Genomic DNA, 99,928 nt, shown 5'->3' with positions numbered 1-99,928 from the left:
TTCGGCCTGCCGATCTCCCGCGTCCAGGACGTGTTCATGCCCGAGCGCGTCACCCGCGTGCCCTTGTCTTCGCGCGAGATCGCGGGCGTGCTCAATCTGCGCGGCCGCATCGTCACCGTGGTCGACATGCGCGCCCGTCTCGGCCTGCCGCAGCCCGAGGATGGCAAGGTGCCGATGGCGGTCGGCGTCGACCTCCGCGGTGAATCCTATGGCCTGCTGATCGACCAGATCGGCGAGGTGCTCCGCCTGCCCGAAGCCGGCATGGAAGAAAATCCCGTCAACCTCGATCCCCGCATGGCCAAGCTCGCCGGCGGCGTCCACCGCCTCGACGGCCAGCTCATGGTCGTCCTCGACGTCGATCGCGTCCTCGAGCTCGCGCCCGAGATGATGGCGGCCTGATACGGCGGCATCGTCGCCGACGGACTTGCAATTGGAAGTGCCCCCCGCAAAGGGGGAGGAAGCAGAGGTTCACATGCGAACTTGTCTCGTCGTTGATGATTCCAGCGTCATCCGCAAGGTTGCGCGCCGGATCCTGGAGGGTCTCGACTTCCAGATCCTCGAAGCCGAGGACGGTGAGAAGGCGCTGGAGGCCTGCAAGCGCGGCTTGCCCGATGCGGTGCTGCTCGACTGGAACATGCCCGTGATGGACGGCTACGAGTTCCTCGGCCATCTCAGGCGCATGCCCGGCGGCGACCAGCCCAAGGTGGTGTTCTGCACCACCGAGAACGACGTGGCGCATATCGCGCGCGCACTGCATGCCGGCGCCAACGAGTACATCATGAAGCCGTTCGACAAGGACATCGTGACGGCGAAATTCCAGGAAGTCGGCCTTATCTGAGCGATCGGCCGGAGGCCGAACGGATTCTTCGGCGACTGTTTTCAACTGTACCCTTTCAGTCTGAGTTGGTGAGTAATGAGTGTTGCGTTCGCAGGGAATTCGACCACAGGCTCGTCGCGCGAAGCCGGGCCGCTGCGCGTGATGATCGTCGACGACTCCGTCGTCATCCGCGGTCTGATCTCGCGCTGGGTCGGCGCCGAGCACGACATGGAGGTCGCAGCCTCGCTGCGGACCGGGCTCGAGGCGGTCAACCAGCTCGAACGGATCAACCCCGATGTCGCCGTGCTCGACATCGAAATGCCCGAGCTCGACGGCATCTCGGCGCTGCCGCAGCTGCTGGCGAAGAAGCGCGATCTCGTCATCATCATGGCCTCGACGCTGACGCGCCGTAACGCTGAGATCAGCTTCAAGGCGCTGTCGCTCGGCGCGGCCGATTACATTCCGAAGCCGGAATCGACGCGCGAGGCGTCGGCCGCCGACATCTTTCACCACGACCTGATCCAGAAGATTCGCCATCTCGGCGCGCGGCTGCGTCGCAAGCCCGCGGTTGCAAGCCCGCCGCTGGCGCCCGCGAGCCCGGCTCCGGCCCCGCGTAGTCCTGTTGCGCGGCCCACAGCGCCCGCTCCGGCGGTGCCTGCGTCGTCGGGGGCGCTCACCACGCGCCCGTTCTCCAATCAGGCGCCCAAGGTGCTGCTGATCGGCTCCTCGACCGGCGGTCCGCAGGCGCTGATGGCGCTCGTCACCGAGCTCGGCCCGGTGATCGACCGCTTCCCGGTGCTGATCACCCAGCACATGCCGCCGACCTTCACCACCATCCTTGCCGAGCATCTGGCGCGCTCGAGCCGTAAGCCGGCAGCCGAGGCGGTCGACGGCGAGCCGGTGAAGCCGGGACGAATCTATCTGGCGCCCGGCGGCAAGCACATGCGCGTGGCGCGCAGCGGTGCGGACACCGTGATCGCGCTCGACGACGGTCCCGCCGTCAATTTCTGCAAGCCCGCGGTCGATCCGCTCTTCACCTCCGCCATCGACATCTGGCACGGCAGCATCCTCTCCGTGATCCTGACCGGCATGGGCTCGGACGGCATGCGCGGCGGCAAGGACATCGTTGCCGCCGGCGGCAGCGTCATCGCGCAGGACGAAGCCTCCAGCGTGGTCTGGGGCATGCCGGGCGCGGCGGCCAATGCCGGCATCTGCGCAGCGATCCTGCCGCTCAACCAGATCGGCGCCAAGGTCAACCGCCTGTTCGCGGGAGATCGCGCGTGACGCCGGTTGACTACGACTATCTGCGCAAGTTCCTGAAAGAGCGCTCCGGCCTCGATCTGTCCCCCGACAAGCAATATCTGGTCGAGAGCCGGCTCTTGCCGCTGGCGCGCAAGGCGAGCCTTCCCGGCATCCCCGATCTCGTGCTGAAGATCAGGAACGGCGACGGCCGGCTTGCGACCGACGTGGTCGAAGCGATGACCACCAACGAGACCTTCTTCTACCGCGACAAGATCCCGTTCGATCATTTGCGCGACACCATCCTGCCGGGTCTGATCAAGGCGCGCGCGGCGCGCAAGTCGCTTCGCATCTGGTCGGCGGCGTCGTCGACGGGGCAGGAGCCCTATTCGATCGCGATGTGCGTGAAGGAGATGGGCGCAGCCCTCGCCGGCTGGCGCATCGAGATCGTCGCCACCGATCTGTCGCAGGAGGTGCTGGAGAAATCCAAGGCCGGAATCTACAGCCAGTTCGAGGTGCAGCGCGGCCTGCCGATCCAGCACCTGATGAAGTACTTCACGCAAGCCGGCGAGACCTGGCAGCTCAATGCCGACATTCGCGCCATGGTGCAGTTCCGCCAGCTCAATCTGCTGCAGGATTTCTCCCATCTCGGCACGTTCGACGTGATCTTCTGCCGCAACGTGCTGATCTATTTCGACCAGGACACCAAGGCCGTGATCTTCGAGCGGATGGCGAAGGGCCTGGAGGCCGACGGCACGCTGCTGCTGGGCGCCGCCGAATCCGTCGTCGGCATCACCGATGCGTTCCGTCCCATCACCGACCGCCGCGGTCTCTACCAGCTCAACCCCGCGCGCTCCGGCCGCCCCATGGGCGGATTGATGCCGCAGCCGCTGAAAATTGCCGCGGCGAGGTGAGCTCTCCGCGCGTTAGGAATCGTAGGGTGGGCAAAGGCGCACTTGCGCCGTGCCCACCATCGATCCAATTGTGCAATTGAAATGGTGGGCACGCTTCGCTTTGCCCACGCTACGATACTGTCATCCCGGGCTCGCGACTTTGTCGCGCCCCGGAATGACAAATCACAAAATCGCATGCGGCAGAAACCGGGAGCGGTTGCCCGTGATCGGGCTCTCGTCCTCGCGGATCGACAATCCGCACGGCTCGTGATTCACCAGCCAGCTTCCCACCACCGGATAGAAGCCTGAGAAATTCGGCAGCGGCGCCAGCGCCTGCCGCACGAAACCTTCGGCGCCGTAGGGACCTTCCTGCTCGTCCAGCGATACGCCGCCGGACACCAGCGTCACGTTGGCGCCTTCGCGCGACAGCAGCGGCTTGCGGACATACGATGTGCCAAGCTCCGCTGCCCGCGCGTCGTCTTCGAAGAACGCCGGCAGCAGATGGGGGTGGTTCGGAAACATCTCCCAGAGCAGCGGCAAAATGCCCTTGTTGGAGAGCACCGCTTTCCACGGCGGCTCGATCCAGCGCGTCGGCGCCTCCTTCAGCTTCGCACCGAAGGAATCGTGGAACATCCACTCCCAGGGATAGAGCTTGAAGGCGAGTGCGATGTCGACCTCGTCGAGATCGACGAAGCCGCCAGGCTCATCGCGCCAGCCGACCTCTTCGATGTCGAGCAACCTGGTCGAGAGGCCGGCCTGGCGCGCGGTGTCCTCGAGATAAGCGAGCGTGCCGGCGTCTTCCGAGTTGTCGGTGGTGCCGGTGAGATGGACGTGGCGGCCCGCGGCGATCTCCTTCCACGCCGCGATCAATCGCTCATGGATGGAGTTGAACTGATCGGCGCGCACCGGGACGATGCGGCGCTCGATCGCCTGCTCGAGCCAGGTCCATTGAAACACCGCGGCCTCGAAGATCGAGGTCGGCGTATCCGCGTTGTATTCGAGCAGCTTTGCCGGCGACTTGCCGTCGAACTTCAGATCGAGCCGGCCGTAGAGGCTGCGGTCGTCGCGCTGCCAGCTCTCGGCGATCAGGCTCCAGAACGCTTCCGGGATCTGCAGGCGCCGCAAATATCGCTCGTCGCCGATGACGCGGCCGGCGAGCTCCAGGCACATGGCCTCGATCTCGCCGGTCGGCGTCTCGATGCCGCGCTCGATCTCGTCGAGCGTGAAGCCGTAATACGCGCGCTCGTCCCAATAGCGTTCGCCGTCGATGGTGTGGAAGACGAAGCCGCATTGCGCCGCGGTCTCCCGCCAGTCGTCGCGCTCCAGGCAATTGATGCGCTGCATGGATCAACCGCCGCCCGAGAAGCCATGGCCGAACGAGCCGAAGCCGCCGCGGCTGACGCTGCTGTGGCCGGAATCGGACGACGACGTTCCCGCCGAAGAATGGCTCGATGAATCGCTGCTGAAGAAGCTCGATCGCGACGACCAGCGCGAGCTGCTGCCGCCCGACGAGCTGCTGCCGCTGCTGCTTGTGCAGGTCGTAGTCGTCTGCCCCGGCACGGCGCCGGGCGTGGGCTCGCAATTCTGCCGCGGCATCATCGTGTAGGCGGTGGTGCCGACCGCGAGCGTGCCCATCACCAGCAGCGCGACATGACCGGAGCGCTTCGTCGGCTCTTTGGCCGGCAGCGGCAATGGCTGTGGCAGGCGTGGCCGGCGCTTGCCGAACTGCTTTTGGGACGGGTTGTCGGCCATGTCAGTAGATCATGCAGGCGGCGTTGAGCAGGCCCGCCGCGAGCGAGGACAGCCCGAGCCAGATCGCGGGCGCAAGCTCGCCGGCCGCGATCCGCGCCGACAGGTTCGGCACCGGCACGCGCACGAGAAAGAACACGATGATCTGCACGATCAGCGCGATCATGGCCCAGATCAGGCAGTCCAGCACATTGGCCGAATGCGCGATGGCGCTGACCAGCGGCGCAACGAAGCCGAGCAGGCTGAGCCCGAGCGCGATCGCGGCGGCCGGCTCGTCGTCGCGGATCAGCTGGAATTCGTTATGCGCGGTGATGCGGGTATAGACGAACAGATACGCCACGATCGCGATCAGCCCGGTGCAGAAATAGACCAGGAAGGCGGGCAGGCCGGCCAGTGATTGCAGGATCATCGTTCCCCCATCGTGCAGCGACCATTCGTCGGCGGGGAGAGCATAGCGGTTCAATGGCGGGACGGCGACGAAGCCGCCTTCACGTCCCCCAAAAAACAAAACCCCGCCATTTGCGGCGGGGTCCAGGCTGGGAGGAGCGAGCCCGAAAGGGGCTCGCGACGTAAACCCAGGATCAGGCGGGAATGCGCTCTTCGTGCTCGTGCGGCTCGCGCAGCACGTAGCCGCGGCCCCACACGGTCTCGATGAAGTTGCGTCCCTCGGAAGCGTTGGCCAGCTTCTTGCGGAGCTTGCAGATGAAGACGTCGATGATCTTCAGCTCGGGCTCGTCCATGCCGCCATAGAGGTGGTTGAGGAACATTTCCTTGGTGAGGGTCGTGCCCTTGCGGAGCGAGAGCAGCTCCAGCATCTGGTATTCCTTGCCGGTCAGATGCACGCGCTGGCCGCCGACTTCCACCGTCTTGGTGTCGAGGTTGACGACGAGGTCGCCGGTCTGGATGACCGACTGGGCGTGACCCTTGGAGCGGCGCACGATCGCGTGGATGCGGGCAACCAGCTCGTCCTTGTGGAAGGGCTTGGTCATGTAGTCGTCGGCGCCGACGCCGAGACCCTTGACCTTGTCCTCGATGCCGGCGAGGCCGGAGAGGATCAGGATCGGTGTCTTGATCTTGGAGACCCGAAGCTGCTTGAGCACGTCGTAGCCGGACATGTCGGGCAGGTTGAGGTCGAGAAGGATAATGTCGTAATCGTATAATTTACCGAGATCGACGCCTTCTTCCCCCAAATCGGTCGTGTAGACGTTGAAGCTCTCAGACTTCAGCATCAGCTCGATCGACTGCGCGACGGCGCTGTCATCTTCAATCAGCAAAACGCGCATGCCAGTTCCCCATAGTCGCCGCTCCTGGGCGTCAGGTCGGCCGCATTCGCGGCACTCAACAAAACGCCTTTGAACAACTGATTCGGATCCTGACAACAGATGGTTAACAAATCCTGATTCTGGAACGCAAGTCCCCCGGGTGCAATTTTTGTCGAATCGCCCTAAGGTCCTGTGCGCGAAGCAGCTTTCGTCACCCAGCTCAGTTCAAGTTCCACTTTAAGAGACGGGCCTAACCGACTCCCGCGACTCAGCCTTCTTCTGAAGGGGAGTCACGCTCAGTCACAAAGACAGTGACGCAATGATTAATGATGCGGGTAAACACGAAGTTAAGCGCCGTTCAGAAATATGGCGAAACTTAAGGTTTTCACCGTGAAGTCCCGGGGATCGCAATGGGCGACCCTGGGGATGACCAAGGCGCGCCCATTAATGAAGGCTCCCCGATGAAGGCGCTTGCCGAACAGATCGGCGACATCGACGGCATCAATATCTATGGCCGCGTCGTCGGTGTCCGCGGCCTGATGGTCGAGGTGGCCGGTCCGATTCATGCGATGTCGGTCGGCGCGCGGCTGGTGATCGAGACCGGCGCCAACCGTTCGATTCCCTGCGAGGTGATCGGCTTCTCCGGCAACAATGCTGTCGTGATGCCGTTCGCCGGCCTCGACGGCGTGCGCCGCGGCTGCAAGGCCGTCATCGCCAATGCCGCCAATCTGGTGCGGCCGTCGTCGGCCTGGCTCGGCCGCGTCGTCAACGCGCTGGGCGAGCCGATCGACGGCAAGGGACCGCTGCCGCAGGGCGCTTCGCCGATGCCGTTCCGCAATGCGCCGCCGCCGGCGCATTCGCGCAAGCGTGTCGGCGCGCCGCTCGATCTCGGCGTGCGCGCGATGAACACCTTCCTCACCTGCTGCCGCGGCCAGCGCATGGGCATCTTCGCAGGGTCCGGCGTCGGCAAGTCGGTGCTGCTGTCGATGCTCGCGCGCAACGTCGATGCCGCGGTCAGCGTCATCGGGCTGATCGGCGAACGTGGCCGCGAGGTGCAGGAATTCCTCCAGGACGATCTCGGCGAGGAGGGCCTCGCGCGCTCCGTCGTCGTGGTTGCGACCTCCGACGAGCCGGCGCTGATGCGCCGCCAGGCGGCCTATCTCACGCTCGCGGTCGCCGAATATTTCCGCGACGAGGATCAGGACGTGCTCTGCCTGATGGACTCGGTGACGCGCTTTGCCATGGCCCAGCGCGAGATCGGCCTGTCCGCCGGCGAGCCGCCGACGGCCAAGGGCTACACCCCGACCGTCTTCACCGAGCTGCCGAAACTCTTGGAGCGCGCCGGACCGGGGCTGGGCGAGGGCGCCATCACCGCGATCTTCACGGTGCTGGTCGACGGCGACGACCATAACGAGCCGATTGCGGACGCCGTCCGCGGCATCCTCGACGGCCACATCGTGATGCAGCGCTCGATCGCCGAGCGCGGCCGCTACCCCGCCATCAACATCCTCAAATCCGTCTCCCGCACCATGCCGAAATCGGCCGATCCGCAGTTCTGGCCCGTCATCCAGAAGGCGCGGGCGGTGATGGCGACCTATGCCGACATGGAGGAATTGATCCGGCTTGGCGCCTACCGGGCCGGCTCCAGCCCCGAGGTCGACGAGGCGATCCGCCTGCACGAACCGCTCGAGGCGTTCCTGCGCCAGCGCAAGGACGAAAATGCGTCTCTGGCGGACGGCTATCGCCAATTGGCGCAAATCCTCGGTAATTTGGAAACGGAACGCTAACTTTGTCAGGTCATCATCCCATCCCACAGAGTAGCAGAGCCGGTCTTGGCCCCTGTTGGGCCTGTGGGGAGACCGGTGACGTCCCACGTGTAGCGGGGGGACTTCTGGGGAGTACGAGTCGATGAAGTCACGAGATACCCTCATCCGCCTGAAGAAGTTTCAGGTCGACGAGAAGCGCCGGCGGGTCACCCAGATCGAGACCATGATCGCCGACTTCCAGCGGATGTCGACCGATCTCGAGCGCGAGATCACGACCGAGCAGGAGCGTGCCGGGATCAACGATCCCTCGCACTTCGCCTATCCGACCTATGCCAAGGCGGCCATTCAGCGCCGCGAGAACCTGACCCGCTCGGCCGACGAGCTCAAGGGCCAGCTCGACGAAGCCAAGGCCGCGCTGGCCGAGGCCTTCGAGGAGTTGAAGAAGGTCGAGCTCCTGGACGAGCGCGACCAGGCCCGCGAGCGCGCCGAAGAAAATGCCCGCGAGCAGGCCGACCTCGACAGCATCGGCCTGATGCGCGCCCGCATCGGCGCCGTCGCCTGAAGACCCGGCCAGCGGCCAAAGCAGAGAATTCGTGAAACCCGGGCCCGCAAGGTCCGGGTTTTCGCATCTGCTGTCCACAGTGTGGCGCCGCACCCCTTGGTGGTCGGCTTGGCCGCGCGCTATGGTAGCGAAGTGCCGGGGCCTGCGCGGAACGCGATGGCCCGCGTGTCGGGGGGCTGAATGCTGACGCCAGCAGAGCTGGTCGGGTTGATCGAGGCGGTGGCGAAGGGCGATCAGGCTGCGTTCGAGCGCCTCTACGCCGCCACGCGCGCGAAACTTTATGGCGTCGTGCTCCGTATCTTGCGCCGACAGGATCTCGCAGAGGAGGTCATTCAGGAGACCTACGTCAAGATCTGGAACGGCGCCGGCGGGTTCAATCCGGCGCTGTCGTCGCCGATCACGTGGATGGCCTCGATTGCGCGCAACCGTGCCATCGACATCGTGCGCAAGAAGTCGGAGGTCTCGATCGAGGAAGAGCCTCAGGCGATGGAGGTCGCGGCCGACAGCCCCGATCCGCTGGCGCGCCGGGAGATGACCGAGGAGTTGAAGCGGCTCTTGGAATGCGTCGGCCGGCTCGAGCCGGACCGCCAGCGGCTCGTGCTTCTCGCCTATTACAACGGCTGGAGCCGCGAGCAATTGGCGGAGAAATTCGCCGCTCCCGTCAACACGGTGAAGACGTGGCTCCGGCGCAGCATGTTGGATATCCGGGAGTGCCTCGGACTATGAGGGTTCATACTGTGAGGGTGGTTCTGGACTGCATGTGATGGCCTACTCGGAGGACCATATCGCGCTCGCCGCGGAATATGCGCTCGGCACCCTCGAGGCCGATGAGCGCGCGCAGGTCGAGACCATGATGGCGGTGGACCCGGCGTTCGCCGACATCGTGCAGGCCTGGGCCTATCGGCTCGGCGCCCTCAACCAGATGGTCGGCTCGGTCGAGCCGCGTCCGGTCGTGTGGGAGAACATCAGGTCCGAGATCGCGCGCACGGCGCTTGCGCAGCAGCCGCCTGTTCTGGCCGACATCGTGCCGCCGCCAATCCCGCCCATCGAAGCCGCGCCGGAGCAAGCGCCGCTGGAGCAGGTGCCGCAACCGGAGCCGCGGCCTCCCGAAGCAGAGCAGCCCGAGCCGATGCGCTCCGGATCCGATGCGATGGCCGACATCGCGCCGGTGTTCATGCCGCAGGTTCATGCGCCCGATCCCGAGGTCGTCCGGGCGCCGCCGCAGGTGGCCATCGCCGACGACAGCAACGTGATCCGTCTCGAGGGCCGCGTGAAGCGCTGGCGCTCGATCGCATCCGCGGTCGGCGCGCTCGCGGCTGCGCTGCTGGTGACGCTGTCGCTTCAGATCTTCCTGCCCGACGCGCTGCCGGGGGCTTTACGCCCCGCGCCGCGCATCCAGACGGTGGAAGTGAAGACGCCGGCCGCACCGCTCACAGCCGCGGCGCAATATGTCGCGCTGTTGCAGGGCCAGGGCGGCGGCCCCGCCTTCATCCTCACCATCGACGGCGCGACCAGGAACTTTACCGTGCGCAAGGTCGGCGCGACGCCGGAGCCCGGCAAGAGCTTTGAGCTCTGGCTGATCTCCGACAAGCTGCCGCGCCCGCGCTCGCTCGGCGTGATCGGCGCGGGCGAATTCACCGCGCGTCCGCTGCTCGCCTCCTATGATGCCGACGTCGTCAACGGCGCGACCTACGCGGTCACCGTCGAGCAGGCCGGCGGCTCGCCCGACGGCCGGCCGACCTCGGCCCCGGTGTTTTCCGGCAAGCTGATCGAGACCGTGCCGCCGTCCCAGCCGCAGGCGCCCGCGCCGGCAAAGAAATAGGTCCCCGTAGCCCGGATGGAGCGTAGCGCAATCCGGGACCTTCGCGCCATCAGGTGACAACCCCGGATTGCGCTGCGCTCATCCGGGCTACGAAGCCACGCCCCTGTCGCCAGGGTCCGCTTCGCCGTCGCATCCCGACAAGTCTCCCTGAATGCGCCCCCGATTTGAACCTCGCCGCAATTTGCGGCGTCAAATCCCCGGAATTTGCAGTCGGCGCCGCCGATCGTGACGCCGAAAGAGGGGCTAGAAATCAGATGGATGCAGCGAAAACGTCCGGCATCTTCGTTCACCAATACACGGGACTGCCGCACGGCCCTGCGTTCGAACATTGGCGCGAGCGGGCTTTCGGGGCCTGCGGCCTCGATATCGGGCCGAGTCGTGGCGACAGCATCGATTGCCGGCTCCAGATCAGCGTGGTCGACAACATCGCGCTCGCCATTCCGGAAGGCGCCTCCGCACAATATTCCCGCACGCAGAGCCACCTTGCCGACGGCAGCGACGACCTCGTGCTGATCGCCGCACAGGCCGGCCTCGTCCGTGTCGGGCAGAACGGCCACACCGTGGAGCTTGCGCCCGCGCAGATGGTGCTCGTCGACATGAGCATCACCGGCACCGTCGGCCACACTGACGAAGACCGCTTCACCACCATCCGCATGCCGCGCCGCGCGTTGCTCGACATCAGTCCGCGTGCCGAGGACAAGCTGTCGCAAGTGCTCAGCGACGGTGCCGTCGCAGAGACCATCTTCCGCTACCATGCGCTCGCCGCCAATCACGCGCCGCATCTCGACGCGGTCGGCCAGCGCCTGACCGCGCAGCATATGGTCGATCTGGTCGGCCTCCTGCTCGGCACCGATGCCGAGCATGCCAGCCTCGCGCGCGGCCGTGGCCATGCGGCAGCACGCCTCGATCTCATGCGCGCCGATGTGATGGCCGCGCTCGGCCGCAACGATCTCTGCCTGTCCGAGGTCGCGACGCGCTCGGGCCTCAGCCCGCGCCAGGCGCAACGCCTGTTCGAGCAGGCCGGCACGACCTTCACCGAATTCGTGCTCGAGCAGCGCCTGCTCCAGGCGCGCAAACTGCTCGGCGATCCCCGCGCCAGGACGCGCAAGATCAGCGACATCGCGCATTCCTCGGGCTTCTCCGATCTGTCCTATTTCAACCGCGCCTTCCGCAAGCGCTTTGGCGCGACGCCGTCGGAACTGCGCGAGGCGTGAGCTGAGATCTTTTGCAGCGGCGCAGCGCTGGCGCCGTTGGTCGATCCGGCCGAATGAGCTATATCTGCCTGTGCGGGCAGACCGCAGGATGTCTCTGGAAAGCACAGTTCACGGACATGGCGCGTATCGTCGTGCTCGGCGCCGGATTTGCAGGCCTGTGGGCGGCCATCGGGGCCGCACGCAAGCGCGACGAGATCGGTGCTGTCAGCGACATCGAGATCTGCGTGATCGATCGCAATCCCTATCACAACATCCGTGTGCGCAATTACGAGGTCGATCTCAGCGAGGTCGCGATACCGCTGCCGCAACTGCTCGATCCCGTCGGTGTCCGTCACGAGATCGGCGAGGTCGAAGCCATCGATCCGGTCTGGCGCGAAATTTCGCTGGTCACGAGCAGCGGCGAGCAGACGCTGGCCTATGACCGCCTGGTGCTGGCGCTCGGCAGCGAGGTGATGCGTCCCGACATTCCAGGCCTTGCCGAGCACGCCTTCGATGTCGATACCTATGTTGCGGCGCTTCGCCTCGAGGACCATCTCGCCTCGCTCGGCCGCAGCGCGCCCGCGCCGGGGCGGTCGACCGTCGTGGTGGTCGGTGCCGGCTTTACCGGCATCGAGGTCGCGGCCGAGATGCCCGACAGGCTGGCGCGGGCGGGCATCACCGGCAGCCGCCGCATCATCCTGGTCGATCCCAATCCCGCGGTCGGTGCCACCATCGGCGCGCCGGCGCGCCCCGTCATCGAGACGGCGTTGGCCGCGCTCGACGTCGAGATGCGCCTCGGCGTGCGCGTCGTCTCGGTCGAGGCGGCCGGCATTCGCTTGAGCTCCGGCGAATTCATCCCGGCACAGACCGTGATCTGGTGTGCCGGCATGCGTGCGAGCCCCCTGGCGGCGAGCTTTCCGGACGCCCGCGACCGGCTCGGACGCCTGCTGGTCGATCCCTTCATGCGGGTTGCCGATGTCGGCGGCGTGTTCGCCGCCGGCGATGTTGCCTCGAGCGTGGTCGACGGGCTGCATCCGACCGTGATGTCCTGCCAGTTCGCGCGCCCCATGGGCCGCTTCGCCGGCCACAACGTGGTCGCCGATCTCGCCGGCCTGCCGATGCTGCCGCTGCGGATCGACTGGTACGTGACCGTGCTCGATCTCGGCGGCTGGGGCGCGCTCTACACCGAAGGCTGGGATCGCGAGGTGAAGGCGACCGGTCAGGCTGCGAAGGCGACCAAGAGCATCATCAACCGCAAGCGCATCTATCCGCCGCTGACCGGCAGCAAGGAAGAGCTGTTCGCCGCCGCTGCGCCGACCGTGCAGGCGCCGCCGCCGAGCTATGGGGCGCGGTAGTCTCGCGCTGCTCCCCCTACCAGCCCTTGCGCTGCCTGACGGGCAAAACACGCAAGGTATCGGTCAACACGGTCGGCCGAAAATATTCCACTTTACCGAAATTCGGAAATCGCGTATGTGTCGCCTCAACCCGGCCCAAGGAAGAGGGGCGTATCGCGATCGTCACGAACGCGGGCCGGGCGGCGGTGGACGTGGGTCGCATCGGCGCGAACAGCTTTCGCAGGGCGGAGAGCCGTGAGCGAAAGTATCGCGCACACGACCGGTGTGATCCGCGTACGGCAAAATCGTGTGGTCCTGGCGCCCGGGGTCTGTGCGCCAAGTCTTGTGGTGATGGGTGTCGTCCAACCGGACGCATCCGTCAGCCATCCGCAAGGCGACGGGGGCAATAGTGCAACGCTCCCCGGGGAGATCACGACATAAGCCGTAAGCCCACTGCGCAGGGAAGGCCGGGATGTCCTGGCTACACCTGTATGCCGCTGTGCAGCTTCTTGTTACGCAGGATTCGCACAGTGGACCGCGGGTGCCAGCCGGCGCCCGGTCTTCCCTGCGCCCTCTTCATTCAAGAGGGTGAAGAGATCAAGCAAAGCTCGGGCGAGATCAGCCGCGAGGATGCGAAGGTGTGTCTCGGAGGCGTAGGATGGGTAGAGCACTTGCGAAACCCATCATGTTTCAACACAGGGGAAGTGTTGATGGGTTTCGCTGCGCTCTACCCATCCTACGAGCTGCGTCCAAATTCCGCTCTCATGCCCCGGACGCAGCGCAGCGCTTCTTCAGCGATGCGCTGCAGAGCCGGGGCCCACGTGGCAGCAAATGCTGTGGCCTCCTGGGTCCCGGCTCTGCGCAGCAGCGTAAGAACGCTGCAGCGCGTCCGGGACACGAGAGTGGTGGGCGCTGCTGCTTCACACTCCGTCGCAGCGTTCGCACAACAGAGCAGGCGGTATCGTGACGCGGCAAGCTGCAACATCCTTCATGACGCCGGCGTGGCGAAATCCACACGCCTCGCGTGCCGACAATTCCGTCATCAAATTATTGCTTGATGTGTCCGGGTTGTTTCGTCTAGCGTCACCCGCAGGGGTTGGGAATGGCAGTCGATCCATAGATCGGGAGCACTCTCGCGGCGAGTTTCGCCGGCGATGTTCCCATTCATTCCGCAACGACAGGACTGATCAGCCCGTAGGATGGGTTGAGCCCTTGCGAAACCCATCATCCTCTGCCGCTGAAACGATGGGTATCGCTTCGCTCCACCCATCCTACGGCCGCTCTAAACTTCGGCCTTTCTCGCAAGGAGAACAGGCCGATGCCGGGCACCGGGAAGAAGAAGCGTGGAGAGAAGCGGATGACGAAGACCGGAGCCGCGAAGCGGATCGAAGAGCCAACGCCAGCGGCAGCAGGGCAGGCGAGCGCCGGCCTCGGCGAAGCGTCCGGCAGCGCTCCGCACGCGAACGGCGCCCAGGCCGCAAACGAATCCGGGGCTTCCGCCGCCGGCGCGCAAGCGGCGCCGCCGCCCAAGACCGTGTCGCAGGTGCTCGGCGAAATCACCTGGCTGATGACGCAGTCGCCGCGCCACAAGGCGATCCCGCTCGGCGATCTCGAATGGCTGGTGATGCCGGCGATCCTGCTGCAGCAGTTCCGGATTTTCTACAGGGGCGAGCAGCCGGTCGGTGTCGCATTCTGGGCGGTGGCGGACGAGATCGTCGCGAAGCGGATTGACGCAGGGAATGTGCGGTTGACGCCGGCGGAGTGGAAGAGCGGGGCGAGCAGGAAGATTATCGATGTGGTCGCACCGTTTGGGGGCGAGGCGGAGATGAAAGATCAAGTTTTGAAAACTTAGCCTTTCAAATCGGATCTTCAAATCACGACTCTGGAGAGCTGGAATGGTGCGCGCTGTTTTCATGACAAAAGATCAGATTGAGAGTCTTGTCGAAAAAGCTCGGCAGGACCACGAGCTGTGGGCGGTGCTCAAGGATCGTGAGCTAAATCAGTTTAATGCTGATGGAACGGCGAAGCTGCCTTCGATGGCGATGGCGGTGAGCGATTTCGTGGTGGGCATATATGGGGCGGAGCATGGCTATGAGATCGGATCATTGATCATCACGCTTCGTTTCCACACACGGCAAGAGCTTGGTTTGCCGGTCTAACGACGGATAATCATGGGGCTGTGAATGTCCGATCTGATATATAATAGCGGTTTGGTCCGTCCGAACTCCGGCGGTCAATTGCTGGTCGATTCTGCGACTTTGATCTCGTTGGCGATGGCAGACCAGTTAAATTTGCTTCTTCAGGCCGGACGAGAAGTGGTAATTACGTCTACAATTCAAAGCGAAGCCGCATCAAATATCAGCTATCCGATCGACAGTAAGATTGCGACTTGGATTTCAACTAATCAAGGTCACGGTGTAACTGTCGATTTTGGTTCTAGCTATCCGCCTGCCGTCCCGGGAAGTCATAATGGCGAGCTTTCCATCGGTATCTATACCGCGAGTCACAGCAACTACGATTTGCGGGTGGTTTCGGGAGATGCTGCTTGGATCAATGATGGGTCTGGTACCGGCGGCGTACCGGGACGCAATCTCGCGGGTACGAGCGGCATAAATCTTACGACCTCTGAATTTGTGAATGATCTGCTCATAGGTGGAGGAATAACCCCACTCGATCATGCGAAGGCAGTTTTTTCCATCGACAAGACGCTGGACATTGTTGGTGATCAGAGTGCGATATTCTTTCGACCGTTCGACGAGCCACTGGCAATTCAAGACCAGAATGGTCGAACTGGGAGCCTAATCTATCTTGGAGTTGGAGTTATACGTCTGGATTCTAACGGCTTCCCAATCGAGGTCGTGCCGTGGAATGGATATCTGAACATTCCGCAATATCAGTTGCTTCCAGGTCAGCGGGCTGAAGATACCGGCTTTTCGGGGCCTTCTTCCTTGGCCTACGCGAGCGACGCTGAATTGACTTATAGTCCAATCCAAATCGTCGACGGCAAACTCGTAGTCGTGGGGCTAGATCTCAACCATTCGTCAGACATTCTTAAAACACGTCTTGAGTATGACCCCAATACAGGGGCTCTCTCGGAAACCGTGACAAAGGACGATGGTAGTACAGTCCAAACTGCCTTCAATGTGCCTGGCGATGCTTCCTATGAAATCAGAACTATTTATGCGGATATTGGCGGAATAGCCCAACTGCAAGAGGAGGTTTATGCTTCCGGCGAGCAGATGCTCAAGTACTGGGACACCCACAACACCCATCCCTACTCCGAACTCGACGTCACCAAAGACGCCAGCGGCAAAATCACCAGCGCGACACCGAAGCTCGACCCAACCATCCTCGCCGCCGGCGGCTCCATCGGGCAGATCTTCGGCTCTGCCATCGGCCGCTCGATTGCCGGCAGCAATCCGTTCGCGCAGCTCGCGGCCGGCACGGTCGGGGGCTACATCGGTCAGCAACTCGGGACGCAGGTTGCGACGGCGCTGCAAGGGGATTTTTCGAATATCAACTTTGCCGCGATGTTCGATAATTTTGGCGTCAACATTGCCGGCGCGGCGGCGGGTTCTGTCGCCTCGTTCCTCACGGCCGAACTCGGCACGGCGCTCGGGCTGAGCGGATTCGGCGCGCAGTTGTTTAACGCGAGCGTCGGTGCCTATGCCGGCAGTGTGCTTAACCAGGTCGTTCGGACTTCGCTCTCGGAGGGCGTGGGTGCGATCAGTTGGACCTCCGCCTTCGACAACGCTATTCCGTCGGTGAGTAGTGCGATCGGCTCGCTCCTCGCGACCCAGATCGTTCACGCCGAGAACCTCGGCGGTGCCATCGGAATTACGGTGACAGTGCACAAAATTGACGCCGTCCGCTTTCGCGAGCATGATGCGGTATGGCCCGTCTTGCTCGCGTCGTCATCCCCGGTCATCCCCACCATGTCACCCAGCGCGGCAATGGCCGGGCGCGGACGTTCTTCGAGGACAGCGACTATGCGCTCTATCGCGACCTGCTCGCGGCGAATTGCAAGGCCGCCGGCGTCGAGGTGTGGGCTTGGTGCCTGATGCCCAACCACGTGCACCTCATCCTGGTGCCATCCGATCCCGACGGGCTGCGCCATGCGCTCGCGCGCGTGCATCGCAGCTATGCCGGGACCATCCAGGCGCGGCGCAAGCGCACCGGACATTTCTGGCAAGGCCGTTTCGGTGCCGTCGTCATGGACGAGCAGCATCTCGCGGCGGCGCTGCGCTACGTGTCGCTCAACCCTGTGCGGGCGCGTCTAGTGCAGCGGGCGCAGGATTGGCGCTGGTCGAGCACGCGCGCGCATTTGCGCGGCAAGGACGACGGCGTGACGGAGCTGAAGCCCATCCGCGATCGCTTTCCTGAATTTGCCGATCTGCTGGCGGCCGAACCGGAAGCCGATCTGTTCGGCGCGCTGCGTTCAGCCGAGAGCATCGGCCGGCCGCTCGGAGACGACCGCTTCCTTACCCGCATCGAGCGCCGGACCGGACGCGTCCTGAAGCCAGCCAAGCGCGGGCCAAAACCGTCCGCGGAGGATGACGAGGATGATGGCTAGATGGCTAATTTTGTGCACTGTCACCGTAATAAAGTCATGAACAGTCGAGTCATGAACAGTCTTGCGATCGTTCGTTTTCTCTGCGCGTTCATCGCCGTCTTAGTTGCTCTGGTCGCTTGGACTGCACCTGCTGAAGCGCAGCAGCTATCTCTTAGGGTGGTAGAAGCCAGTCTCACAAGGACGATCGATAATCATCAAGCGCTGAAACTCCGTTTCGATGAACAGTCGAAAGCGGACTTGGCGGAATTTAGCGCGCGATATATCGGTCGGCGGGTGGAGTTCAGCGTTCCAGGGCGTTCTTTGATGATCGCCCGCATGGTGACCTCGCTGTCAAGCGGAGAGGTCCAAGTGTTCGTGGATCGGAAAGATGTCGCGGATGAGCTGGCCGCTAGCCTTGCAACGGGAAAAGCGAATCTTGGCGTGCAGCTTCTTGACGAATGAGACCGATGAAGAAGCAGATGGGTCAATGGAGCCGCACCAGGTGAGGGATAGATGTAGCAAGGGCTCAAGCGCACTCATCCAACGGCGCGTACAATTCTGATGTCGTTGATGGCCGTTGCCATAGTTGATGCGCCCGCAGCGCGATGCGATGAGACAAAAGATCCATCGATGATGACGGTGTTATCTGTCAGCCCTCCGACAACGGCCAACGAGATGCTTCGAAATTTCAAGATTGCATTCGATAATGAACTGTTCTTGAGAGACGATTTCTATCGCGATGAAAATCTCAGGAATTTCTTTGCCGCTGATCGCGTCGCTTGGAGCGAGGTGACCCGCGCTCGTACCTCGGGATATGTACGGTCACGTTTGCCGATATCCTTGTTCCTGATCCGCGGAACGATCGATGCGCACTGGAACGTAGTGCCCGGCGCAAAGCGGCGTGCTGACGGCACGATAGACGCGAATGTGTCGGCGGATTTCGTTGTTCAACTCTTCGGGAACCCCATGAAGGTGTATGATCCGTCTGCCAACGACAGCTGGCGGCATCCCACGCCTCTGACAGAGAAGACCCATCCACTTGGCAATTTGGCCGTCGAATACAAGTTCGATCGGGCTCGATCGACTGCCTCTTTGAACTGTCGCTTCAATGGCAATGGAACCGTGAACGCGTGCAGTTTTGGCAACGCGGAGAGATAGTGGCCTCTAGCTTAGTTCAGCCCGCCCCACACCCCGTCCCTGCGACGACGGCAATCCAGACTGCCTCAGAGGAAGTTCTGGATTGCTTCGCTTCGCTCGCAATGACGATGTGGAGACAGCTTCGGCGTACAAGTCGTTGCGCTCGCAACGCGGAGGCCAGACATGAGAAAGCGCCCGTGGGGGGCGGGCGCTTTCTGTAGTCGACTTGGGGTTGGGGTCGTCTACATATCCACGTGGCGACTTTGGGGGGCTGGTAAAGAGCCGCGTGAATTCAAAAAACTCGTCAGATCTCCTTAACGAACGAGGGACACGTTCGAGCTGGTGATAGCGACCGGCTTGCCGGCCTTGATGACGCGGGCCGTCTGGGTCAGACCTTCATCCGAACCCGAGCGTGCCGTGATGCCGAAGCCCGCCACCGCGATCCCTGCGACGAGGGCCACGACCACGATCTTCAAATGGGTCGAGCGATCTGCGCTGTAGATCGAGTGGTTCATGGAAGCCTCCTGCCGCCACCTACCCGAAGTAGTCGCCGGCCGTTTCAGGCAGGTTCATGCTTCCGGTGCCCAACAACCTAGTATTGGGGGGATTCGTTCCCAAGAGGCCATCACAAGAGCGTGACAGGACGTGAAAGATCGCGATCAAAAGCGACCCTTGATCGTGCATTTTTGCAATTATTTCAAAGCTGTAATGTGCCTGTCAGGCGCCTTGTCGAGGTTTGGTCCACAAGGCGCCAGGAACTCAGAAACCATTTGCCTGTGGCCGAAAAACACACGGCTTCTTAAGGCAAATCAGATGCTTCCGACAGTTTTCAACCTCGCCCTGGGGTGGATCTCGGCCTGCGACAGCACCGTCGTCTGGGCCCGGAACCGCTCAACCAGGGACCGGACGAAGGGACGAATTGCCGCAGAGGTGACCAGCACCGGCGCCTCGCCTTCGCGGGCGGCGCGCTCGAACGCCTCGCGCACGCCGGTCATGAACTCCGACAATTTCGAGGGCTGCATCGCAAGGCTGCGCTCTTCGCCCTGGCCGATGATGGATTCGGCAAAGGCCTGCTCCCACCGCGCCGACAGCGCGATCAGCGGCAGATAGCCGGCATAGGAGGTGTTTTGCGCGCAGATCTGCCGCGCCAGGCGGGCCCGGACATGCTCGACCATGGTGGCGGGATTGCGCGAGAAGGCGAGCGAGTCGGCGATGCCTTCGAGGATGGTGGAGAGATCGCGGATCGAGATGCGCTCGGCGAGCAGCAGCTGCAGCACGCGCTGGATGCCGGAGACCGTGACCTGTCCCGGCACGATGTCCTTGACCAGCTCGCCCTGCTCCTTCGGCAGCTCCTTGAGCAGCTTCTGCACCTCGCCATAGGACAAGAGGTCCGACATGTTGGCCTTGAGCAGCTCGGTGAGATGGGTCGAGAGCACGGTCGCGGCGTCGACGACGGTGTAGCCCTTGAGCGAGGCCTCCTCCTTGAGACTGGCATCGACCCAGGTCGCGGGCAGGCCGAAGGTCGGCTCGGTGGTGTGGATGCCGGGCACCTGCACCTGGCTGCCGCCGGGGTCCATCACCATGAACTGGTTCGGCCAGATCTTGCCGGTGCCGGCGTCGACCTCCTTGATCTTGATGATGTAGGTGTTGGCCTCGAGCTGGACGTTGTCGAGGATGCGCACCGCCGGCATCACAAAACCCATCTCGATCGCGAGCGAACGGCGCAGCGCCTTGATCTGCTCGGTCAGGCGGTCGGTGCCGTCGGGGCCGTTGACGAGCGGCAGCAGCGCATAGCCGAGCTCGATCTTGAGGTCGTCGATCTTGAGCGCCGCCGAGATCGGCTCTTCGGCCGCAGCCGTGCCCGCCGCACCCGGCGTTCCCGGAGCGGGTGCGGCCATGGCGGCTTCCTCGGCCCTGGCCGTCACCCGGTTGCGGTTGCGGGCGTGCCAGGCGAGCGCACCGGCACCGGTGCCGAGCGCCAGGAAGGGGAGGGTCGGAATGCCCGGCAGCGCCGCCAGCACCAGCATGACCGCCGAGGACATCGCCAGCGCCTGCGGATAGCCGGAGAACTGCTTCATCAGCGCCTTGTCGGCGGCGCCGGAGACGCCGGCCTTGGAGACGAGCAGGCCGGCCGCGGTCGAGACGATCAGCGCCGGCACCTGGGTGACGAGGCCGTCACCGACGGTCAGCAGCGTGTAGCTGCGGCCGGCGTCGGCAAAGGACATGCCCTGCTGCGCCACGCCGATGATCATGCCGCCGACGACGTTGATGAAGACGATCAGGAGGCCGGCGATGGCATCGCCGCGGACGAATTTGGAGGCACCGTCCATGGCGCCGAAGAAGCCGCTCTCGTCCTCCAGCTCCTTGCGGCGGTGCTTGGCGACCTTTTCGTCGATCAGGCCGGCGCCGAGGTCGGCGTCGATCGCCATCTGCTTGCCGGGCATGGCGTCGAGGTGGAAGCGGGCGGCGACCTCGGCGATGCGGCCCGAACCCTTGGTGATGACGACGAAATTGACGATGATCAGGATGGCGAAGACGATGATGCCGATGACGAAATTGCCGCCCATCACGAAGTTGCCGAAGGCCTCGATGACGTGACCGGCGGCCGCCGTGCCCTCGTGCCCGTGCGACAGGATCAGCCGGGTCGAGGCCATGTTGAGCGACAGGCGCAGCATGGTCGAGATCAGCAGGATGGTCGGGAACGCCGAGAATTCCAGCGGTGTCTGGATGAACAGCGAGGTCATCAGGATCAGGATCGACAGCGTGATCGAGATCGCCAGGAACAGGTCCAGCACGATCGCGGGCAGCGGCAGGATCAGCACCACCAGGATGGTGAGGATGCCGAGCGCCAGCGCGATGTCGCCGCGCTTGAGGACGTTGACGATCTCGTTGAGGGAGGGAATCGAGGGCCTTGCGCTGCCTACGCCCTGTCCCGCGGTGACGTCGACCATGGTAGCTGCCTCCCCGCGCGACTGCCGTCCGCGCGCCCCAAATGTCTGCGCGGCGGCCGAAGGGCCGCCGTTCCGAAAGTGAGGCACCGCACTGGCGTCCACGGGAGCTCCCGTTCTACGCGGCTGACGACACTCGACTTCACCCGGCAATTCTTGCCGGGTGTATGGTTAGCAAAGGGTTAACGCGGGGGTGGGAAGAGGGGCGGACCGGGGTGTTTCGGGGCTGAAGGTCGTCATTCCGGGCCGGCTCGCAGAGCCGAACCCGGAATCCATCGTGCGGCGGAGTTGGTGGATGAATGGATTCTCCGATGCGCAATTGCGCATCAGAGTTCGCACTGCGCGCGCCCCGGCATGACCGGGCAACCCCTACTTCGCCTTGTCGATCTTGGTCACCGTATACCCCGAGGTCGCCTCCTCGGCCTCGAAGGTCACCTTGTCGCCGACCTTCACCTGCTTGAGCATCGCGGGGTCCTTGACGCGGTAGACCATGGTCATGGGGTCCTCCATGCCGAGGCTCTTGGCCGGTCCGTGCTTGAGCGTGATCTTGCCGGCGCCTTCGTCGATCTTTTTGACCTCACCGTTGATCGCGGCGGCCCCCGCCGCGAGGGCGGCAGTGGCAAGGCCGACAGTCAGCGTCAGCGTTGCGGCAATGCGGATGATGCGGTTCATGGGAGTCTCCTTGTCGCTACTTCACGGTGACGTGGCCGACCATGCCGTAGTCGCGATGGTCGGGAATGAGGCACGAGAATTCGAACGTGCCGGCCTTGCTGAACTTCCAGAGGATCTCGGCCGTCTTGTTCGGCGCGAGCCTGACACCGTTGGGATCGTCGTGCTCCATGTGCGGATGCTTTTTCATCTCCACCGCATGGGCGAGATTTTCCTTGGGTGTGGCGAGCAGGAATTCATGGTCCTCCTTGCCGACATTGCGCAGCACGAAGCGGACCTGTTCGCCGCGCTTGACGTCGATCTTGGCCGGCGCGTAGTCCATCTCGTTGAGCAGGATCTCGATCGTGCGCGCGGGCTTGTTGGGATCGCCGGGCTCGCCGGCCGAAAAACTCGCGTGCCCGTGCTTGTCGTGCGCAAGGACCGGCGCGGTCGACAGCGCCGCCAGCGCGAGGCCGAGCTTGATCGTCTTCATCGTCATCTCCAGTTGGTGGTTCATCGAAACGCTCACATCTTCATCTTGTGCGTCGGCTTGCCCGGCTGCCGCACTGGCGCCGCATCAGGCGCCTCGACCTCGTAGGCGACGGTGCCCTTCGGGAATTGATAGGGGCCGGGATCGCGATAATCGTCGCGCGCGAGGTCCTCGCGGATCTTCATCACCGTGAACATGCCGCCCATCTCGATCGGCCCGAACTGGCCGGTGCCCGTCATCATCGGCAGCGTGTTGTCGGGCGCGGGCATCTCCATGTTGCCCATCGCCATGCCGGTCGAGCCCATCGCCATGCTGTCAGGCGCGAGCTTGCCGACCGCCTTGGCGAGGTCCTTGCGCGACACGCCGATCAAATTGCGCACCGCGTGCCCCATCGCGTTCATGGTGTGATGCGACTTGTGGCAGTGGAACGCCCAGTCGCCGGGATTGTCGGCGAGCACGTCGAACACGCGCACCGCGCCGACCGGCACGTCGGTCGTCGTCTCCGGATATTGCGCGCTCTCCGGAATCCAGCCGCCGTCGGTGCAGGTCACCGCAAAGCTGTGGCCGTGCAGATGGATCGGGTGGTTGGTCATGCTGAGATTGCCGATGCGCACGCGCACCTTGTCGCCGAGCCGCACGGCTAAGGGATCGATGCCGGGAAACACCCGCGCATTCCAGGTCCACATGTTGAAGTCGGTCATCTCGTTGACCTGCGGCAGATAGGTGCCGGGATCGACGCGATAGGTGCTCATCACGAAGACGAAGTCGCGGTCGACGGGGCGGAAGTTCGGATCGCGCGGATGCACGACGACCATGCCCATCATGCCCATCGCCATCTGCACCATCTCGTCCGAATGCGGGTGGTACATGAAGGTCCCGCTCTTCCTCATCTCGAACTCGTAGACGAAGGTCTTGCCGGGCTGGATGTGCGGCTGGGTCAGCCCGCCGACGCCGTCCATGCCGCTGGGGATGATCATGCCGTGCCAGTGCACGGTGGTGTATTCGGGCAGGCGGTTGGTGACGAAGACGCGGACCTTGTCGCCCTCGACCGCCTCGATGGTCGGGCCCGGCGACTGGCCGTTATAGCCCCACAAATTCACCTTCATACCCTCGGCGAATTCGCGCACCACGGGCTCGGCGACGAGATGGAATTCCTTCCAGTCGCCGTTCATGCGGAACGGCAGCGACCAGCCGTTCAGGGTGACCACGGGGCGATAGTCGGGTCCGCTGACAGGGTGCAGCGGCGGCTGCATCACCACCTTGTCCATGTGCGCAGCTTCCGGAATCGATGCCGCCTGCACGCGGCCCTGGACCGCGGATGCGCCGACGAGCGCGGCGGTGCCCAAAAATCCTCTGCGGGAAAACATGCCGGCCTCCATCTCAGTGGCCGCCGTCGGCAGGCGCTGCCGCGGCGATGGTGGTTGAGTTGTCGCCGCCCGCAGCAGGCACGCCGCCGCCATTGACGGCGGTCTGCAGGTCGGATTGGGCGAGGAAGAATCGTTGCCGGGCATCGATCGCGCCGCGCAGCGAGGCGAGGCGCTGTCGTGCTTCGGTGAGCAGCGCAAAGATGTCGACCTGCATGCTGGAGAAGCGCAGCTGCATCTCCTCGGTGATGATCTTGCGCAAGGGGATGATCTCGCGCTGGTAGTGGCTGGCGATGTCGTAGCTGGAGCGATAGACACGATAAGCATCGCGCGCCTCGGAGCGCACGTTGACGGCGCGCTCGGTCAGGCGGTTGAAGGCGAGATTGTAGGTCTCGGCCGCCTGCCGCACGCGGACTTCGCCGCCGTCGAAGATCGGGATCTGGAACTGGACGTCGAAGCCGCGTTCGCGGAACGGCGCGCCTTCGGGATCCCTGGTGCGGCGGGAGATGCCGGCGAGATCGAGCAGGGTGACGAAGCGCGTCGCCTCGGTGAGGTTCAGCGACTTCGCCAGCGCCGTCAGCTCCAGCCGGGCGATCTGCAGGTCGATGCGATGAGCCACCGCATCGGTCTCGATCGAGGGCAGTGCCTGCGGCCGGCGCGGCAGCGGCGGCAATTGATTGGGCAGGCGGAAGTCGAGGCCGCCGTCCCACAATCCCATCAGCCGCGCGAGCTTTTCGCGCGCACTCGCCGCGGCCTGGCGCGCGGTGGCGAGGTCGGCGGTGGTCTCGGCGTAAAACACCTGCTCGCGGGCCTGGTCGAGCTTGTTGAGCGAGCCGGTCTCGCCGAGCTTGACCGCGAGCTGTGCGGTCGATTCCGCCGTCGCCTTCGCATCCGTCAGCAGCGCCACCATCTCGTTGCCGGCGACGGCGCGCACGTAGGTGCCGCGGACGTCGGCGGCGAGCCGCAGCGTCGCCAGTGCCGCGCGCAACTGGGCCTGGCGAAAACGCTCGCGGGCGATGTCGGAGCGAAACGGCAGGGTGGCGAGCGCGAGGATGTCGCCGACGACCTGGCGCTCGATCTCGCTGGCGCCATTGCCCGAGATCCGCGAGATCGAGAACACGGGATTGGGCGGCAGGCTCTGCTCGACCAGATCGGTCTCGGCCAGCGCCAGCTCGTTATAGGCGGCTTGCAATCCCCTGTTGTTGAGCAGGGCGACCTGAACGGCGGCGTCCACGCCGAGCGTCCGCGACAATAATTGGCGAACGCGCGCATCGACCGCGCCCGCTCCCTCGGGCGTGCGAACGAAGGCGACATCCTTGTTGATGGTCTGGCTCGTCAGCTCCGAGACATCAGTCATGCCGCTGTCGGGCGAGAACGCGGCGCAGCCTGAGACGCTGAGCGCGGTGAGGACGAGCAGGCCTCGCGCAAGATGGCGTGTCATGGCGCGCTCCTACCGGTCTTGCTTCGGCTGCGGCGCGACGGTGTCGTTGCGGTCGCGCCATGGCGCCGGCGTCGCAGGCCGCAGGCTGGAGTAGGGCGCGATGGTCGACCGATAGCCGACATGCGCGACCTTCGCCGAGGGATCAGCGGGATCGGCGCCGGCGACTTGCGTCGTTGCCGGCATGCAGCCAGCCAGCGCCAGCGCAAGTGCGGCGAGCAACGGCCAATGGAATCGAAAGTGTCGTCCTCGCGCCGCGGATGCGGCGGTGGACATCGCCCCGGAAAGCGTCAGCATGATTCATCCCTGATCTGAATGACCACAGGTCCGCGCGCGCAGACGCGCGCTCGGCCCGAAATCGTCGTGTCAGATCAGGCGATGGGAGGGCGGTAGTGCAGGGGCGGCGCCGCGCTGTGCAGGCTGGCCACGATCTCGGGCGCACAGGCGGAGACGGGCTGAACCGGCTTGGCGAAGCTGGGCAGATCGGCCGGCAGCGCGCTGATGCACATCATCGCGCAGCACGGTCCGGCTGTGCCCTTGCCGCCATGATGATGCGAAGCGGGCGCGTCCTGTGCGGCGACCTGGTGATGCGCGTGGGACCCCGCATGATCGTGCGCGGTGCCGTCGTGGATGTGACCGCCCGGCATCCGCTGATGCGCCGACACGAGATCGGCCAGCAGGGTCTCATCAAGACACGGCGCCGGGCCGCTGCCCCAGGCGAGGCTTGCCGCCGGCGCGATCACGCAGAACAGATAGGCGAGGGCAATGAAGCGCCCCACCTTGATCCGCATCGATCGTGTCAATCGCAGCAACATTCCGCCGACATGCTCTTCGCGCGGCAATTTGCTCACGCGGATTGCAAACTAATGGCAAATCGCGCGTTCGCCAAGCTGCTTCTTACCGCAGTGCACCGCGCATGCCCAATATCGCGCCACGATGCTTGACCCTGTGACGATCCGCGGGCCATGTTCCGGCCCGTGCACGCACCAAATCATTCAGAACAAACGCCTGTAACATTCAGCCCTGATTCCCGTCGGGCCTGGATACGGCTTGTGCTTGCGCTGCTGATCGGTTCGATCGGCGGCGTCGGCATGTGGGCGATCGTGGTGATGCTTCCGGCGGTGCAGACCGAATTCTCCGCCACGCGCGGCGCGGTGTCGCTGGCCTTCACCCTCATGATGTTCGGCTTCGGGCTCGGCGGCGTGATCGCCGGCAAGATCACCGACCGGTTCGGCATCGTGCCGGCAATGGCGATCAGCATCGCCTTCCTCGGCGTTGCCAATGTGCTCGCGGGGCTGTCGACCGAACTCTGGCAGTTCGTGGCGGCCTATTTCCTGATCGGTCTCGGAACGTCCGCGACGTTCGCGCCGCTGATGGCGGAGGCTTCGCACTGGTTCGAGCGCTATCGCGGCCTCGCCGTGACCATCGTCGCGAGCGGCAATTATTTCGCCGGAACGATGTGGCCCCCGATTGTGAACTGGGGCATGCAGGAGGTCGGCTGGCGCCACACCCATATCGGCATCGGCATCGTCTGTGTGAGCCTGATGACGATCCTCGTGCTGGTCCTTCGCGCGCAGATAGGTCACGACAAGGTCCACGACCACGCCAATGCGCCGCCGCCGCGCGTCGATCTCAAGCTGTCGACCAACACGCTGACGGTGCTGCTCTCGATCGCCAGCATTTCCTGCTGTGTCGCAATGGCGATGCCGCAGGTGCATATCGTCGCCTATTGCGGCGATCTCGGCTACGGCGTGGCGCGCGGCGCCGAGATGCTGTCGCTGATGATGGCCTGCGGCATCGTCAGCCGGATCGGCTCGGGCTTCCTCGCCGACAAGATCGGCGGCATCCGCACGCTGCTGGTGGGATCGCTGGCGCAGGGCTTCGCGCTGGTGTTCTATCTGTTCTTCGACAGCCTCGCCTCGCTCTATCTCATCTCCGCGATGTTCGGCCTGTTCCAGGGCGGTATCGTGCCGAGCTACGCCATCATCGTGCGCGAGGCGATGCCGGCGAGCGAAGCCGCAACGCGCGTTGGCATCGTGATCTTCGCCTCGGTGTTCGGCATGTCCTTCGGCGGCTGGGTGTCGGGCATCATCTTCGATGCGACCGGTTCCTACGCCGCGGCGTTCGCGAACGGTGTGGCGTGGAACGCGTTCAATATCGGCATCGTCCTGACGCTGTTGATCCGCTCGCGGATGAAGTCGGTCAGGACCGGACCGGGCTTTGCAACCTAAGCCGCCTGTCCCGCCTTCAGCAGCGAGCAGCCGGTGATCTTGTAGCTGCCGTCCGCCTGCTGCTCCAGCGTGTAGAGGGCTTCCCACGCTTCGCCATTGGCGTCGATGATGTGGACGCGCTGTGCGATCCAGCCGCCTTCGCTCTTGCTCTCGCCGAACTCGAAGCTCCTGTGGCGGTAGACCGGCGCGTAGCCGTTCTGCACCATGGACATGAACATGTCGGGCGCGGGGAAGATCTCCTTGATCGCCGGCGCGGCATGGGAATAGGCCGCGCTGGCATCGTTGCGAGCGAAGGCCTGCTCCTGGGCACGGATCACGCCCTGTGCCGTCGCGACATCGTCGGCGCGTGCTGAGATGGGGTTGAAGGCAATAATGAGAGCGACCAGCAAGGCGGCAATGCGCATGACAGGCTCCGCGTTGAAATCCCGGCAATGCTGATCCTAGCATGACCTCAAGGAAATACGGGCGCGCTATCGCTTCCGTTTCACCGCCGGCTTCGCTGGCTTGGCCACGCGCGCCCTGGTCTTGGCAGCGGATTGCACCCGCAGCCCGTCGACGAACACGTCGAGCAGGCGCAGCACCGAGGATTGCCAGCCCCGCTGATCGTGCATGTAGCACATCCCGAAAAACGCCCGCAGCAGGTCCTCCGGGCTGATATCGGCGCGCATCTGGCCGGCCGCGACCGCACGCTCAAGCAGCGAGCCGATCGCCTTGGTCAGGCGGTCCATCGAGAAAGCGGCAAGTTCCGATGAGCTCTGATACGCCAGCGCAAGCGCGGCCAGCATGCCTTTCTTCGTGGCGACGAATTCGACGGCGGATTGCAGCCAGCGCCGCAGCGCCTCGACCGGATCCTTGGCGCTCTTCAACTGTTCGGCGAGCTCGCTGAGCTGCTCGACCTCGCGCCGGTACACCGCCTCGAACAGATCCTCGCGTGTCGGGAAATGCCGATAGAGTGTGCCGATGCCGACGCCGGCGCGCTTGGCCACGGCCTCGAGGCTCGCCTCCGGGCCGCCGGCGTTGAACACGGCCTTGGCGGCTTCGAGCACGCGCTCGCGATTGCGCACGGCATCGGCGCGGGGCTTCCGGGTCTGGTCGCTGTGGTCGTCCATATCAGGCAATGTAGATCACGAATTGGTTAGATTGAACCCTTGTTGAACCCTTGCCGGGCTGCATCGCGTTGGTGGCGCATGGGCTTTTGACCAATTCCAATATTTTTCCACCGGCCCTTGTTAAGCGGAGGGAGCCTCCGTATCTTCGCCTGGATGTTGGCCGGCTTCTGCCCGGTCAATTTGGATCGACGGCGGCCACGGCGGTGGCGCGCCGGCCGATGAGCCATGTCCATTTCTGATCGGAGCCTTGTATGAACCACTCCATCAGCCTCACCGTGAACGGTGCGCGGCGCGACTTCGTCCTCGACGATCCGCGCGTCACGCTGCTCGATCTCTTGCGTGAGCGCCTCCATCTCACCGGAACCAAGAAGGGATGCGACCGCGGCCAGTGCGGCGCCTGCACCATCCTGGTCGACGGCAAGCGCATCAACTCCTGCCTCGCGCTCGCGATCAGTCATGACGGCGCCGACATCCTCACCATCGAGGGCGTTGCGCGCGGCGACCAGCTGCACCCGGTGCAGGCCGCCTTCATCGCCCATGACGGCTTCCAATGCGGCTTCTGCACGCCCGGCCAGATCATGAGCGCGATCGGCATGATGCAGGAAGCGCAGGCCGGCAATGATCCCGAGCGCATCCGCGAATGCATGAGCGGCAATCTCTGCCGCTGCGGCGCCTATGCCGGCATCGTCGACGCCGTGCTCGATGCGCAAGGACAGATGGACGAATCCAACCAGAGGCGCTCGGCATGAAACCGTTCGATTATGTCAGGCCCGCCACCGTCACCGAGGCGGTTGCCGCCGCTGCCCAGCCGGGCGCCGTCTATCTCGCCGCCGGCACCAATCTGCTCGATCTGATGAAGGGCGGCGTCAGCCGTCCGGATCGCCTGGTCGACGTCACGCATCTCGATGGGCTCGACGGCATCGAGCGCCTCGCCGACGGCGGCTTGCGCATCGGTGCGCTCGTCAGCAACGCCGATCTCGCGCACGATGCGGACTTCGCAAAGGCTTATCCCGCCGTCGCGGAGGCCCTTCTCTCCGGGGCATCCGCGCAGTTGCGCAATGCCGCGACGGTCGGCGGCAATCTGCTGCAACGGACGCGCTGCGCGTATTTTTACGACACTGCCAGCCGCTGCAACAAGCGCGAGGCCGGCAGCGGCTGCGACGCCCGCGGCGGCGAGAACCGCACCCACGCGGTGCTCGGCTGGAGCGAGAATTGCATCGCCACGCATCCCTCCGACTTCTGCGTGCCGCTGGTCGCGCTCGGTGCCGTCGTCGAGATCGAGGGACGGGATGGCCGGCGCGAGATCGCGCTCGACGAGCTGCATCGCCTGCCCGGCGATACGCCCGAGCGCGAGTCCGCGCTCGAGCCCGGCGACCTCATCGTTGCGGTGCGCCTGCCGCCGGCGGCGCGCGAATTTGCCTCGCATGCGCGCTACCTCAAGGTTCGCGAGCGCACCTCCTACGCCTTCGCGGTGGTCTCGGCCGCGGCTGCGTTGCGGATCGAGAACGGCAGGATCGCCGAAGCGCGGCTTGCGCTCGGCGGCGTCGCCGCAAAGCCCTGGCGTGCCCGCGCTGCGGAGGACGTTCTCAAGAGCGTCGCGCCCACGGCCGACGCCTTCCAGGAAGCCGCCTGGCGTGCGCTCACCGACGCAAAACCGTCCGGCGACAACGCCTTCAAGATCGAGCTCGCGCGCCGCATCGTCGTGCGCGCGCTGACCCTCGCTGCCGCCGGGACGCCCGCGCGCCTGCCCGCCCTGCCGGCCTCTCCCTTTGCCTCGACGTCCGGAGCCATCCATGCCTGAGCTCAATCTCACCAGCGCGCCTGCCCATCTCAGACACGGCTCGAGCATCGGCCAGCCGCTGACCCGCCGTGACGGCGTCCTCAAGGTCACGGGGCAGGCGACCTATGCCGCCGACAATCATCCGCCCGGCATGCTGTTTGCGGTGGTGGCCGTCGCCGGCATCGCGCATGGCCGTGTGGTCTCGCTCGATGTCGCCGCCGCAAAACGCCATCCCGGCGTCGTCGATGTCATGACACCCGACCACAAGCCGCAGCTTGCGATCGACCCGGAGATCAAGACCAATCCGTTCGTGTTCCGGATGGAGGTGCTGCAGAGTAATGAGATCCGTTACGCCAATCAGCCGATCGCGGTCGTGATCGCCGAGACGCTTGAAGCTGCGACCGAAGGCGCCGTGTTGCTGGCGCCGCGCTACGAGACACTGCCAGCGCTGATCGGCCTCGATGCCGGCGAGAGCTTCGTGCCGCCGGTCGTCGGCGTCGGCAATCCCACGGAAAATCACCGCGGCGATGTCGAGGCGGGCCTTGCCTCGGCTGCGAAGCAGATCGACGCGACTTATGAGACGCCGCCGCAATATCACAACGCCATGGAGCCGCATGCGATCGTTGCGTCCTGGGACGGCGACAATCTGCAAGTCGACATGCCGACCCAGGGCCTGATGCTGTCGCTCGGACGCATCGCCGAGCTGTTCGGCATTGCGCCGGACAAGATCCACATCCGCAGCCCGTTCCTCGGCGGCGGCTTCGGCTCCAAGGGGCTGATGTCCGGTCCGCCGACCCTCGGCATCATGGCGGCCAAGCTGGTCGGCAAGCCGGTCAAGCTGGTGCTGCGCCGTGAGCAGATGTACGGCCCGGTCGGCCATCGCGCGTCGACGCGCCAGCGCCTGCGCATCGGCGCTGACGGCGAGGGACGTCTGACCGCGCTCGATCACCAGGCGCGGACCGTGTCGAGCACGTTCGACGATTTCTACGAGCCCGCGGCCGATGCCTCGCACACGCTCTATGCGGCACCTGCGATCCGCACCTCGCATGACGCCGTGCGCGTCAACACCGGCACGCCGCTGTTCATGCGGGCGCCGGGCGAGGCGACGGGATCAATCGCGCTGGAGAGCGCGATCGACGAGATGGCCTGGGCCTGCGGCATCGATCCGCTCGCCTTCCGCCTGAAGAACTATGCCGAGGTCGAGCCGATCACCGGCAAGCCGTTCTCGTCAAAGGCGCTGCGGGCCTGCTACGACCAGGGCGCGGCGCGCTTCGGCTGGGCGAAGCGTCCGCTGCAGCCGCGGCAGATGCGCGATGATGCCGGCCTGCTGGTCGGCTGGGGCATAGGCACCGCGACCTTCCCGGCGCTGATGTTCCAGGCCGAAGCGCGCGCGGCGATCCGACGCGATGGCTCAGGCGCCATGGAGATTGGCGCGCACGACATGGGGCAGGGCGCCTGGACGGCACTGGCCCAGATCGCGGCCGACGCCGTCGGCCTCGATATCGACCGCGTCGCGTTCAAGGCGGGGACATCGGACCTGCCCGATGCCGGTATTGCCGGCGGCTCCGCGCACACCGCGACCGCGGGTGCGGCGATCCACAGCGCCGGCGCGGCCGTGATCGCAAAGCTCGCCGATCTCGCCACCAATGACGAGCGCTCGCCGCTGTTCGGCGCCGGCAATGCCGGCGTGATCGCGCGCGCCGGCAGATTGATCCGGCGCGACGACGAGAGCCGCGGCGAGAGCTACACGGAGATCCTCGCGCGCGCCGGCGTTGCCGAGGTCGAGGCGCGCGGTACCGGCGCGCCGAACCCTGCGGCGATGGAGGAATATGCCATGCATGCCCATGGCGCGGTGTTCGCGGAGGTGAAGGTCGATCCCGAGCTCGGCCAGGTCCGCGTCAGCCGCATGGTCGGCGCCTTCGCGGCCGGGCGCATCGTCAACCCGCGCATGGTGCAAAGCCAGCTGTTCGGCGGCATGATCTGGGGCATGTCCTTTGCGCTGCACGAGGAGGCCGTCACTGACCGGCGCAGCGGCCGAATCATGAACGCTGATCTCGGCGAGTACCATGTCCCCGTGAATGCCGACGTGCCGCCGCTCGATGTGATCACGGTCGAGGAGCACGACCCGCACGTCAATGCGCTCGGCATCAAGGGCGTCGGGGAGATCGGCATCACCGGCAGTGCCGGCGCGGTCGCGAACGCCGTCTGGCATGCGACCGGCGTGCGCGTGCGCAAATTCCCGATCCGGATTGAGGAGTTGCTGACGCAGCGTTGAGGCGGCAGGCGGGGCGAGGCCTGCTCGCTCCGCAGCGGCGATCAGTTCATCATCCTGCGGAGAGCCTTGATCTGCTCTCTTTGCGCTTCGATGTGTTTTGCGATGGCCTTGCGCAGCTCGCGCGAGTGGAGCTTATCGGTGTCGCGCAGGACTTCGTCGAGCGCAGCTTCCGCATTGACAAGAGTGATCTTCATGCGCGGGCCTCTGTTACGAAGCGGCCCCGGAGTACCTAGGAGTCCGGGGCCATAACCTCAGCACCTCTAAGCCAGGCTGCTCGGCTACGGTTCGTAATATATAGCGGTCTGGCGCGTGGAAATTGAGATAGCTCAAGCACCGTAAGATACCGGTGTTCCCTGCTATTTGCGGATCGGCTGGCCGCGCCTCAGAACGTCGGCGGCGTGCAGGCCGAGATCACCTCGCACGGCTTGCCGCCGACGCAGCGGAACCGATGCGGGCGGCGGCTCTCGAAATAATAGGCATCGCCCGGGTTGAGGATGCGGCGTTCGTCCTCGACGGTGACCTCGAGCTTGCCCGAGATCACGATGCCGCCTTCCTCGCCGTCATGGACGAGGTGGACGCGCCCGGTGTCGCTGCCGGGCTCGTAGCGCTCTTTCAAGATCTGCAGGCTGCGGCCGAACAGATTGTCGCCGACTTGCCGATACGAGATCGGCTTCTTGCCGACCTCGGTCAGCTCCTCGGCGCGGTAGAAGATCTTGCGTCGTGACTCAGGCTCCAGCGCGAAGAACTCGGCGAGCCCCATCGGGATGCCGTCGAGGATGCGCTTGAGGGCACCGACCGAGGGGTTCATCTGGTTGGATTCGATCAGCGAGATCGTCGAATTGGTGACCCCGGCACGCTTGGCCAGCTCGCGCTGCGACAGCTTGTGGCGCGCCCGGATGAATCGCAGCCGTCCACCGATGTCGACGCTCATGGCCCAGGTCCTGTTGCAGGTGTTGCGGATCGCGCAAATATGGACCAGCGGCCCCAGTGAAATCAATGGCTTGCAGGTCACCAGAAAAGGACTTGTTGCGCATTCCAAGCCGTGGCTCTGCTAGAGGGTCAGCAAAGGAGCGCGGCCGTGACCCTTCATCAGATTCCGAACACTATCAAGACCGACTCGTTCTGGATGCCGTTCACGGCCAACCGGCAGTTCAAGAAGGCGCCGCGCCTGTTCTCCTCGGCCGAGGGCATGCACTACACCACCGTCGACGGCCGCAAGGTGATCGACGGCTCCGCCGGCCTGTGGTGCGTCAATGCCGGCCACGGCCGCAAGCAGATCGCCGCCGCAGTCGAGCGCCAGCTGATGACTTTGGACTTCGCGCCGTCGTTCCAGATGGGCCATCCGCTGGCATTCGACTTCGCCGAGCGTCTCGCCGAGATCGCGCCGAAGGGCCTCGACCGCATCTTCTTCACCAATTCCGGCTCCGAGTCGGTCGACACCGCGCTGAAGATCGCGCTCGCCTATCACCGCGCCAACGGCCAGGCGAGCCGCACCCGCCTGATCGGCCGTGAGCGCGGCTATCACGGCGTCGGCTTCGGCGGCACCTCGGTCGGCGGCATGGTCGCCAACCGCCGCGCCTTCGCGACGCTGCTGCCGGGCGTCGACCATATCCGCCACACCCATGATCTCACCCGCAACGCCTTCGCCAAGGACCAGCCTGAGCACGGTGCCGAGCTCGCTGACGATCTCGAGCGTCTGGTGGCCTTGCACGGTGCCGAGACCATCGCCGCCGTCATCGTCGAGCCGGTGCCGGGTTCGACCGCGGTGCTGCCGCCGCCGAAGGGCTACCTGCAGCGCCTGCGCGAGATCTGCGACAAGCACGGCATCCTCCTGATCTTCGACGAGGTCATCACCGGCTTCGGCCGCCTCGGCACGCCGTTCGCCGCCAACTTCTTCGGCGTCACGCCTGATATGATGACGACGGCCAAGGGCATCACCAACGGCACCATTCCCTGCGGCGCGGTGTTCGCGCATCGCAAGGTGCATGACGCCATGATGATCGGCCCGGAAAACGTCATGGAGCTGTTCCACGGCTACACCTATTCGGCGCACCCGACCGCCTGCGCAGCCGGTATCGCGACGCTCGACATCTACAAGGACGAGGGCCTGCTGACGCGCGGTGCCTCGATCGCCGAATATTGGCGCGATGCGCTGCATTCGCTGAAAGGCTTGCCCAACGTCATCGACATCCGCAATTGCGGGCTGATGGGCGCCGTCGAGCTGTCGCCGCGTGACGGTGCGGTCGGTGCGCGTGGCTACGATGTGATGGTCGATTGCTTCAATCGCGGGCTGTACTTCCGCATGAGCGGCGACTCCTTTGCGCTGTCGCCGCCGCTCATCGTCGAGAAGAGCCACATCGACGATATCGTCGCGATCCTCGGTGACGCCATCAAGCGGGTGGCCTGATAATTGCTCTCGCCGTTGCGAGTTTGTTTCCTTGCAGCGGCGAGCGTGATGCCGCGGGAGTTTGACCAAGCGTGAAAGTTCTGATCCTCGGCAGCGGTGTCATCGGCGTCACCTCTGCCTACTACCTCGCCCGTGCCGGCCACGAGGTGACGGTCGTCGACCGCCAGCCCGAGCCGGCGCTTGAGACCTCCTTCGCCAATGCCGGCGAAGTCTCGCCAGGCTATTCCTCGCCGTGGGCCGGTCCCGGCGTGCCGGTGAAGGCGGTCAAGTGGCTGCTGATGAGGCACGGCCCGCTTGTGGTCCGGCCGAAGCTCGATCCCGTGATGTGGGTCTGGCTGCTCAAGATGCTGCGCAACTGCACCAGCGCGCGTTACGCGGTCAACAAGAGCCGGATGATCCCGATCGCGGAATACAGCCGCGATTCCCTGCGCGATCTGCGCCGCGACATCGGCATCCAGTATGACGAGCGCTCGCAGGGCACGCTGCAGCTGTTCCGCTACCAGGCCCAGCTCGACGGCACGGCTGAGGACATCGCCGTGCTCAAGCAATATGGCGTGCCGTTCGAGGTGCTCAGCCGCGAGGGCTGCATCGCGGTCGAGCCGGCGCTATCAGGCGTGAAGGAAAAGTTCGTCGGCGGGCTTCGCCTGCCGCAGGACGAGACCGGCGACTGCCACATGTTCACGCAGGCACTGGCCAGGCATGCCGAAGCGCTCGGCGTGCGCTTCCTGTTCAACACCGGCATCGACCGCATCGTCACCGACGGCGCGCGGGTCAGCGGCGTCGTGACCAGTGCCGGCATGTTGCAGGCCGACGCTTACGTCCTCGCGCTCGGAAGCTGGTCGTCGCGGCTCGCCGCGCCGCTCGGCATCTCGCTGCCGGTCTATCCGGTGAAGGGTTATTCGATCACGGTGCCGATCAAGGACGCCTCGGGCGCGCCGGAATCGACCGTGATGGACGAGAGCTACAAGGTCGCGATCACGCGGCTCGGCAATCGCATCCGCGTCGGCGGCACCGCCGAAATCTCCGGCTATTCTGACAAGCTCTACGACGCACGCCGTGCCACGCTGGATCATTCGCTGACCGATCTGTTCCCGCGCGGCGGCGATCTCGCCAAGGCGACGTTCTGGAGCGGCCTGCGTCCGATGACGCCGGACGGCCCGCCCGTGATCGGCCCGACGCAATACGCCAATCTCCACCTCAACACCGGCCACGGCACGCTCGGCTGGACCATGTCCTGCGGCTCCGGGCGCGTGCTCGCGGATATGCTGTCGGGCAAGAAGCCGGACATCGATGTGAGTGCGCTGACGGTGGACCGGTACAATCATCGGTTCGGGTAAGACCCTAACCGTCAGTCATTGCGAGCGTAGCGAAGCAATCCAGAATCTTTCCGCGGAGACAGTCTGGATTGCTTCGTCGCAAAGGCTCCTCGCAATGACGGCGTGGAGGCATCGCGCCCTCTATCCATCGCCGTCACCCTGAGGTGGCCGCTTCTTCAGCGGCCCTCGAAGGGCGACGGCCGGCTGCATCGGGGCCCTGCATCCTTCGAGGCTCCCCTTGCGATGCGATCGCATCGCAAGCCTCGCACCTCAGGATGACGGGATTGAGATCGTGCTGGCGCAGGCGGGGAAGGAGGCTTATCCCGCCCCCGTCACGCAGTTCACCCACAGCACCACAGCCTTCGCATCCTGCGCCGGATTGGAAAACCGGTGCGGCCGACGGCTCGCAAAGCGAAAGCTGTCGCCGGTTTTCAGCGACCATGTCTCACTGTCCACCGTCAGCATCATCTCGCCTTCGAGCACGAGGCCGGCCTCTTCGCCGTCATGGGTGTAGAGCTCGTCGCCGGTGGAGCCGCCGGGCTCCAGATGCACCAGGAACAGATTGAGCTTGTTGTCGGCGCTGGCCGGGCTCAGCAGTTGCTTCGACACGCCGGTGCGCCAGAGCTTCAGCTCCGGCCGCTGCAGGGCGCGCGTCACCACCTGATCGGAGGTGCCGTCGGCGCTTGGGCTTGCGCCGAACAGTGCGGCGATGCCGACGCCGAGCACGTCGGCGAGCGTGGCCAGCACGCGCAGCGATGGTGACGACAGGCCGCGCTCGATCTGGCTGAGGAAGCCGATCGACAGCTCGGTGCGCGCTGCGACCGTTTCCAGCGAGAACTGCCTGACGCGCCGGAGATCCCGGATGCGGCGGCCGACCGCCACATCCATTGCGGGCTCCGCCGGCTTGGTGACGGGCTTTGCCTTCGCCCGCTTCGCCGGCTTGGTTGCCGCCGGTTTGCGCATTCTTTTGCCACCGCTCACGTCAAACCGCTTCCTTCATGTGCATGAAAACCACTTGCATCATCCGCGAAAGTGTGACCAAATTTTCATATTGGTGAAAATAGGCCGAAACGGCTCGGCTCGCAACACCCGCGAGCGCCGCCATCGGCCAGACCCAAAGGAGGATGCGATGAAGCGTTTTGGTCTGACCGCGATCGCGGCGCTCGCACTGGCGGCCGTGACGCCCGCTTCGGCGCAGCAGGTGCTGAAGGTCGGCTCGACCCCGACAGGCATTCCCTTCACCTTCCTCGACACCAAGACCAACACCATCCAGGGCATCATGGTCGATCTCGTCACTGAAGTGGGCAAGGATGCCGGCTTCAACGTGCAGATCGAGCCGATGCAGTTCTCGGCGCTGATCCCGTCGCTGACCTCGAGCAAGATCGACATCATTGCCGCCGCGATGTTCATCACCGCGCCGCGCAAGGAGGTCGTCGACTTCTCCGATCCGATCTACACCTACGGCGAAGGCCTCGTGGTGCCGAAGAGCGACACCAAGGCCTATGCCACGCAGGACGATCTGAAGGGCGAGACGGTCGGCGCCCAGGTCGGCACCGCCTTCGTCGACGCGCTGAAGAAGTCCGGCCTGTTCGCGGACGTGAAAGCCTATGACACCATTCCGGACATCCTGCGCGACGTGAACACCGGCCGCCTCAAGGCCGGCTACGCCGATTATCCGATCCTCGCTTACAACCTGAAGCAGGGCGGCTTCCCCGAGGTGCGCCTGGTCGACGGCTACAAGCCCGTCACCGTCGGCTCGGTCGGCATCGGCGTGCGCAAGGGCGAGGCCGCGCTGCTCGGCAAGATCAACGCGTCGCTGGCGAAGCTCAAGGCCAACGGCACCATCGACAAGATCCTCGATAAATGGGGCCTCAAGGCTCAGGGCTGATCGGTAGAGACTAGGCTGCCCGATGAAAGGTTTCTGGCACGACGCCGCCGAGTTCTTCCCGATCCTGATGAGCGGCGTCGTGCTGACGATCGTCGTCACCATCGGCTCGCTGCTGCTCTCGACGGTGCTCGGCCTGATCTGGGCGATGATGCGGGTCTCCGGCATCAAGGCGCTGTCGATGATCAGCGCCAGCTTGATCAACGTGATCCGCGGCATCCCGATCATCGTGCTGTTGTTCTACCTCTACTTCGTGATGCCCGATCTCGGCGTCACGCTGTCCGCCTTGCAGGCCGCGATCCTCGGGCTCGGCATCGCCTATTCGGCCTATCAGGCCGAGAATTTTCGCGCCGGCATCGAGGCGATCGACAAGGGGCAGATCGAGGCGGCGCAGTCCATCGGCATGGGCTGGTGGCTGACGATGCGCCGCGTGATTCTGCCGCAAGCCGTGCGCATCGTGCTGCCGCCCTACGGCAACGTCATGATCATGATGCTGAAGGATTCCTCGCAGGCCTCGACCATCACGGTCGCCGAGCTCGCACTTCAGGGCAAGCTGATCGCGTCCTCGACCTTCAAGAACACCAGCGTGTTCACGCTGGTGGCGCTGATGTATCTCACCATGAGCATTCCGCTGATCCTGCTGGTCCGTCACTTCGAGAAGCGGGCCGGCAAGCGATGATCGAGCTGAAGGACGTTCACAAGAGCTTTGGCGAGAACGAGGTGCTCAAGGGCATCACGGCGACTGTCGAGAAGGGCGAGGTGGTCTGCATCGTCGGTCCCTCCGGCTCCGGCAAGTCCACCATCCTGCGCTGCATCAACGGGCTGGAGAGCTACGACCGCGGCGAGATCAGCGTCGAGGGCCTGAGGGTCGATCGCGACGCGCCGTCGATCGTGAACATCCGCACCCGGGTCTCGATGGTGTTCCAGCGCTTCAATTTGTTTCCGCACCGGACCGCGCTCGAGAACGTCATCGAAGGGCCGCTCTATGTGAAGAAGGAATCGCGCGCGCAGGCGCTCGAGCGCGGCCGCGCGCTGCTCGCCCAGGTCGGGCTTGCCGAGAAGGCCGATGCGCATCCGCCGCAACTCTCCGGCGGGCAGCAGCAGCGCGTCGCGATCGCGCGGGCGCTTGCCATGCAGCCCAAGGCGATCCTGTTCGACGAGCCGACCTCGGCGCTCGATCCTGAACTGGTCGGCGATGTCCTCGGCGTCATGCGTAAGCTCGCCGACGACGGCATGACCATGGTCGTCGTCACCCACGAGATGGGCTTTGCCCGCGACGTCGCCGACCGCGTGCTGTTCATCGACGGCGGTGTCATCGTCGAGCAGGGGCCGGCCAAGGCGCTGCTCAACCAACCCCAGCATCCGCGCACGCAGGACTTCTTGCGGCGTGTGCTGCATCCGCTCTGACCGGTCTTTGCCATGTCTGCGCGCCTGCCTCTGCCGCCCTCGCTCTATTCCGACACCGCTGTCGCACCGGTCGCCACGCCGCCGCTCGATACGGACAAGAATGCTTCGGTCGCGATCATTGGCGGTGGATACACCGGCCTGTCCACCGCGTTGCATCTGGCGGAGCAGGGTGTCGAGGCGCTGGTGCTGGAGGCCCAGGAGCCGGGCTGGGGCGCGTCCGGCAACAATGGCGGCCACACCAATCCCGGCTTGAAGCACGATCCCGATCAGATCGAGGCCGATTTCGGCGCGGACCTCGGCCGCCGCATGATCGCGTTCGCCTACGGCACCACGAACTTCACGCATGATCTGATCCGCCGTTACCAGATCCCCTGCGAGGCGCGGCAGAACGGCACGCTGCGCGCGGCCTACAACGAGGCCAGCGCGGTGGCGATCGAGACAACGGCGAAGCAATGCATCCGCCGCGACATGCCGGTGACGTATCTGAACCGCGAGCAGTTGCGCGAGATGACCGGCACCGACCGCTACATCGGCGCCATGCTGGATGCGCGCGGCGGCGATCTGCATCCCCTCAGCTACGCCCGCGGTCTCGCGCGTGCGGCGATCTCGGCGGGCGCGAAGGTGCATGGCGAGACGCCGGCGCTGTCACTGCGCCGCGACGGCAGAGGCTGGCGCATCGAGACGCCGCGGGCAGTGGTTCATGCCGACAAGGTTCTGCTCGCCACCAACGGGTTCACGGACGATCTCTGGCCGGCGCTCCGCCGCACCATCGTGCCGGTGTTCTCCTCGATCGCGGCCACGGCACCGCTTTCCGATGCCGTGGCCCGCTCGATCATGCCGACGCGTCCCGTGCTCTACGAGAGCGGCCACATCACCGTCTATTACCGCATCGATCAGCACAACCGCCTCTTGATGGGCGGCCGCGGCCCGATGCGCTGGATCAAGTCGCCGCACGACGTCGCCTATCTCATGCGGTATGCCGAGCGGCTATGGCCGCAGCTCAGGGGTGTTGCCTGGACGCATGGTTGGAATAGCCGTCTCGCCATCACCGGGGATCACTATCCCCATGTGCATGAGCCTGCCGAAGGCATCCTGATCTCGCTCGGCTGCAATGGCCGCGGCGTCGCGCTCGCGACTGCAATGGGCGCGCAGCTTGCCCGCCGCCTGATCGGCGGCGCCAAGGCCGAGATCGACATGCCCATCACGGGCATCAAGCCGATCCCGATGCACGCGTTCTGGCCGGTGGGTGTGACGACCGCCGTGATCGCGGGCCGCATACGGGACCGGCTCGGCATGTGAAGAAAGCGCCGCCCGGTCAGGAGCGACGCCTTGCATCATTGGCAGATATCCGACTTCAGCAGCGGCCTTGTTTCCACAGACCGGGCGGGCACCCGTGACCGCGCCAGCCGACCTTGCGTCCGCGCGACCATCCGGGCGGTGAGCCATGGTGATGATGGCCCATCGAATGGCCATGACCATGACCATGCCCATGTCCGCCTCCATGCCCGCCCTTGGCCAGGGCAGGACTGGTGAATGTGAGGCCGGCTGCAAGGATCAGCGACGCGGCGAGCGCAAGTTTCTTCATCATGTCCTCCACTGGGGCGAGCGCACTTGTCCGTTCAATGAACGAACGGTGGGTGGGTAAGTTCCCTGCGAATGTGGAGGCGTCATGACGCTCGCGCAGATACGTCATCGTGCGAGAGTTCAACGCGCGATGGAATAATCTCCAATCGATCCTTGCACTCAGCCTTCGGCCACGGCGTCAGCCCAGGGCTGGAAGATCTCGACCGCGCCGGAATTCGTGTCGCCCTCGCGCATCACCACGCTCGGGCAGGCGAATTTTTGCGGCAAGGTCTGCACGCGGGTCTCTTCATAGTCGAAGCGCGCGGCCAGCGTTTTGCGCACGTCCTCCGGCAAACGAGCATCGCCGATCACCACCGCGCCCTCGCTGGCATCGATGCGCGGCTGGTGGATGGCGGCATCGAGGTCCATGCCGAAATCCATCGCGAAGGAGACGAGCTGCATCACCGACGGCAGGATGCGGCGGCCGCCGGAGGCGCCGACCGCGAGCCGCTTGCCGTCCTGGGTCTCGGCGATCACGGGCGTATAGTTGCAGAGGCAGCGCTTGCCGGGCGCGAGCGAATTGGTGGTCCCCGGCGTCGGATCGAACCACATGATGCCGTTGTTCATGGCGATGCCGGTGTGCGGCGTCACATATCTCGAGCCAAAGGACGAGAGCAGCGTCTGCGTCACCGCGGCGATGTTGCCGTGTCGGTCGACCACGGAGAAATGCGTGGTGCAGGCGGGCGCCAGATATTCGGCACCGAGCGAGCGTTTGCCGTCGGCATCGCCCATGTCCTTGAGCCGCTCGCGGAAGGCCGCCTGCAGAGCGAGTGCATATTCGACGTAGGCGGCCGCGTCCGGCGCGCTTCCCGGCGTCAGGCTCTGCTGCAACAGGCGCAGCGCGTGCGCCATGGTGGGCCCGGCCGTGAGCTCAGGCGTCGCATACACCTTGCCGCCGCGATACGGGATCGCCAGCGGCTCGCGCAGATGCGCGCGGAAGGCGGCGAGGTCCTCGACCGACAGCGAACCGCCATCGGCCTTGATGTCGGAGGCGATGCTTCTGGCGAGATCGCCCTGGTAGAAATCGCGCGGTCCGGCCTCGGCGAGATGCGACAACGTCGCCTTCAGCGTGTCCTGCGGCAGTCGCGTCTTGGCCTTGATGCCCCATGGCGCGCTCGGTGGCAGCCCATCCTTCAGGAACGCGGCCGCGCTGGCGGGATAGCGTCTGAGATCGGCGGCGGAGCCCGAGATCGTCACCGTGGTCCACCAATCGACCAGCAGGCCTTCGCCGGCGAGCCTGGCTGCCGGCGCGACCAGATCCTTCCACGGCATCTTGGCGTAGCGGCGATGCGCCTCTTCCATCCCGGCGACGACGCCGGGCACGGCGATCGAACCGGGGCCGTGGATGTTGCGATCGTCCTTCACCCGCGGCCAGGGGAAGAGATCGGAAGCGGCGCCTTCGCCACTGAGCGGATAGTCGGCAGTGCGCAGGCTCTGCGGCGCAGACATGCCGTAGTCGATCACCTCAAAGCGATTTTCCTTGGCGCGGTAGAGGACCATCGCACCGCCGCCGCCGATGCCGCTATTCCAGGGCTCCAGCACATTCAGCGCCATGGTCGTCGCCACGATCGCATCCACGCAGTCGCCGCCCGCCGCCAGCACCTGCGCGCCCACTTCGGCCGCCCGCCGCGACTGCGAGGCGACGATGCCGCCCTTGGATGTGACGGCGGGTTTGCGGACGGTTTGGTTGAGGCTGAACTGATGAGGCATGACGTCGTCTTGATCTCTGTTGTTTTGGCGCCGGCTGTGCTGGCGCGGCAGCTCGGCATTGGCGGGACGTGCGAAGGATGGCACATTGCCGCCAACGAGAAAATCCAAAGGGAGACGCGACATGGCTGGTGTGAAACAGGTGCGGGATGGCGCGGTCGGAATCCTGACGCTGGACGAGCCGGCAAGCCTGAACGCGATGACGCCGGACCTGCTCGGCGCGCTCGCCGCCGCCATCGGCGAGATGACCCAGGACGAGGGTATTCGAGCCCTGATCCTCACTGGCGCGGGGCGCGGTTTTTGCTCAGGACAGAATTTGAAGGCGTCGGAAGCGCTGGGTGAGGATATCGCTGCCGGCGTCATGCGCCTCTACTGGCCCGCCTTCAAGGCGCTGCGCGAATGCCGCGTGCCCGTCGTGGTCGCCGTCAACGGCGTCGCGGCCGGCGGCGGCTTCAGCCTGGCGATGGCCGGCGACATGATCGTGGCAGCGCGGTCGGCGAGCTTCATCCAGGTGTTCAGCCGCATTGCGCTGGTGCCGGATCTCGGCTCGACCTGGCTGCTGCCACGGCTGATCGGCCGGCAGCGTGCGCTCGAGCTGATGCTGCTGAACGAGCCGCTGACGGCCGAACGCGCGGAGGAGATCGGCCTGGTGCGGCAGGTCGTCGACGATACGAAGCTGATGGACGAGGCGCTTGCCCTGGCGAGGCGGCTGGCGGAGGGCCCGACGCGCGCTTTGGTGGCAACGCGCCTGCTGGTCGAGGAGAGCGAGCACGCCACTTACGAGGCGCAGTTCCGCCGCGAGATCGAGCTCCAGGCCGTGGTCCGCAAGACCGCGGACGCGATCGAGGGGCGCAATGCCTTTGTGGAGAAACGCAAGGCGAGGTTTGCCGGGAAGTGAGGTGGCGGCCAAAAACGTGGATGCCCGGGACGAGCCCGGGCATGACGATCGAGAGAGTGTTAGCAGGAAAGCGGTGCGCTCAGAGCGAGCGGTTCAGCCGGCTGGCTTGGTACTTGGCACGCCATTTGGGACCCGGCCCGCGCATGTAGTGCAACTCGGGGCGGTAGGGGTCGCCGGCGACCCTGACCAGCGTCTGCCATTTGGCGGCGACGAAGTTCATGGGCTGGCGGAGGAGGCTCAGTGAAGCGAGCAACATGACATCACCTCAATGCGGCTTGCCGAGCATGGCGGTGAAGGGAAGGTCGAACAGATCCTCGCCGTCGGAGCCGCTGACGTGGATCACCCAATCGCGCCAGTCTTCAGCGCCGGGCGTCTGGATCATCGAATTCATGATCTGGGAAGCACGATCGCGCGCCTCCGTGAGATTGGAGACGGCGGTGCCGTAGCGGTCGATCAGCGTGCCCTCGGTGTTGGAGCAGTGAAAATAGACCTGGACCATATGCGCCTCCTGGCGGAGCAACTTGGATGGCAAATCGATACCACCCGAAGCCTTCGCGAAACATTCGGGTCGAGCCCGGTAAGGGAATCTACGGATATTGGTCGGCTCAAAGGTCGTTACAGGTTTAATCACAGGCGAGTGATGTTCGACTGGACGGCGTTCGGACGGCGTGGAACACCTTTTTCGCGGGAAGTCGGGGGAGACGCCGTGAGCTACTTCACATCCAGGCGTGAACGCCGAAGCCTGGGCGCGTGTGCGGGGGTGTTGGCGGCCCTGCTTGGGATCGCCTCGGCGGCGTCATCGGAGCCGCTTCGCCGCAGCGGCTATGCGGTCGGCGCGGAAACCTGCGGCAATGGCGATCTCGCTTTTCCCAGGATCCAGATCGACATGAAGGCCGGATTTTGCGCCGGGCTCGTCGCCAGCGAAGAGGATCGCCTCAAGTTTCCGCGTGCGATCGTGCAGGTGCCGGGCCGCGAGCTGTTCGTGGTCGCCGACATGGGTGGCTGGGGCCACACCGACGGACGGCTGCTGCTGCTCGATCCGCGCGCGGCCCAGGGCGGGCGGTTCAGGGAGCTTCTGGCGGGAATCGAATATCCGTTCGGTCTGGCGATCGGTCCGGACAGGAAGCTCTACGCCTCGACCGCCGAGACCGTCTTCCGGTTCGATCCGCTCGCCGACAATCCAGGCGGCACGGTCGAGACCATCATCCGTCATATGCCGGGCCGCCGGATCACGCTGCCCGACGGCACACGGCTCGAGGAGAGCGCGCATCCGCTCAAGCAATTCGTCTTCGACAGGAAAGGGCGGCTATTCGTCAATGTCGGCTCGCACAGCGACGACTGCATCACGCCGGCGCCGATCACAAAGCTTTGCGCGGCGGCCGAGGGCGCTTCCGCGATGGCCGCGATCTGGCTGTTCACGCCGCCTGCGGATGGCGTCTTCCCGGCGCTGAAGCCTGGCGATGCCGATCCGCCGCACACCGTCTATGCGCGGGGCTTGCGCAACTCGATGGCGCTGGCGCTGCATCCGAATTTTCCCGATGCCGGCTACGCCTTCCTGCAGGGCGAGAACGGGCGCGACTTGCCGGATATTTTCAAACCGAACGAGGAGATCAACGCGATCGAGCAGGGCAGGCATTATGGCTGGCCCTATTGCTACGATTTGTCGACACCGAGCTCGGAATTCAGGAACGTGCTGCAAGGCGGGATCTACAAGTCCCTCTGCACGGCCAACGCCCTCTACAAGCCGCCGCTCTCGCTGATGCCGCCGCACGGCGCGCCGCTCGCGATGCTCTATTATCACGGCAGCAGATTTCCGGAGCTGGAGGGCAGGCTGCTGGTCGGCCTCCACGGTTATCGTCCGACCGGAAGCCGCGTCCTCGTCTACGACGTCGACGATCGCGGCTTCCCCAAGCCTTCCCCCGCGCCGGTGCGTTACCGCGTCAGCTGCGCGGCCGATCCGGTGCGCAGCTTTCAGACCGACGCCGGCGAGGTCGCCGCCGCGCCGTTCGACGAACTGATCGCAGGCTGGCACCGCGTCAACGGCGCGCGGCCGCAAGGGGCACCGGTCGGCATGACGGTCGCGGAAGATGGCGCGATCTGGCTGGTCGAGGACAAGAACCAGACCGTGATCCGCATCGACCGTGCCGCGGGTGATTCGCCGCCACCGCTGCCGTGCGACATGCGCAGCCAGGCGATGATCGACCAGCTCGCGGCCTTCGTCGCCAGGGACGCGCACAACAGCGCCCGGCTGACCACGCTGCGCAAGGGCCTTGTCGAGACGCATTGCGCCGGCTGCCATTCCGATTTCGGTTTGAAGGGCGGCCAATCGGAGACGGAGAAGGACGTGGCGGTGCTCCGCTTCATGCTTTCGCAGGACGGCTGGATCTATCCCGGCGATCCCGACGCCGGCAAGCTGCGCACGCGGCTGCGCGGTCTCGGCGCGGAGAAGCTGATGCCGCCGGGCGGCGAGAGCCTGTCGAAGACCGAGCCCGGCTACAAACGCCTGCTGGACACGGCGGATCTGCTCGTCGCGACAATGGTCCCGGGCACGCGGATGCGGATCAAGCCGGGTCCGCCGCAGCGCAAGTTCTTTGGCAAAACCAGCAAGGAATGCGGCGAAATACCGGCTGCGAAGGTCGTTGTCGTGACACAAAGGAGCGCTGTAGACAAACCCGGCTTCAGCCGATTCTTCCGGCCGGCCGATCCCTATCTGAATGGCGAGTGCACCGACGGCGATGGCTATTACATCCGGCAGGAATTTCTGGTGCCTGTGCAGTAGCGTCCTCATCGTCATCGCGACTGCGTCCGCACATGCGGAAACGAAGCTGTTCGAGAGCGCGCAGGTGACGCCTCCCGGCGAATATACCTTCGGCATCGAAGGCCCCGCGGCTGACCTCGACGGCAATTTGTTCGTGGTCAATCTCGGCAAGCCCGGCACCATCGGCCGGCTGCCCGCCGGCGGGACGGCGTCGGAGCCGTTCACGGCGCTGCCCGATGGCAGTGTCGGCAACGCCATCCGCTTCGACCGCAGCGGCACCATGTTCATCGCCGACTACAAGAAGCACAACATCTTCGCGATTGCGAAGGGGACGACCGAGCCGTCCCTCTGGTTTCACTCCGACGAGATGAACCAGCCCAACGACATCACGATCGCCCGCGAGGGCACGATCTATGCGAGCGATCCGAACTGGAAGGGCCGGGAAGGCCATATCTGGCGGATCGCGAAAGCCGCCGACGGCACGGTGCAGGGACAGATCATGTCGGCGCCGCGCGCGATGGGCACCACCAACGGCATCGATCTCAGCCCCGACGGCAAGACGCTCTATGTCGGCGAATCCAGCAGCGGCCAGATCTGGTCCTATGCGATCAACGGCAACGAGCTGACGGCTGCAAAACTCGTCAAGGCGTTTCAGCCCGACACCGTCGACGGGCTGCGCACCGACGTTGCCGGCCGCCTCTACGTCGCGCGCATCCTCAAGGGCACGATCGCGCTGATGAAGCCGAACGGCGCGGTCGAGCGGGAGATCGCGCTGAAGGCCAAGGAGCCGACCAATCTCGCCTTCGGCGGCAGCGACGGCAAGACCGTCTTCGTCACCCAGCGTCAGGGCGGCTTCATCGAGTCCTTCCGCACCGATCAGCCGGGCCGCGAGCACTGCCTCCAGCGCGGGCGCTGCTGAGCCCGATGGCTTTAGGGTGACGGGTTGCCGCGGGTGGTTCACCTCTCCCGCTTGCGGGAGAGGTCGGCGCGAAGCGCCGGGTGAGGGCTTTCTCCTCTTGGGGATTGTCCCATTGCGGAAACACCCTCTCCCCAACCCTCTCCCGCAAGCGGGAGAGGGAGTGCACCTCGCTCGTTGCGACGATCAAGCCTCCCGCGACTGGCGCGGCATTCTTCTTGCTTGCATCTGGCGGCCGCAGCGATCAAGACAGCTGTGGCATCTTCAAAGCAAGCACGGAGTGTTTGAGTGAAAGCCGTCCATACCGAACTGCACCGCAGTCACGATCCGCAATTCTTCCTGGTCCGCGGTGTCGTCAAACGCACCACCGAGCAGCCGGAGCGCGCCGACCGCCTGCTCAAGGGACTGAAGGACGGCAAGCACCAGCTGGTCGAGCCGACGACATTCGGGCAGGGGCCCCGCGCGCGCATTCACAGTCCGGAATATCTGTCGTTCCTGAGCGAAGCCTGGGACGCCTGGACCGCGCTCGGCGATTCCGGCCCGGAGATGATCGGCAACATCCATCCGGTGCGGCATGCTGCGACCTATCCGACCCACATCGTCGGCAAGCTCGGCTGGCACACCGCCGACACCGCGGCGCCGATCGGTCCGGGCACTTGGGCGGCGGCCTGTGCCGCAACCGACGTTGCGGTCACCGCCGCGCAGATGGTGATGGACGGTGAGGATGCGACCTATGCGCTCTGCCGTCCGCCCGGTCATCACGCCTATCGCGACATGGCCGGCGGCTTCTGCTTTCTCAACAACAGCGCGATCGCCGCCGCGCATCTGCGGCAGAAGCACGAGCGCGTCGTGATCCTCGACGTCGACGTCCATCACGGCAACGGCACCCAAGGCATCTTCTACGCCCGGCCCGACGTCTATACGGTCTCGATCCACGCCGATCCCGTCGCCTATTATCCCTATGTGTGGGGCTATGCCCACGAGCGCGGCGAGGGACCCGGCCTCGGCACCAATCTCAACATCCCGCTGGCGATCGGCACCGGCGATGACGGCTACATCCAGGCGATGGACGTCGCGCGCAAGGCGATAGAGTCCTTTGCGCCGGGCGCGCTCGTGATCGCGCTCGGCCTCGATGCCTCCGAGCACGATCCGCTCAAGGGATTGGCCGTCACCACGCCCGGCTTCCGCCGCATCGGCCAGGCCATCGCGAGGATGGGCCTGCCGACCGTGTTCGTGCAGGAGGGCGGCTATCTCTCGGATATTCTGGGCGCGAACCTGACCTCGGTGCTGGCGGGATTTGAAGAGGCGCGGTGATATCTTCGCCTCTCCCCGTAAGAACGGGGAGAAGGAGAGGAGGCACCCTCAAAACATCCCGCTCGCCGCGAGCGCCTTGCAGACGTGCTGCATCTCGGTCTCGTCGGCGACCATGTCGAGCATGACAGTGGTCAGGCCCTTGGCCGCAAAGTCCTTCAGCTTCGCGCCGATCTCCTGGTAGCTGCCGACGAGATAGGGACAGTCGGCCTGGAAGGTCAGGAACGGCAGTAGCCAATAGCCATTGTCCCCAAGCTCGCCGCTCTGGCCGGCATAGAGGTGCCGCTTCCACACGGAATCGGTGTTCTCCATGGTGAGCACGAGAAGCTCGCGATCGTCAGGGTTGTCGCGGAAACGCATCTTTGCAGCCTGCCGCGCCTCCTCGCGCCCCTCGCGCGCGAAAATGCCGAAATTCATGCCGGGCGCGTTAAGGCCGCGATCGAGATCCTGCGGCAGCATCTGCATCTTGATGCAGCCGGTCTCATTCGCCACGCGCTGGGCCGCCTCGGATTGCCCCGCGATCAGGAATTCGGGCATCAGCTCCGCCGGCAGGCGCGGGCGAAGCTGCAGATGGTGCGCACGGTAGAATCGGCCCTCGAAATTCACCGGCCGCGGGCTCGACAGCAACTGCCGCATCAGCCCCACGAATTCGCCGAGCCTGATATAGCGGTCGGCATGCGACTGGTCGTCGCCGAGCCCCTGCAAGTCGCTGACCGCCGTCCCCGTGATCATGTTGAGATAGATCTTGCGGCCGTGAAGCTGCGCCAGGGACGAGACGAATTTCGCCGCAGTGAACGGGTGCATGTAGACCGGATTGACGGCGATCAGCGGCGAAGATTGCGTCGTCGCACCCATGATGTGCTGGGCCATGGCCCAGGGCTCGACGAACACGTCGTTGCCTTCGAACAGCAAAATGCCTTCGAAGCCGTTGCGGTCGGCGAACTCAGCCACCCGCATCAGCTCGCCGACATATTTCTGGGGATCGCGGTTGCGCGAAATCGCGGGAAAGACGCGCAGCCGCGGCGGCGTCATTCAGCCGCTTCCTGGAGCGGCCAGGCATTGCGGCTGATGGGAAGGCCACCGTCCGCACGGGAGCCGTCGGCAATCGCGAGGCGATGCGAGGGCGAGGGCGAGCACAGCGAGAAGCGCCAGCCGTCCGGATCGTCGGCGATATCGGGCTTGAAGCTGATCTCGATGGCCTCGCGCGAGACCTGCATCGCGAAGGCGTCGAGCGGCAAATTGAGCCCAAAGCCCCTGGCCTTCAGATAGGCTTCCTTGAGCGTCCAATAGTCGAAGAAGCGCTCGGTCGCCGCGGGCTCCGGCAGTCCGCGCAGCGTTTCGACCTCCTCCGGCGCAAAGAAGCGAAGCGCGGTGGACAGCGGCGCCACCCGCCGCGACACGGTTTCGACGTCGACGCCGACGGACTCATGCTTCGACACGACGCAGGCGACGCAGCCGTCGGCATGAGACAGGCTGAAATGCAGCGCGCTCGAGGTCGCGGGCGCTGCGACAAACGGCCGCCCATAGCGGCCGGCTGTAAAGGACCAGTCGGACGGCGCGACGTTGGAGGCGATCTGCGACAGCGCCAGGCGCAGCATCGCATGCGCGAAAATATATTGCCGTCGGTGCCGCTCGAACATGAAGCGATCGGCCCGGACGCGTTCGTCGACCGAGAGCAGCCGTCGGCACGCCTCGACCGCGCCCGGCGCGTCGATGGACTCGATCAGTCCGACAAAGAGTTCAATTCTGTCGTCCGCCATCAATTGGGCCTTTTGCGTCAGGCAGAGGGCAGCCCCCCGGTCCCGACGGAAGAAACAACTGAGCAAGAATCAATCAAGCGGACCGTTTCTAGCGGTCCACCCGGGCGAATTCTTGTCGATTTGCAGGCCGGTTTACAGGCGCAAGCTTGTGCGAGACCCCAACTCGACACGCGAGCGGCCCATCCCCGAAAAATGAAGCCTGAAGATTCGTTCGGCGTCCCGGCCGACGAATCTTACTTCTTCTTCTTCTTGGCTTTCTTCGACCCGCCAAGCACCGAAAGGCTGGCGTCGACGTCCTTCAGCGCGGACTGGAGCTTCTTCTTCTCGGCACCGAGCAGCTTCTGGAGGGCCTTGCGGTCCTTGTCGCTCAACGAGGTACCCTTGGTAAATTTGATGAAACCCATAACACTCCCCCGGTTGAAAATAATCGTCCAAATCAAAACGCCGGAATAATCTTGCGCGATGGCGCCAAATAATCAAGATGCAACTTGGTCATTCACAGCTTTGGCGAGTGAACCCGTATTCGTCCGTGACGTCATCCGCTCAAGCCGCGTTGCGCCCGAGTAATCCGTCGAGCGGCGTGTTGGGCTGGGCAACGGCGGCCCCCAGCAACGCAACGAGATCCTCCATCCACGCGCCGACCGTGCGGCCGTCGAGCAGCTCGTGCTTGTAATTGCATGAGCCGGTGATGCCGGTCGGGCGCTCCTTGAGCATCAGCGACAGCCAGGTCTGGTCGATCGGGAGCACCGGCTGGCCTTCGCGTGCGATGTTGCCGATCGATCCTGTCGTGAGGTCCGGCAGATCGAGCGGCTGGCGCAGCGGATTTTGCAGGGTGAAATAGACCTGGAGCAGCGAGGCCGGATTGATCCCCTCCCGCTCCAGATGGTCGGCCAGGATGTTGAAGGGCAGCTCTTGCCGCGCATGCGCGTCGAGCACGCTCTGGCGTACCCGCGCCAGGGCTTGCGCGAACGACAGCTCCGGCGTGATTTGGGTGCGGACGATCACCGTGTTCTCGAACGGGCCGATGATTCGGTCGGTGTCCGGCTGGGTGCGATTGGCCATGGCGGTGGCGACCGCGATGTCGGTACGGCCTGTCCGGGCCAGCAGCAGGGCCTTCAGACCGGTGAGCAGGCACATGAACAGCGTGCAATTGTGCCGGCCGGCGAACGTCGTGAGCCGGCTGATCAGCTCACGCTCGAGGCTGACCGGATGATGCGCGGTGGATGCGCCCGGGCTTGATTCGCCATCGAAGACAGGGGCCGCGCCGCGCAAATTCTCCGTCCAGTCCGCCGCTTGCCGGCGGGCGGCGTCCGTGCCGCACCACCAGCGCTGCCAGCGTGCGACGTCCGAAAAGGCCGGGGGCAGCTTCGGCAGCGGCGCCGACGGATATCCGGCCAGCGCCGCATAGCGGCTCGACAATTCCTCGAACAGCACGCCGATCGACCAGCCATCGACAATGGCGTGATGCAGCGTCAGCAGCAGCACATGATCGTCGCCGTGGAGCCGCAACAGCCGGGCGCGGAGCAGCGGCGCGCGCGAGGTGTCGATCGGCGTAGAGGTCTCCTGTTGGATCAGAAGATCGATCTTCCGGAGCTCCAAGGCCTTGCGCCGCTTGTTGGTGTGGGCGTCACCGCCGCCGATCGTCTCGATGGTCAGGATACCGCCGAGTGTGCCAGGTGCGGCGATGCGGCTGACGGGCTCCTCGCCGTTCCAGCCGAACGCGGTCCGCAGCGATTCGTGCCGGCGTACGACATCGTCGATTGCCTGGGCGAGGGCGGCCGCATCGAGCGAGCCCTGGAGACTGAACGCGAAGGGCAGGTTGAACAGCGGCAACCCCGGGAGGTTCTGCTCGATCCGCAGCATCTGGTCCTGCGCGATCGAGAGCGTTGGCCCGCCGCCGTCGGTGAGGCCCGCTTCAGCCAGGCTTGTCACGCTTGCGGCAGGCTTGCGCGGCGTCGCCGCCATGGCCTGGTCGACCCGCCGGGCAAGCCCCTCGATCGTCGGTGCCTCGAAGATGGTCTTGATCGGCAGCGACACGCCGAGCGCCCGGGCGACGCGCGCCATCGCCTGGCCTGCCAGCAGCGAGTGGCCGCCGAGGTCGAAGAAATTGTCGGTGACGCCGAGGCTTTCCACCTTGAGCAGGTCGATCCAGATGTCGGACAGCACCTTTTCAGCAAAGCGCCGCGCCGGCACGGTCGCGTCCGGTCCAGGCGCCTCCTGCTGCGCCGGCGCCAGCAGTGCTGACCGGTCGATCTTGCCATGGGCATTGAGCGGCATGTGATCCAGGAACAGGAATGCGGACGGGATGGCGTGGCCCGGCAACCGGCTCTTCAGGAATTCGCGCAGCTCGCTGGCGCTGATCCGGCTGCCGGGCTTTGCGACGATATGGGCGATCAGCCTGACGTCGCCGCTCGCCTCGCGGCGCGGCTCGACGATGCCGGCCCGCACGCCCGGATGGTTGGCCAGCGCGTTCTCGATCTCTTTGAGCTCGATGCGGTAGCCGCGGACCTTGACCTGATGGTCGGCGCGGCCGAGGCATTCGATCGTCCCGTCGGCACGGCGGCGGGCAAGATCGCCGGTCCGATAAAGCCGACTGCCTGGCTGGCGCGCGAACGGATCGGGCAGGAAGCGCTGCCGGCTCTGCGCGGGATCGTTGACATAGAAGCGGCCGATTCCGGCGCCGCCGATGCAGAGCTCGCCGATCACGCCGACCGGCAGAGGCTCAAGGTTGGCGTCGAGCACGTAGAGCTGGGTGTTCGGCAGCGGCGCGCCGATCGGAACGTTGCCCGTCGCGTTCGCCGGTGCTTTGATCAGGCGGTGCAGGGAGACGTCGTCGGAACATTCCGAAGCGCCATAGGCGTTGATCAGCGGTACTTTCGGGCAGCGGGCGAACCAAACCCGGCAGAGCTCGACGGGCAGCGGCTCGCCGGTCGAGATCAGGAGGCGCAATCTCGCAAAGGCGCGCTGGATCGGCGCCTCGTTCATCCGTTCGACGATGACGCGCAAAAGCGATGGGACGATCTCGAGCACCGTGATGCCTTCGCGCTCGATCTCCCGCGCCAGCAGGATCGGGTCCTGCAAGACCGCGTTGTCGCAGACATGCACGCGCGCGCCGACCATCGGGCCCGTCAGGAACTGCCAGACCGAGATGACAAAGCTCTGCGGCGCGGACTGCGCGATGACGTCCCTGGCGGAGAGGCCGAGCTCGGAGATGAGCGAGGCCAGATGGTTCGACAGGCCGCGCTGCTCGATCATGACGCCCTTCGGTGTGCCGGAGGAGCCGGACGTATAGATGAGATAGGCGAGGCCTGCGGCTGCGCGCCGTACGGCGCGGGCCGGCTTGGTCGATCCCAAGGCGATCGCATCTTCGAGTTCGGCCACCGGGATGCGCTCGACCAGTGGTTCGAGCAGCGCGGCAACCATGGGTGACCGCGCGCGGCCGGTCAGCAGAATGCGGGCGCAGCTCGATCCGAGAATGGTCGCGAGCCGCGCCGGTGGAAGATCGGGATCGAGATTGAGGAAGGCCGCGCCCGCGCGCTGTACGCCGATCATCGCGGCGAGCAGGTCGGGGCCGCGATCCGCAAGCAAGGCCACCACGCTCTCGGCACCGACGCCTTCGCGCGCCAGCCAGCGCGCAACCGACTGGCTGCGGCGCGCCAGCTCGCGATAGGGCAGAGAGGTGTGTCCATCCGTCACCGCGATGGCGTTCGGCGTCGTCCTGGCCTGGCGGTCGAAGCGTTCGCTCACATTGCCGCGGATGGTGAAATTGGCCGGCGCGCCCCGGCCTGTCGCCAGCAATTGCCGGCGTTCGGCCTCGTTGAGGAGCGGCAGGCGCGAGATGCGCTGTTCCGGATTGGCGATGGCAGCCTTGAGCATTGTCTTGAACTGCGCGGCCATGCCGTCGATCGTCGCCGCGTCGAACAAATCGGTGGCGTATTCGAAGAAGCCGGTGAAGCGGCCGTCGGCCTCGACCAGCTCGAGCGTGATGTCGAAGCGCGCCACCTTCGGATCGATCTCCAGCCGCCGCGTCGAGAGGCCCGGGAAACGCGCCGCCTCGATCGAGGCGTTCTGGAGGATGAACATGATCCGGAACAGCGGATTGCCGTCGCTGCGGCGTGCGATCTGCAATGCGCGCAACACCTCCTCGATCGCAAGGTCCTGGTTGCGGTAGGCATCGAGCGTGACTTGGCGGACCCGCCGCAACATCTCGCTGAAGCTCGGGTCGCCGCCAAAATCGTTGCGCAGGATCAGGGTGTTGGCAAACAGCCCGATCAGGCGTTCGCTCTCGATCTGGTTGCGATTGGCGATCAGCGATCCCGTCGCGACGTCCTCATGCCCGGTGTGGCGGAACAGCAGGCACTGGAATATTGCGAGCAGCGTCATGAAAGGCGTGACGCCCTGGTTCTGGCTCAGCGCGCGCAGCTCGGCAGACAGCGACCTGGAGAATTCGAGATAGTGGCGGGCGCCGTGACCGCTCCAGACCTCGGGCCTCGGCCGGTCGGTCCGCAGCGGCAGCGTGGTGACACCGTCGAGTTGCGTCCGCCAGTAATCGAGCTGCTCCTTCGCCGCCGGTGTCCGCGACCAGCTCTGCTGCCAGAGCGCAAAATCGCGATATTGGAAAGCGGACGAAGGCAATGCCGCCGCGCTCTTCTCGTGTGCGGCGGCATAATGGGCGGCAAGCTCCTCCCAGAACAGGCGTTGCGACCAGCCGTCGGTGACGAGGTGATGAACGTTGACCACCAGTGCATGGCTCGTCTTGTCGAATGAAAGCAACGTGACTCTCAGCGGCGGCTCGCGCGCCAGGTCGAACGGATATTGCGCCAGCTTGAGCGCCTCGCGCCTGATCACTGCGGCCCGCTTGTCCGCAGGACACGGCTTGAGCTTGATCCGCTCGAACCGCGGCGGCGATTGCAGCACGAGCTGCGTCGGCTCGGCCTGCCGTTCGACGACGACCGAGCGCAGCGCCTCGTGGCGCGTGCTGATCGCGGCAAGGCTCGCCTGAAGCGCGACGACGTCGATCTGGCCCTTGAGCATTGCGACTTCGACGACGTTGTAATTGTAGCGCGTCGGGTCGAGTCGCGAGAGCACGTACATCCGCTGCTGCTGGAACGAGAGCGGCGCGTGTGCCTCCGTCGCCTGCTGCCAGGTCGGCAAGGCCGCCCCGCGCCGGGTTGCGGCGCTGTCGACCCGGGCTGCAAGCGCGGCGACCGTGGCACAATCAAAGATGTCCTCGAACGAGAAGTCGACGTTGAAGCGTTCGCGCAGGCGCGAGCGCATCTGCGTCACTGCGAGGGAGTCAGCGCCGAGCGCGAACACGTCCTGATCGATTCCGACCTGTGGCAGCTCCAACAGGCCGGCCCAGATCGCAGCGAGCTGGGTCTCCAGTGCGTTGCGCGGCAGCTGCGCCTCGTCGCCGTCGTCCGGCCTCGCGATCAGCCCGGCCAGCGCGTTGCGCTTGACCTTGCCGCTGCCGCCTTTCGGCAGGGCTGCCACGCTGCGGATCAGGCTCGGCACCTTGTAGGCTGCGAGCCTCTTTCGCGCGAACTGGCGCAACTGGTCCGAGGTCGCCTCGGCATCGGGCCGCAGCACCACGACGGCGGCGACGTTCTCGCCGAGCTTTGGGTGCGGCACCGCGAACACGCCCGCCTCCAGCACGGCCGGATGGCTGAGCAGGACCTCTTCCACTTCGAGCGGCGAGATCTTCTGCCCGCCGCGGTTGATGACGTCCTTGATGCGGCCGACGATGAAGAGATAGCCGTCAGCGTCGAGATAGCCGAGATCGCCGGTCCGGAACCAGCCGTTGCGGAATGCGGCCTGTGTCGCCGCCTCGTCGTTGTAGTAACCGCGGCTCATGTTCGGTCCGCGCAGCATGATCTCGCCGCGTTCGCCGCTCGCAAGCATCCGGCCGGTCTCGTCCATGATGGCGATCTCGGGGCCGGCGGCGCGGCCGACCGATCCGACCTTGCGCAGCTCGAACGGATTGGCCGCGATCTGCGAGGCCGCTTCGGTCATGCCGTAAGTCTCGAGCACGGGAACGCCGAACGTCGCCTCCAGCCCTTGGAGGATCGTCGGCGCGAGCGAGGCCGAGGCCGAGCGGATCAGGCGCAGCGACGACGATCGGGCACGGTCCGGGTCGGATTCCGCCGCCGTCAGCAGCGCGCGATGAATGGTTGGCACGGCGGTGTACCAGGTCGGTTGCAGCTCCCGCATCCAGCCGAAGAAGGACGCTGCATCGAAGCCGTCGGTGCAGATCACGCTGGAGCCGGCCGCGAGCGCCGTCAACAGGCCGGAAATCAAGCCATGGGCGTGAAACAGCGGCAGGACGTTGAGCAGGCGATCGTGGGAGGTGAGCGACAGCACGCGGCCGGCATTATAGGCGGACAGGCACACATTGCGATGTGTCAGCGGCACCATTTTCGGCCGCGCCGCCGTGCCCGACGTCAACAGGATGAACGCATCGTCGTCGCCGCGCGAGGCGCCGCCGGTCGCGGCCGGCCCGACCGTCGGACCGATGAATTTGCAGCCGCCCAGATTGTCTTGAGGCCCCGGCACGAAATCGATCACCGCGATATCGAGTGCCTTGGCGACGTCGCGGCTCGCCGAGTTCATGTCGGCCCGCGTCACCAGCGCGGTCAGCTTCAGTTCGCTGAAATAGCGTTGCAGCTCGTCCGCGGTCAGATCGGGATTGATGGGGACGCAGGCGCCGCTCGATGCGACCGCGATCAGCGCCAGCGCGCTGTCGGCGCCGCGCGGCAGCGCAACCGCAATCCGGTCGGCAGGGGTGATGCCGAGCCGGCGCAGCGTGCCGACAAGATTTTGCGTCACCTCGCCAAGCGCGCCGTAGTTGAGGACGGGACGACCTGGGGCGAGGAGGGCGGGCGCCGCCGGAATCTTGCGGGCGTAGAAATCGAGAAGGCCGCCGATATGGGCGAATGTGTTGGTTTCGGCTGCCGCGCCGCTTGATTCCTCCGGGGCTGGGAGTGTGACGTCCGACAATTCCGTTCCCTTTTGATCCGATTAAGCTATTCTTCCAAGAAGTCAGGGAACGCGTCCAGTCTGAGGTGAAGTTTTGGCCGCAAAATCTGTGGTTGAGGGGCCCTAAGCCCGTCGACGGAATTATGGTCGGGCGGAAATCACCATGCTGGAGAATGAGCCGGACACGGGAACGGATGGCGGGCTGAAGCGCTGGCTCGAGGGCGTCGGCCTCGGCCATTACACCGATCTCTTCGCACAGCACCGTCTCGATCTCGACGTCATGGGCGACCTGACCGAGTCCGATCTGGTCGAGCTCGGATTGCCGCTCGGCGATCGCAAGCGGCTGCAACGGGCGATGGCAGCGCTGTTCCAGGCGGAAACGGCCGAGGCGCCCGCGACAATGGTGCCGCAAACCCGCACCGAGGTCGGCGCTGAACGGCGTCAGCTCACCACCATGTTCTGTGACATGGTGGATTCCACCTCGCTGTCCGTGCAGTTCGATCCGGAAGACGTCCGCGACATGATCGCGAGCTTTCGCGAGACCTGCGTCCGCGTGGTCAAGCATTACGAAGGGTTTGCCGCCCGTTTCGTCGGCGACGGTATCCTCGTCTATTTCGGCTATCCGACCGCACATGAGGACGATGCCGAACGCGCGGTGCGTGCCGGGCTCGAGATCGTGCGGCTGCTATCGACCGCACGCGCGACCGAGCCGCGCGGTGCGCTCAGCCACTCACCCGCCGTCCGTATCGGGATTGCGACCGGTCTCGTCGTAGTTGGCGACCTCGTCGGACAGGGCACCGAAGAGCGCGACTCCGCGGTCGGCGAAACCGTCAATCTCGCCGCGCGGCTGCAGGGCCTCGCGCCGCCCAACGGCGTGGTGATTTCCTCGTCGACCCAGTCGCTGCTGAAGGGGAAGTTCGACTACCGCAATCTCGGGGTCCACGCCTTGAAGGGGATATCCGAGAAGACACAGGCCTGGCACGTCGTGCGCGCCTCGCGGGTGGAGACCCGATTCGCCGCCGCCATGGGCACGCGGTTGACACCGCTCGTCAACCGCGAGGAGGAGATCGCGCTGTTGATGGGGCGCTGGCAGCAGGCCAAGGACGGCGACGGCCAGGTCGTGGTCAAGTTCGGCGAGCCCGGCATCGGCAAGTCGCGCATCATCCAGGAGATCTTCGAGCGGATATCGGGCGACCGGCATGGACAGGTCTCGTTCCAGTGCTCGCCCTATTACACGTCCACCGCGTTCTATCCGTTCGCCGAGCAGCTCAAATTCTCCCTCGGCCTCGACCGCGAGGATGCGTCCGCGCTGTCGCTGGCGAGCCTGGAGAGCGCGATCGCCGCCGCTCATGGCGACATCGGGCAGGTGACGCCGCTGTTTGCCGCGCTGTTGTCGATCCCGACCGGCGACCGCTATCCGCCGCTCGAGCTGTCGCCGCAGCAGCAGAAGGATGCGACCGCCCTGGCGCTGGTCAATCATTTCCTCGGCCTTGCGCGCGACATGCCGCTGGTGATCGCGTTCGAGGATCTGCACTGGATCGACCCGACCTCCCGCGAGGTGATCGATCTGCTGGTGGACCGGGTGCAGAACCGGCCGATCCTGGTCATCATCACCGCACGGTCCGAATTCCAGCCGAGCTGGGACGCGCATTCGCACATCACGACGCTGGTGCTGAACCGCCTGAGCCGGCAGTTGCGCACCACGCTGGTGGAGCGCGTCGCCGGCAGGGAGCTGCCCAAGGAGGTGGTCGAGGAGATCATCGTCAAGACCGACGGCGTGCCGCTGTTCCTGGAGGAGCTGACCAAGACGGTCCTCGAATCCAACCTCCTGACCGAGCGGCATGGGCGCTACGTGCTGTCGGGCCCGTGGCGGCAGCTCGCGATCCCGGCAACCCTGACCGACTCGCTGATGGCGCGGCTGGACCGGATGGGGCCGTTCAAGCGGATCGCGCAGATCGGCGCGACCATCGGCCGCGAGTTTTCCTACGAGACGCTGCACGCGGTCGCCAACACGCCGGCGGAACAGATCGAGGCGGCGCTCAATCATCTGGAGCAGGCCGGGCTGATCATGCGCCGCGGTCTTCCGCCCGACGCGCTCTACTCCTTCAAGCACGTCATGATCCAGAATGCCGCGCATGCGAGTCTGTTGCACAGCGAGCGACGCAAGCTGCATTCCCGGATCGCCCAGGTGCTGGCCGAGATGTATCCGGAGAAGACCGATCGCGAGCCCGAGCTGCTCGCCCATCACCTGACCGAATCCGGCCAGAGTGAAGGCGCCGCGAGCTTCTGGCTCAAGGCCGGCAAGCAGGCGGCCAAGAGCGGCGCCAATCTGGAGGCGATCGGCCATCTGCGCCGCGGCCTCAGCGTCGTGCAGGCCAATGCGCGGATGCAGGGTGCCGACGAGATGGAGCTCGAGCTGCGCATCGCGCTCGGCAACGCGCTGATCGCCGCCAAGGGCTACGCGGTGCAGGAGGTCGAGGAGAACTACATCCGCGCGCTCGAGCTCGGCCAGCAGCTCGACGACGACGAAAAGACCTTCGCCGCCACCCGCGGCCTCTGGGTCTGCCATTTCATCCGCGCCGATCTCACCCGCGCGCACGATCTCAGCGTCGAGCTGTTGAAGTTCGCCAAGCGCGAGCGGCTGAACGAGCGGGCGCAGCCGGCGCAGCAGACCGGCTATCTGATCGAGGCACACCGCTCGATCGCGATGACCATGCTCTATCGCGGGCGCTTTGCCGCTTCCCAACATCATCTGCACCGCTGCATCAACCTCTACAGCCCAGATCTCCACTCCGATCTGATGGAGCGGCACGGCACCGATCCCGGCGTGGTCTCGCTGTCCTATCTGGGCTATCTCCTGTGGTTCCTCGGCCGGCCCGACGCGGCGCGCCAGCACAGCGAGCAGGCGATCGCGAATGCCGAGAAGATCCGCCATCCCTTCACGCTCGCCTTCGCGCTCGTGTTCGGTGCGTATCTCTGCCAGCATTTGCGCGACGTCGAGGGCACGCGCGACCATGCCAACCGCGCCATGATCATCGCCACCGAACATAATTTCCTGCACTGGAAGCAGCAGGCGGCGATCCTGCGCGGCTGGGCGCTGACGCAACTCGGCGAGGCCGATGAAGGCCTCAGCCAGATGCGCTTCGGCCTCGACGAGTACGAGGCGATGGATTCCTGGCTCGCCGGCTGCTGGTTCCGATGCCTGCTTGCGGAAGCCTACGCCAAGGTCGGGATGCGCGAGGCCGCCTTGCGCGCGCTCGACGGCGCGCTCGCGACCGCGCGGCGGACCGGCGATCACTCCTATCTCGCGGAAGTCTATCGCCTGCAAGGCGAGATCACGCTGTCGGACGGCGACCCGGCCTCGGCGCAGGAGGCCGGCGATCTGTTCGCTCTCTCGCTGGAGACCGCGCGCAAGCAGGGCGCGCTGTCCTGGGAGCTTCGCTCCGCCGTCAGCCTCGCGCGCCTGTCGCATCAGGCCGGCAGGCGCGAGCACGCGAGTCTGCTGCTCGTGCCCGTTGTCGGCAAGTTCAGCGAGGGTTTTTACACGCCAGACCTGAAGCAGGCGGTACAGCTCGTCAAGGAGCTCGGTGCGGACGCACCGGTCCGCGAACGCGCCGATCCCTGACATGAGTGATCTTGCCGCCGCGCGAGCGCGTTACGTCGAGCTGATTGCAAAGCGCGAGCGGATTGCCTCAAAGCGCCTGCTCGAAGCGCTCGCTGCCGTCCCGCGCGAAGACTTTCTGCCGAGGGGGCGCTGGCGCGTCAAGAGCGAGGCGGCGCGCAGCTACCGGCTGACGCCCGATGCGGATCCGGTTCATCTCTATGACAACGTGCTGGTCGCGATCGACGCGCGCCGCAAGCTCGACACCGGGCTGCCGAGCCTGTGGGCCCATCTTATCGATGTGCTCGACGTCAGGGAAAAGGACCGCGTGGTCCAGATCGGCTGCGGGCTCGGCTATTTCACTGCGATCCTGTCGAAGATGGTCGGTCCGAAAGGGCGCGTGATGGCGGTCGATTGCGACCAGCGCCTGGCGTTCCGTGCTGCGAACTATCTTCGCCCCTATCGCAACGTCATCGTGTTTCATGGCGATGGATGTGGGGAGATCCGCGAGCCCGCTGACGCGATCATCGTCCACGCCGGCTTCTCACATCCGCATCCGCTCTGGCTCGAGGCGCTTCGGCCGCGCGGCCGCCTGTTGGTGCCGCTGACCCAGCGGGACCGTGAAGGCGCCGCCCTCAAGATCACGCGCAAGGGCAGGGGGTACGAAGCCGAGGCGGTGCAGCAGATCCGGATTTTCCCCGGCCACGGCCGCGGTATCACCGCCCTCGACGACCGCGTCGCCGACTGGTGGCAGCGGGCCTCAGCGCTGGCGCCGCTGCGCTTCCGCGGGATCGAGCAGGGGTTGCCGGCGGATGGCTAACACTTCGTTTCATTTTACCTTGATTGCGAATGGAAGTATCCAACGCATCCCGGCGCGGCTATGAGTACGGCCTGATGGCCATTTGAGCGCGCTCCATGCATTCCGTTGCCCTGCTGACCGCCAGCTACGCCAAGGATATCGAGCGCTTTTCGCTGCTCAGCGAGAGCATCGACACCTGGCTCTCGGGATACACGCGGCATTATGTTCTCGTTAACGATGAGGATGTGCCGCTGTTCGTGCGGTTCGCCTCCGATAAGCGCGTCATCGTTCCGGCCTCGCGCTATTTGCCGAAATGGCTGTTTGCACTGCCGCCAGCGCTCCAGTTCATCAGCAAGCGGCGGGTCTGGCTGTCGCTGCTGTCCTCGCCGGTGCACGGCTGGCACATCCAGCAGATCCTGAAGATCGCCGGCGTCCTCAACGCGCCCGAGCAGCGCGTCTGCATCCTGGATTCGGACAACCTGTTCTTCCGCGAATTCGACGTCGGCCAATATGCCGGGGCTGAGAAGACGCCGCTGTTCGTCACGCCGAAGGACATCGGTGCAGACCACCCGTTGCATGGGGTGTGGCTGCGCACCGTCGATCAGCTGCTCGGCATCAAGGACCGCTCCTTCCCCGCCGACGACTACGTCGGTAACGCGCTGGTATGGGACAAGGACACCGCGCGCGCGATGACTGCGCAAATCAAGTCGGCGACCGGCTTGAACTGGGTTCTGGCGCTGTGCCGGAAGAAGAAGTTCTCGGAATATCTGATGTATGGCCATTTTGTCGCGAACTCGCCCGCGCATCTCGCTGCCCATCGGGTCACCGAAGACAGCATTGCGGTCTCGCATTGGGACGACACGCCGCTCGACCGTCCCGCCATCGAAGCGCTGATGCGCGCCGCTTCGCCCGAGCAGGTCGCGCTCTGCATCCAGTCCTATTCGTCGACCTCGGTCGAGGACATCCGCGACGTGTTCCGCCTCTCCTCGCGCGACCGTCGCGCTCCCAGCCTGTCGCCCGAAGATATGGGAGACGCGGCCGAGTTCGAGGTGAAGACGCGCGGCTAAGCTCGCGCGTTCAGACGTCCTTCGTGAACTTGCTGATCACGTCCATGAACGGCTTTGGCTTGAATTCGCCGTCGAGCGGCAGGGGCCGGTTCGGCTGCTTGTCCGCGCGGGCGAAGGTGCCGTTGATCCAGCTGTAGCGGTCCGAGAGGCCCCAAGTCAGGATCGAACGCACCGGGCCGCTGGTCGAAATGGCCGTCAGCAGGTCGTTGACGCGCTTGGCGACGATGGCGTCGCGCTCCGCCGGATTGCCCGTCAGCTTCTGGTCGTCGACGTCGAGCTCGGTGACATACACCTCAAGTCCCCACGAGCGCAGCTCGGTGACGAACTCGGCGAGTCCATGGGTGTCGATCTCGAGCTCGGCATGCAGATGCGACTGCAGCCCGACGGCGTGCAGGGGGACGCCCTGGTCGAGCAGGTCCATGATCAGATTGCGGTAAGCCGCGCGCTTGGCAATGAAGGAGTCCTTGGCCGACTCGATGTCGTATTCGTTGATCGCGAGCTTGACGAACGGATCGGCCGCGGCCGCCGTGCGGAACGCCAGCGGAATCCAGCTCTGACCGAGATGCTGCGTCCAGAACGTGTCGCGCCGGTCCTTTGGGCTGCGGGGATTGTCCGGGATCGGCTCGTTGACGACGTCCCACGAGGTCAGCTTGTCCTTGTAGTAGGAGACGACGGTGCCGATGTGGTCGACATAGGCGCGCTCGACGCCCCTGGTGTCCTTGATCTGCTTGGTCCAGTCCGGAATGTCGTGATACCAGGCGAGCGCGTGGCCGCGCATCGTCAGATCGTTGTCCCGCGCAAAGTCCAGAATAGCGTCGGCGCGCTCGAAATTGAACGTGTGCGCATTCGGCCGCAGCATCGGCCATTTCAGCTCGAGCACCGGCACGACCTGCGTGCAATAGGTGCTGATGGCTTCGCCCAGCCTGGGATCGGCTTGCAAATCCCAGAGCGTGGCTGCCGCGCCAAAACCTTGATGGCGCTGGGCAAGCTTCGAGGCCGGCGCTGCGGACGCGGATGGGCCCGCCGCGAGTGCTGCGGCGCCGCCAAGAAGAAATTCGCGTCTGTCGAGCCTGGTCACGGCCGTCCTTTTCGAACCAACGCACCATCGTACCAAGCGGCGCCTCGCGACGCCGGGGTTTCGCCTTGTTGGGTTAACCTCTGCCGCCTGGAAGTCATGGTTCCTTTTCGTGATCGCTTCCGTTCAAGGAAGGGCAAATTTAACGCTAACGCGCGAAAGCGGCTTTGGAGCTTCATTCGCCGCCCGATCTGCAGACTTATGTGACACTCTTGAGGGATGCTGCGGCGCATTCGCTCGCCCCGCCAAGGCCCATTCAAGGCCCCATTGATGAACGGCCGCCACACTCGCAAGACCGCTGCCGGTCCCGTGCTCGCATGCTGAATCGCCATTTCTCGATTTATCTCGTCGCCTACATCCTGCCTGCGGCGGTGGGCTTCTTCGCTGTCACGGCCTATACGCGGCTGCTGACGCCGGCGGAGTACGGCGTCTATGTCGTCGGCATCAGCCTCGCCGGCATTCTGGGTGCGATCTTCTTCGCCTGGATCAAGCTCTCGGTGTCCCGCTATCAGGCGATGTCGGCGGAGGTGGATTTTCGCGGCACGGCGATGGTGGCCTTCGGGCTCACCGTCGCGGTGCTCTGCGCCACGACCCCGCTGGTCTTCCTGTTCCGCAGCGACCTCAGTGTCGAGCTGCTGCTTGCCAGCATGTTCGTCGCGATCATGGCCAATGCGGTCGATGTCGGCCAGGAGTTCGAACGCGCCAAGTTGCGGCCCTACCGGTTTGCCGCGATCTCGATCGTGCGCAGCGTGTCGAGCGTCGGCTTCGGCCTTCTCGGCATCTGGCTCGGCTGGGGCGGATTGGGGCTGCTGGCCGCGTTTGGTCTGGGGTCGCTCACCGGCATCGTCCTGAACCTCGTCGGCGACCGCACCAGGATCGCCCGCTTCCAGCGCAGCCAGTTCATGCAGCTCGCGCGCTACGGCCTGCCGCTGACGCTCGCCGGATTGTCCGTTGCGGTCTATTCGGCCTGCGACCGGCTCATCGTCGCCTATCTGCTCGGCAAGGACGCCGCCGGCATCTTCGGCGTTGCCGCAGACCTGCCGCGCCAGTTCATGGTCATGATCGCATCCAGCGTCGCCGCGGCCACCGTGCCGCTGGTGTTCCGGTCATTGTCCGAGAACAGCGAGGAGACGACGCGGGAGCGGCTGACCGAGAGTCTCGAGCTGCTGCTCGTCGTCGTCACGCCCGTTGCGATCTGGCTCGCGCTTGCCGCGGATCAGGTCGCCGGCACGCTCGTCGGCGTCGACTTCCGCGGCGGCGTTTCGGCGCTGTTGCCGATCCTGGTGCTTGCCCGCTTCTTCGGGATCGCCAATCAGTTCTACGTGCAGATCAGCTTCCAACTGGCCGAGCGGCCCTTCATGCTGGCGGCCCAATCATTTCTCACGCTGGTGGTCAGCGTGGTCCTGATGTTCGCGCTGGTCGCCGGCTACGGCCTCTACGGCGCGGCGCTGGCAACGCTCGTAACCGAAGCGATCGGCTTCCTCGTTGCCGTCGTCCTGATGCATCGTGCCCACCCGGTCCCGTTCGACTTCGGTCGCCTCGCCGGCATTGCAGCCTCCGCTGCGGCGATGGCGGCTGCGATCCTGGCTGCGCGGTCGCAAGCGGGCGGCACCGGCTTCGTGGCGCTCGTCATCGTCAGCCTCGCCGGCGGCCTTGTCTATGTCGGGGCGGCCTGGCTCCTCAACGTCGCCAATATCCGGACGTTGTCGCTGCGTTTCCTGCGAACGTTCAACCGCAAGGCTCTGGGCGCCTAGTCGGCGCTGACGCGGATTGTCGCGCCTGCATCACGGTCCGCAGCCTCTGCGCGATAATTCCCCTCCTGACGCTGTCTCCTGCGGTGAAAGCTATCCGGAAGAGACCGGCAGTCGCCTCCGCATGTCATAGCCGAGGCCGGAGCCATGTTCTGCTGCGCTTGAAAAACAACGTCCGTTCTGCTCATTAGGGTCCTAAATTGCGCCGCAATAAGCGCAACGGGATCATCGACTAAAGTCGATAACCAGCGAGGAAACTAAATGATGCGCAAGCTCACTTTGGCCATTGCCTTGATAGCCCCGATGCTGGGTCATGCCGCGTCGGCCGAGGACACCATCAAGATCGGCTACATCGATCCGCTTTCCGGCGGCGGTGCGAGCGTCGGCGAGGGTGGCCTGAAGACCTTTCAGTATCTGGCCGACGAGATGAACGCCAAGGGCGGAATCCTCGGCAAAAAGATCGAGATCGTCGGTCTCGACAACAAGACCAATCCGCAGGAGAGCCTGGTGCAGGCCCAGAAGGCCATCGACGCGGGGGTCCGTTACATTACCCAGGGCAACGGCTCGTCGGTCGCCGCGGCGCTCACGGACTTCATCACCAAGAACAACACGCGCAATCCCGGTAAGGAAGTCCTGTACTTCAACTACGCCGCCGTCGATCCGAGCCTGACCAACGACAAGTGCAGCTATTGGCATTTCCGCTGGGATGCCAGCTCCGACATCAAGATGGAAGCGCTCACCAACTACGTGAAGGACACGCCTTCGGTCAAAAAGGTGTATCTGATCAACCAGGACTATTCTTTCGGCCAGTCGGTGCGCAGTGATGCGCGCAAGATGCTGGGCGCCAAGCGCCCTGACGTCCAGATCGTCGGCGACGAGCTGCATCCGCTGCTCAAGGTCACCGATTTCTCGCCCTACATCGCCAAGATCAAGGCGTCTGGCGCCGACAGCGTCATCACCGGCAATTGGGGCCAGGACATCGCGCTGCTGCTCAAGGCTGCCGCCGATGCCGGGCTGAAGGTCAACTGGTACACGTATTATGCCGGCGGCGCCGGTGGCCCGACCGCGATCAAGCAGACCGGTCTCGATCACCAGGTCTTCCAGATCACCGAAGGCTTCGCCAATTCGGGCAACCAGGTGGCAATGGATTTCGAAAAGGCGTTCCGCGCCAAGGTCGGCATCTCGCTGTGGTATCCGCGTGCGGTCAACGAGATGCGCATGTTCAAGGCGGCCGCCGAGAAGGCCAACTCGGTCGACCCGGTGAAAGTCGCGGCGGCGCTCGAGGACCTGAAGTTCGAGGTTCTCGACGGCGGCCAGGGCGTCATGCGCAAGGACGACCACCAGTTCTTCCAGCCGATCTACATCTCGTCCTTCGGCAAGCTCGCCGCCAACGAGCCGTTCGATGAGGAGAACACCGGCTGGGGCTGGCATCCGGTTTCCAAGGTCGACACGCCGCAGGCCATGGTCTCCACGACCTGCAAGATGGCGCGGCCGTAATCACCGAACCGTCGTTTTCCCGTGGCCGGCATCGGTCTCGGGAGGACGGCGGCCGGACGACGTCTGATCGGGCGATATTCACCCGGGGCCAAGGCCCCGGCCAGAGATGAGTGCGCTGTGCTTGAACTCATTGTCATTTCGACCTTGAACGGTGTGCTGTTCGGCATGCTGCTTTTCCTGCTGTCGAGCGGGCTCACCGTCATCTTCAGCATGATGGGCGTGCTCAACTTCGCCCATGCCAGCTTTTACATGCTCGGCGCCTTCTTCGGCTTCCAGCTCACCAAATGGATCGGCTTCTGGCCGGCGCTGGTGCTGGCGCCGTTGCTGGTCGGCGCCATCGGCATGGCCGTGGAGCGCTATGGCCTGCGCAACACGCACAAGCACGGCCACGTCGCGGAACTGCTGCTGACGTTCGGCCTCGCGTTCGCGATCGAAGAGATCGTGTCGATGATCTGGGGCAAGAGCCCGGTCGACTACCGCGTGCCCACGCTGCTCGACTTCCCGGCCTTCACGATCTTCTCGACAAACTACCCCGCCTACAAGCTCTTCATGCTGGCCGTCTCGGTCGTGATCTTCATCGCGCTGCTGATCGTGCTCAAGCGCACCCGCGTCGGCCTGATCGTGCAGGCGGCGCTGACGCATCCGCACATGGTTGGCCATCTCGGCCACAATGTCGGGCGCGTGTTCATGGCGGTGTTCGGCGTCGGCAGTGCGCTGGCCGGCCTTGCCGGTGTCATTGCCGGTCCCGCGCTGGTGACGCAGTCTGACATGGCCGCGGCGCTCGGACCGATCCTGTTCGTGGTGATCGTGTTCGGCGGACTCGGATCGCTGCCCGGCGCCTTCGTCGCCTCGCTGGTCATCGGTTTGGTGCAGACTTTTGCGGTGGCGCTCGATGGTTCGCTCGCGAGTGCGTTCGGCCCGCTCGATCCGTCGGCCGGTCCTTCCGTGCTCACCGACATCTGGAATGTCACCATCGCCCAGGTCGCGCCGATCGTGCCTTATCTGCTGCTGGTGATCATCCTGATCGTACGCCCCATGGGCCTGATGGGGACGCGCGAGTCATGAACGCCAAGGTGACCCCGACATCGACTCCGACATTGAAGACTGCAGACAAGCCTGCCGGCGACGGCCTGCGCTTCTACGGCGTCTGGCTGCTCGGCATCGCCGCGCTGATCGTCCTGCCGATGATGTTCTCCTCAGGCGGCTCGCTCACGTCCTTCAGCCTGATCGGCATCGCGATCGTCTTTGCGCTGTCCTACAACATCCTGCTCGGCCAGACCGGCCTGCTGTCGTTCGGTCATGCCGTGCACTACGGCCTCGGCGGCTTCGCGGCCTGCCACATGATGAACGCCGTGGTCTCGCACGGATGGCCGATCCCGCTGCCCTTCATCCCGCTGTTCGGCGGGCTCGGCGGCCTTGTGTTCGCAATCATCATCGGCTGGGTGATGACCAAGCGCGCCGGCACGGTGTTCGCGATGATCTCGCTCGGCATCGGGGAGCTGGTGGCATCGTCCTCGCTGATCCTGCGCTCGGTGTTCGGCGGCGAAGCCGGCATCACCACAGACCGCACCGCGTTGCCAAAAATGTTCGGCTGGTCGTTCGGCCCGCAGCTTCAGGTCTATTATCTCATCGCGTTCTGGCTGGTGCTGTCGGCGATCGCAATGTACGCGCTGACTCGGACGCCACTCGGGCGGATCAGCAATGCCGTCCGCGACAACCCTGAACGCGTCCAGTTCATCGGCTACGACCCGCACGTGGTCCGCTATCTCGCCTTCTGCTTTGCCGGCTTCTTCGCCGGTGTCGCCGGCGGGCTCGCCGCGATCAATTTCGAGATTGCGAACTCCGCCTATCTCGGCGCGATCCAGTCGGGCCTCGTGCTGTTCTCGACTTTCATCGGCGGCACTGCCTATTTCTTCGGGCCGATCCTCGGCGCGATCCTGGTGACCTATCTCCAGCTTGGGCTGACCAGCGTCACCAGCGTGTGGCAGCTCTATTTCGGCATCATCTTCATCGGCATCGTGATGTTCTCGCCTGGCGGCATTGCCGGCCTCTTGATGATGCACCGGCCGCTGGTTCGTGCGGGTGCGCTGTGGACGGTGATCCCCTCCTATCTCGTCGCCGTCGTGCCGACCCTGGCGCTGACCTGCGGCGTCATCCTGACCATCGAGACGGTTGCGCGCTATTCCGGCGGCGAGACCATCAACCTGTTTGGCATTGGCTTCAAGCCGACCTCGCCGGTGACATGGATGGTAGCCGCAGTTCTCGTGGTCGGCGGCGCTTTCGTCGCGCGGCTGACCTGGCGGCGGATCGCCGACGCGTGGGACAGGGCCGCGACGGTCGCCCGTGACCGGGGGTATCTGGCATGAGCGAAGCGGTCTCTGGCATGAGCGAAGCGGTCTCTGGCATGAGCGGAGCGGTGTCTGAAAAGAGCGGACCGGTCCCCGGAAGAAGCGCAGCCATCGAGGTCCGCGCCGTCGAAAAACGTTTCGGCAATGTCGGCATTATCCGCGATCTCAACCTGAGCGTCGCGCAAGGCGAGCGTCACGCCATCATCGGTCCGAACGGTGCGGGCAAGTCGACAACATTCAACCTGATTAGCGGTCATATCAAGCCGACCTCGGGTGAGGTGAAGCTGAACGGCGAGGTGATCTCGGGCTTGCGGCCATTCGAGATCAACCGGCGCGGCCTGTCGCGCTCGTTTCAGGTCACCAACGTATTCGCGCGGATGTCGGTCTGGGAGAACGTGCGCTGCGCCGTGCTGTGGGCGACCGGGCATCGCTACGCCTTCTGGAAGAATGTCGACAGCCTGCCCGAGGTACGCGAGCGGACCGCGAAGATCCTGGACGACATCCATCTCACGCATCGGCGCGACGTGCCGGCCGGTCTTTTGACTTATGCGGAGCAGCGCGAGCTCGAGATTGGCGTCACCATCGCCAGCGGCGCCACCGTCGTCATGCTGGACGAGCCGACCGCCGGCATGAGCCACGCCGAAACCGACCGCGCGGTATCGCTGATCCGCCGGCTGACCGAGGGCAAGACCCTCGTCATCGTCGAGCACGACATGAGCGTCGTATTCGGCCTCGCCGATCGCATCTCGGTCCTGGTTTACGGCCACATCATCGCGTCGGGTACGCCGGAAGAGATCCGGCGCGACCCGAAGGTCAAGGAAGCCTATCTCGGCGAGGAAGCACACTGATGCTCGAGGTCAGGGATCTCCACGCCTATTACGGCAAGAGCCACATCCTTCAGGGCGTCGATCTCGACGTTGCCGCGGGTGAGGTCGTGAGCTTGCTTGGCCGTAACGGCGTCGGCCGGTCGACGACGGTCAAGGCCATCATGGGCGAGGTCGCCCCGCAGGGAACGATCCGCTTCAAGGGCAAGGATATTGTCGGGCTGCCGAGCCACAAGATCGCGCGGCTCGGGCTCGGCTATGTGCCTGAACATCGCGACATTTTCCCGAGCCTCACGGTTCGGCAGAACCTCCTGCTCGGCATCAAGGATACGCGGCGTCCGGGAAAATGGCGGCTCCAGGACATGCTCGACATGTTCCCCAATCTCGCCGCTCGCGCCGATACGGCCGCAGGCGTGCTATCCGGTGGCGAAAAGCAGATGCTGACGACCTGTCGGACGCTGATGGGAGATCCTGACCTCATCATGATCGACGAGCCAACGGAAGGGCTCGCTCCGCTCATCGTGCAGCAGGTGGGGGACCTCATTGCGCGCATCGCCGAGGCGGGCGTCGCTATCCTTCTCGTCGAGCAGAAGCTGTCGATCGCGCTCCGTATTTCCAAGCGCGTCTACATCATGGGGCACGGCCGCGTCGTGTTCGAGGGCACCCCCGACGAGCTCAAGGCCAATGCCGCCGTGCGGCAGGAGTGGCTCGAGGTCTGACGCGGACGAGACCACGTGACGTGCGCGCACCATACAGCGGCTGCGGGATGCGCATACGCATCTGAACGATGCCGGCATGAGGCTGATCGGCGAATAGGATCGACGTCTCGTGACGGGCGGGCAGGGCGCCAGCCGTGCCCGCCCGCAATTGCTCCACTCGATCTTCCTTCAGCCATAGTGAAACGACGATGACAGCGACCGGCCCCCTCAGCGGAATCCGCGTTCTCGATCTGACGAGCGTGCTGTTTGGCCCCTATGCCGCGCAGATGCTGGGCGACTGGGGCGCCGATGTGATCAAGGTGGAGCCGACCGCCGGCGACACCTGGCGCTACACCGGCGTGTTTCGCAACCGCGGCATGAGCGGCCAGTTCATGGCGGTCAACCGCAACAAGCGCAGTCTCGCACTTGATCTCAAGCATCCGGACGGCAAGGCGGCGCTGGCAAAACTGATCCCGACCGTCGATGCGCTCGTCACCAACGTGCGGCCCGCCGCGATGGCGCGGCTCGGCTTCGGCTACGAGGCCTGCGCCAAACTCAATCCGCGTTTGATTTACGCCGCCGCGACCGGCTTCGGCCAGGACGGCCCGTGGGCGGCGCGCCCCGCCTTCGACGAGATCATCCAGGCCGCGTCGGGCCTGGCGTCCTCGATCGGATCGGACGAGGAGCCGGCATTCGTCCCGAGCCTGATAGGCGACAAGATTTGCGCGATGGCGATGGTCGGCGCGGTCTCTGCCGCCCTGTTTCGCCGCGAGCGCACCGGGCAGGGCCAGATGGTCGAGGTGCCCATGCTCGAAACCATCGCCGGCTTCAACAGCATCGAGATGCTGGGCGGTCACGCCTTCGATCCGCCGATCGGCCCGACCGGCTACAAGCGGATGAAGAACCGGCGCCCGGTGCGGACCAAGGACGGCTGGCTGACCATGCTGCCTTATTCCGGGGACAATTGGTGCGCCTTCTTCGAGGCGGTCGGCCGCCCCGAACTGAGCGATGAGCTCGGCGTACGCGATCCCGTGCTGCGCTCGCAGAACATCGACAAGATCTACGACCGCATGAGCGAGATCGGGCCGACCCGCACCACAGCGGAATGGGAGGAACTGTTGCTGCGGCTGGACGTGCCGCACACCGCCTTCGCCCGGCTCACCGAGATCGGCGAGCAGCCGCATCTTGCCGCCGTCGGGTTGTTTGCCGACATCGATCATCCCACCGAAGGCCGGATCCGGCAGGCCCGCCCCGCGACGAAGTTCTCGGAAAGCCCGGCCAGCATCCGCCGCGCGGCGCCTCGCCTCGGCGAGCATTCGCGCGAGGTGCTGCGCGAGGCCGGCTTGAGCGATGTGGAAATCCAGGCGGCGATCGACAGCAAGGCGGTGGGCACCGCGGACTAAGCCGTTCGGGAGGCGTTAAAACACGATCCGGACAAAGTGCGCGGTTTTCCGAAAAGATGATGCTTCAACGACAACCCAAAGCGCGATGAGGCTTCATCCTGCTCGCATCGCGCTTTGCTCGCGACGTCGGACGAGGCCCCTGGCCCCCGTCGTCTTTAGCTCTGGAAGGGCCCATTGGCCTGGCTATCGCTCGCTTCCGTCGGGAAGCGGACCGGCCGGGCCGGGTTCCAGGCTGAGGGCGATTTTGTTCGAGCGAGCCATATTGACCAGTCACTTCTGTGGCTCGCCGGCCATGAAAAGACCGCCGACTTGAGCCGGTCATGGCCGCACCGTCAGCGCGCCGTCGGTCGTGAGCGGGCAATCGCATATGCTTCGCGCCGGCATCGGAGCAAGCGTGCCAAGCCGCCACGAATGACCGAAATTCTACTGGAGCGGTGATCGCCTCCTGGTCCCCGCATCGTAGACCAGGATCTGCAACATCGGGAATCTGCCGAGCAGCTCGGCGCCAGCTTCTCGGGCCGCCGCTTCGCTGTCGTAGCGAGTCTTGAAGTGGCCATCGACCACAAGAGAGAAGCCGTCGGCCGGAGCTATGTCAGCTCTCTGAATGGTCCGCGGTTCGACGTCGTCGGCTTGCGCGATCGGTTTTTTCATGGGGTACCTTCATTGCAGCAGGCGGCGCGAGGCGTCATTGCGCCACACCGTCTAGGCGTCCCTCACGATTTCGGGCTTGTCGTACAACACCGCGTTCAGGAGGGAACTGTGAACCTCGATCTTGCCGTTGTAGGTGATGAAGCCGAGCTTGCGGAATTTGTTCATGAAGAAGCTGACCCGCGAGCGGGTTGTTCCGATCATCTCCGCGAGCGTCTCTTGGCTGATCTGCGCTGCGATAGGCTGAGAGGCGCCATCCTTGCCGAAATTCGCCAGCAGCAGCAGAAGACGCGCAAGTCGCTTCTCGCTCGAATTGAACAGCTGGTCGATCAGGTCTTCCTCGATGCGGCTGTTTCGGCTGAGCAGATAGCCCATGAACAATTCGGAAAATTTCGGCTCGCTCTTGAGTGCGGCGAGCATCGCTGATCTCGTGATGGACGTGATCACGCAAGGCTCCATCACCACCGTTGTCGAAATCCGCAAGAGCTGGCCGTTCAGGCAACCTTCGCCGAAGAATTGTCCGGGCTCCATGATTCCGACCACGGCCTCCTTGCCCTGCTCGGAGACGACGAGAACCTTGATCCTCCCCTTCTGGATGTAGAAGACCGTGTCCGCGGCGTCGCCCTGCGAGAAGACGATTCGGTTCTTGTCGAATTTCAGTATGGCTTTGCCCTCGCCGACTTTGGCGAGAAAGACTTTCGGGTCGAACGTGCCTTTCGGCGCTTTTGCCATGACGTCGTCAAAACCTGATCGGAGGACGTTCAGTTTAGCAGGATCGGTGCCGAGCGCGTTAGGCAAATCCCCGCTCCCGCCCGCGGGTTCCTCTGAACGACGACGACGTGCATATGAACATATCCGGTGAAAGTCTTTTCGTCATATTGGCCGTGGGCATCGCGGCCGGCTCGCTCGCGGTCCGGATCGTCATGGGGACAGGTTTGGGCCTTGTCGGGCGAGAGTCTGCCTGGAACGAACGTCACCACGGGTACTTGGTTATGGCGACCGGATGTGAAGCCCACTCATCATATCTGATGAATGGCGGCCCTGGTTCGCACCCCCGTGCCAGGGCCGCTTCCTCGAACGTTCCAGCCGCTACTTGGCTGGTCTCATCGGATCGTCCATGGATGTCTTTTGGACGTTCCCGCACTTGGAGCATTCGAAGATCCGCAGATCGGGACCCTCGCAACTTGGTCCGACGTGGATCAGCATCATGCGGCGCTGGCACGCCGGGCAGAGTGGTCTGGGTATCGGAATCAGCGTCGGTTCTGGACGAGCATAGACCTCGGACATATGAAGCTCCTGTCCAAATGGCGGGGTATGCTGTACCCAAAGCCGCCGCCGATGACAGCCGATTCGTTTCGGCTGCGACGCGGTGAGCATCCCGCGCGACGAGGTTGACCTCTGTTCAATATTGCTCACATTGCCGAAAATGGCCGCTGGTCGGCGAATATGTCACGCTTTCGGCTGGCGGCCGTGAGCAATATTGCTCAGCGGCACGCCCCGGCAAGGATCAATATGAGAATGCGCGGGGCACGACCCAAGGGCTGCCGCCGCAAGCGTCCGTGGCCGATAACCGTGCTTCTTGGACGACATGTTCCGGAGCACAGCAGATGACTCGAGGGACGCCGGAAAATCGCGCATCGGCGCAGCTGCTCGCGCGTTATCGCGCGCCCGACAGTGCGCGCGGCACCCTCGAACTGGCGATCACGGCGGTACCTTTCCTCGGCCTTTGGGCTCTGGTCTGGGCCGCTCTTGACCACGGCTATTGGCTTGCTCTGCTTCTCGAGATACCCGCGGCAGGCTTGCTGGTCCGCCTGTTCATGATCCAGCACGATTGCGGACACGGCTCGTTCTTCCGCGGCCGCGTTGCGAACGATTGGGTCGGCCGAGCCATCGGCGTGATGACACTGACGCCATACGATTACTGGCGGCACAACCATGCACGCCATCATGCGAATTCCGGCAATCTCGATCACAGGGGCTTGGGTGACATCGATACGTTGACCGTGCGCGAGTTTCTCGGGCAGTCGCGATGGCGCCGGACGCTGTATCGTTTGTATCGCCATCCCGTCGTGATGTTTGGCGTAGGTCCCACGTATCTGTTCATCTTGAAGCATCGATTGCCGGTGGGGGGCATGCGCCGCGGCTGGAAGCCCTGGCTGAGCACGATGGGCACGAACATCGTGATCGGGGCTCTCGCCGCAGCGGCGATCCGGCTGGTCGGCTATGGGCCGTTCCTGCTGGTACACCTGCCGATCATCGTTCTGGCGGCGTCGATCGGTGTCTGGTTGTTCTACGTCCAGCACCAGTTCGAGCATACCTACTGGTCTCGCGACGAGACCTGGAATTTTCAAGAAGCTGCGTTGCACGGCAGCTCCCACTATCAATTGCCAGGCGTGTTGCGGTGGTTCACGGCAAATATCGGCATCCACCACATTCATCATTTGTCCAGTCGAATTCCCTGCTATCGTTTGCCGGACGTGCTGCGCGACCATCCGCAGCTCGCTGGCGCGGCGCGGATCACACTGCGCCAGAGTTTGCGGACCGTGCGGCTGACCCTGTGGGACGAGGAGCGGCAGCGGCTCGTCTCTTTTGGAGAGGCCGCCATGATCTCGGGGACTGCGCGCACCCTTCCATAGCGTGGCTGCCGAATGTCTTGAATCCATGCGCCCCGTCGTTGCGTCTCCGGGAGAGGCCGATCGGAAGGCGACGGGCGTTCAGCAAGGGTCTGGACGCCGAAGCGCTGTCGGGCGACGACGGGTCGCCTGGCCAAGACGTGTATGCGGCGATCTGTGATCCAATTGTGATCTGTGGCGCGCCCGGTTCCGTTCCGGACGGACATCGGGGATTGCGCCAGGGTGGACATTCTGACGCGGGCGTCGGCCCCAAGCTCGACGCCGGCTTCACCCGCGGGCTACCCTTCCTCCGGTCCGGGCTGTCGTATATGAGAGATTTGTCACCCGCGCGCCGGATATTCCCGCAATCGGCTCGGAACGGTGTCTGCGATTTCTTAATTGAAAGATCGCAATCTGATAGTTGGCCGACGGACTGGCATTTCGACCGAGGATGGCATGAAAAACGGACTGACGACGGCGCAATCCACCGTAGCGATGCGACGTTGGGGGCCTCCCGGAATGGTGATCTTGGCGGCGATGCTCGCTTTGACGGCAATTGGCCCGGCGATTGCGGCCAAGCAGGCGCGTCAGCCGGCCGAGGCGGTGGCGCAGCGCCAGGCCGGCGAGCCGATCATGGCGATCGTCTCGATCAAGAGCCAGCAGGTCACGTTCTACGATGCCGAGGGCTGGATCCTGCGCGCGCCGGTGTCGACCGGCACCACGGGCCGCGAGACGCCGGCCGGCGTCTTCGCCATCGTCGAGAAGGACAAGGACCACCGCTCGACCATGTATGACGATGCCTGGATGCCGAACATGCAGCGCATCACCTGGAACGGCATCGCGCTGCATGGCGGACCGCTGCCCGGCTATGCCGCCTCGCACGGCTGCGTGCGCATGCCCTTCGGCTTTGCCGAGAACCTGTTCGACAAGACCAATATCGGGATGCGGGTGATCATCTCGCCGGACGATGCGGCCCCGATCGATATCACGCATCCCCTGCTGTTCGCGCCGAAGCGGGAAGCCATCGCGGCGGCTCCGGGCCGCATCGACAAGCTCTCCGCCGAGGCCGAGGAGGCCGTTCGGGCCGCCGACGAGGCCAAGAAGGCCGCATCAGCGGCCGCGAAGGAAGCGGCCTCACTGCCCGCATCGTTGCGCAAGCTCGAACAGCAGAAGGCTCGCGCAGACGCCGAGCTCGCCTTCGCCGACAAGACGCTCGCGAACGCAAAGACCGACCAGGCCCGCGCCAAGGCCGAGGAGTTGAAGCAGAAGGCCGCGACCAGGGCCGCCGACGCAGCGACGCTGCTCGATGCCGCCAAGGCCGCCGCGCAGCCGAAGCGCGATGCCGTCGCCGCCACGAAGGAGGCCGCGAAAGCCACCGCGGCCAGGAAGGCCGACGCCGTGAAGGCTGCGACCGACGCAAAGCTCGCGCTCGAGCCGGTCTCGGTCTACATCAGCCGCGCGACGCAGAAGCTCTATGTGCGGCGGAACACGCACAAGCCGGCGCCCGACGGCGGCGGCGAGGTGTTCGATACCAGCATCGAGGTTCCCGTTACCATCCACAATCCCGACCAGCCGATCGGCACGCATATCTTCACCGCGATGGCGAAGACCGACACGGGTCTGCGCTGGAGCGGGGTCACGATCGAAAACGGCGATGCGGCCAGGAATGCACTCGATCGCATCACCATCCCGCAGGAGGTGTGGGATCGCATCGCGCCGACCGCGTTGCCGCGCTCCTCGATCATCATCTCGGACGAGCCGCTGAGCAGCGAGACCAATTACCGTACCGAATTCGTCGCGGTGCTCAGCAACCAGCCGCAAGGCGGCTTCATCACGCGCAAGCCGACCGCGCCCGCCATGATCGCCAGCGATGACGGCTGGGACAATGGCGGTAACGGCTTCGGTTTTTTCTACCAGCGTGATCCCTACGTGCAGCCGGCCAATCCGCGCCGGCAGCGCGGCCAGTACCAATATTATCAGTCGACGCAGCCGATGCAGCGAAGCTGGTGGTAGGACGCAGGGCGGCAGCCCGGACCGCGGCCTAAAGCGGAATGTGTTTTGGTTGAAGCGTTGCGTACCGAGAGCTCAGTTGACCTCTCCTCGTCGGGAAGAGGTCATCTCCAGCGCCGATCGGGCCTGACGCCGTCGTGCTTTGGCAGCTACGGACGCGCTTCGATCACCATAGCCTGAATCTTGCCCTCGACCGGGCCGGCGCCATGACGCGTCCGGATCGTCTCGGCGACGATGTCGGTCGCGGCCTGAAGCTTGCTGGCATCCCTCGCCTCGATCTCGCTGCGCAGCGGCGTGCCCTGGCAGAGGGCGAGCGCGACATATTCGGGCGATGGCGCGCGGCTCGTTTCAGATCGCGTCTCGATCGAGATGTCGCGGAAGCCGGCACGTTCGAGGTCGGCTCTGATGACATCCCTGTCGTGATAGCCGTGCGGCGTGCGGACCATGAAGCGCGGCGGGTCGTCGGGAAACAGCTTGCCGAGCGCGACCGTCGCTTCATGCGTGAGCACATTGTCCTCGATCCGATCCCAGACGTTGAACACGAACGTGCCGTCCGGTTTCAGGACGCGCTTCACCTCTCCGTAAGCCTTGATCCGGTCCGGAAAGAACATCGCGCCGAACTGGCAGCAGACCACGTCGAATCCGGCGTCGTCGAAGGGCAGGGCCGATGCATCCGCCTGGCGCCAGCTGATGCGGTCATCGTCCGCCTGACGCTGCGCGGCGACCGCGAGCATGGGCTCGTTGAGGTCGGTTGCAACGTAACGGATGCCGCGCGGCAGCGCCGCCGCCACGGCGCGCGTCACTGCGCCTGTGCCCGCAGCGATCTCGAGCAGCGCGGAGGGCGAGCGGGCGGCAATGCGTCTTGCGATGTCCTCCGCATAGACGGAGAAGAACATCGGGACGAGATACTCGTCGTAGATCTTCGGAATCGAGCCGGCAAAAACCTTGTCAGTGTCGGACATGATTGCCTCGCTGAAGGTTTGAACACGGGGCTCAAATTAGCACGGTTTGGCGCCGGCTGCGCCGAAAACGATGCGACGGTCGCTCCTACGATCGACCGCCGCCGACCTCGCGGATCGGCCGCGTGCCGTCCCAGCTCATCGCGGCTTGCCGGACCTTCTCGAAGAACGGCCCCTTGGTGCCGCTGATGTCGGAGATCTCGATCACCGTGCCCGGATGGGCCTGCGTGTCGAAATAGGCAAAGCGCCCCTTGTCGCCGCCGATCTGGCCTTCATGCCCGATCCTGTAGCCGAGCCCGAGGGCCTTGTCGTAGAGCGCCTGGTAGTCGTGGCTCCAGTAGGACATGTGCTGGAGGCCTTCGTGCCCGGCGTCGAGGAATTCCTTGTACAGCGAGGGCGCGTCGTTGCGCTGCTGGATCAGCTCGATCTGGAGGTCGCCGGAATTGGCCAGCGCGATGCTCATCTCGACCGCGGAGTCCTGGCCGCGGTGGCGAAACCAGTCGGTCTTGACGCGGTCCATGTAGTACCAGGGGCCGACACCCATCACCTCGATCCAGTGCTTCATCGCGGCCTGGATGTCCCGCACCACATATCCGTTCTGGCGCACCGCGCCGAAGATGCGGCTCATGCCCGCGCTCCTGTTCTCAACCCGCTCACTTGACCTCGATGCCCGCGTCCTTGGCAACCTGCTTCCAGGCTACGATGTCGCGGGCGTTGATGTCGCGCTGTTCCTCGCCGGGGACGAATTGCGGCGTGATGCCGAGCTTCAGCAGCTTCTCCTTGACCTCGGCATCGCCGAGCGCATCCTTCAGCGCCGCCGACAATTTCTGCGCAATCGGCGGCGCGAGGCCCGCGGGCGCATACATCGCCCAGGACAGGCTACGGTCGAACGGCACGCCCTGCTCCTTGTAGCTGGCGACATCCGGCAGGCTCGGCGAGCGCTCGCCGCAGGCGGCCAGCGCCTTGATCGAGCCGTCCTTCACCAGCGGCGTCGCGGTCGCCACGTCGAGTGTGGCCAGCGAAATGTGTCCGCCGAGCAGGTCGCCGGCAAGCTTTGCGATGCCGTTGAACGGCACATGGTCCATCTTGATGCCGGTCTGCTGCATCAGGATCTCCGCGCAGAATTGTCCGGTCGAACCGACGCCCCAGCTGCCGTACTGGATCGGCTCGCCCTTCTTGGCGAGCGCGATCAGGCCCTTGATGTCGTTGGCCGCAAAATCCTTGGTCGCCACCAGGATGATCGAGGAGACGCCGACGCGACCGATCGTGGTGAAATCCTTGATCGAATCATAGGGCAGCTTTGGGTAGATCGCGGGGGCCAGCACGTGCGTGGTCATTCCGCCGACCGTGATGGTGTAGCCGTCATTCGCAGATGTCGCGACCATCTGCGTGCCGAGCGTGCCGGCAGCGCCCGTGTGGTTCTCGATATAGATGCTCTGCCCCAGCGTCTTGCCCATCTTGTCGGCGAGCAGCCGGCCGACCACGTCGCCCCCGCCGCCGGCCGCGTAGGGCAGCAGCATCTTGATCTTGTGCGTGGGATAGGCGGCGGGATCTTCGGCGTGTGACGGCAGTGCCGCCGACAGCAATGCGAGAAACGAAAGCGTGACGGTGCGCAGCATCATGATGGCATTCCCTAATCTTCGAAACGAAATCTGTAGGCATCGCCGTGCCTGATCACGCGACCGGCGGTAGGTGCCGGAAAATGGCCGGTGAGCAGATAGCTCGGCGTATCCGCCAGCTCTTCCAGCAGCGCCATGCGCGTTGCGAGCGCCGCGGTCGGATCGACATCGGCGGCATTCGACAGCCACGGCGCGGCGCACTGGATCGGATGATGGATGACGTCGCCGGACATCACCGCGTGATCGTGGCCGCCGGTGATGTGGATCTGCATGTTGCCGGCGGTGTGCCCGGGTGCCGGCGCAAAGCGCAAGGCCGCATCGCGGTCGTCGAATAGGCGATGGTCGGTCTCGACGAATTCGGCAAGGCCGGCCGCCACCACCGGCAGCACGGAATCCTCGAACGAGCCGTGGTTCACCGGGCGCTTCGGCGCGGCGTGTTCCGCGGCCTCGAAGTGCCGGTATTCTTCGCGGCCCATCAGATAGCGCGCATTGGGAAAGGTCGGCACCCAGCGGCCGTCGATCAGCCGCGTGTTCCAGCCGACGTGATCGACATGCAGATGCGTGCACATCACGAAATCGACCTGTTCGGGCGCAACGCCCAGCGCCTGCAAATTCTCCAGATAGGGTTGGTCGAGGTTGTTCCACGCCGGTACGCGCGGCCGACGCTTGTGATTGCCGCAGCAGGTGTCGACGATCGCGGTCCAGCGCGGTGTTCGCACCAGATAGGAGTGGTGGCTGAGGATGAAGCGGCCGGTCTCCGGCTCGATGTAGCGGTGATCGAGCCAGCTCCGGTTCTCCGCGATCACCTCGTCGGTGACGTTGGCGAACAGCCAATTCTTGTCGAAGGCGAGCGCGGGGATCTCGCTGACGAGATCGACCCGCATGCTGCCGATCGTCACCTGCCGCATCGGTCAGTTCTTCAGCAGGTCGCCGAACGGCACCCAGCGCGTGCCGTCGAAACGGATCAGCTGCAGGCTCGTCATCGGCGTATAGCGCTCGGGCGAGTTGCTTACCGCGGTGCCGTTGATCAGCATCGGCAGGCGCACGTCCTTCATGGTCGTCGCCTGCTTCATCACATTGGCGCGGGTGAGGTCATTGCCGGAGGCCTTCAGCACCGTCACCAGCGTTTGAGCGATGGTGTAGCCGTAGACGTTGAGCCAGTCGCTCTTGTTGGTATCAGGCATGTACTTGTCCATGAACGCCAGCCACTCCCGGTAACCGAGGTCATCCTTGTTGGCCGGATCGGTCGCGTCCTTCAGATATTGGCTGGAGATGACACCGGTGGAATTGTCCTTGCCTGCCGGCTCCAGCACGCCGCTGATCGAGGCCGAGACGTTGGAGATGATGGTCGTCGGCTTCCAGCCGATCTCGCCGATCTTGCGGATCGCCTGAGCCGCGAACTTCGGCGTCGCCGCGACCAGCACGACATCGGCACCCGCGGTCTTCAACTGCAAAATCTGGGTGTCGACGGTCGGGGCCGAGGTCTCATAGGCCGCGCGCGCGACGATCGCTTCGCCGCCACCGAGGCCTTCTTCGAGCGCCTTCAGATAGTCCTTGCCGAGATCGTCGTTCTGGTAGAGCACGCCGATCTTCGCATTGGCATGGCTCGCCTTGATGTATTTTGCATAGGCGATCGCTTCGTCGCGATAGGTCGGCTGCCAGCCGACCGTCCACGGGAAATTCTTGGGATCGTCCCACTTCGCCGCGCCCGAGCCGAGAAAGAGCTGGGGCACCTTGCGGTCGTTGAGATATTTGTGCACGGCGCTGTTGGTCGGCGTGCCGACGCCGCCGAAGATCAGCAGCACTTCCTCGCTCTCGACCAGCCGCCTTGTCTGCTCCACCGTCTTCGGCGGGCTGTAGGCATCGTCGGCGATGATCATCTGGATGCGCCGCCCGTTGACGCCGCCGTCGTCGTTCACTTTCCGGAAATAGGCCTCCGCCGATTTCGCAATCTGCGCGAAGGCCGACACCGGGCCGCTCAGCGGCGCGGTGGTGCCGATCCTGATGGTCTTGTCGTCGGCGCCGGGATCGTATTTTGCGGTTTGGGCTGAGGCGATACCGGCCGCGAGCAGCGGCACCAGGATGCAGGCCGCAGTGAGGCGAGGGCGGGCGAAGCGCGCCATGGGTCGTCTCCCAAAAATTGCTCTCCGCCTCTCGATCGAGCGGAGTTGAAACGCGAGAACAGCGCCCGAAGCAGGCTTGCGGGCCGCGACCGTTGCCGCCAGAGTGGGCGAGACGAACGATCGTTCGTACGGTTGACTAACGAACGATCGTTCGTTAGTCAAGTCGCATGGCTCTCCACACCACAAGCGCGGCGGAAGCGGCTGCGCCCACGACGCGCGAGCGCATCCTCACCGAAGCGCTCAATCTGTTTGCGCAGAGCGGCTATGGCGGCGCCTCGATGCGCGAGCTCGCACGCCGCGTCGGCATTCGCGAGAGCAGCCTCTACAATCATTTCCCCGGCAAGGCCGCGATCCTGGAAGCGATCGTCAGCGAGCATGGCCCCGCCAGTTCGGCGAGCCGCCTCGAGGAGTCCCGCTACAAGCAGCTGGCGCGCCAGCCCGCAGCGTTCTGTCGCCAGTTCGCGCTCGACCTCGTCGAGCAATGGTCCGATCCGCGCGAGCACCAGTTCCAGAAGGTGATCACGGCCGAGCGTAACCGCGTCCCCGGCATCCGCGCCAAATTCGCCGATCATTTCTACGCGCGCGAGCAGAGCATGATGACGGACTATTTCCGCGGCTTTGCGCTCGCCGGCCTGGTCAAGACGCCGGACCCGCGCGAGACCGCGCGGCTGTTCGCGGCGGGCCTGATCTACATCCGCCTCGAGCATTACGTGATGGGCGCAGCGCCCTCGCCTCGGCCGAAGGTGATCGAGGCGATCGACCGCTATCTCGCCTTCTTCCTGTCGCTGATCGCGGCAGGCGAGGACACCGACAACAAGAAACGAAAGCCCAAGGGAGAAACGCGTGGCAAGGCTGCCCCTGATTGATCCGGAGACGACGAGCGGCGACATCCGCGCCTCGTTCGACCGCATGCCGGTCAAGCTCAACATCTTTCGCATGATGGCCCATGCCGAGGCCAACATGATCCCGGCGATGCGGCTCGGCAATTCGATCCTGCACAAGCAGAGGCTCAGCGCGGTCAACCGCGAGCTCTTGATCCTCCAGGCCGCCCAGCTCGAGGGCGGCGCCTATGAATGGCGCCAGCATGTTTCGATCGCGCTCGGCGTCGGCTGCACGCAGGCGCAGGTCGATGCGGTCGAACGCGGCGATTACGACGCCGGCGCGCTGAGCGAGGCCGAACGCGCGCTGCTGAACTTCGGGCGCGAGGTGGTCGCGAACGTCCGCGTGCCCGAGGCGATTTTCGCCGCTGCCCGCGCGCATTTCAGCGACCAGGAGATCGTGGAATCCATCGTCGCGCTCGGCTTCTACATGATGATGGCGCGCCTGACCGAAGCGACCGAAACCGATCTCGATCCTGCCGCCGGCATGACGGTCTATGACGGCCGCAAGAAGTAGGCGGTCGCGATGACGGAAACCGATAGCAAGCCGGAACGTTACGTCCGACCGCCGAGTGCGGAGTCGCTGGGCGAAGCGCCGGGCAGGGGGCGCCTGAGGGGACGTCGCATCCTGATCGTCGGCGGTGGCCAACGCGTGTTCGACACCGCCACCGATCCCATCGGCAACGGCCGCGCCATGAGCATTTTATGCGCACGAGAGGGCGCGAGGGTCGCGGTCGCCGATCTCAACCGCACCTCCGCGCAGCAGACCGTCAAGCAGATCATCGATGAGGGCGGCGAAGGGTTTGCGATCGCGGCCGACGTGACCTCCGAGGCCGACGTTACACGGATGATCGAGGAGGCGCATCGCGCCATGGGTGGCCTTGACGGCATGGTGCTGAACATCGGCACCTTCGGCAAGACCGGGCTCGATGCCGTCAGCCCCGAGGAGTGGAACAGGATCTACGACGTCAACGTCCGCGGCCCCATGCTATGCTGCCGCGCCGCGCTGCCGAGATTCGACGATGGCGGCGCCATCGTCTTCATCTCCTCGATCGCCGCGTTGAAGGCGGGATCGCAGATGGCGGTGTACGATTCCTCGAAAGCCGCACTCGGCGGCCTCATGCGCAACATCGCCCATCTCGGCGCGCGCCGCGGCATCCGCGCCAACCTGGTCTATCCCGGCCTCGTCGACACCCCCAACGGCCGCGAAGCCGGCGCCGGCCGTCCCAACCGCGGCAAGGGCCACGTCCCGTTCGGCCGCCAGGCCACGGCGTGGGAGATCGCCTATGCCGTGCTGTTCTTCCTGTCCGACGAAAGCGTCTACGTCACCGCGCAGACGCTCGCGGTCGATAGCGGCCTGAGCGGGATGTGAGTTGGATGCTTCGCGCGGACGGAGCGAAAGCGTAATCCGGGCTACTGCAGACTACACCCACACCGACGGAGTGCTTGTGGATAGATAAGATCGCGTGTCTCTCGCGCGCGGCAGAGCAGATGGTCGAGCGAGATGTTGCCCGGCCCTTGAGCCATGATGCCGAGCGCCATGGCTGCCCAGGTGCGATTTCGAGGCCGTGCTGAAACGCGGCCACGATCGTCCCGCCGAGCCGATGCGCGACCGCTGCCGGCAGCTCGCTGCAGCCGCGCCCGATCTCGCCTGGCGACCTGTGGCGGCGTTGGCGTCCAAACAGCGTTACCCCGCATCCGGCGGGCCAGGCCCTTGAGCTCGCCGAGCGTCTATAGTAAGGGTCTGGCCGGGTCTGCAGTTCACCCAGGCGTCACCGTCCCGCGAGGGAAGCTAAACCTGCAAGGCTCAATCGTACCGACACCAAACCTCGTGCCGCGTCGTAAGCCGGTGACCTCCGACAATCCATCTGTGGATCGGCACATCGAGGATTGGTCATGACCAGAACCGCCATTGAATTCGTTGCGGGCGACATCTCCGCGCTCGCGAAATCCCTGCGCGCCCAGCTTCTGGAGCGCACGTCGCCACCCGGTCACGTCGAGCTGCTCAACATTCTGGCGCGTGCGACGGGGCACAGGAACTATCAGCATTTCCGCGCGCGTGCGGTCGGCACTGCCGTGGACGATCGCGGCACGCCGGCACCACAAGTCGATGCGGTCGATCTGAAGCGCGTGCAGCGCGCCGCGCGCCATTTCGACGGCCACGGCAGGCTGCTTCGCTGGCCGGCCCGCCACAGCCTGCAGCAGCTGAGCCTCTGGGTGTTGTGGGCCGGCTTCCCGCCGCGGTGCAGCCTGGCCGAGGCGCAAGTGAAGACGTTGTTGAACCGCCAGCACGCTTTCGCCGATGATGCCTTGCTCCGCCGCGCGCTGTGCGATCACGGCCTGATCTTCCGCACGGCCGACGGGCGAGAGTATCGCCGGATCGAGCGTCGGCCGCCGACGGAGGCCACAGCGCTTCTGCGCCACCTCAAGGCCAGCGCATCCGGACGAGCGGAAGCTGCGACATGACCGCAGATCTTGACGCATTGCCGCTGCACCGTCATCGCATCGAGGATAGCCATGAAGACAACATTGCTTAGATCTGAAGACTATACCCGCTCGCCGTGGAAGAACGGCGGCGGCATCTTTACGGACATTGCGGATGCCCATCGCAAAGATGCGCCCACGAAGAACTGGGACACTCTGCTCTGGCGCTTTGCGAGCACGCCGATCGTGGCGCCCGGTCCCTTCTCCCACATGCCGGGCATCGACCGCTTGCAAATGGTGGTTAGTGGGCGCGGGCTGGTGCTCAAGGCCCCGGGCCAGGAGTTCGACGAGCGTGAACCTTTTACGACCGTGCGCTTCACCGGCGAGCTCGCGATCGTGACGGAGCTTCACGCCGGGCCGGTCGAGGTCGTCAACCTCATGGCGCGGCGCGGTGCGGTGGAGATCGAGCTCGAAGCGCTCAGGGAAGCCGGCGACCGACCGTTGCATGCCGGCACGCATCTGGTTTACGCGCCGCACGGCGATTGCCGCATCCGCCTCGATGGAGAGGATCTTGCCATCCCCGGCCACGGCACGCTCAGGATCGAATTGACCGAGACATCGAAGCTCGCGCTCGTTTCGGGTCTGGTGGTGCTGGGGTCGATCCGGATCGTCGGCTAAGGGGCGACAGCCCGGTGCGCACAATCCATGCAACTGGCTAGGTTGACGCGGCGGAGCCGGGGCACGATATCTGCCCTGATGCAGACCACAGCTTGAGGGGCAGGATATGACCGCGCAAGACAACCACGCCCCCGCCACGCAGGCCGACGGCGTCGTCGACTGGCTGACCAACGGCACGCGCGACGAGCGCTTCATCGACAATATCTTTGCGCAGATGTGCATCCGCCTCCAGCAGGCGGGCATTCCGCTCAAGCGGTCGACGCTTCACGTCCAGATCAATCATCCGCAATGGCTGGGCGCCCGGATGATATGGTCCGACGGGATGCAGGGGGCGGAGATCGCGCGGGTGGATTACGATGTCCGCGAGCGGTCCGAATACATCGGAAGTCCCGCCAGCGAGATCCACGAGGGCGCCGTCGAGCTGCGCGAGAATCTCGAGCGTGATGCCTCGCTCGGCCGCAAGCACGCCCTCTATGACGAGATGCGGGCCAGCGGCCTGACCGACTACGTCGCCTGGCCCCTGTATCACACGCTCGGCAAGCGGCACATCGTCACCTTCGCCACCGACCGGCCCGGCGGTTTCGAGCCGGCGCATATCGCCGCCCTCAAGAAGGTCCTGCCGGTGCTGGCGCTGGTCAGCGAAATCCGCATCAAGAATCGCCTGGCGCGAACCTTGCTGGAGACCTATGTCGGCTCCCATGCCGGCGAGCTCATCCTGGCGGGCGCGACCCGGCGCGGCACCGGCACGACGGTGCGTGCCGCGATCATGATCTGCGATCTCAGGGATTTCACCAAGATTTCCGACAACTGGCCGCGCGACGACGTCATCGATCTGCTCAACGACTATTTCGACGCGATGTCGGAGCCGATCGCGCGGCACGGCGGCGAGATCCTGAAATTCATCGGCGACGGCCTGCTCGCCATCTTCCCGGCCAGCGCTCCCGACGCCTGCGCAAATCTCCTCCATGCCGTGACCGAAGCCCGTCGGGCCATGGCCGCCTTGAACGAGCGGAACAACGGCACGGGCCGCGCGCCGCTGAACTACGGCATCGGCGTCCATGTCGGCGACGTCATGTACGGCAATATCGGCTCGACCAGCCGGCTCGACTTCACCGTGATCGGCCCTGCCGTCAACATGGCCTCCCGCCTCGAGGCCCTCACCAAGCAGCTCGGACGAACCGTGCTGCTGTCACGCGACTTTGCGGAGCTGGTGGAGGGGAAGTGCGAGCTGGAGCGCGTCGGCAAGCATGAGGTGCGCGGCTTCAGCGATCCGATCGAGCTGTTTGCGTATCACGGCTGAGGGGCTGCGCCGGACGCACCGATGAAGCTAAAGCCCAAGTCGGGCCGCGACGTGATCGATCGCCATATCCAGCGCCAGTTCCAGCGGTCGTGTCGAACGCAAGGTTTGCGCGAGCAGGAGTCCTCCCTGCAGGCTGGCGAGCATCGCCTCTGAAAGCTCCTTCAAGTCGCTGCTCGGCGTTCTCCCCGCCCGTGACTGCATTCTTGCGAATGCCGCTTCGAAATAGCCTGCCCAGCACGCAAAGCTTGCCGCCAGCGCCGCCCGCGTGCGCGGCGTCTCCGAGAGTTCGGCAGCCAACGAACCGAGCGGGCAGCCGCCAGCGCAATTGGTCTGATCCGTCAGCTCGACGACGGCGTCGCGCCATCGGCGAAGTCCGGCGAGGGAATTGAGCTTTCGCAGCAGACCCTCGTGCGTTCCGAGCACGCACTCGGCCTGTCGCTGGATCACCGCCAGCACGAGTTCATCCTTGTCGGCGAAGTAGTGATAGACCTGCGATTTGCTGGCCTCGCTGGCCTCGATCACCGCATCGATCGTCGTGTTCGCGGCGCCTCGCGCGCGCACGAGCTGCGTTGCCGCATCGACGATGCGCGCGCGTGTTGCCGCACCCCGTGCCGTCTTTGGCACTGAGGTCTTTGGCATTGAGGTCTTGGGCAATGCAGTCACGTTTTTGTTCATGGCTGTCACCGTACTTGACAGGGAGAAGGCAGGCAAGTAATTGGACTAAATAGTCCAGTTACTCGAGGAAACAAGAATGTCACGTCTCGACAATGGCGATGCCTTTCCGGCCATGGCGCTCGATACGGTCGCCGACGGCACTGTCTCCGTCGCGCACCATCTGGCCGGTCACTACGGCGTGGTCCTGATGTATCGCGGGTCATGGTGCCCGTATTGCAATGCGCAGCTCGCGGCCTTTGCGCGTGCGAAGGAGAAGCTCGATGAGCTCGGGATCAGAGTCGTCGCCATGTCCGTCGACGACAGGATCGACGCAAGCGCGCTGGTGGAAAAGCATCGCCTGAATTTTCCGGTCGGCTATCGCGCCGATGCGGACAGGATCGCCGCGGTGACCGGCGCCTACGTCAACGAGAGCCCACGCTACCTGCAATCCACCGGCTTCGTTCTCGATCCAAGCGGAAGGGTGATCACGGCGGTCTATTCCAGCGGCGCGATCGGACGGCTGGTCGCCGAGGACGTGATCGGCTTCGTCCGTTACGTGAAATCCAAGTGAGGCCAACTGAAACCCGGAGGCGGACGTGAACTCACATGAGGTTGCCGTCGTTGTTGGCGCGGGTCCCGGATTGGGCAACGCGCTCGTTGCGCGCTTTGCGGATGCGGGCATGCACGTTGCTGCGATCTCGCGCAGCGGCGGCGCAGCTGAGCCCCACCGCGAGCTGGTTCGCCGTTACCCCTGCGATGCGACGATCGCGGAGCAGGTCAAGGACGTGTTCGCACGCGTGAGGAGCGAGCTCGGAGCACCATCCCTCGTCGTGTTCAATGTCGGCATCTGGGATCGGGGAGGAATCCTCGAGATTTCCGCGGCGTTGTTCGAGCAAGCCTGGCGCACCGGCTGCTTTGCCGGGTTCCTGATCGGCCGGGCCGCAGCGGCTTCCATGCTGGACAGCAGCGGCGGGACGATCATTTTCTCCGGTGCCACGGGGTCTATCCGGGGCGGCGGCGGATTTGCCGCCTTTGCCTCTCCGAAATTCGCCCTGCGGGCGCTGGCACAGTCGATGGCTCGTGAGCTGGGCCCGAAGAACATTCATGTGGCGCATGTCATCCTCGACGGCATGATCGCGCAGGACGACGATCCCTCGGAGGCCCTGCTTCAGCCGGCGGCGATCGCGGAGAGCTACTATCAATTGCACCGGCAGGCCCGCAGCGCCTGGACCCATGAGCTCGACCTGCGGCCATCAAGTGAAAAATTCTAGCTCGCCGGCTGCGGCATCCGCCCGGGTCGGCGACCCAAGACCGCGCGACTGGCTGTTGCTGCTCTCGCTGGTGCTGATCTGGGCCGTGAGCTGGCCGGTCATCAAGATCGGTGTCGGCCAGATCCCGCCGATCTGGTATGGCTGCCTCCGCTATGCGATCGCGTCGCTGATCCTGTTCGGAGTCCTTGTTGCGCGGGGTGAGCTTGCGCTGCCGCCGCCCGCTGATGTCCCCGTCGTCGTCATTTCGGGTGCGCTTCAGATGGCGGCGTATTCGGCGCTCACTGGTCTTGCCCTGACGATCTTGCCGCCGGGGCGCGCGTCCGTGCTCGCCTTTTCCACGCCCATCGTGGTCGCGCCGCTTGCAGCCTGGCGGCTGGGCGAAGATCTGGGACCGAGGATGGTGGCGGGCGTGTTGATCGGATGTGCAGGAACTGCCGTGATCGCCTCGCCGTCCTTTGCCGTCGTGGGCAGGCAGACCCTGGCCTACGCAATGCTGATGGGCGCCGCTACGGCCTGGGCCGTCACCCTCGTGACCGTGCGGGGGCATCGCTTCACCTCTTCGGCGTTGAGCCTCGCCCCCTGGCAGATGCTCGTCGCGACAATCCTGCTGCTGCCGATCGCGATCTCCGCCGAGGGAGCGCCGCCGGCAATATCGCCGCTTGGCGCGGCCACCCTCGTCTACGTGGCGCCGGTCGCAACCGCGTTCGCCTACTGGGCCGTGGTCGAGGCCGGGCGTCGCTTTGCTGCAAGCACCATGTCGATGGCGCTGCTGGCGACACCCAGCGTCGGGCTGCTGATTTCCGCATGGGTGCTGAATGAGCCGATCAATGCGTCTCTCGTCGCAGGAGTGGCTCTGACGGCGATCGGAATCCGTCTGACGATTGCGACGACGCGAAAGGGATGATCGAGAGGCCCTCGTGGACTGCGAGCCTTCGCTGTGCGAGGGCACCGCAGTTCGTCTGTTGCCAACGCGGCAATGTGCAACTACGCTTTGCGCTGCCTCGCCCATGGTCCTGCGATCGGCCGAACCTACATGCCAAAATTCCTTCGCATCGGAGTTCTTCAGTCCAACGTATCCGGCTACACGTCGAAGGCGTGGTGCGTTCGGCGCGTCGGCTCGGCGGTGTTCCTGAAGTGGGGCGCCGTGGAGGTGCAGGGCGCCGGCGATGGGCGAAGGGTCTACTGGACGCGTCTGCCGCAGGAGAAGACCGTTCGTTGCGGCACGGCGCAGCGCGCCCAGGACTATACCAAGGCCGCGATCGCGCGGCGACGCAGCCATCGCTATGAGCCGCTGGCCGGACCGATCGCGCTCCGGCGCCGATCCGCCGAGCGGAGCGCGGAGCTCAAGCAGGCGCTGGCCACGATCCTGATCGTCGACATCGTCGGCTCGACCGCGAAAGCGGCAAAGCTCGGCGATGCGCGTTGGACCAAGGTCATGGGCCACTATTACGCCGCGGTGCGCAAGGAGCTGAAGAGTACGCGCGGCAAGGAAGTGGTGACGACCGGCGACGGCGTGCTGGCGACATTCAAGGCGCCGGCTTCCGGCGTCCGTTGCGCGACCGCGATCCAAAAGGCCGTGCGCACGCTGGGGCTCGACATCAGGGTCGGGCTGCATGCGGGCGAGTACAGTGTGAGCGGGGGCGAGATGGTCGGTCTTGCCTTTCACATCGGCACGCGCGTCGCCGCCAAGGCGCGCGCCGGCGAGGTCCTGGTCTCGAGCGCGGTCAAGGACCTGATGACGCAGTCGGAGATCCGCTTCAGGGATCACGGCGTGCATCAGCTCAAGGGCGTGCCGGAGCGGTGGCGGCTGTTTCGGGTGGAGGATTGAAGGGATCGCGGCCTATCAGCTCGGATCGGTCCGGTCGCATTTCGGGCATCGCCCGTCCGCGGCGGCGGCGAGCTGGTGGCCGATCTCTTCCCTGAGAGCGTCTGCCTCGAAGGCCGTACCGTCGCTCCTGAGGATTCGCTTGGCGCGTTCGTAGGCATGGCTCTCGGCGGCGTCGTCGCCGACGCGGACGATCACCTCATCGTGGAAAGGGCAGACCGTGGTCGCACGGGTGGTTTCGAGCGCGTAGCGTACCACTGCGGTCAGATCGTCGACGTTGGTGGACATCATGGCTGCTCTCCTGATGGCGGCGGTCCCGATCGTGGCCCGTTTCCGGCGGAGGGGCGTACTCTCGGCCGTGTCGGTCCGGTCAGGCGACGAGGACGACGTCAGTCAGCCGGCTTCCTTGGAAGCACCGAGGCCGATTGCGTGTTCTGTCCAGGGCTGTGCCATTCAACCCGCGGCTCTTGCCCTGGTTCCATCGAAGCCGCTCGCGCCGGGCCGGCTCGGTTTGGCACCGTCTTGCGAAGCGGTGCCCGGAGTGCCTAGGAGTCCGGGCTCCGCTTCGTTCGGCACCGGAGCAGGAGCGCGCCCGATGTCATGCAGAGCATAGGCGCGGGCGGACCGCTCGCCTTGACCCATCTCAAACACAGGGAGGGCCCCTAAGGAATCATCCGCAATTTCGCCGGCCGCGGTTCGGGCGCATGAATGAGGACATGCAGCGCCAGATCCTCTTCAGGTGCCCGCGCACCGGCATAGACGTCCAGCATCGGATCGATGACGAGCGGCCCGAGAGCTTCGAGCCGGCGGACAGCTATTTGTCCGTGAGGTGTCCGGCGTGCATGTCGCTGCACTTCGTCAACAGCACCACCGGCAAGCTGCTGGGCGAGCGAGGCCGGCAGCCCGCCTCGATGTCGCGTTCCGCCTGATCGGTTCGTGTCGATTGTTGCAGCGCCGCAACCGTCAATGGATCGCCGCGTACATGATGGCTTCCTCGGTCGCCTCCAGCGCGGAAAACTCCTCGACGACCTTGCCTTGCCTGCAAACCAGGATTCGATCCGACAGCGCCATGATCTCGGGCAGGTAGGAGGAGATCACGACGACCGCCTTGCCTTTGTCGGCCAGCGAATTGATCAGCTCGTGAATCTCGACAATGGCGCCGACGTCGACGCCTCGCGTGGGCTCGTCGAATATGATCAGCTCCGGATCCTGGATCAGCGATTTGGCGATCACGACCTTCTGCTGGTTGCCGCCGGACAATTCGACGACCTTGGCCTCGTCGCCGATGGCGCGCACCTTGAGCCGCTCGATCCAGGACTTTCCGGTCGCCGTGCTTTCGCGTCGTGACAGCCAGGCGCGTCCTTTGGGAAACTTGGCGAGCAGGCCGAGATAGATGTTGCGCGCAATGGATGCGGTCTCGAAGAATCCTTCGACCTTGCGATCCTCGGTCACGTAGGCGATGCCGGCCTGCACGGCCGGCGCGGGGACGCGGTAGCGGACCGGCTTGTCGTCGAGGATCACCTCGCCGCCGTGGAAGAAATCACGCTTCATGACGCCTGCGACGATCTTGAACGTCTCGGTGCGCCCTGCGCCGACGAGACCGAACACGCCGGTGATCTGGCCTGCAAACACCGACAGCGAATTGTTCTTCACCATCGGCGCCATCTTCAGGTTCTGCACCGTCAGAACCCGCTTGCCTGAAGGCCGCACCTTCGCCTTGCGCGCGCCGTAGAGCGTGTTGGAGAGGTCCCGGCCCACCATCGCCTGGACGATGCGCGCCCGATCGAAGCTGGCGGCGTCGTCGGTCACGACATGCCTGCCGTCGCGCAGCACCGTGATGCGGTCGGCAAGCAGCAGCGCCTCTTCGAGGGCATGCGAGATGAAGATGATGGAGACCCCGCGCCGCTTCAGGTCCTTGACCAGGTCGAAGAAGTATTTCTTCTCCTCCGGCGTCAGCGTTGCCGTCGGCTCGTCGAAGATGATCACCTTGGCCTTGTGCAGGACGGCGCGTGCGATCTCGACCATCTGCTTCTTGGCCGCGCCAAGTCCGCCGACCGTCGCCGTTGGCGTCACGTCGAAATTGAGCGATTGCAGGAATTGCTGGGCCGCGATGTAGATGCCGCGCAGGCGGTTGTAGAACTTCTCCTGACCGAGGAACAGGTTCTGCGCCACCGTCATGGTCGGAACCAGGCTGTTTTCCTGGAACACCATGGCGATTCCGAGGTTGCGCGCCTCCAGCGGAGTCCTCGGGGTGACGTCGACGCCGTCGACAATCATGCCGCCGGAGGTCAGCGTCACGACGCCGGCCATGACCTTGGTCAGCGTCGATTTTCCCGCGCCGTTCTCGCCGACCAGCGCGTGGATTTCGCCGCGCCGCAGGTCGAAATCGACGCCTTCGATGGCGGGCACGCCGGCGTAGAGCTTGGTCGCTTTCGACAGCGACAGGACGAGGTCGTTCATGCGCGGGCCTCCTCGCCGAGGGATGCCAGCGGCAGCTTGATGACGCGCCCGGGGCCCTTGGCAATCATCACGAGGTCGTTGCCGACTTCGACGGCGGACACGATGCCGTGGTTGACGCCGTCGGCCCGGCTGTGGAGCGAGTAGCGCGGAAGGCCGTCGGCTCCGAGCCGGATGACGAGACCGTATGACCGCGGCGGCGCCCAGGGCTTCATCACGCCCATGGTCTTGATGTGGGCGCCCTGCAGCGGCTCCTTGAAGGAGTTGCCGGAGCGCAGACGCGGTGCGACCCAGAATTCCGGGTCGATCTCCGCGATCATGCGGCGGCGATAGGCCGGCTCGCGGAGCACGAACTCGACCAGCTGGGTGCGCGCGGTGAACGCGGTGAGCCAGAAGCCGCCGCCGCTCGCCGGCGACAGCCGGGACGGGTAGACGGGCAGGTGACGCAGCACATCGTTGCGGCTTCCGTCCGGCGAGATCGCGACCAGGCGATGCCGCCAGCTTTCGCTGACGAGCACGGCGCCGTTGCTCGCGATGGCGCCGAAAGCATAACCCAATCCGCCGGCAAGCTGCGTGACCGCGCCCGACTTCGGATCAAGCCGCAGCACCCGCCCGGTCTTGCCGAGCTCCATCAGATCGCGCGCCCAGTCGCCGACGTCGTGCAACGACGATCCGTCGGTTGCGATCAACGTCCCGTCGGCCGCGGCAGCGAGCGCGTTGACGGCGTGCAGGCCCTGCGTGAATGTGACCGCCGGCGTTTCGGCCGTAGCGCTGTCGTAGACCCGGACCTCCGTGCCGCCGAGCGCGACGGCAAGGCCCCCACCAGGCAAGGACGCCAGCGCGGAGATCGGCCGCTCGAAGCTGCGAACCGTCGTTGCCGTAGTTCCAGTTAGACGCGTCAGCCGCGCGCCATCGGCCACGAGCAGCGACGTGCCGTCTGTGGCGAGATCCTCCGGCGCGTCGCATTCGAGCAGGATTTCGGCGTGCTCGAGCGCCTGGTTGGGCTTCAACGCCCCGTCGAACGACGGCACGGTGATGGCCGCCTCGCCACGGCCGAGGAAGCGGTTGGTGAACTCTCTGATAGCGACGATCACGACGGCTTCCCCCAGCGCTTGTCGTACTGAACGAAGTCGGGATCGGCATTGTCGAGCTTGAAACGGCCGATCCGGTTGTTGGCGATGCCACCGAGATAGAGATAGCCGCGATGCTCGCGCATCGAGGTGATCATGGGATGATTGAGGCCCTTGAGGTCCCAGAACGATTCCAGGATCTTGCCCTGCTCATTGAACTTGACGACGCAGCCGGTGTTGATGTTCGGGAACAGCCATTCGTCGACCGGCACGCGCTTGGCCATGCGCCGGCGGAAGCCCGGCATTTTCCAGGCCAGATCGAGCGAGGGGCTGCGCATGCCGACCAGCGCGAGCCAGTAATTGCCGTCCGAGGCAAGGTTGATGTTGTCGGGATAGCCCGGAAGGTTGTCCATGACGATCTCGACGTCGCCCTTCTTGGGACCTGCGAACCAATAGCGCTTGATCGAGCAGCCGAACGTCTCCGCGAACAGGATCGATTGCCCGTCACTGGCGACCGCGACGCCGTTGGGGAATTTGAGGCCGCGTAGCGCGGTGTGGGTCGTGCCGGTCTTGGTGTCGTAGCAGATGATGCGGCCGTTGCCGCGCGCTTCCAGCCCGTCGACCGGCCACTCGTCCATCTCGTAACGGACCGTGGCTTCGGAGAAGAAGATCAAGCCGTCGTCGGTGATATCCAAGTCATCGGCAAGCCGCAGGCGGCTGTCGTCGTTTACGGAATAGATGCTGCGGTTGGTCTCGTCGGTGGCTTTCTCCACGGTGCCGTCGGGCTTGATGCGATACAGGCCCATGCCGCCGATGCAGACATAGAGATTGTCTTGCTTGTCGAACGCCATGCCGAGCGGCTGGCCGCCGATATGCGCGAACACCTCCATCCGCTCGTAATCGGGCGGAAAGAAGCGGATGATGTCGCCGTGCCGCGATCCGGCATAGAGCACGTCGTTGCGATCGAGGATGACGTCCTCGGGCGCCTCGATCCGGCCGAGCCCGATCAGCGAGACGTCGCGCAGCCTGTCGTTCTGCTCGAACGGTCCGCCGCTGCCGATCTCGGTCGGCGGCGGAGGCGGCAATGCGTGGTAGGTCGGGGCGACATAGACCTTGCTGATGATGCGGGTGCGGTTCTTCTGCCAGCGGATGTCGACCATCGCCGCCGCCAGCAGGATCGTCGCCAGCGCCATGCGGTTGACGCCGCCGCGTGCATTCATGGCGGTCAGGCCGTTGGTGACGAGCAGGACGACGAGCACGCCGACCATGGATTTGACGACCGAGCCCTTGCCGCCGCCGAGCGTGATGCCGCCAAGCACCGTTGCCGTCAGCACGATCACCTCCAGGCCGACGCCGATATCGCCGCCGACCGTGCCGAGCCGTGCCGCAAAGAACAGCGCACCGATACTGGTCAGCACGCCGCTCGCGACGTAGCAGAGAGCGATGGTGCGGCGGACGGGAATGCCGGAATTGTAGGCCGAGCGGCGCGAGCCGCCGATGGCGGTGATGTGCCAGCCCGGCCGCAACCGCGTCAGGAAGACGTGACCGAAGATCGCGATCACGATATAGACCAGGGCGACGCTGGGAATGCCGAGCACGTCGCCGCCGCCGATGAAGTTCCAGGACGGAATGTCGGGAAATGCCGAGGCGATGGCGTTGGAATAGCGCTGGATCAGGAGATCGTAGGCCGAGCGGTAGATGATCAGCGTGATCAGCGTGGTGATGAAGGCGCGGAGCCTGAGATATCCGATCAGCACGCCGTTCACCGCGCCGAGCAGCCCGCCGACGAGCATGGTGACGACCACCACGGCGGGGACCGGCCAGTCGAGCACGTCGAGCAGATAGAGCGCGCAGAAATCCGTCAGGGCGAAGATGGACCCGACCGACAGATCGATGCCGCCGACGATGACGACCAGCGCCATGCCGAGACCGATGAAGCCGATCTCGCCGGCCTGCCGCGCGGTGTCGGCGAGGCTCGCAGGCGACAGGAAGTGCTCGAGCGAGCGGCTGAGCGCGAAGCCGATGATCAGGAGCAGGATCACCGGAATGGCGGTTTCGGTCCAGCGTTTGGACAGGATCTCGCCGAGGAGATGGTCCGGCCAGTAGCGATATCGGAGCCTCGTCAGTGTCTCGCGCATCTGCCTTCCGCTGATTCCATGAGCAAGGTTGCGCGTTCCGCACCCGAAGGGACGGAACGCGCAGCTTTAGTGTGCGATCACTTCTTGAGATCGGAGAGATTCCAGCACGCCGTCTGGGTGTCGGCGTTTTCCTTGGTGATCGGGATCAGCGTGGTGTACTCCGAGCCCTTGACCGAACCCGGCTTGGCGCCCGACGACAACAGCCACTTGATCGTGCCGGCCATCTGCGCGGCCTGTGTCGGCACGTCGTAGCTCATGTTGAGATCGAACGAGCCGTTCTTGACGAGCTCGCATGCGCCCTTGCGCTCGCCACCGCCTGAGGTCGCCAGGAACACCTTGCCGGTCAGGCCGGCTTCCTTGATCGCGGCGGCGGTGCCGATGTCCATGCCGTCCCAGAAGCCGACGATGCCGCAGAGATCGGGGTTCTGCTTCAGCACGGTCTGGGTGATCGCCTTGGCCTTGGCCGCATCCCAATCGGCGGCCTGGCTGGAGACGACCTTGATCTCGGGATGCTTGGCGAGGATGTTCTCGACGCCCTTGAGCGTGTAGGCGCTGGCCGCCGCCGAGAGCGCGCCCTGGATGATGGCGATCTTGTTGGACTTGCCCTGGCAGGCCTTCACCACGCCTTCGGTCTGGCGCTCGCCGATCTCGATCCAGTTGGCGCCGACGAAGGCCGAGCTGCGATAGGCCGAGCCCATGTTGATCTGGATGACGTAGATGCCTTCGTTCTCGGCGCGCTGCAGCAGCTTGGCGTAGGTCTGCACGTCCGGATTGTGGATCACCATCACCGCCGGTTTCTCCGAGATCAGCGAGGTGACGGCCTGCGCGCCCGCATTCGTATTCCAGTTGGGATCGCGAATGACGAACTTGACGCCGAACGGCTCGAGCTCCTTCTTGAGGCCGGCGTACCAGCCTTCCGTCAGGTCGAAGTTCATCGCGACCGGCACGTAGGCGACCGTCTTGCCGGCGAGCGCTTCCCGGAATGGCTTTTGAAACGGCTCGTCGAGGCCCTGTTGGGCGAGGGCCGGGACGGCTGAAAGCGCCAATGCGGCGATACTTCCAAGCGCGAACTTATGAACGCTGGCCATTGTCTTCCTCCTTGTTGGATACGCGTTTTTTTCAGGCAGATCAGATGTCGCCCTGTTGGGCCGTTTCTTCGTTTCGTGGGTTGAGCAGCGTGTCCGTGATGACCGCGACCAGGAGCACCAGGCCCTTGATGAGGTTTTGGCCGGCATAGGGGACGTTGAGGATCGTCATTCCGTTCAACATCGTTCCGATCAGGAGCGTGCCGATGATGACGTTGACGACCCCGCCGCGTCCGCCCGACAGGCCGATGCCCCCGAGCACGACGACGAGGATGACGTCGTAGATCAGCGTCGAATTGAAGATCCGGGTCGGCATGGAGTTGACGGACGCCGCCAGCACGAGGCCGGCAAAGCAGCCGATCAGCGCCGCAAGGACGTATTGCAGCACGATGATGGGCCGCGACGGGATGCCGGTCACGCGCGCGGCGAACGGGTTGTCGCCGATCGCGTAGATGTAGGCGCCCCAGCGCGTCTTGCGCAGCAGGATGAAAACCACGACGCAGGCGATCGCGAACATGACGATCGAGGTGGGGATGCCGAGGATGCTGCCATGGCCGAGCCGCTCGAACCCGGCCATGCCGTCGCTCCATTGCACGACGTCGAGCTGGAAGAGGGCGGCCTGGCCGAGACCGGCGACGAACAGGCCGCTCGCCAGCGTCGCGAACAAGGGCGGCACTTCCGCATAGGCGATGAGCCAGCCGTTGACGAGACCGATCGCGATCGACAGCAGGCCGGCGGCGAGCAGCGAGGCCGGCAGCGAATGCCCATTCTGCACCATCTGCAGCACGAGGCCGCCGGGGACCGCGAGGGCCGCGATCAGCGACAGGTCGATGCCGCGGCCGATCACGACGATCGCCATGGCCAGGCCAAGGATGCCGAGCACCGCCACGTTCTGCAGCAATGTCAGCATGTTGTCGGCGGAGAGAAAGCCGCTGAGGAAGACCGAGAAGGTCAGGAAGAGTGCAGCGAAGACCGCGAACACGATCTCCTGTTGGCTGATCCGAACGCGCTTCATCGCTTGCCATCCCTGGGATCGGCATCACGCGTGCGGGATCGCCGTCTCCGCGCGCGCTTGCCTCCCCCCGTCCCAAGAGTTGTTTTGCGCTTGATAGGCGAGAGACCTCAATGTGGCTTGCGTCAACGCGCAAACCTTTTGCGCTGGCGCGCAAAGAGTCTTGCACGAAGCTGACAGGAACCTAAGATCGCCCGGCAGCTTTTGTGCGCTGCACAGAAGTCTTCGATGTAACGGGCCGCCGATGGATCTGGTGTTCACGACCGAGGAGCTGGATCCCGCCAAGCGCTTCGCTGCCTGGCAGGATGCGATCTGCGACCACTATGTCCATGTCGACGTGAACGCGGTGAAGCCGGCCGACTATCAGGGCTTTATCCGCGAGGCGCAATTTGGCCCGGTCACGATGAGTGACGTCTTCCTGTCGGAGCAGCGGATATCGCGGCGCGACCGGCACATCGCAAAGCTCGACAAGGATTGTTACTACGTCCAGTTTCTGCAAGCCGGCAGCATGGACGTGCTCCAGGCCGGCC

Annotated in this window: 94 protein-coding genes (1 of these 94 cut by a window edge); 54 read left to right on the top strand and 40 right to left on the bottom strand. The window is 64.9% G+C overall.

The annotated features are described in order from the left end of the window. The 4 genes from AABA86_RS21790 to AABA86_RS21775 all read left to right on the top strand — a co-directional run. Window positions 1–399: chemotaxis protein CheW (locus tag AABA86_RS21790; RefSeq protein ID WP_338308384.1), on the top strand; the 399-nt coding region annotated here is incomplete at its 5' end. Window positions 400–472: 73 nt separating this feature from the next. After that, the gene (locus AABA86_RS21785) at window positions 473–838 is read left to right on the top strand and encodes a response regulator (RefSeq protein ID WP_007600538.1); all 366 of its coding nucleotides are present in this window, start codon (window positions 473–475) and stop codon (window positions 836–838) included. 75 nt (window positions 839–913) lie between these two features. Further along, window positions 914–2,101, top strand: a complete 1,188-nt coding sequence (locus AABA86_RS21780; RefSeq protein WP_338308383.1) for a protein-glutamate methylesterase/protein-glutamine glutaminase — start codon at window positions 914–916, stop codon at window positions 2,099–2,101. Then, window positions 2,098–2,970: a CheR family methyltransferase gene (locus AABA86_RS21775; protein ID WP_212252335.1), complete on the top strand. Its 873-nt coding sequence runs from the start codon at window positions 2,098–2,100 to the stop codon at window positions 2,968–2,970. Before AABA86_RS21780 ends, AABA86_RS21775 begins: the two co-directional genes overlap by 4 nt. A 162-nt stretch (window positions 2,971–3,132) precedes the next feature. Here AABA86_RS21775 and AABA86_RS21770 read toward each other — a convergent pair whose 3' ends face one another. The 4 genes from AABA86_RS21770 to ctrA form a co-directional block, all read right to left on the bottom strand. After that, entirely contained in the window at window positions 3,133–4,293 is a 1,161-nt protein-coding gene (locus tag AABA86_RS21770) for a glutathionylspermidine synthase family protein (protein WP_338308382.1), read from the bottom strand. A 3-nt stretch (window positions 4,294–4,296) separates the two neighbouring features. Further along, window positions 4,297–4,701, bottom strand: a complete 405-nt coding sequence (locus AABA86_RS21765; RefSeq protein WP_338308381.1) for a hypothetical protein — start codon at window positions 4,699–4,701, stop codon at window positions 4,297–4,299. A gap of 1 nt (window position 4,702) precedes the next feature. Continuing rightward, on the bottom strand, window positions 4,703–5,107 hold the full coding sequence (locus tag AABA86_RS21760) for a DUF350 domain-containing protein (RefSeq protein WP_338308380.1): 405 nt from the start codon (window positions 5,105–5,107) through the stop codon (window positions 4,703–4,705). Between the two features lie 172 nt (window positions 5,108–5,279). Next, window positions 5,280–5,981 carry a response regulator transcription factor CtrA gene (gene ctrA, locus AABA86_RS21755; protein ID WP_008138878.1) on the bottom strand — a complete coding sequence of 234 codons (702 nt, stop codon included), beginning with the start codon at window positions 5,979–5,981 and terminating at the stop codon, window positions 5,280–5,282. 440 nt (window positions 5,982–6,421) lie between these two features. Between ctrA and fliI the strand changes: the two genes are divergently transcribed. The 12 genes from fliI to AABA86_RS21700 all read left to right on the top strand — a co-directional run bounded on the left by fliI (window position 6,422) and on the right by AABA86_RS21700 (window position 18,347). Then, window positions 6,422–7,747: a flagellar protein export ATPase FliI gene (fliI, locus tag AABA86_RS21750; RefSeq protein ID WP_038972090.1), complete on the top strand. Its 1,326-nt coding sequence runs from the start codon at window positions 6,422–6,424 to the stop codon at window positions 7,745–7,747. A 121-nt stretch (window positions 7,748–7,868) separates the two neighbouring features. Further along, window positions 7,869–8,288, top strand: coding sequence for a flagellar export protein FliJ (gene fliJ / locus AABA86_RS21745; protein ID WP_008138882.1), 420 nt, complete (start codon window positions 7,869–7,871; stop codon window positions 8,286–8,288). Window positions 8,289–8,468: 180 nt separating this feature from the next. Continuing rightward, a complete protein-coding gene (locus AABA86_RS21740; RefSeq protein ID WP_095425223.1) occupies window positions 8,469–9,014 on the top strand; it encodes a sigma-70 family RNA polymerase sigma factor in 546 nt (181 codons plus the stop codon). A gap of 37 nt (window positions 9,015–9,051) precedes the next feature. After that, complete coding sequence (locus AABA86_RS21735; protein ID WP_212252343.1) at window positions 9,052–10,110, top strand: anti-sigma factor; 1,059 nt, start codon at window positions 9,052–9,054, stop codon at window positions 10,108–10,110. Window positions 10,111–10,364: 254 nt separating this feature from the next. Further along, the gene (locus tag AABA86_RS21730; RefSeq protein WP_212252345.1) at window positions 10,365–11,324 is read left to right on the top strand and encodes a helix-turn-helix transcriptional regulator; all 960 of its coding nucleotides are present in this window, start codon (window positions 10,365–10,367) and stop codon (window positions 11,322–11,324) included. 116 nt (window positions 11,325–11,440) lie between these two features. Beyond that, the gene (locus AABA86_RS21725) at window positions 11,441–12,658 is read left to right on the top strand and encodes an NAD(P)/FAD-dependent oxidoreductase (protein WP_212252359.1); all 1,218 of its coding nucleotides are present in this window, start codon (window positions 11,441–11,443) and stop codon (window positions 12,656–12,658) included. 1,297 nt (window positions 12,659–13,955) lie between these two features. After that, entirely contained in the window at window positions 13,956–14,489 is a 534-nt protein-coding gene (locus tag AABA86_RS21720; protein ID WP_338308379.1) for a toxin-activating lysine-acyltransferase, read from the top strand. Between the two features lie 43 nt (window positions 14,490–14,532). Beyond that, window positions 14,533–14,796, top strand: a complete 264-nt coding sequence (locus AABA86_RS21715) for a hypothetical protein (protein WP_212252349.1) — start codon at window positions 14,533–14,535, stop codon at window positions 14,794–14,796. A gap of 24 nt (window positions 14,797–14,820) precedes the next feature. Further along, the gene (locus tag AABA86_RS34650; RefSeq protein WP_445083478.1) at window positions 14,821–16,698 is read left to right on the top strand and encodes a hypothetical protein; all 1,878 of its coding nucleotides are present in this window, start codon (window positions 14,821–14,823) and stop codon (window positions 16,696–16,698) included. After that, window positions 16,644–17,210, top strand: coding sequence for a transposase (locus tag AABA86_RS21710; RefSeq protein WP_445083479.1), 567 nt, complete (start codon window positions 16,644–16,646; stop codon window positions 17,208–17,210). Before AABA86_RS34650 ends, AABA86_RS21710 begins: the two co-directional genes overlap by 55 nt. Then, window positions 17,211–17,651 carry a hypothetical protein gene (locus AABA86_RS21705; protein ID WP_338308378.1) on the top strand — a complete coding sequence of 147 codons (441 nt, stop codon included), beginning with the start codon at window positions 17,211–17,213 and terminating at the stop codon, window positions 17,649–17,651. Between the two features lie 108 nt (window positions 17,652–17,759). Beyond that, entirely contained in the window at window positions 17,760–18,347 is a 588-nt protein-coding gene (locus AABA86_RS21700; protein WP_212251014.1) for a hypothetical protein, read from the top strand. A 293-nt stretch (window positions 18,348–18,640) separates the two neighbouring features. On the opposite strand, the gene AABA86_RS21695 is transcribed toward AABA86_RS21700, so the two are convergent. The 8 genes from AABA86_RS21695 to AABA86_RS21660 form a co-directional block, all read right to left on the bottom strand. Beyond that, the gene (locus tag AABA86_RS21695; protein ID WP_212251015.1) at window positions 18,641–18,841 is read right to left on the bottom strand and encodes a hypothetical protein; all 201 of its coding nucleotides are present in this window, start codon (window positions 18,839–18,841) and stop codon (window positions 18,641–18,643) included. Window positions 18,842–19,135: 294 nt separating this feature from the next. Continuing rightward, window positions 19,136–21,277, bottom strand: a complete 2,142-nt coding sequence (gene flhA, locus AABA86_RS21690) for a flagellar biosynthesis protein FlhA (RefSeq protein WP_338308377.1) — start codon at window positions 21,275–21,277, stop codon at window positions 19,136–19,138. A 366-nt stretch (window positions 21,278–21,643) separates the two neighbouring features. Next, window positions 21,644–21,946 carry a copper-binding protein gene (locus AABA86_RS21685; RefSeq protein ID WP_338308376.1) on the bottom strand — a complete coding sequence of 101 codons (303 nt, stop codon included), beginning with the start codon at window positions 21,944–21,946 and terminating at the stop codon, window positions 21,644–21,646. Between the two features lie 16 nt (window positions 21,947–21,962). After that, window positions 21,963–22,439 (bottom strand): cupredoxin domain-containing protein, encoded by a 477-nt coding sequence (locus AABA86_RS21680; RefSeq protein ID WP_445083401.1) that lies wholly within the window; start codon window positions 22,437–22,439, stop codon window positions 21,963–21,965. 8 nt (window positions 22,440–22,447) lie between these two features. Then, window positions 22,448–23,779, bottom strand: a complete 1,332-nt coding sequence (locus tag AABA86_RS21675) for a multicopper oxidase family protein (protein WP_212251019.1) — start codon at window positions 23,777–23,779, stop codon at window positions 22,448–22,450. 13 nt (window positions 23,780–23,792) lie between these two features. Next, window positions 23,793–25,217, bottom strand: a complete 1,425-nt coding sequence (locus AABA86_RS21670) for a TolC family protein (RefSeq protein ID WP_338308375.1) — start codon at window positions 25,215–25,217, stop codon at window positions 23,793–23,795. Between the two features lie 9 nt (window positions 25,218–25,226). Next, window positions 25,227–25,511, bottom strand: coding sequence for a hypothetical protein (locus tag AABA86_RS21665; protein WP_338308374.1), 285 nt, complete (start codon window positions 25,509–25,511; stop codon window positions 25,227–25,229). A gap of 74 nt (window positions 25,512–25,585) precedes the next feature. After that, window positions 25,586–26,005, bottom strand: a complete 420-nt coding sequence (locus tag AABA86_RS21660; RefSeq protein WP_338308373.1) for a hypothetical protein — start codon at window positions 26,003–26,005, stop codon at window positions 25,586–25,588. A gap of 174 nt (window positions 26,006–26,179) precedes the next feature. On the opposite strand from AABA86_RS21660, the gene AABA86_RS21655 reads away from it, so the two are divergent. Then, a complete protein-coding gene (locus AABA86_RS21655; RefSeq protein ID WP_338308372.1) occupies window positions 26,180–27,445 on the top strand; it encodes an MFS transporter in 1,266 nt (421 codons plus the stop codon). Here AABA86_RS21655 and AABA86_RS21650 read toward each other — a convergent pair. Together AABA86_RS21650 and AABA86_RS21645 are read right to left on the bottom strand one after the other, a co-directional pair. Next, window positions 27,442–27,849, bottom strand: coding sequence for a DUF4864 domain-containing protein (locus AABA86_RS21650; protein ID WP_338308371.1), 408 nt, complete (start codon window positions 27,847–27,849; stop codon window positions 27,442–27,444). The two genes, AABA86_RS21655 and AABA86_RS21650, sit on opposite strands and share 4 nt — an antisense overlap. 66 nt (window positions 27,850–27,915) lie before the next feature. Further along, window positions 27,916–28,554 carry a TetR/AcrR family transcriptional regulator gene (locus AABA86_RS21645; protein ID WP_338308370.1) on the bottom strand — a complete coding sequence of 213 codons (639 nt, stop codon included), beginning with the start codon at window positions 28,552–28,554 and terminating at the stop codon, window positions 27,916–27,918. Between the two features lie 251 nt (window positions 28,555–28,805). Here AABA86_RS21645 and AABA86_RS21640 point away from each other — a divergent pair, with 251 nt between their 5' ends. Genes AABA86_RS21640 through AABA86_RS21630 form a run of 3 tightly spaced genes read left to right on the top strand, consistent with a single transcriptional unit; the run spans window position 28,806 to window position 32,609 of the window. Then, complete coding sequence (locus AABA86_RS21640) at window positions 28,806–29,303, top strand: (2Fe-2S)-binding protein (RefSeq protein WP_128918686.1); 498 nt, start codon at window positions 28,806–28,808, stop codon at window positions 29,301–29,303. Beyond that, entirely contained in the window at window positions 29,300–30,355 is a 1,056-nt protein-coding gene (locus AABA86_RS21635) for an FAD binding domain-containing protein (RefSeq protein WP_338308369.1), read from the top strand. The genes AABA86_RS21640 and AABA86_RS21635 overlap by 4 nt, the downstream gene beginning before the upstream one ends. Continuing rightward, complete coding sequence (locus tag AABA86_RS21630) at window positions 30,348–32,609, top strand: xanthine dehydrogenase family protein molybdopterin-binding subunit (protein WP_338308368.1); 2,262 nt, start codon at window positions 30,348–30,350, stop codon at window positions 32,607–32,609. The genes AABA86_RS21635 and AABA86_RS21630 overlap by 8 nt, the downstream gene beginning before the upstream one ends. Before the next feature lie 41 nt (window positions 32,610–32,650). On the opposite strand, the gene AABA86_RS21625 is transcribed toward AABA86_RS21630, so the two are convergent. Continuing rightward, window positions 32,651–32,803 carry a hypothetical protein gene (locus AABA86_RS21625; RefSeq protein WP_167456551.1) on the bottom strand — a complete coding sequence of 51 codons (153 nt, stop codon included), beginning with the start codon at window positions 32,801–32,803 and terminating at the stop codon, window positions 32,651–32,653. Window positions 32,804–32,991: 188 nt separating this feature from the next. Next, entirely contained in the window at window positions 32,992–33,540 is a 549-nt protein-coding gene (locus AABA86_RS21620; protein WP_018646206.1) for a cupin domain-containing protein, read from the bottom strand. 147 nt (window positions 33,541–33,687) lie between these two features. Here AABA86_RS21620 and AABA86_RS21615 point away from each other — a divergent pair, with 147 nt between their 5' ends. Next, a complete protein-coding gene (locus AABA86_RS21615; protein WP_212251037.1) occupies window positions 33,688–35,016 on the top strand; it encodes an aspartate aminotransferase family protein in 1,329 nt (442 codons plus the stop codon). Window positions 35,017–35,087: 71 nt separating this feature from the next. Beyond that, entirely contained in the window at window positions 35,088–36,353 is a 1,266-nt protein-coding gene (locus tag AABA86_RS21610) for a D-amino acid dehydrogenase (protein WP_338308367.1), read from the top strand. A 297-nt stretch (window positions 36,354–36,650) separates the two neighbouring features. On the opposite strand, the gene AABA86_RS21605 is transcribed toward AABA86_RS21610, so the two are convergent. Next, window positions 36,651–37,295 carry a helix-turn-helix domain-containing protein gene (locus AABA86_RS21605; RefSeq protein WP_212251039.1) on the bottom strand — a complete coding sequence of 215 codons (645 nt, stop codon included), beginning with the start codon at window positions 37,293–37,295 and terminating at the stop codon, window positions 36,651–36,653. A gap of 166 nt (window positions 37,296–37,461) precedes the next feature. Here AABA86_RS21605 and AABA86_RS21600 point away from each other — a divergent pair, with 166 nt between their 5' ends. Genes AABA86_RS21600 through AABA86_RS21585 form a run of 4 tightly spaced genes read left to right on the top strand, consistent with a single transcriptional unit; the run spans window position 37,462 to window position 40,923 of the window. Then, a complete protein-coding gene (locus tag AABA86_RS21600; RefSeq protein WP_338308366.1) occupies window positions 37,462–38,220 on the top strand; it encodes an ABC transporter substrate-binding protein in 759 nt (252 codons plus the stop codon). Window positions 38,221–38,242: 22 nt separating this feature from the next. Continuing rightward, the gene (locus AABA86_RS21595) at window positions 38,243–38,896 is read left to right on the top strand and encodes an amino acid ABC transporter permease (protein ID WP_212251041.1); all 654 of its coding nucleotides are present in this window, start codon (window positions 38,243–38,245) and stop codon (window positions 38,894–38,896) included. Further along, window positions 38,893–39,624, top strand: a complete 732-nt coding sequence (locus AABA86_RS21590; protein WP_338308365.1) for an amino acid ABC transporter ATP-binding protein — start codon at window positions 38,893–38,895, stop codon at window positions 39,622–39,624. Before AABA86_RS21595 ends, AABA86_RS21590 begins: the two co-directional genes overlap by 4 nt. 12 nt (window positions 39,625–39,636) lie before the next feature. After that, complete coding sequence (locus AABA86_RS21585) at window positions 39,637–40,923, top strand: NAD(P)/FAD-dependent oxidoreductase (protein WP_338308364.1); 1,287 nt, start codon at window positions 39,637–39,639, stop codon at window positions 40,921–40,923. A gap of 55 nt (window positions 40,924–40,978) precedes the next feature. Here AABA86_RS21585 and AABA86_RS21580 read toward each other — a convergent pair whose 3' ends face one another. Beyond that, window positions 40,979–41,317 (bottom strand): hypothetical protein, encoded by a 339-nt coding sequence (locus AABA86_RS21580; RefSeq protein WP_338308363.1) that lies wholly within the window; start codon window positions 41,315–41,317, stop codon window positions 40,979–40,981. 50 nt (window positions 41,318–41,367) lie between these two features. Beyond that, window positions 41,368–42,957 (bottom strand): gamma-glutamyltransferase family protein, encoded by a 1,590-nt coding sequence (locus tag AABA86_RS21575; protein ID WP_212251047.1) that lies wholly within the window; start codon window positions 42,955–42,957, stop codon window positions 41,368–41,370. Window positions 42,958–43,078: 121 nt separating this feature from the next. On the opposite strand from AABA86_RS21575, the gene AABA86_RS21570 reads away from it, so the two are divergent. Next, window positions 43,079–43,852 (top strand): enoyl-CoA hydratase-related protein, encoded by a 774-nt coding sequence (locus tag AABA86_RS21570; protein ID WP_338308360.1) that lies wholly within the window; start codon window positions 43,079–43,081, stop codon window positions 43,850–43,852. A gap of 79 nt (window positions 43,853–43,931) precedes the next feature. Here AABA86_RS21570 and AABA86_RS21565 read toward each other — a convergent pair whose 3' ends face one another. Next, window positions 43,932–44,108, bottom strand: coding sequence for a hypothetical protein (locus AABA86_RS21565; RefSeq protein ID WP_212251051.1), 177 nt, complete (start codon window positions 44,106–44,108; stop codon window positions 43,932–43,934). 9 nt (window positions 44,109–44,117) lie between these two features. Then, a complete protein-coding gene (locus AABA86_RS21560; protein WP_212251053.1) occupies window positions 44,118–44,351 on the bottom strand; it encodes a DUF6894 family protein in 234 nt (77 codons plus the stop codon). A gap of 261 nt (window positions 44,352–44,612) precedes the next feature. Between AABA86_RS21560 and AABA86_RS21555 the strand changes: the two genes are divergently transcribed. The 3 genes from AABA86_RS21555 to AABA86_RS21545 all read left to right on the top strand — a co-directional run bounded on the left by AABA86_RS21555 (window position 44,613) and on the right by AABA86_RS21545 (window position 48,840). Further along, window positions 44,613–46,631 carry a PQQ-dependent sugar dehydrogenase gene (locus AABA86_RS21555; protein ID WP_445083477.1) on the top strand — a complete coding sequence of 673 codons (2,019 nt, stop codon included), beginning with the start codon at window positions 44,613–44,615 and terminating at the stop codon, window positions 46,629–46,631. Continuing rightward, window positions 46,588–47,529 carry an SMP-30/gluconolactonase/LRE family protein gene (locus AABA86_RS21550; protein WP_338308356.1) on the top strand — a complete coding sequence of 314 codons (942 nt, stop codon included), beginning with the start codon at window positions 46,588–46,590 and terminating at the stop codon, window positions 47,527–47,529. The genes AABA86_RS21555 and AABA86_RS21550 overlap by 44 nt, the downstream gene beginning before the upstream one ends. A 285-nt stretch (window positions 47,530–47,814) precedes the next feature. Beyond that, complete coding sequence (locus AABA86_RS21545) at window positions 47,815–48,840, top strand: histone deacetylase family protein (RefSeq protein WP_338308354.1); 1,026 nt, start codon at window positions 47,815–47,817, stop codon at window positions 48,838–48,840. Window positions 48,841–48,888: 48 nt separating this feature from the next. Here the strand turns inward: AABA86_RS21545 and AABA86_RS21540 are convergent, their stop codons facing one another. The 4 genes from AABA86_RS21540 to AABA86_RS21525 all read right to left on the bottom strand — a co-directional run bounded on the left by AABA86_RS21540 (window position 48,889) and on the right by AABA86_RS21525 (window position 57,593). After that, complete coding sequence (locus AABA86_RS21540; protein WP_338308352.1) at window positions 48,889–49,869, bottom strand: LLM class flavin-dependent oxidoreductase; 981 nt, start codon at window positions 49,867–49,869, stop codon at window positions 48,889–48,891. Further along, window positions 49,866–50,597: a 4'-phosphopantetheinyl transferase family protein gene (locus tag AABA86_RS21535; RefSeq protein ID WP_338308349.1), complete on the bottom strand. Its 732-nt coding sequence runs from the start codon at window positions 50,595–50,597 to the stop codon at window positions 49,866–49,868. Before AABA86_RS21535 ends, AABA86_RS21540 begins: the two co-directional genes overlap by 4 nt. A 233-nt stretch (window positions 50,598–50,830) precedes the next feature. Beyond that, the gene (locus tag AABA86_RS21530; RefSeq protein ID WP_183237104.1) at window positions 50,831–51,001 is read right to left on the bottom strand and encodes a hypothetical protein; all 171 of its coding nucleotides are present in this window, start codon (window positions 50,999–51,001) and stop codon (window positions 50,831–50,833) included. Window positions 51,002–51,140: 139 nt separating this feature from the next. Then, window positions 51,141–57,593 carry an amino acid adenylation domain-containing protein gene (locus AABA86_RS21525; protein ID WP_338308347.1) on the bottom strand — a complete coding sequence of 2,151 codons (6,453 nt, stop codon included), beginning with the start codon at window positions 57,591–57,593 and terminating at the stop codon, window positions 51,141–51,143. 142 nt (window positions 57,594–57,735) lie between these two features. On the opposite strand from AABA86_RS21525, the gene AABA86_RS21520 reads away from it, so the two are divergent. From AABA86_RS21520 to AABA86_RS21510, 3 genes are all read left to right on the top strand, one after another. Next, window positions 57,736–61,197 (top strand): AAA family ATPase, encoded by a 3,462-nt coding sequence (locus tag AABA86_RS21520; protein WP_212251063.1) that lies wholly within the window; start codon window positions 57,736–57,738, stop codon window positions 61,195–61,197. A 1-nt stretch (window position 61,198) separates the two neighbouring features. Next, window positions 61,199–61,993, top strand: a complete 795-nt coding sequence (locus AABA86_RS21515) for an rRNA adenine N-6-methyltransferase family protein (RefSeq protein WP_338308346.1) — start codon at window positions 61,199–61,201, stop codon at window positions 61,991–61,993. A 95-nt stretch (window positions 61,994–62,088) separates the two neighbouring features. Beyond that, window positions 62,089–63,039, top strand: a complete 951-nt coding sequence (locus AABA86_RS21510) for a DUF6492 family protein (RefSeq protein WP_338308344.1) — start codon at window positions 62,089–62,091, stop codon at window positions 63,037–63,039. Window positions 63,040–63,049: 10 nt separating this feature from the next. On the opposite strand, the gene AABA86_RS21505 is transcribed toward AABA86_RS21510, so the two are convergent. Next, the gene (locus tag AABA86_RS21505; RefSeq protein ID WP_338308342.1) at window positions 63,050–64,117 is read right to left on the bottom strand and encodes an endo-1,4-beta-xylanase; all 1,068 of its coding nucleotides are present in this window, start codon (window positions 64,115–64,117) and stop codon (window positions 63,050–63,052) included. A 314-nt stretch (window positions 64,118–64,431) separates the two neighbouring features. Between AABA86_RS21505 and AABA86_RS21500 the strand changes: the two genes are divergently transcribed. The 7 genes from AABA86_RS21500 to AABA86_RS21470 all read left to right on the top strand — a co-directional run bounded on the left by AABA86_RS21500 (window position 64,432) and on the right by AABA86_RS21470 (window position 72,635). After that, on the top strand, window positions 64,432–65,868 hold the full coding sequence (locus AABA86_RS21500; protein WP_338308340.1) for a lipopolysaccharide biosynthesis protein: 1,437 nt from the start codon (window positions 64,432–64,434) through the stop codon (window positions 65,866–65,868). Window positions 65,869–66,129: 261 nt separating this feature from the next. Next, a complete protein-coding gene (locus AABA86_RS21495; RefSeq protein WP_338308390.1) occupies window positions 66,130–67,362 on the top strand; it encodes a branched-chain amino acid ABC transporter substrate-binding protein in 1,233 nt (410 codons plus the stop codon). 117 nt (window positions 67,363–67,479) lie between these two features. Continuing rightward, entirely contained in the window at window positions 67,480–68,427 is a 948-nt protein-coding gene (locus tag AABA86_RS21490) for a branched-chain amino acid ABC transporter permease (protein WP_212251069.1), read from the top strand. Beyond that, window positions 68,424–69,728: a branched-chain amino acid ABC transporter permease gene (locus tag AABA86_RS21485; protein ID WP_338308338.1), complete on the top strand. Its 1,305-nt coding sequence runs from the start codon at window positions 68,424–68,426 to the stop codon at window positions 69,726–69,728. Before AABA86_RS21490 ends, AABA86_RS21485 begins: the two co-directional genes overlap by 4 nt. 38 nt (window positions 69,729–69,766) lie before the next feature. Beyond that, window positions 69,767–70,558 carry an ABC transporter ATP-binding protein gene (locus tag AABA86_RS21480; protein ID WP_338308389.1) on the top strand — a complete coding sequence of 264 codons (792 nt, stop codon included), beginning with the start codon at window positions 69,767–69,769 and terminating at the stop codon, window positions 70,556–70,558. Continuing rightward, window positions 70,558–71,253, top strand: coding sequence for an ABC transporter ATP-binding protein (locus AABA86_RS21475; RefSeq protein WP_212251071.1), 696 nt, complete (start codon window positions 70,558–70,560; stop codon window positions 71,251–71,253). The genes AABA86_RS21480 and AABA86_RS21475 overlap by 1 nt, the downstream gene beginning before the upstream one ends. Window positions 71,254–71,441: 188 nt before the next feature. Continuing rightward, window positions 71,442–72,635 carry a CaiB/BaiF CoA transferase family protein gene (locus AABA86_RS21470; protein WP_212251072.1) on the top strand — a complete coding sequence of 398 codons (1,194 nt, stop codon included), beginning with the start codon at window positions 71,442–71,444 and terminating at the stop codon, window positions 72,633–72,635. A 423-nt stretch (window positions 72,636–73,058) separates the two neighbouring features. On the opposite strand, the gene AABA86_RS21465 is transcribed toward AABA86_RS21470, so the two are convergent. Beyond that, the gene (locus tag AABA86_RS21465; RefSeq protein ID WP_212251073.1) at window positions 73,059–73,286 is read right to left on the bottom strand and encodes a hypothetical protein; all 228 of its coding nucleotides are present in this window, start codon (window positions 73,284–73,286) and stop codon (window positions 73,059–73,061) included. 51 nt (window positions 73,287–73,337) lie between these two features. Beyond that, window positions 73,338–74,015: a Crp/Fnr family transcriptional regulator gene (locus AABA86_RS21460; protein WP_212251074.1), complete on the bottom strand. Its 678-nt coding sequence runs from the start codon at window positions 74,013–74,015 to the stop codon at window positions 73,338–73,340. An 875-nt stretch (window positions 74,016–74,890) separates the two neighbouring features. Here AABA86_RS21460 and AABA86_RS21455 point away from each other — a divergent pair. Together AABA86_RS21455 and AABA86_RS21450 are read left to right on the top strand one after the other, a co-directional pair. Further along, window positions 74,891–75,919, top strand: a complete 1,029-nt coding sequence (locus AABA86_RS21455) for a fatty acid desaturase (RefSeq protein WP_212251244.1) — start codon at window positions 74,891–74,893, stop codon at window positions 75,917–75,919. Between the two features lie 432 nt (window positions 75,920–76,351). Continuing rightward, window positions 76,352–77,908 (top strand): L,D-transpeptidase, encoded by a 1,557-nt coding sequence (locus AABA86_RS21450; RefSeq protein ID WP_338308334.1) that lies wholly within the window; start codon window positions 76,352–76,354, stop codon window positions 77,906–77,908. A gap of 146 nt (window positions 77,909–78,054) precedes the next feature. Here the strand turns inward: AABA86_RS21450 and AABA86_RS21445 are convergent, their stop codons facing one another. From AABA86_RS21445 to AABA86_RS21425, 5 genes are all read right to left on the bottom strand, one after another. Next, window positions 78,055–78,867: a class I SAM-dependent methyltransferase gene (locus AABA86_RS21445; protein ID WP_212251076.1), complete on the bottom strand. Its 813-nt coding sequence runs from the start codon at window positions 78,865–78,867 to the stop codon at window positions 78,055–78,057. A gap of 85 nt (window positions 78,868–78,952) precedes the next feature. Beyond that, window positions 78,953–79,492, bottom strand: coding sequence for a VOC family protein (locus tag AABA86_RS21440; protein ID WP_212251077.1), 540 nt, complete (start codon window positions 79,490–79,492; stop codon window positions 78,953–78,955). A 25-nt stretch (window positions 79,493–79,517) separates the two neighbouring features. Continuing rightward, window positions 79,518–80,486 carry a Bug family tripartite tricarboxylate transporter substrate binding protein gene (locus AABA86_RS21435; protein WP_338308332.1) on the bottom strand — a complete coding sequence of 323 codons (969 nt, stop codon included), beginning with the start codon at window positions 80,484–80,486 and terminating at the stop codon, window positions 79,518–79,520. Window positions 80,487–80,497: 11 nt separating this feature from the next. Further along, entirely contained in the window at window positions 80,498–81,391 is an 894-nt protein-coding gene (locus tag AABA86_RS21430; RefSeq protein WP_338308330.1) for an MBL fold metallo-hydrolase, read from the bottom strand. Between the two features lie 3 nt (window positions 81,392–81,394). Beyond that, window positions 81,395–82,606, bottom strand: a complete 1,212-nt coding sequence (locus AABA86_RS21425) for an ABC transporter substrate-binding protein (RefSeq protein ID WP_338308329.1) — start codon at window positions 82,604–82,606, stop codon at window positions 81,395–81,397. Window positions 82,607–82,773: 167 nt separating this feature from the next. Between AABA86_RS21425 and AABA86_RS21420 the strand changes: the two genes are divergently transcribed. The 6 genes from AABA86_RS21420 (at window position 82,774) to AABA86_RS21395 (ending at window position 87,886) form a co-directional block, all read left to right on the top strand. Then, on the top strand, window positions 82,774–83,472 hold the full coding sequence (locus AABA86_RS21420) for a TetR/AcrR family transcriptional regulator (RefSeq protein ID WP_338308327.1): 699 nt from the start codon (window positions 82,774–82,776) through the stop codon (window positions 83,470–83,472). Next, window positions 83,450–84,001 carry a carboxymuconolactone decarboxylase family protein gene (locus AABA86_RS21415; protein ID WP_338308325.1) on the top strand — a complete coding sequence of 184 codons (552 nt, stop codon included), beginning with the start codon at window positions 83,450–83,452 and terminating at the stop codon, window positions 83,999–84,001. Before AABA86_RS21420 ends, AABA86_RS21415 begins: the two co-directional genes overlap by 23 nt. Before the next feature lie 9 nt (window positions 84,002–84,010). Then, window positions 84,011–84,856, top strand: a complete 846-nt coding sequence (locus AABA86_RS21410; protein WP_212251085.1) for an SDR family NAD(P)-dependent oxidoreductase — start codon at window positions 84,011–84,013, stop codon at window positions 84,854–84,856. 524 nt (window positions 84,857–85,380) lie between these two features. Continuing rightward, on the top strand, window positions 85,381–85,950 hold the full coding sequence (locus tag AABA86_RS21405; protein WP_212251086.1) for a DUF2087 domain-containing protein: 570 nt from the start codon (window positions 85,381–85,383) through the stop codon (window positions 85,948–85,950). Between the two features lie 51 nt (window positions 85,951–86,001). After that, the gene (locus tag AABA86_RS21400; protein WP_212251087.1) at window positions 86,002–86,586 is read left to right on the top strand and encodes a HutD/Ves family protein; all 585 of its coding nucleotides are present in this window, start codon (window positions 86,002–86,004) and stop codon (window positions 86,584–86,586) included. A gap of 106 nt (window positions 86,587–86,692) precedes the next feature. Next, window positions 86,693–87,886 carry an adenylate/guanylate cyclase domain-containing protein gene (locus AABA86_RS21395; RefSeq protein WP_212251088.1) on the top strand — a complete coding sequence of 398 codons (1,194 nt, stop codon included), beginning with the start codon at window positions 86,693–86,695 and terminating at the stop codon, window positions 87,884–87,886. A gap of 27 nt (window positions 87,887–87,913) precedes the next feature. Here the strand turns inward: AABA86_RS21395 and AABA86_RS21390 are convergent, their stop codons facing one another. After that, the gene (locus AABA86_RS21390) at window positions 87,914–88,561 is read right to left on the bottom strand and encodes a TetR/AcrR family transcriptional regulator (RefSeq protein ID WP_338308322.1); all 648 of its coding nucleotides are present in this window, start codon (window positions 88,559–88,561) and stop codon (window positions 87,914–87,916) included. 76 nt (window positions 88,562–88,637) lie between these two features. On the opposite strand from AABA86_RS21390, the gene AABA86_RS21385 reads away from it, so the two are divergent. The 4 genes from AABA86_RS21385 to AABA86_RS21370 all read left to right on the top strand — a co-directional run bounded on the left by AABA86_RS21385 (window position 88,638) and on the right by AABA86_RS21370 (window position 91,639). Continuing rightward, entirely contained in the window at window positions 88,638–89,111 is a 474-nt protein-coding gene (locus tag AABA86_RS21385) for a peroxiredoxin family protein (protein ID WP_212251091.1), read from the top strand. Window positions 89,112–89,136: 25 nt separating this feature from the next. After that, window positions 89,137–89,811 (top strand): SDR family NAD(P)-dependent oxidoreductase, encoded by a 675-nt coding sequence (locus AABA86_RS21380; protein WP_338308320.1) that lies wholly within the window; start codon window positions 89,137–89,139, stop codon window positions 89,809–89,811. A 55-nt stretch (window positions 89,812–89,866) separates the two neighbouring features. Beyond that, window positions 89,867–90,715 carry a DMT family transporter gene (locus tag AABA86_RS21375; RefSeq protein WP_338308318.1) on the top strand — a complete coding sequence of 283 codons (849 nt, stop codon included), beginning with the start codon at window positions 89,867–89,869 and terminating at the stop codon, window positions 90,713–90,715. 129 nt (window positions 90,716–90,844) lie between these two features. Continuing rightward, window positions 90,845–91,639 carry an adenylate/guanylate cyclase domain-containing protein gene (locus AABA86_RS21370; RefSeq protein ID WP_212251094.1) on the top strand — a complete coding sequence of 265 codons (795 nt, stop codon included), beginning with the start codon at window positions 90,845–90,847 and terminating at the stop codon, window positions 91,637–91,639. A gap of 15 nt (window positions 91,640–91,654) precedes the next feature. Here the strand turns inward: AABA86_RS21370 and AABA86_RS21365 are convergent, their stop codons facing one another. Then, window positions 91,655–91,927: a hypothetical protein gene (locus tag AABA86_RS21365; protein WP_212251095.1), complete on the bottom strand. Its 273-nt coding sequence runs from the start codon at window positions 91,925–91,927 to the stop codon at window positions 91,655–91,657. Between the two features lie 413 nt (window positions 91,928–92,340). On the opposite strand from AABA86_RS21365, the gene AABA86_RS21360 reads away from it, so the two are divergent. Beyond that, window positions 92,341–92,565, top strand: a complete 225-nt coding sequence (locus tag AABA86_RS21360) for a hypothetical protein (protein WP_338308315.1) — start codon at window positions 92,341–92,343, stop codon at window positions 92,563–92,565. A 34-nt stretch (window positions 92,566–92,599) separates the two neighbouring features. Here AABA86_RS21360 and AABA86_RS21355 read toward each other — a convergent pair whose 3' ends face one another. From AABA86_RS21355 to AABA86_RS21335, 5 genes are all read right to left on the bottom strand, one after another. Beyond that, entirely contained in the window at window positions 92,600–94,096 is a 1,497-nt protein-coding gene (locus tag AABA86_RS21355; RefSeq protein ID WP_338308313.1) for a sugar ABC transporter ATP-binding protein, read from the bottom strand. Beyond that, the gene (locus AABA86_RS21350; RefSeq protein WP_338308311.1) at window positions 94,093–95,187 is read right to left on the bottom strand and encodes a hypothetical protein; all 1,095 of its coding nucleotides are present in this window, start codon (window positions 95,185–95,187) and stop codon (window positions 94,093–94,095) included. The genes AABA86_RS21355 and AABA86_RS21350 overlap by 4 nt, the downstream gene beginning before the upstream one ends. Beyond that, on the bottom strand, window positions 95,184–97,301 hold the full coding sequence (locus AABA86_RS21345) for an ABC transporter permease (RefSeq protein ID WP_212251101.1): 2,118 nt from the start codon (window positions 97,299–97,301) through the stop codon (window positions 95,184–95,186). The genes AABA86_RS21350 and AABA86_RS21345 overlap by 4 nt, the downstream gene beginning before the upstream one ends. A gap of 77 nt (window positions 97,302–97,378) precedes the next feature. Continuing rightward, on the bottom strand, window positions 97,379–98,389 hold the full coding sequence (locus tag AABA86_RS21340; RefSeq protein WP_212251102.1) for a sugar ABC transporter substrate-binding protein: 1,011 nt from the start codon (window positions 98,387–98,389) through the stop codon (window positions 97,379–97,381). Between the two features lie 40 nt (window positions 98,390–98,429). Beyond that, entirely contained in the window at window positions 98,430–99,401 is a 972-nt protein-coding gene (locus AABA86_RS21335) for an ABC transporter permease (protein ID WP_338308310.1), read from the bottom strand. Between the two features lie 241 nt (window positions 99,402–99,642). Here AABA86_RS21335 and AABA86_RS21330 point away from each other — a divergent pair, with 241 nt between their 5' ends. Next, window positions 99,643–99,928: the 5' portion of a helix-turn-helix domain-containing protein gene (locus AABA86_RS21330; RefSeq protein WP_338308308.1), read on the top strand. Its footprint extends 677 nt past the window's final position; the window shows 286 of its 963 coding nt (coding positions 1–286); its start codon is at window positions 99,643–99,645; its stop codon lies off the right edge, out of view.

Source organism: Bradyrhizobium sp. TM233 (assembly GCF_036247965.1).
In the GTDB taxonomy this organism is placed as follows: Bacteria; Pseudomonadota; Alphaproteobacteria; order Rhizobiales; family Xanthobacteraceae; genus Bradyrhizobium; species Bradyrhizobium ottawaense.
The sequence above is the reverse complement of the archived record's forward strand: the minus strand, read 5'-3'. Positions and strand labels throughout refer to the sequence as shown.

Bases quoted from the DNA above. Each gene is read 5' to 3' on its own strand.
- AABA86_RS21510 (WP_338308344.1), top strand. From the start codon at position 62,089: ATGCATTCCGTTGCCCTGCTGACCGCCAGCTACGCCAAGGATATCGAG.
- AABA86_RS21565 (WP_212251051.1), bottom strand. From the start codon at position 44,108: ATGTTGCTCGCTTCACTGAGCCTCCTCCGCCAGCCCATGAACTTCGTC.
- fliI (WP_038972090.1), top strand. From the start codon at position 6,422: ATGAAGGCGCTTGCCGAACAGATCGGCGACATCGACGGCATCAATATC.
- AABA86_RS21625 (WP_167456551.1), bottom strand. From the start codon at position 32,803: ATGAAGATCACTCTTGTCAATGCGGAAGCTGCGCTCGACGAAGTCCTG.
- AABA86_RS21595 (WP_212251041.1), top strand. From the start codon at position 38,243: ATGAAAGGTTTCTGGCACGACGCCGCCGAGTTCTTCCCGATCCTGATG.
- AABA86_RS21680 (WP_445083401.1), bottom strand. From the start codon at position 22,439: ATGAACCACCAACTGGAGATGACGATGAAGACGATCAAGCTCGGCCTC.
- AABA86_RS21660 (WP_338308373.1), bottom strand. From the start codon at position 26,005: ATGCGGATCAAGGTGGGGCGCTTCATTGCCCTCGCCTATCTGTTCTGC.
- AABA86_RS21630 (WP_338308368.1), top strand. From the start codon at position 30,348: ATGCCTGAGCTCAATCTCACCAGCGCGCCTGCCCATCTCAGACACGGC.
- AABA86_RS21515 (WP_338308346.1), top strand. From the start codon at position 61,199: ATGAGTGATCTTGCCGCCGCGCGAGCGCGTTACGTCGAGCTGATTGCA.
- AABA86_RS21570 (WP_338308360.1), top strand. From the start codon at position 43,079: ATGGCTGGTGTGAAACAGGTGCGGGATGGCGCGGTCGGAATCCTGACG.
- AABA86_RS21740 (WP_095425223.1), top strand. From the start codon at position 8,469: ATGCTGACGCCAGCAGAGCTGGTCGGGTTGATCGAGGCGGTGGCGAAG.
- AABA86_RS21765 (WP_338308381.1), bottom strand. From the start codon at position 4,701: ATGGCCGACAACCCGTCCCAAAAGCAGTTCGGCAAGCGCCGGCCACGC.
- AABA86_RS21340 (WP_212251102.1), bottom strand. From the start codon at position 98,389: ATGGCCAGCGTTCATAAGTTCGCGCTTGGAAGTATCGCCGCATTGGCG.
- AABA86_RS21360 (WP_338308315.1), top strand. From the start codon at position 92,341: ATGAATGAGGACATGCAGCGCCAGATCCTCTTCAGGTGCCCGCGCACC.
- AABA86_RS21685 (WP_338308376.1), bottom strand. From the start codon at position 21,946: ATGAACCGCATCATCCGCATTGCCGCAACGCTGACGCTGACTGTCGGC.
- flhA (WP_338308377.1), bottom strand. From the start codon at position 21,277: ATGGTCGACGTCACCGCGGGACAGGGCGTAGGCAGCGCAAGGCCCTCG.
- AABA86_RS21585 (WP_338308364.1), top strand. From the start codon at position 39,637: ATGTCTGCGCGCCTGCCTCTGCCGCCCTCGCTCTATTCCGACACCGCT.
- AABA86_RS21725 (WP_212252359.1), top strand. From the start codon at position 11,441: ATGGCGCGTATCGTCGTGCTCGGCGCCGGATTTGCAGGCCTGTGGGCG.
- AABA86_RS21735 (WP_212252343.1), top strand. From the start codon at position 9,052: ATGGCCTACTCGGAGGACCATATCGCGCTCGCCGCGGAATATGCGCTC.
- AABA86_RS21705 (WP_338308378.1), top strand. From the start codon at position 17,211: ATGGCTAATTTTGTGCACTGTCACCGTAATAAAGTCATGAACAGTCGA.
- AABA86_RS21470 (WP_212251072.1), top strand. From the start codon at position 71,442: ATGACAGCGACCGGCCCCCTCAGCGGAATCCGCGTTCTCGATCTGACG.
- AABA86_RS21695 (WP_212251015.1), bottom strand. From the start codon at position 18,841: ATGAACCACTCGATCTACAGCGCAGATCGCTCGACCCATTTGAAGATC.
- AABA86_RS21455 (WP_212251244.1), top strand. From the start codon at position 74,891: ATGACTCGAGGGACGCCGGAAAATCGCGCATCGGCGCAGCTGCTCGCG.
- AABA86_RS21780 (WP_338308383.1), top strand. From the start codon at position 914: ATGAGTGTTGCGTTCGCAGGGAATTCGACCACAGGCTCGTCGCGCGAA.
- AABA86_RS21600 (WP_338308366.1), top strand. From the start codon at position 37,462: ATGAAGCGTTTTGGTCTGACCGCGATCGCGGCGCTCGCACTGGCGGCC.
- AABA86_RS21370 (WP_212251094.1), top strand. From the start codon at position 90,845: ATGCCAAAATTCCTTCGCATCGGAGTTCTTCAGTCCAACGTATCCGGC.
- AABA86_RS21580 (WP_338308363.1), bottom strand. From the start codon at position 41,317: ATGACGTATCTGCGCGAGCGTCATGACGCCTCCACATTCGCAGGGAAC.
- AABA86_RS21475 (WP_212251071.1), top strand. From the start codon at position 70,558: ATGCTCGAGGTCAGGGATCTCCACGCCTATTACGGCAAGAGCCACATC.
- AABA86_RS21435 (WP_338308332.1), bottom strand. From the start codon at position 80,486: ATGATGCTGCGCACCGTCACGCTTTCGTTTCTCGCATTGCTGTCGGCG.
- AABA86_RS21335 (WP_338308310.1), bottom strand. From the start codon at position 99,401: ATGAAGCGCGTTCGGATCAGCCAACAGGAGATCGTGTTCGCGGTCTTC.
- AABA86_RS21635 (WP_338308369.1), top strand. From the start codon at position 29,300: ATGAAACCGTTCGATTATGTCAGGCCCGCCACCGTCACCGAGGCGGTT.
- AABA86_RS21385 (WP_212251091.1), top strand. From the start codon at position 88,638: ATGTCACGTCTCGACAATGGCGATGCCTTTCCGGCCATGGCGCTCGAT.
- AABA86_RS21655 (WP_338308372.1), top strand. From the start codon at position 26,180: ATGTTCCGGCCCGTGCACGCACCAAATCATTCAGAACAAACGCCTGTA.
- AABA86_RS21550 (WP_338308356.1), top strand. From the start codon at position 46,588: ATGGCTATTACATCCGGCAGGAATTTCTGGTGCCTGTGCAGTAGCGTC.
- ctrA (WP_008138878.1), bottom strand. From the start codon at position 5,981: ATGCGCGTTTTGCTGATTGAAGATGACAGCGCCGTCGCGCAGTCGATC.
- AABA86_RS21440 (WP_212251077.1), bottom strand. From the start codon at position 79,492: ATGAGCCGCATCTTCGGCGCGGTGCGCCAGAACGGATATGTGGTGCGG.
- AABA86_RS21650 (WP_338308371.1), bottom strand. From the start codon at position 27,849: ATGCGCATTGCCGCCTTGCTGGTCGCTCTCATTATTGCCTTCAACCCC.
- AABA86_RS21730 (WP_212252345.1), top strand. From the start codon at position 10,365: ATGGATGCAGCGAAAACGTCCGGCATCTTCGTTCACCAATACACGGGA.
- AABA86_RS21760 (WP_338308380.1), bottom strand. From the start codon at position 5,107: ATGATCCTGCAATCACTGGCCGGCCTGCCCGCCTTCCTGGTCTATTTC.
- AABA86_RS21345 (WP_212251101.1), bottom strand. From the start codon at position 97,301: ATGCGCGAGACACTGACGAGGCTCCGATATCGCTACTGGCCGGACCAT.
- AABA86_RS21520 (WP_212251063.1), top strand. From the start codon at position 57,736: ATGCTGGAGAATGAGCCGGACACGGGAACGGATGGCGGGCTGAAGCGC.
- AABA86_RS21405 (WP_212251086.1), top strand. From the start codon at position 85,381: ATGACCAGAACCGCCATTGAATTCGTTGCGGGCGACATCTCCGCGCTC.
- AABA86_RS21365 (WP_212251095.1), bottom strand. From the start codon at position 91,927: ATGATGTCCACCAACGTCGACGATCTGACCGCAGTGGTACGCTACGCG.
- AABA86_RS21535 (WP_338308349.1), bottom strand. From the start codon at position 50,597: ATGGCGGACGACAGAATTGAACTCTTTGTCGGACTGATCGAGTCCATC.
- AABA86_RS21460 (WP_212251074.1), bottom strand. From the start codon at position 74,015: ATGGCAAAAGCGCCGAAAGGCACGTTCGACCCGAAAGTCTTTCTCGCC.
- AABA86_RS34650 (WP_445083478.1), top strand. From the start codon at position 14,821: ATGTCCGATCTGATATATAATAGCGGTTTGGTCCGTCCGAACTCCGGC.
- AABA86_RS21395 (WP_212251088.1), top strand. From the start codon at position 86,693: ATGACCGCGCAAGACAACCACGCCCCCGCCACGCAGGCCGACGGCGTC.
- AABA86_RS21430 (WP_338308330.1), bottom strand. From the start codon at position 81,391: ATGCGGCAGGTGACGATCGGCAGCATGCGGGTCGATCTCGTCAGCGAG.
- AABA86_RS21620 (WP_018646206.1), bottom strand. From the start codon at position 33,540: ATGAGCGTCGACATCGGTGGACGGCTGCGATTCATCCGGGCGCGCCAC.
- AABA86_RS21485 (WP_338308338.1), top strand. From the start codon at position 68,424: ATGAACGCCAAGGTGACCCCGACATCGACTCCGACATTGAAGACTGCA.
- AABA86_RS21445 (WP_212251076.1), bottom strand. From the start codon at position 78,867: ATGTCCGACACTGACAAGGTTTTTGCCGGCTCGATTCCGAAGATCTAC.
- AABA86_RS21720 (WP_338308379.1), top strand. From the start codon at position 13,956: ATGCCGGGCACCGGGAAGAAGAAGCGTGGAGAGAAGCGGATGACGAAG.
- AABA86_RS21465 (WP_212251073.1), bottom strand. From the start codon at position 73,286: ATGAAAAAACCGATCGCGCAAGCCGACGACGTCGAACCGCGGACCATT.
- AABA86_RS21540 (WP_338308352.1), bottom strand. From the start codon at position 49,869: ATGACGCCGCCGCGGCTGCGCGTCTTTCCCGCGATTTCGCGCAACCGC.
- AABA86_RS21420 (WP_338308327.1), top strand. From the start codon at position 82,774: ATGGCTCTCCACACCACAAGCGCGGCGGAAGCGGCTGCGCCCACGACG.
- AABA86_RS21700 (WP_212251014.1), top strand. From the start codon at position 17,760: ATGGCCGTTGCCATAGTTGATGCGCCCGCAGCGCGATGCGATGAGACA.
- AABA86_RS21500 (WP_338308340.1), top strand. From the start codon at position 64,432: ATGCTGAATCGCCATTTCTCGATTTATCTCGTCGCCTACATCCTGCCT.
- AABA86_RS21785 (WP_007600538.1), top strand. From the start codon at position 473: ATGCGAACTTGTCTCGTCGTTGATGATTCCAGCGTCATCCGCAAGGTT.
- AABA86_RS21400 (WP_212251087.1), top strand. From the start codon at position 86,002: ATGAAGACAACATTGCTTAGATCTGAAGACTATACCCGCTCGCCGTGG.
- AABA86_RS21560 (WP_212251053.1), bottom strand. From the start codon at position 44,351: ATGGTCCAGGTCTATTTTCACTGCTCCAACACCGAGGGCACGCTGATC.
- AABA86_RS21670 (WP_338308375.1), bottom strand. From the start codon at position 25,217: ATGACACGCCATCTTGCGCGAGGCCTGCTCGTCCTCACCGCGCTCAGC.
- AABA86_RS21355 (WP_338308313.1), bottom strand. From the start codon at position 94,096: ATGAACGACCTCGTCCTGTCGCTGTCGAAAGCGACCAAGCTCTACGCC.
- AABA86_RS21410 (WP_212251085.1), top strand. From the start codon at position 84,011: ATGACGGAAACCGATAGCAAGCCGGAACGTTACGTCCGACCGCCGAGT.
- AABA86_RS21645 (WP_338308370.1), bottom strand. From the start codon at position 28,554: ATGGACGACCACAGCGACCAGACCCGGAAGCCCCGCGCCGATGCCGTG.
- AABA86_RS21425 (WP_338308329.1), bottom strand. From the start codon at position 82,606: ATGGCGCGCTTCGCCCGCCCTCGCCTCACTGCGGCCTGCATCCTGGTG.
- fliJ (WP_008138882.1), top strand. From the start codon at position 7,869: ATGAAGTCACGAGATACCCTCATCCGCCTGAAGAAGTTTCAGGTCGAC.
- AABA86_RS21590 (WP_338308365.1), top strand. From the start codon at position 38,893: ATGATCGAGCTGAAGGACGTTCACAAGAGCTTTGGCGAGAACGAGGTG.
- AABA86_RS21715 (WP_212252349.1), top strand. From the start codon at position 14,533: ATGGTGCGCGCTGTTTTCATGACAAAAGATCAGATTGAGAGTCTTGTC.
- AABA86_RS21495 (WP_338308390.1), top strand. From the start codon at position 66,130: ATGCGCAAGCTCACTTTGGCCATTGCCTTGATAGCCCCGATGCTGGGT.
- AABA86_RS21575 (WP_212251047.1), bottom strand. From the start codon at position 42,957: ATGCCTCATCAGTTCAGCCTCAACCAAACCGTCCGCAAACCCGCCGTC.
- AABA86_RS21530 (WP_183237104.1), bottom strand. From the start codon at position 51,001: ATGGGTTTCATCAAATTTACCAAGGGTACCTCGTTGAGCGACAAGGAC.
- AABA86_RS21770 (WP_338308382.1), bottom strand. From the start codon at position 4,293: ATGCAGCGCATCAATTGCCTGGAGCGCGACGACTGGCGGGAGACCGCG.
- AABA86_RS21390 (WP_338308322.1), bottom strand. From the start codon at position 88,561: ATGAACAAAAACGTGACTGCATTGCCCAAGACCTCAATGCCAAAGACC.
- AABA86_RS21450 (WP_338308334.1), top strand. From the start codon at position 76,352: ATGAAAAACGGACTGACGACGGCGCAATCCACCGTAGCGATGCGACGT.
- AABA86_RS21480 (WP_338308389.1), top strand. From the start codon at position 69,767: ATGAGCGGAGCGGTGTCTGAAAAGAGCGGACCGGTCCCCGGAAGAAGC.
- AABA86_RS21665 (WP_338308374.1), bottom strand. From the start codon at position 25,511: ATGCTGACGCTTTCCGGGGCGATGTCCACCGCCGCATCCGCGGCGCGA.
- AABA86_RS21605 (WP_212251039.1), bottom strand. From the start codon at position 37,295: ATGCGCAAACCGGCGGCAACCAAGCCGGCGAAGCGGGCGAAGGCAAAG.
- AABA86_RS21640 (WP_128918686.1), top strand. From the start codon at position 28,806: ATGAACCACTCCATCAGCCTCACCGTGAACGGTGCGCGGCGCGACTTC.
- AABA86_RS21675 (WP_212251019.1), bottom strand. From the start codon at position 23,779: ATGTTTTCCCGCAGAGGATTTTTGGGCACCGCCGCGCTCGTCGGCGCA.